Here is a 114,810-nt window from a genome sequence, read left to right on the forward strand (position 1 = left end):
GGCTCGCCTGCGTCCTCGCGTCCGGCCCCGAGGTGCTGCTGCTGGACGAACCCACCAACCACCTCGACGCCTCCGCGCTCACCTGGCTGGAGACGTATCTGAGCACCCGGCGCGGCACCACGGTGGCGGTCTCCCACGACCGGGCCTTCCTGGAACACGTCACCACCACCTTGCTGGAGGTGGACGCCGACCGCCGCCAGGTCTTCCGCTACGGCAACGGCTACGCCGGCTACCTCGCCGAGAAGGCGGCGGCCCGGCAGCGCTGGGCGCAGGCGTACGACGAGTGGCGGGCCGAGACCGACCGGCTGCGGGAGACGGCGGCCACCACCGCCCGCCGGGTCGCCCCCGGCCGGGCGATGACCGACCGCAACAAGATGGCGTACGGGCGGGCCGCCGGGCGCGTCCAGCAGTCCGTGGCGAGCCGGGTGCGCAACGCGGAGGAACGGCTGCGCCGGCTCCTCGCCGACCCGGTGCCGGCCCCGCCCGAACCGTTGCGGTTCACCGCGGCACCACGGCCGGCCGGAGACCCGCAAGGCGCCGTGCTCGACGCCGCCGCCATCACCGTCACCGGCCGCCTCGCCGCCACCGACCTCACCGTCACGGCGGGGGAACGGGTGCTGATCACCGGGGCCAACGGCGCGGGCAAGACCACGTTGCTGCGGGTGCTCGCCGGTGAACTGGCCCCCGACGGCGGACGCGTGTCCCGGCGCGGCCGGATCGGCTACCTGTCCCAGGAGCCGCCCCCCGGCCGCCCCGGCGAGACGCTGCTCGCGGCGTTCGCCCGCGGCCGGGCCGGTACCGCCGAGGAACACGCCGAACGGCTGCTCGCCCTCGGCCTGTTCACCGCCGACCGGTTCGACACCCCGGTCACCCGGCTCTCCACCGGTCAGCGGCAGCGCCTCGCCCTGGCCCGGCTGGTCACCGCGCCCGCCGACGTCCTGCTGCTGGACGAGCCGACCAACCACCTCTCCCCGGCCCTGGTCGAGGAGTTGGAGGAGGCCCTGGCCGGGTTCCCGGGCGCGCTGGTGGTGGTCAGCCACGACCGCAGGCTGCGGGAACGCTGGCGCGGCAGCCGGGTGGAGCTGGCGGACAGCGGTACCGCCGCACTGCGGATGTGACACCACCGTCCCCACCGAAGCTGACGTTGTGTCAGCGTGCTCGGAACACACAGCAAGGAGCATGGAATTGCGGCCAGTTGTCCCCGCCATCACGCGTTTCCCGGTCGCCGACGCGGCGGCCGGTCCGTACGCGATCGCCGCGGGTCCGGACGGCGCGTTGTGGTTCACCCTGGTGCACGCGGGGGCGATCGGCCGCCTGACCACCGACGGCCGGGTCGACCGGTTCCCGCTGGACTCCGCGTCCTGCGGGCCCTCGGTCATCACGTCGGGGCCGGACGGGGCGCTGTGGTTCACCCGTTCCCGGGACCACCGCGTGGGGCGGATCACGGTCACCGGTGACGTCACCTCGTTCGCCGTGCCCAGCGCCGACTGCGGTCCGTTCGGGATCGCCGCGGGCGCTGACGGGGCGCTGTGGTTCACGCAGATGCACACCGACCGGATCGGCCGCGTCACCACCGACGGCCGGGTGACGGAGTTCCCGCTGCCGGTCCGCGGGGCGTTCCCGTCGGCGATCACGGCCGGTCCGGACGGCGCGTTGTGGTTCACCCTCAACCAGGCCGGAGCCGTCGGTCGGATCGCGCTCGACGGCACCGCCACCGTCCACCCGCTCCCCACCCCGGGCGCCGGACCGGTCGGCATCACGTGCGGTGCGGACGGCGCCCTGTGGTTCGTCGAGATCGGCGCCGGCCAGGTGGGGCGGATCACCACGGACGGCGAGGTCACCGAGTTCCCGCTGCCCGACCGCGCCGCCCGGCCGCACGCCATCACCGCCGCCCCCGACGGCACCTGCTGGCTCACCGAGTGGGGCGCCAACCGCGTCGCCGCCGTCTCCCCGGACGGCGGCGTGCGCGAGTACGATCTGCCCGCCCCCGGCTCCGAACCCCACGGCCTGGCCATCGGGCAGGACGGCGCGCTCTACGTGGCGCTGGAGACCGGGGAGATCGTCCGCCTCACGGGGCTCAGTTGAACGTGTCCGGATCCGGGCCGGTGCGCAAGGCCCGGTCGAGGCCGGCGACGGCGTCGAGGTCGGCGGGGGAGAGGTCGAAGCCGAACACGTCGAGGTTCTGCCGGATCCGCGCCGGGGTGACCGACTTGGGGATGACCACGTTGCCCGACTGGAGGTGCCAGCGCAGGACGACCTGGGCGGGGGTGCGGCCGAGGCGGGCGGCGATGTCGGTGATCGCCGGGTCGTCGAGCACGGCGCCCTGGGCGAGCGGGCTCCACGCCTCGGTGACGATGCCGTGCGCGGCGTGGAAGGCACGCAGTTCCCGCTGCTGGAGGCCGGGGTGGAGCTCGACCTGGTTGACGGCGGGGACGATGCCGGAGGTGTCCAACAGCCGCTCCAGATGGGCGGGTTGGAAGTTGGAGACGCCGATCGCCCGGGTGCGCCCGTCGGCCAGCAGCCTCTCCAGCGCCCGCCAGGTGTCGGGGTAGCTGTCCCGGGCCGGGGTGGGCCAGTGGATCAGGTACAGGTCGAGGTGGTCCAGGCCCAGCTTGGCCAGCGAGGCGTCGAACGCCCGCAGCGTGGCGTCGTAGCCGTGGTCCGCGTTCCACACCTTGGTGGTGACGAACAGCTCCTCGCGCGGCACCCCGGAGGCGGCCAGGGCGCGGCCCACGCCGGCCTCGTTGCCGTAGACGGCGGCGGTGTCGACGCTGCGGTAACCGGCCTGGAGGGCGGCGGTGACCGCGGCGGTGGTCTCCTCGTCGGGGACCTGGAAGACACCGAAGCCGAGCTGCGGCATGGTGACGCCGTTGTTGAGGGTGACGTGGGGGACGGGGGACATTCCGGTTCTCCTTCGGTGGTGCCGACTCCGGGGTGCGGGTCGCGGGTGCCCGGCCGGTGCGCGGGGTTCCGCGCCGGATCCGGCCGGACGGCTACGAGGCCCGGGGTCAGTGGCGGGCGCCGGAGGTGACGGGGGTGTCGGCGGACGGCCGGGGGAGGGGCGTTCCGCCGGCGACGACGCGCTCCCCGTGGTGGCCGGCGCGGCGCTCCAGCAGGGTGGAGACCACGGCAAGGCCCAGCGCGGAGGCGGCCATCAGCGCGCCGACCCAGTTGGGCGCGGTGTAGCCGAGCCCGGCGGAGATCACCACGCCGCCCAGCCAGGCCGCCAGCGCGTTACCGGCGTTGAAGGCACCGATGTTGGCGGCCGAGGCCAGCGTCGGAGCGCCGTGCGCCTGGTCGAGGACGCGCTTCTGGAGCGGCGGCACGGTGGCGAAGCCGAGGGCGCCGACCAGGAAGACGGCGACCGCGGAGGCGATCTTGTCGTGGGCGCCGACGGTGAAGAGCGCCAGCACCACGGCGAGGCCGGTGAACGCGGTGTAGAGCATGGCCATCAGCCGCCGGTCGGCGAACTTGCCGCCGAGCAGGTTGCCGGCCACCATGCCCGCGCCGAAGAGGACCATCAGCCAGGTCACCGAGGAGTCGGCGTAGCCGGCCACCCCGGTCATCATCGGGGCGATGTAGGTGATGGCGGCGAAGACCCCGCCGAAGCCGAGCACGGTCATCGCCATGGCGAGCAGCACCTGGAGGTTCTTGAACGCCGCCAGTTCGTGGCGCAGCCGTACGCCCTGCGGCTTGGGCACGTCGGGCACCAGCTTGGCGACACCGGCCAGACCGACCACGCCGAGCGCGGCGACGACGAGGAAGGTCACCCGCCAGCCGGCGCTCTGGCCGACGAAGGTGCCCAGCGGTACGCCGACCACGTTGGCGATGGTGAGCCCGGTGAACATCATCGAGATCGCGCCCGCCTTCTTCTCCGGCGCGACCAGTTCGGCGGCGACCACCGAGCCGATGCCGAAGAAGGCGCCGTGGGCCAGCGAGGCGACGATCCGGCCGAGCAGCATCACCGCGAAGACCGGGGCCACCGCGGAGAGCACGTTGCCCACCACGAAGAGCCCCATCAGCAGCATGAGCATCCGCTTGCGGGAGATCTTGGTGCCGAGCACCGTCATCAGCGGGGCGCCGATGACGACGCCGAGCGCGTAGCCAGTGACCAGGAGGCCGGCGGTGGGCACCGAGACCCCGAAGTCGCCGGCGACCTCGGGCAGCAGGCCCATGATCAGGAATTCGGTGGTGCCGATCCCGAAGGCCCCGATCGCGAGGGCCAGGAGCGCGAGTGGCATGAGGGGTCATTCCTTCGAAGCGAGGGCGTTGGTCTTCGGCCGATCCGGCCGGGTCGGGCCGTGCGACCGGTCTGTCCGTGCGAGCAGTCAAACCGTGCGAGCCTTGCGAGCTTCCACAATAATTGTATGCGCGGGTTAATTGCAAGCGCGCTATAGTGGTCCACGCGTTACATCATGAGGAGACTGGCGACGGACGCGGACCGCCCGCCGCCCTCGGCCCGCCGGAGGGACGCCATGACCGCAACGGACCCGGCCCTGACCACCCTGGCCCACAGCTGGTGCGCGCTGACCGTGCTGCACCAGCGCATCGAGGGCCGCATAGAACGCGCGCTCCAGGCCGGACACAGGCTGAGCGTGCGCGAGTACTCACTGCTCGAAGTGCTCAGCCGGCAGCACGACGGGGAGGGCGGCCACCTCCAGATGAAGGACCTCGCGACGGCCGTCGTCCTCAGTCAGAGCGCCACCACCCGCCTGGTCAGCCGGCTGGAGGACCGCGGGCTGCTCTCCCGCTACCTGTGCCCCACCGACCGCCGCGGCATCTACACCGACGTCACCGCCGAGGGGCTGGAGTTGCTGCGGCAGGCCCGTCCGACCAACACCGCGGCGTTGCGCGCGGCGCTCGACGAGGCCGCCGGTGACCCGCACACCGCCCCCTTGGCGGCGGCGGTCGAACGGCTCCCGGACATCCCCGTCCGCGACGACCGGTCGTCACCGGCTCCGGTCACGCCCTCGGCGGCCGAGGCGCCCGTTCCCGGCGCGCGGCCCGCCCGCCGCTACCGCCGGGCGCGCCCGACCCGTACCGGCGTCCTCTCCCGGCTCGCCGCGCGCCGTCGCACTCCGAGCGCGGCCCGCTGAGCGCGCGCTCGGCTAGTCGCCGCAGACGGCCGGGGTGTCGTCGTCGACGGCCACCCCGGCCCGGGCCGCCGCGTCGAGCGCGTCGGTGACGCGTTCCAGCGTGTCGCGCAGTTCGACGGCTTCGCGGACGGTCAGTCCGGTGGTCCGGGCGACGGCGAGCGGGACGGGGGCGGCCTTCTCGCGCAGGGCGCGGCCGGCCGCGGTGAGGGTGACGATCACCGAGCGCTCGTCCTCCGGGCTGCGGTCGCGGCGGACCAGACCGGCCGCGTCGAGCCGCTTGAGCAGCGGCGAGAGCGTCCCCGAGTCCAGGCGCAGCAGCTCGCCCAGGCGCTTGACCGGCATCTCGCCGTGTTCCCACAGCGCCATCATCGCCAGGTACTGCGGATACGTCAGCCCGGTCTCCCGCAGCAGCTGCCGGTAGACGCCGCCGAAGGCGCGGGCGGCGGAGTGCAGGGCGAAGCAGATCTGCACGTCGAGCCGGAGCAGGTCGGGCGCGGATTCCTGGTGGGCTGCGGTACCGGACATGGAGACGAGTGTACTATTCAGTTGTGCGCAATTGAGTTGCGCGCAACTTAAATGCTCATCCGAAGGGAACGTCACCATGGACGCCATCTACACCGCCGCCGCCACCGCGGGCGGCCGGGACGGCCGGGCCGTCAGCTCCGACGGACACCTCGACCTGCCGCTCGCCTTCCCGCCCGCGCTCGGCGGCGACGGCGCGGGGACCAACCCCGAGCAGCTCTTCGCGGCCGGGTACGCCGCCTGCTTCGCCAGCGCGCTGGGCGCCGTCGGCCGGAGCACCCGCACCGACACCAAGGACACCCGTGTCACCGCCGAGGTCTCCATCGGCAAGGACACCGACGGCGGCTTCGGCCTCGCGGTCACCCTGCGCGTCGAACTCCCGGCGCACCTGCGGGACGAGACCGGCCGCGCCCTGGTCGAACAGGCCCACGCCTACTGCCCGTACTCCAAGGCCGTGCGCGGCAACATCCCGGTCGAACTCGTCGTCGCCTGACCGCCCGGCCGGGTACGGGTCCGTCCCGGGGCGCCCGGGGCGGACCCGTACCGCGGATCGTCCGGCGCCGGTCACCGCTCGCCGGCGTCGTCCATCATGTCCGGGAAGAAGCCGTCGTGCCGGACCTGGAACCCCTTCAGCTCCTCCCGGCCGCGCCGTGCGGACTCCGCTACGCGCTCGAAGTACTCCTCGCGCGGCGCGCCCGGCGTGAACAGCATCAGCGGTCCTCGGTGCCTTCGGGGCCATGTCCACCTTGTAGAGCCCGAACTCGCCCTGGGTGGTGGCGTGGCCGGCCAGGTAGTGGGTGGTGGTGCCGGCGGGCGAGACGATGTCCGGCGGGGTGTCGGCGGATCGGAACACCGCGCTGACCTCGCCCTCTTCGCCGTGGTACCGAGGGCCTGGGTCAGGACCTGGCCGCGTGGCGCCGGGCGAACGACCGGGCGCGGGCCTGCCGGCCGGGGTCGAAGGCGTCGGTGGCGCCCGCGCCCGCGTTGCCGGGGCCGGTGTTCCACCCGGTGATCGTCCGGGCGATCCGGGTCACCTCGCGGTGGCCCGGGGCGTAGGCGATCTCGAAGTGCGACTCCTTGGGGACGGTGAAGTCACCACCCCACGCCACCACCCCCTCCAACTCGGCGAGGATGTCGCGGACCACCGTCAACTGGGCCGGGTACAAGCCCCCCTTGACGCCCAGCGGATACGCCAGGGGTCTGATCTCGACGGCGGTGCCGGACAGGTAGTTGGACTCGTAACGGGCGCCGACCCGGCGGGAGGTGCGGTGGCCGTGGAGGTCACCGTCGCGCAGCCGGTCGATCTCGTAGTGGAAGCGGCGTGCGACGTGCAGCAGGATCGTCGCGGTGTCGCCCGCGGCGAGGCGGACGCCCTGGTCGCTCCCCTCGACGTGGAACTGCCGCGCCTCGCGCAGGATCTCCCAGCCGTTGGCGGACCGCGGACCGCTCCAGGTCCAGGTCGCGGGCCGGGCGGCGGCCGGGGCGGCGGACGCCGGGGCCGCGCCGAGGGACCCGATGGCCAGCGCACCGGCCACACCGGCGGTGGCGCTGACGAAGTGACGCCTGGACAGCTCGTTCACGCTGTGCCCTCCTTGGTTCGTCGGTCGGCGACCGCCAGCCGGACGGCCACGCCCGCGCAGACGACGGCCGCCACCGGCAGCGCCACCAGCGTGGGGTTGACCCACGCCGGCACCAGGTCGTAGGTGGCGTTGCACTTGTTGTGCAGGGGGAACCATCGCGAGGCCTCCCGCCAGTGGTCGTGCTGGTAGGCCCGGTCGTAGTCGGCGCCCGCCGCGTGGCAGGACTTCTCCCGGCTCAGCGAGGTACCCGACAGGGCACCGACGAGCCAGGTGACGCCGGTCAGGACGAGACAGAGCCCGGCCGTCCCGGCGAACCAGCCGGGCGACCTCCAGCCTCCGGTGAACAGCGGCCTGCCCCACAACCACAACACGGGCAGGGCGATGACGGCGATGACGACGAAACTCACGATGGTGACGGTGCCTCAGTGCTCGGTTCGTACGGCGGCCCGCTCCCGGGCGGCCTGGAGGTAGGTGCGCAGGTTGCGGCGGTAGGTGGCGGCCAGGCTGTTCTCCAGGCCGATGAGGGCGAGCATGCGGTCGCTGAAGCCCAGGCAGAACGAGTCCAGCTTGTCGCTGCCGCCGGGCAGGTTGATCATCACCGACGGGAGCATGGCGCCCGAGGCCATGATGAGCTTCTTGCGGGCCAGGTCCACGGTGAAGTCGTCGGCGGCGGTGAGGATGTTCCAGCAGGACTGCTTGCAGTTGTCGGCGGTCTGCCAGCGGCGGTCGAAGTTGGCACGGAAACGGTGCAGGGCGCCGCCGTTGTTGTAGTGGGCCTTGACCCAGTCGACGACGTTCTGGTTGCCCGCGACCGCCTTCGCCAGCAGGTAGCCGTCGGCGTCCTCCACCATGTCGGTGAAGCCGAAGCTGGAGACCACGGCCGGCTTGGCGAGCTTGGCGTCGCAGAACGCGTGGCCGGAGGCGTACTGGTCCTCCGAGTTCCGCCAGTCCGCGTAGAACGTCATGATGTCACCGCCCCACCCCGCGATGTCGCCGCCGGTGGCGGACTTCTTGTCGTCGGGGTCGGAGTTGACCAGGAAACCGTTGGCGGTGGCCATCAGATGGGTGGCGTCCAGTTCGTAGCCGGAGACCGGGTCCTTGAAGGAGTCCATCACCGACATGCCGCGGCTGTTGCAGTAGTCGACGAAGCCCGAGTCGTAACTGCCGGCCAGCCACCACCAGGCCATCCCCTGGTACTTCTCGTGCCGGATGTACTCCATCACCAACTGGCTGGGGTTCTTGCCGCCGCCGTAGGCCACGGCCATCCCGTACAGCTTCTCCACGTAGGCGATGAAGGCGTCGGCGGGGCCCGCGCTGTCGTTGACGGAACGGGCGCCGGGGTCGCCGCCGCTGCGCACGTCACGCCAGACGTCCCGGTCGAGGTCGAAGCTGTCGGCGCCGTTGGTGACCTTGAACTCCTTGATCTGGTTGACCGTCCAGTTGTCCGGCAGCGGGAAGCCCAGGTTGCCGGAGAAGCCCCAGGACATGCCGGAGACGAAGGAGTAGCGGGCCAGCGTCTTGCGGGTGACGTTGGTGCACACGTTGCGGGAGCCGTAGACGCCGTGGAAGTACTTCTTGCCCTGGCTCGCCAGGCCGGCCGACACGCCGTTGAAGTAGGCGACGATGCCCTGCGGCGAGCCGTCGATCTCCTCCTGCGTGGCGTCGTAGTCGCAGGCGAAATAGATGGTGGTGCCCCGGTTGAAGCCGTAGCCGGTGGCGAGCTTGTGGGCGTTGAGGGCGTGCTGGTAGCCGGTGGTGTAGGTGAAGTCGGCCAGCTGGCGGGCGTTGTCCTGGTAGATGGGGAAGACGGCCAGCCCGGAGTCGAAGATGGTCTTCAGCTCACCGGGCTTGATCTCCTTGTCGAGGGTGGACCCCGGCGGGTCGTACAGATAGCGGCCGACGATCCGGTAGCCGTTGTCGTAGAGCCACTTGCCGCGGGACGCGGTGATCTCGAAGCGGGTGTCGCAGCCGTGCGCCTCCCGGTCCGGGTCGCCCATGGAGACCAGGAGCTGGGCCCAGGTCTGGTAGTCGCCGCTGCCGCTGGTGTCGGGCAGTTGCGAGAACTTCTGGAACAACTGGACGTACTCGGTGGTCTTGGCGTCGTAGGTGTCCTTGAAGGTGGTGCGCACCTCCTGGTCGTCGAGGCCGTGGACGATGACCGGCTCGTTGAAGACGCAGGCGGCGGTGAAGAGCTGGACGAAGATGCCGGAGTCGCCCTGCTTGAGGGGGTGGGCCTTGAGCCCGGCCTGGGTGCCGGGGCCGAAGTTGCCGGTGGGGGTGAGCCCCAGCTCGTACTGGAGGGCGACCATCAGGGCCTTCTGCACGTCGCGGGAGTAGATCCCGTCGCAGGGGCCGATGTTGTAGGCGTCTTTTTGCCAGTAGCGGCCGTTGAGCCACTGCTGGATGCCGCGGATCTTGTCGGTGCCGCCGGCCACGACCACGTAGGCGTCCATGTTGAGGATGCACTTGGCGATCTTGGCGTTGATGGTGCCGTCGCCCTCGGGGATGCCCATGTTGGACCGCAGGCTCTTGACGGCCTCCCGGGTCACCCCGGTGAACCAGCCGTAGCTGTCCGGCTCGACGGCCCAGTAGCCCTTGCAGAACAGGGCGTGTTCGAGGACGGCGACGATGTTGCGGTTCTTGTCCCAGCCGAAGCCGATGTCCCCCAGGGCCGCGAACTTGGCCACGGTGGTGGGGCCGAAGGAGGCCACCACCGGATCGATGCCCAGCTCGTGCTGGAGCCCCATCACCAGCGCGTTCATGGTGGACCAGCCGGTGCGGCCGTCCTCGGGGCAGCGGACGTAGCCGTTGACGTTGCCATAGGTGGCGTTGACCCACTTCTGGGCTTCCAGGACCTTGGCGTCTGCCATGGGCGCAGCCTTTCTCCTCATGGGAAGCGGCACCGGCCACCGCATCTCGCACGGGGGGACCGAGGCCGGTGCGGTGGCCGGTGCCTGCCCGACCCTAGGAGGTCCCACTCTCCGGCCGCTCTCCGGACGACGCGACGGGCGTGTCGCCCGGTTCCCCGGCCGGTTCGCCGGATGGTCCGCCGGCCGGGAAGAGGATCGGGCTGAGCAGGTGCCGGGTGCGTCCGGCGGCCGGACCGTGCGCCATGCGCTTGAGAATCACCGCGCGCAACTCCTCGATGAACTCGGCGCGTTCGGCGGGGCTCAGCCAGACGGCGTGCTGCCGGTAGCCCACCTGGTCGGCCACGGGGTCGGCGTCCTCGCGGTCGAGATAGGCGCTGAACTCACCGAGCAACGCGGCGGTGGCGACGGCGAAGGCCCGGCGGTGGTCGTCCGGGGAGAGCGCGGCGGCGGTGTCGGCGTCCACCACCGCCCGAGCCCGGAGCAGCCGGTAACGGCGTTCCACCGCGCCGCGTACCCGCTGCTCCCCGGCGACCTGGAGCAGACCGCCGTCGGCCAGCAGACCGACGTGGCGGTAGACGGTGGCCTTGGAGACGTCAGGCAGCAGGGCGCACAACTCGGCGGTGGAGAGCGTCCGTTCACCGGCCATGGCGTGCACGATGCGCAGCCGTACCGGGTGCAGCAGGAGGTCGACGGTGTCCATGGACACACGTTCTCACATCGGATACCTTTCTCAAACATGAGAAAGGCTGGCCGCGTCAGCACCTTTGGCGCACGACCGTGAGGAACGCACCACATGAACGAGCAGTCGACGGTCACCCGACCAGGTGCCCGCACCACCCCGTCCGTTCCGCCGCTGGGACGCCACTACCAGGTGGCCGGAGGCCGGCTGATGCTGCACCGCTCCGGCACCGGCGGCCCGTCCGTTGTCTTCCTGCCCGGCGCCGGACTCGTCGGGCTGGACTACGTCAACATCCACGACCGCACGGCCGAGTTGACCACCAGCGTCCTGTACGACCGGGCGGGCACCGGCTGGAGCGACCCGGCCCCGCTGCCACGTCCGGCCGCCGACGTCGCCGCCGAACTGCGCGACCTGCTGCGCGCCGCCGCCGTCCCCGGGCCCTATCTGCTGGTGGGCCACTCACTCGGCGCCGCCTACGCCCGGCAGTACGCGTGCGCCCACCCGGACGAGGTGGCCGGACTGCTGCTGCTGGACCCGTTCCACGAGGACATGCTGGCCCGGGCGTCCGAGGAGGTACGCCGCAAGAACGCCGAGTTCTCCGCGCAGGAACCGCCCGAGCCCACCGCCGAGCAGCTGGAGCGCTCCCGCGAGGTGATCGCCCCCCTCTTCGCCGCGTGGCCGGACGCGGTCCGCGAACCGCTCGTCGAGTACCACCTCACCCGCTGGCGCACCGGGATGGACGAGAACCGCAACGTCCACGACGAGGTGGCCGGTGAGATGCGGCGGCTGACCGCCCCTCCGGACGTCCCGCTGATCGTGCTCACCGCGATGGGGCTCGACGCCACCCAGGTCGCGCTCTGGTCGGAGTCGGTCGTACGCGAGATGAACGAGGCCAAGCGCCACCTGCACGCCGGGCTCGCCGCCTCGGTACCCCGTGGCGAGCAGCGGATCCTGCCCGGCGCGGGACACGGATGGCCGCACGAGGAGGCCCCCGAGGAGGTGCTGACCGCCCTCCGCGACCTGCTGCGCGCGGCCGGCCGCTGACGTTCCCGGCCGGCCCTGCCGTCGGAAGCGAGGGCGTACCCAAACGATTGGCGCAATCGTTTGGGCAGGTCACACCCGAGTTCGTCCGCCATCCCCTGCAACGTCGCCGGACGTCCCTTGCCCGTCATATCCGCCGCACACCTCCCGGTCGCCCCGTCGTCGTCCCATTCTCGCCGACGACGGGGTGACCGCGGGCCGGTCAGCGGCCCGGTCTGGCCAGCAGCAGCTCGGTGTTGTGGTCGCCGGGCGCGCCGAGCTTGGCGGCGGGTGTGGCGTAGGGGTCGTTGTAGGACAGCTCGCGGTAGAGCGCGGCGAGGCCGGCGTTTGAGGTGTCACCGAAGTCGGTCGCGTACCGGGCGGCGGACTCGATGAGCGTGGTGAACAGCGAGAGCGTGCCGTCGCCGTTGTCGGCGACCTCGATGATGCGGGCGTGCTGCGGGTAGTCGATGTGCGAGGCGGTGTTGACCTCCCAGAACGCGCGCTCCGGCACCGGGTGGCCGTGCGGGATGATGCGGTTGGCGTGAGTGTGCCCGTTGACCCAGGCCACCACGTTGGGGTAGCGCTGGAGCAGGGAGACCAGCGCCGCGCCGTCGTGCCGCGCCTCGAACGGGTGGTAGGGGTCGGGCAGCAGGTTGCCCATGGTGCCGCTGGTGTGATGGCTGAAGACCACCAGCAACGCGTCGTCCCCGGTGCCGCGCACCACGGTGCCGTCGGTGTCGTACCAGTGGCCGCTGTGCTGCCGCAACACCCCTTCCAGCCATCTGAGTTGCGCGGTGCCCAGCGAGCCGTCGGCGAACCCGGCGCGGTTGGTGGTGTCCAGGCTGATGCCGACCACCCCGGGCGCGATGGGGAAGGTGTAGTACAGGCGCCCGCTGCTCACCGCCTCCCGGGTGAAGCCGTGGCCCATCGGCCCCGCCCCGGTGCGGGCCGGGTCGAGGTGGGCGGCGGCGAACTCGGCCGGGGTGAACGGATGGCGCCGCGCGTCGGGCGTCACCTTGCGCACGTCCCCCTTGCCCAGCAGACCGGCGAGGAGGGAGACGGCGGAGGCCGGGTCGTGGCGCAGCGCGTCGGCGAGCCGGGCCGCGTCGGCGTCGTCGCACCCCTCCAGCTTGCGGTCGCCGGTGTAGAGCGCGTTGAGCAGCCCGAGGTCCGGCAGCGAGCCCTCGATGCTGTCGTCGTGGTTGCCGATCGTGGTGTACCACGGCACCCGCAGCCCCGGCGCGGTGAACGGGCTCCCCGCGGCCGTGAGGAACCCCGGCACCTGCGGGAACCCCTTGGCCTTGTAGGCGTCCCGGTAGGCCAGCTCGGGGTTCCAGTAGGCGGCGTTGCCGGAGTTCTGCACGCCCTCGTAGGCTCGCAGGTCACCGGTGTTGGGGGTGAGGCGGCCACCGCTCATCACCGTCAGGTACCAGTCGAGTTCGACCCGCTCGTGGTTGTCGGTGTTGTCACCGGTGGCCATCACCAGGCTGAACGGGAGCCCCGTCCAGGGGCCGCCGGCCAGCGAGTTGACCCGTTCCACCAGGGAGGACGCGCCCCGCACGGTCAGCGACTCGTGCGGCCGGTAGGCGCTGTCGACGAAGCGCGCCAGGTACTCGAAGCGCACCGGCGACTCGGTGTCCACCAGGTGCAGGTCGGTGAACTGGACGAAACCGGCCAGCCCGGTGCGCCGGTCGTCGCGGCCGGGCTTCGGCGCGGCGAGGTCGTCGCGGACCACCAGAGGCCACCCCGGGCCCGCCGCCAGCCGCCGGTAGCCCCGCGTGCCGGTGGCGGTGGCGGCCTGCTCCAGCGTGGTCCCCTCGATCCGCACCGCGCGCGCCGCGGTGGCCGCCAGCGCCCGGTCGAGCGCGGACGCCGGGCCGCCGCCGTACAGGGAGAGCGCGGCACCGGCGACGGTGGCGGACGCGCCGGTGACGAAGCGGCGCCTGCTGATTGCCCCCATGAGTTCTCCCCACTCCGACGGGTCGACCAGAACTATGGCGTCCCGCGCCGTGCGGCAGCCGCCGGTCGCGCACACTACCGGCGGGTAATGCGACGGCCCACACCTGTGGGTGAACACCTCGGGAATTGTCCGGAACACTTCGGACGCGCGGGCCGCCCCGGGCCAACTCCCGCCGTCCGCACGCGTAATCGGCGGTGAAACGCGCTGCGCTTCCACGCGGCCTCCAGTACGGTGCGCGGGCCCGCTCCGACGACGACAAGGAAGAACAGGTATGCGCACCCGCATCGTCCGGCGCCTGCTGACGCCCTTACTGGCCGCCACCGCCCTGGCCGCCGCCGTCCTCACCCCGGCCGGCACCGCCTCGGCCGACGTCCCCGGCACCGCCTCGCTGGCCGCCGCCACCACCGTGGGCATCCACAACACCTACGACCAGGCCGCCTACCCCTACCTCGCCGACGCGCTGGACGCCGGGGCGTCGATGGTCGAACTCGACTCCTGGTTCAACGTCTTCACCCACAAATGGAACGTCAGCCACGGCAACCCGCTGGGCGACGACAACAACTGCGTGGCCGCCACCACCGCCGCCGGGCTGCACGGCGGCGACCGCGACCAGGACCTCGGCGCCTGCCTGGACGACATCCGCCTGTGGCTCGGCGCCCACCCCGGACACCCCCCGGTCGTGATCAAGCTGGAGCTGAAGGCCGGGTTCGACGCCACCATAGGGATGGGCCCGGCGGCCCTGGACTCCTACGTCGCCCAGCACCTCGGCGACATCGTCTTCCGCCCCGCCGACCTGCTCGCCAAGGCGGGCGGCGGCGCCTACCCCGACCTCGACACCGCCGCCCGGGCCGGCAATTGGCCCAGCCGCGCCGCGCTCGCCGGCAAGGTGATCCTGGAGGTGATCCCCGGCACCGTCGAGGAGTCCAACCCCTTCGACCACCTGTGGACCGACGTCGAGTACGCGGGCCACCTGCGCGACCTGGCCGCGGCCGGCACCCTCGGCAGCGCCCAGATCTTCCCCAGCGTCCTCGGCGCCGCCGCCGGCGACCCGCGTACCCGTTACGCCGACGCGGGGCTGCGCCCCTGGTTCGTCGTCTTCGACGGGGACGCGGCGACCTACCTCGGCGGCATCGACACCTCCTGGTACGACACCAACCACTACCTGCTCGTCATGACCGACGCGCAGAACGTCGCCCCGGCGCTGGACGACACCGCCCCGCCGGTCGACCAGGCCCGGGCCAGAGTGGCGCAACTCGCCGCCGCCCACGCCAGCGTCGTCTCCTGCGACTGGCGCGGGCTGACCACCGTCCTGCCCGAGGTGCTGCCCCGCGGCTGACCCGGCCGGGCCTGTCCCGCGACGGAGCCGGACAGGCCCGCCCGCACCCCCGCCCCGGTCGACCGGCAGGTGAGGCACCGGTGCCGGAACGGGCCGGGCGGACGATAATCGACGCCATGGGAAAGACCTACGAACGCATCGACGGAAGGCTCCGCGCATTCATCGAGGCACAGCCGATCTTCTTCACCGCCACCGCCCCGCTCTCCGGCGACGGCACGGTCAACCTCTCGCCCAAGGGCCTCACCGGCTCCTTCACGGTGCTCGACGAACACACCGTCGCCTACCTGGACTTCGCCGGCAGCAACGCCGAGACCATCGCGCACCTGCGGGAGAACGGCCGCATCACCTTGATGTGGTGCGCCTTCCAGGGCCCGCCCGACATCGTGCGGGTCCACGGCCGCGGCGAGCCGGTCTTCCGCGACGACCCGCGCTTCGAGGACCTCCTGGCCCGCTTCCCGCACCCCGACCCCGGCGCACACGGCGTCCGCGCCGTCATCGTGGTCACCGCCGAACTGATCCGCGACACCTGCGGCTACGGCGTGCCCCTCATGTCCTACGACGCCGACCGCGACCTGCACCGCAGACGCTTCGAGCGCGAGGACGACGACTCGCTGGCCCGCTACTTCGAGAAGAAGGAACACATCGCCACCAGCCTGGACGGCCTGCCCGGACTGCCGCTTCCGCTCCCGCCGCGCACCGTGCCGTCCGGCTGACGACAGGGCTAGCATCCGTCCATGGAAGCCACCGCCGTCTTCGACCCGTGGTCGCCGGAGTTCGTCGCCGACCCCTACCCGGGCTTCGCGCGGTTGCGTGAGGCCGGCCCCGTCCACTGGTTCGAGCCGTCCCGGCAGTGGCTGGTGCCACGCCACGCGGACGTACGGGCGCTGCTGCGCGACCGGCGGCTGGGCCGCACCTATCTGCACCGCTTCAGCCACGAGGAGTTCGGGCGCACCCCGCCGCCGCCGGAACACGAGCCGTTCCACGTGCTCAACGGCCACGGGCTGCTCGACCTGGAGCCGCCGGACCACACCCGCATCCGGCGCCTGGTCTCCACGGCGTTCACCCCGCGCACCGTGGAGGAGCTGGCCCCGACCGTGCGGCGGCTCGCCCGCGAACGGGTGGACGCGCTCCTCGCCGAGGGCGGCGGCGACCTGATGGCCACGGTCGCCGAACCGCTCCCGGTGGCCGTCATCGGGGAGATGCTGGGCATCCCGGCCGCCGACCGGGGCCTGCTGCGCCCCTGGTCGGCCGACATCTGCCGGATGTACGAACTCAACCCGGACGAGGAGAGCGCACGCCGCGCGGTGCGGGCGAGCGTCGAATTCTCCGACTACCTGCGGGGGTTGATCGCCCACCGGCGCACCCACCCCGGGGACGACCTGATCAGCGCGCTGATCGCGGCCCACGACGAGGGCAACCGGCTCACCGGACAGGAGATGGTCTCCACCTGCGTGCTGCTGCTCAACGCCGGCCACGAGGCCACCGTCAAGACGGTGGGCAACGGCTGGTGGGCGCTCTTCCGCGACCCCGGCCAGCTCGCCGCGCTCCGCGCCGACCACACCCTGCTGCCCGGCGCGGTCGAGGAGCTGATGCGGTATGACACCCCGTTGCAGCTCTTCGAACGCTGGGTGCTGGACGACATCGAGATCGGCGGCACCCGGATCCCCCGGGGCAGCGAGGTGGCGCTGCTGTTCGGCTCCGCCAACCACGACCCGGCCGCCTTCGCCGCCCCCGACCGGCTGGACCTCACCCGCGCCGACAACCCGCACGTCAGTCTCGGCGCCGGGATCCACTACTGCCTGGGGGCGCCGCTGGCCCGGCTGGAACTGGCCGCCGTCTTCGGCGAGTTGCTGCGTCGCGCGCCACGGATGCGGTTGCTGGCGGAGCCGGAACGGGAGGGCGGGTTCGTGATGCGGGGGGTGCGGGGGCTGCTGGTGGAGTGCTGAGCCGGCGCGTCCGGCGGGCGAGCGGCGGCTGGACGGCGGCGAGCACCAGACAGACCACGGCCGCCGCCGACCACAGGGCGGCCGGGCCCGCCAGACGCAGCAACCCGGTGCCCACCAGCGGGGCGCCGACCGCCGCGACGCCCCAGCCGAGTCCGTACACCGCCAGGTAACGGGCGCCGGCGCCGGGCGGGGCCAACTCGGCCACCAGCGCGCAGGCCGGCCCCTGCACCAGCGGCCCACTCAGGCCCCACACCACGCTCGCCGCCAGCATCGCCGCCATGGAGTGCGCCAGCGCGTACCCGGCCAGCCCCGCCGCCGCGAGCACCTGGCCGAGGGCGAGCAGCGCGGACGGCGGCAACGCGGCCAGTGGCCCGGCGCGCAGCAGGGGCTGGACGGCGACGACGGTGGCCGCCGAGACCGTGAAGAGCAACCCCGCGTCCGCCGGGCGCACACCGTGCCAGGCCAGCGACAGCGGAAGGGCCGTCATCACCTCCATGACCACCAGCGCGTACCCCGTGCCGCAGAACAGCGGGGCGAGCAGCCGCCGGCCACGCCACGGACCGCCGCCGGGCGGCCGGGGCGCGCGGTGCCGCGGACCCGCGGCGCGGTCGGGCCGGTCGGCGGGGAGGGCGAACCGGACGACGGCGGCGCAGACGGCGGACGTCAGCGCGTCGGCGACGAAGAGCGGACGCAGCCCCCAGCGGCCCAGCGCGGCGGCGAGCAGCCCGGAGCCCATGCCGCCGATCGCCGGCGCGGCGGTCAACAGGCCGTAGGCACGCACCCGTTGGGCGGCCGGCACGACATCGGCGACGAGCGCCTGGCTGGGCGGCTCGTACACCTCGAAGGCGAGGCCGAGCAGCACCGCGCAGACGGCCGCCTCCGGCAGCGTCCGCGCGGCGGCGACACCGAGCTGGGCGACGGCGCAGCCGGTCAGCCCGAGCACGATCGTCCGGCGCCGCCCGAGGCGGTCCGCGAGCCGTCCGCCGGCCAGCCGGGACGGGATCGTGGCCACCCCGAAGGCCGCCGTGACCAGCCCCGCGGTGCCGAGGTCCGCCCGCAGTCCGGTGGTGAGCAGCACGGTGAGGAACGCCAACGAGAACGCCCCGAGCTGGTTGACACCCCGGGCCACCAGCAGCGGCCACAGGGCCCGGGGCAGCCGTCCGTCACGCGTCATCGTCCCCCCCCGTATCCCGTCACCGACGAACCGGATATCGTCGGTGACGAACGCTAGGGGTGGCGGAGGTAACTGGTCAAGTGTTGTTCGACAGTCACATGGCGGTGCTGCTGGACGCGGCCGTCTCCCTCGTCAACGCGCTCACCGACGGCGCGGCGCGCGGCAAGCCGTACACCGCGCCACGCGGCGCACAGCTGCCCGGCGCCGTCGCCGCCGCGCTGGACGTCCCGGCCGCCGACCGGCACCTGCTCGGCCACGAGCAGTCACGCCAACTCGCCGACACCGCGGCGCGGTTGCGTGTCGTCTTCGAAGCCGTGCAGGCCGGCCGGCTCGACGACGCGGCCGGCACCCTCAACGCGCTGCTGCGTTCCACCGGGGCCCGCCCGCAACTGGACCGCGCCACCGGCGAGCCCTGGCAGGTGCACTTCCACGGCGCCGACGACTCCCTCGCCGTGGGGTGGGGCGCCGGCTGCGCCACCGGGCTCGCCATGCTGATCGGCGGCGGCCTCGCCGGCCGGCTCGGCGTCTGCCAGGCGGTGCGCTGCGACCGGGTCTACGTCGACACCTCACGCAACGCCGCCCGCCAGTTCTGCGGCACGGCCTGCCAGTCCCGCGCCAAGACCGCCGCCTTCCGGGCCCGCCGGGCCGGACGCGCCGAGCCCGGCGGCACCGCGGATGCGATCAGGGGTTGATGCCGTCGAACTGGAGGACCCAGTAGGGCGGTTGGTTCTGCTTGCCGTTCCACTGCGAGACCATCAGGGTCAGCGAGGTGGCGCTGGCGCTGCCCGGGTGGATGTAACCGCCGTAGAGGTAGGGCACCTGAGGCTTGCCCCAGTGGCTCGCCGGCCAGGTGTTGTTGCCGACGATCTGCGGCGTGGGCGCGCTCCACACGGCGTCCGGGCGGGGCGCGGTGCGCGTGCAGATCGAGTAGTCCTGCACGTCGAAGTAGCTCATGCAGTAGGTGTTGCCGATCCGCTTGACGGAGAACTCGCCGATGTTGTTCCCGGACAGGATGACCGACGGCGGGGCGGCCGTGGTCCACTGCCAGGAGCCGTTGAGATACGCCCAGTTCTGCTGGGCGCCGAAGTTCCCGGCGCGGAAGTCGTCCGGGCGGATGCGGAACAGCTGGATCGCCCCGCCGTCGGCGGTGTTGACGTGACTGCCGTTCCAGCGCTTGGAGAAGATGTACAGCCAGCCGTCCGGGTCGATGCCCGCGAACGACCACATCCCGTACAGCGACTGGTTGACCCCCTTGGTGTCACCGGCCCAGTGGTACGGGTAGTCCTGCCAGGTCACGCCGTAGTCGTCGGAGTAGGCGACGCCGGACATCAGCGAGCCGTCGTAGCCGGCCGGCGGCGTCCAGGTGGCCACCGAGGTGTACTGGATGTAGGTGCGCCCGCCGAACTCGATGCAGTCGTTGGGGATCCGGCTGAACTCCCAGCCGTACCCGTTGTCCTGCTGGTGCCGGTAGTCGAAGAGCTGCCCGGCGTGGCCGCCGGTGGGCATCGCCCAGGTGAACGAGATCGGGGTCGCCCCGGAGGCGTCGAAGTTCGCCTGGTTGAGCATCACCGGCGAGCCGATGTAGGTACCGGTCTGCTGGATGCCGGTCCACGAGTCGCCGAAGACGTAGCCCCAGCTGTTGTCGTGTTCCCGGAAGTAGGGGATGCCCAGGTCCCCGGAGCCCAGGCCCTGCTGGGACGCGGAGTCGCCGGGCTGGTCGCACAGCGAGGTGCCGCTCTGGTACAGCGGTGCCCTGGGCGCGCGGGTCCGGGCGGCGGCGGGGGTGGCGCCGAGCAGCCCGGTGCCCAGCGCCAGGCCCATGCCTGCCTTCAACGCCGTGCGGCGGCTGGTCGTCCGGGGCTCCGGCGGCGTCGTGCGGCGTTCCGGCTGCGATGAGGTCGACATCGGCGGGTCCTCTCCTTGGGGGGTCGGTCTCGGGACTCGGAACACACCACCGCCCGCCGACCGGCACCGAGGCCCGTCCGGCCCACGACATCCCCCCTGTCCCCTCGCCGACCGGACGCTACGGAGACGGTGCGCGGCGCCGCTGGGACATCACGGCCGGATGGCCGAAACCCCCGCGCACAACGGCCGGTTCGGCCCTCTTGCGTGAGCCTAGGTGCGGGCCGGAGTCCGGTGCGGCGGACCGGCCGGGTCGGGTTCGGCCGCGCAGCCGGGGTCGTCGTACAGACACGTCTCCCGGCCGTCGGCGAGCAGATGGATGTGCCGGCCCGCCGCGTGCGCCGCGGCGATGTCCGCCTCGGTCACCGGATCGCTCAGCAGGCACACGAGACCGTCCAGGGAATCCATCTCCGTAAGGGCTGTCCCGTAAATGATCTCTGACGGGTCTGGTGGCCTGCTGGTTTCTGCGTCACCCGGCAAGGACGAGGTTGTGCAGGCGGGCGATGCCGAGCATGGCGTGCTGGACGCCGTCGCCCTTCAGCCGGCAGTCGCGAAGGATCTTCCAGCCCTTCATCCGGGCGAAGACGTGCTCTACACGGGCGCGGACTTTGCGGTGGGAGGCGTTGTGCTCCTCCTTCCATTCCGGGAGTTCGGTCTGGCCCTTCTCGCGGCGGTGCGGGATGACCAGGCCGGTGCCCCGGTAGCCGCCATCTGCGATGACCGTGGTCTTGCCGACGGCGTCTTTCGCGCCGGACAGCTCCCACGCCTTGCAGTCGTTGCGGTTGCCTGCGACTGGTCGGCCGACCGCGACGACGAGCCGGGTGTCGGCGTCGATGACGACCTGGTGGTTGGTGGAGTACCGGTAGTTCTTGGACTGCTCGGCGATGGTGTGGTCACGGGTGGGAACGAGGGTGCCGTCCACGATGAGCACGGTGTCCTTGCGGAACCGCTTGCGCTGCTGGAGCGCGAGCGCGGGCCCGAGGTGGTCGATGATGCGGTCGGCCGCCGACTTGGACACCCCGAACAGCGGGGCCAGTTGGCGCAGGGTCAGGTTCGTCCGCCAGTACGCGGCGATCAGGAGCACGCGGTCCTCCAGCGGCAGGCTCCATGGCCGACCCTTGCGCACCGGGTCCACACCCTCACGCCGGAGCGCGGTGATCAGCTTGCCGAACTGGCGCGGGCTCAGCCCAGTGAACGGGGCTATCCAGGAGGGCTCAGACGCCGTGATCACACCAGACACAGCCAGATCATCTCACCCGTGACCAGCAGTTACGGGACAGCCCTTAGCCTGGCACGAAGCGGGCCGGACCCGCAGGGGAACACGCGCGTCCGCACGCTCCCCACGGGGCGGGTCACGCGGCGGGCTTCTCCCACACCGACACGTGCTTGCGGCTCTCCCCGGTGAACGGCGCCCGCGACCAGTCCTCCCACCGGTGCCGCAGACGCATCCCGGCCAGCCGCGCCATCAGGTCCAGCTCGGCGGGCCAGACGTAACGGAACGGCACCGACCGGTGTTCGGCGCGGCCGTCGCGGATCGTCAGATGGTGCGAGGTCATCGCCTGCGTGGCGGGGTCGTAGGTGTCGAACCCCCACCGGACCGGACCGGTGCGGAACGGCACCGCGGTCTGCCCGGGCGGCAGCAGGCGCAACTCCGGCACCCCGACCTCGACGATGAAGCAGCCGCCCGGGCGCAGATGGGCGGCGGCGTTGGCGAAGCAGGCGACCTGGGCGTCCTGCGACGTCAGGTTGTTGATCGTGTTGTACACCAGATACGCCAGCGAGAACGGGCCCGGCACCCGCGTCGTGGCGAAGTCGCCGACCGTCACGCCGACGGCGTCACCACCGGGTTTGGCAGGTCGTGCGCAGCCGGGCGACCATGGCGCGGGAGAGGTCGATGCCGTGCACCGCGACCCCGCGCCGGGCCAGCGGCAGGGCGATCCGCCCGGTGCCGACGCCGAACTCCAGCGCCCGGCCGTCCCCGGCCAGCTCGGCGAGCACGCCGGCCACCGGCTCCACCGCCTCCGGCCGGAACGTCTCCGCCTCCGAGGTGTCGTAACGCGCCGCGACGGCCTCGCCGAAGTACCCGTCCTCGTCCTCCATGAGCGCCGACCGTACGCCCGACTCGGCGGCGTGGCACGCGATTTACCGCGGCAGCGGGACGACGGCCACCGGGCAGCGCGCGTGGTGCAGGAGCGCGTGGGTGACGGCGCCGAGGTGGCCGTGGCGGCGGCGGGAGCCGAGGACGAGGAGGTCGGCGGCGTCCGCCGCGTGCAGCAGGGCGGGGGCCGCGGGGCCGGGCACCGCGTCCGCGCCGACCTCGGTGTCCGGGGCGGTGTCCGCAAGGCCCGCGGTGACGCTCGCCAGGAGTGCCTGCGCCCGTTGCTGGGCCCGGCCCGGGTCGAGGACCACCGAGATCCCGGAGAAGTCCACGTCCGGCTGCCAGGCGTGGACGACCTGGAGGACGGCGGACCGGGCGCGGGCCTGCTGGGCGGCGAACTCGGCGGCGGGCCCGGGGAACTCGTGGGTGCCGACGCCGAGGACGACCCGGCCGCGCGGGGGCGGCGGCTCCTCACCCCGCACCACGACCACGGGGAAGTCGGCCCGCGAGGTCACCCGCAACGTCACCGACCCCACCAGCAGCCCCTCGAAGCCGCCGTGTCCGCGCGACCCCATCACCAGCAGGGCCGCCTCGGACCCGGCGGCCAGCAGCGCCGGAACGGTCTCGTCGCCGATCACCTCGGTGCCGACCGTCACCTCCGGCCGGCGGGACGACGCGTGGGCGGCGAAGTCGGAGGCGAGCCGCCGGGCGGCCAGCCGGGCCCGCGCGAAGTCGTCGTCCTCGCCCTCGTACCGTTCCCACAACGAGGCGTGGACCACGCGCAGCGGCACCCCGCGCCGCGCGGCCTCGTCCGCCGCCCACTCCACGGCCCGGCGCGAGGGTTCCGAGCCGTCCACCGCCACCGCCACATGCGTCACCTGAACACACCGTTCCTCTCCGGGCGCCGACGGCCGGCCGCTCCGCCCGTCCCCGTGCCCGTCTACCCGGCGGGCACGGGGACGCCTCCGCGGACACCCTGAACGGCGGCAGGGCGGGGCCGGGCGCTACTCGTGGGCGAGCCACACCTCCAGGTCGTCCCGGCCGGTGCCGTCCACGGTGACCTGGGTGGCCACCGCCGGGTAGCCGCTGGCCACCAGGGTGTATTCACTGTGGGCGAGGTCGGCGAAGGCGTAGCCGCCGTCCTCCGGGGTGATCCGGGTGTCGACGGTGGTGCCGTTGGCGTCCAGCAGGGCGACCCGGGCCTGCGGCACCGGCCGCCCGGCGGGGTCGCGGACCGTGCCGTGCAGCCGCGCGCCGACCGGCAGTTGGACGTCGAGGACGACCGGGTCCACCCCGTCCACCGTGGTCTGCGCGGCGGCGGGCCGGTGGCCGGCCGCGTTGACGGCGACGGTGTAGTCACCCGGCACCAGGCCGGGGACGTGGTACTCCCCGCTGTCGCCGGTGGTGACGGAGGCCGCCACCTCACCGTGCGCGTCGGCCACCACGACCAGGGCCCGCGCGACCGGGGCGCCCTCGGCCCGTACCGTTCCGGACAGGGTGCCGTTGCCGGCGAGCACCAGGTCGGCCTCGGCGCCGGTCTCGCCGACGGCGAGCGTGACGACACCGGGCCGGCGGCCGACGGAGGAACCCACCAGCACGTACTGTCCGGGGGCCGGACGGGCGACGGCGTACCGGCCGTCCGGCGCGGCGGTGGCGTGGCCGAGCTGACGGCCCCGCTGGTCGACGAGGGTCACCACGGCACCCGGCACCGGGGCCCCGGAGGCGTCGAGCACCCGGCCGCCGACCACCGGGCCGGACGCGGGCGGCGGGGTGACCGTCGGGGCGGGGGTCCGCTCGGTGGCCGCCGGAGCGGGGGTGGGAGCGGTGGCGACGGGGCGGCCCCTGCGGTAGACGAGCACCGCGACGACCAGCCCGACGGCGAAGAACCCGGCCGCCCAGGCGTAGGCGGTGGCGTAGCTGTGCAGGGCGGCGTGGCCGGCCAGGTCGGCCGTGCCGAGGTGGTTCCTGGCGTAGTCGGTCGCCGCGGTGGCGGCCAGGGTGTTGAAGAGCGCGGTGCCGATCGAACCGCCCACCTGCTGCATGGTGTTGACGGTGGCGGAGGCCACGCCCTGGTCCTCACCGGCCACGCCGAGGGTGGCCAGGCTCATCGCCGGGGGCATCACCATGCCGAGGCCGACGCCGAGCAGCAGCAGCGGCGGCAGCACGTGCGCGGCGTACGAGCTGTGCAGGCCGAGCGCGGTCAGCCACACCATGCCGCCGGCCGCCAGCGCCATCCCGACCGGTACCACCGGCTTGGGGCCCAGCCGGGGGACCAGCATGTTGGTGGAGACCTGTGCCATCACCATCAGCGCGCCGACCATCGGCAGGAAGGAGAGCCCGGTCTTCACCGGGGTGTAGCCGAGCGTGACCTCCAGGTAGTACGTCAGGAAGAGGAAGACCCCGAACATCCCGGCGCCGGAGATGAACACGGACACGTACGAACCGGCGCGGTTGCGGTCGGCCAGCACGCGCAGCGGCAGCAGTGGGTGGACGGCCCGCGTCTGCCACCAGGTGAACAGCGCCAGCAGCACGCCGCCGGCGGCCAGGAACGCCCAGCACATCCAGTTGCCCCAGCCGTGCGTCTCGGCGTTGGAGAAGCCGAAGACCACGGCGAACAGTCCGCCCGCGACCAGCACGGTGCCGAGCACGTCCAGCTTGGGCCGGGCGACCGGGGCGCCACGGCGGACGAAGACGGCGGCGCCGGCGATGGCGAAGACCGCGATGACCACGTTGACGTAGAGCGTCCAGCGCCAGTTGAGGTGCTCGGTGAGCAGGCCGCCGAGCAGCAGGCCGATGGCACCGCCGGAGCCGGCGATGGCACCGAAGATGCCGAACGCCTTGGCGCGTTCCTTGGCGTCGGTGAACGTGGTGGTCAGCAGCGACATCGCGGACGGCGCCAGCAGCGCGCCGAAGAGCCCCTGCAACGCGCGGGCCACCACCAGCATGGTGAACCCGTTGGCGGCGCCGCCGAGGGCGGAGGCGGCACCGAAGCCGGCCAGCGCGATCAGCAAGGTGGTGCGCCGCCCGATCAGGTCGGCGAGGCGTCCGCCGAGCAGCAGCAGGCTGCCGAAGGCGAGCGAGTAGGCGGTGACGATCCACTGCCGGCCGTCGTTGGAGAAGCCCAGGTCGTGCTGGGCGGACGGCAGGGCGATGTTGACGATGGTGGCGTCCAGCACCACCATCAGCTGGGCGAGGCCGATCACGGCCAGCGTCCACCAGCGGTGCCGGGATACGGGTGCGGGCCCGCGGGCGGACGCGGTGGCCGCCGGGGCGTCGGAGCCGACGGATATGTCGACCGGTGCGGCGTGCATGGGGGTGGTTCTCCTGTTCCTGGTCTTCCTCACCGGTTGGTCCGGGACGGCGGTCACCGGCGCGTGAGCACCGGCAGCACCACGGCGTCGAGAAAGCGCTGGAGGTAGTCGGTGTCGGCGTCGAGCTGCTCGATGAGCGGGCGGGCGAAGACGGCGCCGCTGAGCAGATGGGGTACGAAGGCGGCGGCCGGGGCGTCGGCGGCGACCTCACCGCGTGCCACGGCCCGCGCCAGCAGGGTCCCGATGAGGTCGATCTCCGGCTGCACCAGGGTCTCCCGCAGCGCCTCGGCCAGGTCGGCGTTCCTGGGCACGGCGGGCGCGACGGCCCGTATCAGCCGGACGTCCTTCTTGGCCTCGCCCAGCCGGCGGGCCAGCTCGTGGAGGTCGCCGTGGAGCGAACCGGTGTCCACGTCGTCCAGGCTGAACGGCCGGCCGTGCCGCATCGCGGCGGCGACCAGCCGGGGCTTGCCCTGCCACTGCCGGTAGAGCGTCGCCTTGCTGCATTTGCAGCGCGCCGCCACCGCGTCCATGGTCAGCAGGTCGTACCCGTCCTCCCGGAGCAGGTCGAGCACCGCCTCGTACAACTCGGCCTCACGCTGCGGAGTCAGCCGGGTGCGACGGGTCGCGGGTGCCGTTGTCTCGGGCGTCGGGGTCACGTTCGTCCTATCGAATCGAAACCGTTTCGTACGCCCATAAGGTAAACGCTGTCGTTTCGAAACGCAAACGTTTCGCTGGAGGCAGGGTCAACTCCGGTGCCGATTAAGGCAGTTGCTTGACTTAGGGACCGGAGCGCGGGTTGGCTGGGCCCCGGTACATTCGCACCGGCGTACGAAGGAGAACGCAGTGAGCGAGGTCCAGGACGCGGAGACGTTGCGCTACCCGCTGGCCGGCCCGGCGGCGCTGGAGCCGCCGGAGGAGTGGGCACGGCTGTGGGAGGGGTGCCCGGTGGCGCGCGTCACGCTGCCCAGCGGCGACGAGGCGACGCTGCTCACCCGGTACGCGGACGTACGGCTGGCACTCTCCGACCCCCGGCTCAGCCGTGAAGGGTTGCAGCGGCCCGACGCGGCCCGGGTCGCGGCCGACGACTCGGGCGGTGTCTTCACCGGAGAGATGGCCAGGGCGCTCAACGACGAGGGGCACGAGCGGTGGCGCCGGATGGTCGGCAAGTGGTTCACCGCCAAGCGGATGGTGGCGCTGCGGCCCGGCATCGAGGAGACCGCCGAGCGGCTGATCGACGCCATGGTGGCACCCGGCGGCCCCGCCGACCTCGTCGCCCACCTGGCCTTCCCGCTGCCGGTGCTGGTCATCTGCGACATGCTCGGCGTCCCGGACGGCGACCGGGACGACTTCAAGCACTGGTCCGACGCCTTCCTCAATCTGACCCGCTACACCCGCGACGAACTCGCCACCGCCCAGCGGGAGTTCACCGCCTACATGGCCGCGCTCCTCGCGGCCAAGCGCACCCGCCCCGGCGACGACCTGCTCAGCCGGCTGCTCACTTCCACCGACGCCGACGGCGCGCCGATGTCCGAACGCGCGCTGGTCGCCACCGGCCAGGCACTGCTGCTCGCCGGACACGAGACCACCGCCGGCTTCATCGCCAAGACGGTGGCCCACCTGCTGGCCGACCGGCGGCGCTGGGAACGCCTGCTCGCCGACCCGGCACTGGTGCGCACGGCCGTCGAGGAGGCGCTGCGCTTCGACCCCAACAACGGCTTCGGCATGCTGCGTTACGTCCACGAGGACGTCGAGATACCCAGCGGCACGCTCACCCGCGGCACCACCGTGGTGTGCAGCATGCAGGCGGCCAACCGGGACGAGACCGCCTTCGCGGACGCCGGCGGGATGGACCTGGGCCGCACCCCCAACCCGCATCTGACCTTCGGCTCCGGCGCCCACTCCTGCCTCGGCCAGCCGCTGGCCCGCACCGAACTGCAAGCGGTGCTCCACGTACTGCTGCGCCGGCTGCCCACCCTGGAACTCGCCACCGACCCGGGCGCGTTGCGCGGCGTCGAGGGGCTGCTCACCACCCCGCTGCGCGAACTGCCGGTGCGGTGGTGAACATGGCGGGCCGCACCGTCCGCGCCGACCGGGCGGCCGGGACCCGGGAGGCCATCATGACCGCCGCCGAACGGCTCTTCGCCGAACACGGCCTGGTCGCGGTCTCCAGCCGGCAGATCAGCGAAGCCGCCGGCCAGGGCAACAACACCGCCGTCGGCTACCACTTCGGCGGCAAGACCGAACTCGTCCGCGCCATCATGCGCCGGCACACCGAACCCATCGAGGACATCCGCCGCGCGATGCTCGCCCGCACCGCCGACAGCGCGGAACTACGGGACTGGGTCGCCTGCCTGGTACGCCCCGTCCCCGTCCACCTGGCCACCCTCGGCACCCCCTCCTGGTACGCGCGCTGCGCCGTCCAGATCATGACCGACCCCATGACGCGTGCCATGGTCACCGACGAGGCCCTCACCCGCGACACACTGCGCCGCACCGTGGACGGCCTCGACCGCTGCCTGGCCGCCCTGCCCGAACGCGTCCGGGCCGAACGCGGCGAGATGGCCCGCCACTTGATCATTCACACCTGCGCCGAACGGGAACGCGCCCTCGCCGAAGGCACCGGCGCCCTCCAGCCCTCCTGGGAGGAGACCGCCACCTCCCTGACCGACGCCATCACCGGACTGCTGCTCGCCCCCGTCACCCCCCGCCCCGCACCGAAGGAGAACCGCCCGTGAGGATCACCGTCGACGAGGAGAAGTGCTGCGGCGCCGGCCAGTGCGTGCTGCTCGCCCCCGATGTCTTCGACCAGCGTGACGAGGACGGCGTCGTCGTGCTGCTGGACGCGGCCCCGGACGCCTCGCTGCACCCCGTGGTGCGCGAGGCGGCCACGGTCTGCCCGGCCGCCGCGATACACCTGGACGAGGAGGGCTGACGCGAACCCGGCACGGGCGTGCGCGAGCCGCGTCACTCGCGCGCGCCCCAGCTCCCCGGGCCGCCGCCGTGCCACTCGATCTGCTCGGCGTCCTCCAGCCGGACGCGTTCCGGGTCGAGCCCCGCCCGCCGCAGGAAGTCCAGCACGTCGGCCCGGCAGTACGCCAGGCCCACCGTCTCGTGGCCCACCCACACCCGCCGGCCACCGTCGGCCGCCGGCGGATCCACGATCACCCGCAACGCCTCCATACCCCCAGCATCCCCGGCCGCGCCGCCCGGCGCGCGCGGAGCGGTGCCGTGCGGTGCCCGCACGGTCGCCGGGTGTGTTCCCCGCCGGGCATGGACCCGGTGGCGGCGGGTATGTCATCCACCACCCACCAGGCCCGTACGTCTTCCGCCAGGCTCCTGGAGGTCAGGAACCGCCGACACCCGCTGGGAGAACGCAGATGCCCCCGACCGTCCCCGTGCCCCCCGCCCCCGAGGCCGACGGACACGGCCCGCACGGCTACAGCCTCCCGCTCTCCCCGTCGGGACGCGCCGCGATGCTCACCCCGCCGCCGTGGCACTTCTCCGGCGAGATCACCATGGTCGACTACCGGGTCGACCCGGACGCCGCCGCCCGCTTCCTGCCGCCCGGCCTCACCCTCGGCCCCGACCCCGGCGCCGCCGCGGCGGTCTTCGCCACCTGGCAGTGGTGTTCCGACTCCGGCGCGGAACTGACCGACCCGTCCCGCAGCCAGTTCTCCGAATTCCTCATCCTGCTCGGCTGCGCCTACCGGGACGAGGCGATGGCACGGTGCCCGTACGCCTGGGTCGACCAGGCCGTGCCGCTGGTACGCGGCTGGGTGCAGGGGATGCCCAAACAGTACGGCGCCGTCCACCAGACCAGGCACGGACTGCCCGGACGGGCCGGCTCGCGCAGGCAGGAGAACGGGCTGTTCGCCGGCGCCCTGTCCGTGCACGGCAGACGGGTGGTCGAGGCATCGGTGACCCTCACCGCACCGGCGCCGAACCCCCCGCGCCTGCACACCGTCCCCCTGGTGCACAGCCTGGTCACCCCGCCCTGGACCACCCCGGACCCCCGCCCCGCCCCCCTGTCCGCCTCCCACGTCACCGACGTCGAGTTCGCCGACATCTGGACCGGCACCGCCCAACTCCGCTTCCTCGACACCCCCGACGACGACTTCGCCACGCTGGCCCCCGTCGAGGTCGGGGCCGGCCATGTCTTCTCGTACGCCGAGACGCTGGTGTCCGGCCGGGAGTTGCCGACGGGGGAGGGGTGACCGGGGGCCGCGCGACGGCCCCGGCTCCCCCGCGGCTCAGATCAGCCTGGCGAGGGCATCCGCGGAAGGGCTGCCCGGGGCGGCCTGGTAGACGATGATCACGTGCTGTTCGGCGCCGCCGACGGTGAGCGACTGGCGTCGCAGGGTCAGTTCGCCGACGTCCGGATGCGTGAACCGTTTGAGTTCGTCGCGGGAGGGGCGGGCGTCGTGCCGGGCCCACAGGCGGCGGAAGTCGTCGTCCGCTTCCAGTTCGGCGACGAGCCGTGCGGTGGCGGGGTCGCGCGGGTCGGCCTCGGCGCGCAGGGCGGCGGCGGTCTGTGCGGCGATCTCCGGCCAGTCGGGGAGGAGTTGGCGGGTCGCGGGGGAGAGGAACACCTCCCGGGCCAGGTTGTGTCCGGGCTCGTACATCGCCGCGAGCGCGCGGGCCCGTTTGTTCGCGGCGAGCACGTCGAGGCGCCGGTTGCGCACGTAGGCCGGGCTGTCCACCCACGCGTCGAGCAACTGGTGGACGTCCGGGGCGACTTCGGCCTCGGCGGGCCGGCCGGGGCCCGGGGCGGCGAGGGCGAACAGGTGGGCCGAGGTGTCGGCGTCCAGCTCCAGCGCCCGCGCGAGCGCCTCGAGCACCTGGGGTGACGGGTGGCGGTCGACGCCTTGTTCCAGCCGGGTCAGATACGGCTCGCTGATCCCGGCGAGCCGGGCCAGCTCGTCCCGGCGCAGCCCCGCGACCCGGCGCCGGCCCGGGGCGGAGCGCTCCGCGCGCGACGGCCGGACCCGTCCCCGGCGGGCCTTGAGGAACTCCCCCAGCACGTTGTCGACTGCCATCCTCGCAGGGTAACCCTCCCGGGGTGCTGGCTGGAATCCGGCGGCCCGCGCAGGATCGAGCCATGAAGACCTGGTTCATCACCGGCGCGTCCCGCGGCTTCGGCCGGATCTGGGCCGACGCCGCGCTCTCCCGCGGCGACCGCGTCGCCGCCACCGCACGCGACCTCGAGACCCTGCGCCCCCTCGTCGAAACCTATGGGGACGACGTCCTCCCGCTCCGCCTCGACGTCACCGACCGCTCCGCCGTCACCGCGGCCGTGCACCGGGCCGTCGACACCTTCGGCCACCTCGACGTGGTCGTCAACAACGCCGGCTACGCCCTGTTCGGCATGGTCGAGGAGGCCACCGAGGAGCAGGCCCGCGCCCAGCTCGACACCAACCTGTTCGGCCCGCTGTGGGTGACGCAGGCCGCGCTGCCGTTCCTGCGCGCCCGGGGGAGCGGACACATCGTGCAGGTCTCCAGCCTCGGCGGCCTCGCCGGCTTCCCCACCCTGGGGCTGTACAACGCCTCCAAGTGGGGCCTGGAGGGGATGAGCGAAGCGCTCGCCCAGGAGGTCGGGCCGCTCGGCATCCACGTCACCATCGTCGAACCCGGCCCCTACGGCACCGACTGGTCCGGCGCGTCCGCGGTGCACACCGAACCCATCGCCGCGTACGAACCGGTCCGCGAGGCCCGCCGGGCCGGCGCCACCGCCCGCGCGCCCCAGGACGCGCGGCCCACCGCCGACGTCATCCTCGAACTCGTCGACACCGACGAACCACCCCTGCGGCTCTTCCTCGGCGACTACCCCTACCCCGTCGTCGAAGCCGTCTACCAGCGGCGCCTCGACACCTGGAACGCGTGGCGACCGCTGGCCACCAAGGCGTGACGTGCCCGCCGTGCGAATCCCCGCGGACGGGCCGCCCGGGACGGGTCGCCCCGGGCGGCCCGGCCCTCCGGGTGACTCAGCCGACGTGCAGCGTCAGCGCCGCGGTGTGGAGCCTGCCGCCGGTCTGGAACTGGAGGAACATCCGCCAGTTGCCCGGCTTGGCCAGCTCCGCGTGGAACGACAGGTCGGGGCCGCCGTGGTCGCCGTCGACCTTGGTGCGCGGGTGCAGATGCGCGAAGGCGGCGTCGCCCTCGTGGAAGCCGGTCAGGTGCGCGTAGGTGTCCAGGTAGGGCTGGAGATCGGTGACGGGCCGGCCGTCCTTGCCGATGGAGACGGTCAGGGGGTGGGCCATGCCGGCCATGGGTTCGCCCTTGACCGTGACCGTGTAACCGTCCACCTGGGTGCTGGCGGCGGGGGCCGGCAGGCGTACGGGTTCGGCGTGGCCGGGGACGGTCACGGTGCGGCTGAGGACGAAGTCCTTGCCCTTGCCGGGGCCGCCGTCCGGGGTGAAGGAGGCGAACACCCGCCAGGAACCCGGCTGGAGCGCGGCGAGGTCCGCGGTCCACGTGCCGTCCGCGGCCATGACCGGGTGCACGTGCTGGAAACCGGTGAGATCCGACCGGATCGCGTAGAAGTGCATCTTCTTCGTCTGGTCGACGGCGAAACCGGTGACCGGCCGGCCGTCCGGACCCGTGATCCGGAACGTGTAGCCGACGCTCTTGCCGGCCGGCAGCTCGCGGGTCTGCGAGACCAGCGCGTAGCCGTCCTTGGCGGCGGACAGACCGTCCCCGCCGTCCATGCCGGCCATCGACCCGTGGTCCATACCGGGCATACCGCCCGGCGAGGACGACGCGGAGGCGGACGAGCCGTGGTCCATGCCGGGCATCGAGGAGCCCTTGGACGAGCCGCAGGCGGCCAGCGTCACCGCGAGGACGACGGCCGTACCGGCCGCCACGAGGCCGCGGCGGCGCAGGGGGGAACGAGAGGTGAACGACATCGGGTGGAAGCCCTCCGGGCTGCGGGCGCCGCACCTGCGGCGCCGGGTGATCGGGAAGCCGGAACCCGGTACCCGTGACGGCACCGGGCGCGGCTCCGTCAGCTCCGCGCCACGCACACCCTGAGCAGCAACGCCCGGCCACCGTACGGCGGCCCGCGCCGGCTCGCCGGCCCGGCGGTCCCCGGCCGTCCGGTCGGCGGCGGAACGAGCAGCACGGCCACGCCCACCGCGGCCACCAGCCACGCCGACGGCAACGCGATCCGGTCCCGGGACGTGACCGCCACGCACAGCGAGCCGTGCGCCCCGGACACCCCCTGCCCGTCGGCCCGGGACGAACCCGAGCCGACCGCCGGAACCGGCGCCGCCCCATGGTGCACGGGCGCCACCGCCGGCGCCGCACCGTGACACCCCTCGGCGGCGGCCGGAACACCGTGCATCAGGAAGAGCCCGAACAGCACCACGCACACCGCCGACAACCGGGCCATCGCCCCGCCGCGCCCGCGTCCGCCGTCCATCCCCGCCTCATCCCACCGGTCGACAACCTCCCCGGAGCATACCCCCACCCCGTACCGCAGGGCCCCCGGGGTCCCTCACCCGCCGCTCGGCCCCACCGTCTTCTTCTTCCGGAACGGAGCCTCCTGCTGCCCGAGTTCCGCCTCGATCAGATACCGGTCGGACGCCACATGCTCCCCGAGCGCCACCAGGTGCAACTCCGACCCGCGGAAGAAGTGGAACAGCGTGACACTCGTCCCCCCGATCTTCCCCGCACTCGCGTGCAGCACCTGCACCTCCACACCGTCCACGGTGTGCTTCCCGCTGTCCTTCCCCTTCCCGTCGTACGCGGCGTTGAGCGCCTGACTCAGATTGGTGACCCTGCTCCCCTCCACATACCCACTCAAATCCTTCTGCGCCGCCGTCTGATCGGCATACCTCTTCAACGTCACCGTCGCCATGTCCCCCACTCCTCTCGTCGGCGACCAGCGTGGTGGCCGGTGACGGAGCGGCACAAGAGGTGTGTTCACGCCACGACCGGTCGGGTCGGCCCGGCGTCGCGGGCACGGGTGCCGGCGCCGCCCGGTACCCTCGTCATCGTCAACGCGGCCCGACGGGCTTCCGCTCCACCCCGGTGGAGTCTCGAAGGACATGCCCCCACCCGCACGATTCACTTCGTGCTGCCTGGGGGAAGTCCTTGCTGTTCCGCGCGTCAGCGAAAACGGTGGCCGTCATGGCGCTCGACGGCTCCCTGTTCCTGCACCTCACCGAGGCGTTCGTCCACATGCACGGCTACCGGCCCGGGCCCTCCGAGGTCCGTTCCTGGGAACGCAGCATCCCCGTGCTGGCCGCCGCGCTCAACGAGGCGGGCCTGAGCGACGTCGAGGTCATGCTCGAGTACGGGCTTCCGCTGAACAGCAAGCGCGCCGATGCCGTGCTCGCCGGCGTGCACCCGGCCACGGGCGAACCGTCCTACGTCGTGGTGGAGTTGAAGCAGTGGAGCCAGGCACTTCCCCACGAGGACGACCCCACCCTGTGCCATGTCGACGCCTACCGCGACCCGGTCCTCAACCCCGTCGAGCAGGTGCGCCGTTACTGCGACTACCTCGTCAACTTCAACGGTGCGGTGGCCGCACACCCGGAGCGGGTCAGCGGAGTGGCCTACCTCCACAACGCCACCGAATCCGGCGTGTCCGGACTGCGGGAGATCGAGCGTGACGGCCACGGACTCCTGTTCACCGAGGAACGCCGTGGTGCCTTCCTCGACCACCTCCGTACCCGGCTGAGCCACAGACACCCAGGAGCCCGGGCGGCGGACGAACTGTGCGCGGGCGCCACCGTGCCGTCGAAGCAGTTGATGTCCGTGGCCGCCGAAGAGGTGCGTGACCGCACGCAGTTCGTCCTCCTCGACGAACAGCAGGTCGCGTACCGCATGGTGCTCAACGCGGTGGAGAAGGCGAAGCACGCCGACCGCAAGGAGGTCGTCGTCGTCACCGGCGGCCCCGGCACCGGCAAGAGCGTGATCGCCCTTCAGCTCCTCGGCGAGCTGTACCGGCGCGGGGTCCCGGCGCTGCACGCCACCGGCTCGCAGTCGTTCACCAAGACGATGAGGAAGATCGCCGGTGCCCGCAAACGAGAAGTCCAGGACCTGTTCAAGTACTTCAACAGTTTCATGGCGGCCGAGAAGAACAGCCTCGGCGCCCTGATCTGCGACGAGGCCCACCGCATCCGGGAGACCTCGGCCAACCGCTACACCCGGGCCGAGCACCGCACCGGCCGGGCGCAGATCGACGAACTCATCGACGTGGCCTACGTTCCCGTGTTCTTCCTCGACGAACACCAGGTCGTGCGGCCGGGAGAGATGGGCACCGTGGCGGACATCAAGGCCGCGGCGGCGAAGCGGGGCATCCCCTGCACCGTCGTCCCGCTGGACAGCCAGTTCCGGTGCGGTGGCAGTGACGCGTACGTGCGCTGGGTGGTCCGCCTGCTCGGCCTGGAGCCGGGCGGGCCGGTCGTCTGGGAGCCCGACGGCCGCATGCGGTTGCTGGTCGCCGACAGCCCGGGGGAGATGGAAGCCTTCCTCGAAGCCCGCCGGGCGGAGCGGTACGGCGCGCGGATGTCCGCCGGTTACTGCTGGCGCTGGTCCCCGGAACCGAGGCCCGGCGAGCCGCTCCCGGCCGACGTCGTCATCGGCGACTGGGCCCGCCCCTGGAACCTGCGCGGCGACCGTTCCGTCTCCGGCGCGCCCCCGGCCGCCCTGTGGGCCACCGACCCGGCGGGCTTCGGACAGGTCGGGTGCGTCTACACCGCCCAGGGCTTCGAGTACGACTGGTCCGGTGTCATCATCGGCCCCGACCTGGTGTGGCGCGGCGACCGCTGGATCACGGACCGTACGGCGTCCAAGGACCCGGTGTTCCGGCGGTCCACCCCGGACGCCGACGTGGACCGCCTGATCCGCAACACCTACAAGGTGCTGCTGACCCGGGGCATGGTCGGCACCGTCGTGTACTCGACCGACCCGGAGACGAGGGGGAAGCTGCGGGAGCTGGCCGGTGCCGTCACCCGTCAGGCACCGAGTCGGGGGTAGCCGGCGCAGCCGTGGTCGTCGCCGCCGCAGAAGGTGGTCTGAGCGACGCGGAACGGGCCGCGACCCCGTGGGCGCTGGAACGGCTGGAAGCCAACCTCACCCGCGGCGCGGCCGACCAGTGCTGAGCGCACCCCGCGCTTCCGGGCCCCGTTACCCCGGCGGGCACAACCCGGCGCGCGCCGACGCCCGCGCGGTGCCAGCCTGGGGCCAGGACCGTACCTCGAAGGAGCGCACCATGCCGGGTCAGCAACCGCACGACGGACCGGACGACGGCGGCGCGCCGCAGGGTGCGGTGTCGGACGCCGCGGGACGTCTGTCGCAGGACGTGGCGTCACTGGTGCGCGCGGAACTCGACCGCGCGAAAGCCGAACTCACCGACACCGCCCGGCGCGCCGGAACAGGCACCGGAGCCTTCGCCGTAGCGGCCGTGAGTGGTGTCTTCGCCCTCGTGGCCGCACACCAGAGCCTCCTGGCCGCGCTGGAACGGGCCGTCTCCCGGCGAGCCGCGGCGGCAGCGCTCACCTGCGCGTACACGGCCTGCGCCGCGGCCTCCGCCTGGTACGGGTACGACCGGCTGTGCCAGGCCCGCGCCGCCTCCCGGCAGGCTCTGCGGCAGATGGGCACCGCCGAGGAGCCCGGGGCGGAGAACACCTCGCCGTCATGAGACGCCTCCCGCCGACCGGGGCGGAAGACGTACGGCAGCGCTGCCCGCTGCCACCGCGGACATCGCGTTCACCGCCTATCGTGGAAGTGTCGATGCCCGCCTCGTGATGGCTTCAGGTGGTGAGACCGATGCTGTTCGTCACCGCGGAACCGCTGATGGACAAGATGGGCCCGCTCGTCATGGGTGTCTTCCTGCTCGGTGGCCTGGGCCTGGCGGCGTTGTACGCGCGTCTGCACCGCCGGGTGCACACCCACGCGCCGGGCAGCGGCCCGCAGCCGCGGTCGGCCGCCTGGGCGAGCTCCGAGGAGATCCGCAGCGGCCACTGCCCGCCGGACCACGGACCCGGCCACGACAGGGACGTCGAACCCGTGGAGTACGAGGACGCCCCGCCACCGCCCCCCGCCGAGGTCCCCCGGGACGGCCGTCGCCGCATGCCCTACGAGCTGCGCGATTCCTACCCCGGCCGCCCCACCTCCTGACCCGGCCACACGCCCACGCATGCCCGCGCCGAAGACGGGTACCGCGACAGCTCCGACGACGGCCGACAGGAGCTGATCATGGCCTTCTCGCTCACGCGCCACGACGCGGTGGACGTGCTCACCAGGCAGCACGCCCAGATCCGCCGCGGCTTCTACAAAGCCGCACTGCCGGGACCCGGCCGCAAACGGGCCTTCCACCAACTGATGCGACTGCTGTCGATCCACGAAGCCGCCGAGGAAGCACACGTCCACCCCCTCGCCCGACGCGTCCTGAGGGCCGGCCCGGCGGTCACCGCCCGCCGCCGCGCCGAGGAGAAGCAGGCCAAGCGGCTCCTGACCGCCCTGCTGCGGACCGGCCCGGACGGCAAGGGGTACGTGCGACAACTCGGCGCCGCGCGACGTGCCGTACTCGCCCACGCCGCCCGTGAGGAACGCGAGGAATTCCCGGCACTGCGGCGCGCGGTGGGCGCGACACGGCTGCGACTGCTCGGTGCCGAAGTCCGGTTGAGCCAGGTCTACGCACCGACCCGCCCGCACCGCTGGATCGACAACGAGGTCACCAACAAGCTCGCCGCCCCCGTCCTCGGCCCGCTGGACCGGATACGCGACCTCTACCAGGCCAAGCGCGGACGCTGAGCGTTCCCGCGACGTCCGGCTGCCTTCGGGCTCCGCCGGGGCCGTGCCCCCGATGGCCCGTTTCACGGCGGCGGACAGGGTTACCCGCATTCCGGCGGGGTGCCCGGGCGCCCGACCGACGGCGGAAGGGGATCGATGGCCAGCAAGCTGGCCGGGACGTGCGAGGAGAGCTTCCCACCGCAGCCGTTGCGCCAGTACGCGCTGCTCGCGGACGGCGAGCGCGGCATCCTGGTCGGTCCCCGAGGTGACTTCGCGTGGATGTGCGTACCGCGCTGGGACTCCGACGCGGTCTTCTCCACCCTCATCGGCGGGCGGGGGCTGTACGCGGTCAGCCCGGTCGGGCGGTACGTGTGGGGCGGTTACTACGAGCACGGTTCCCTGATCTGGCGCAGCCGCTGGGTCACCGGGGAGGGCGTCGTGGAGTGCCGTGAGGCGCTCGCCTTCCCCGGCGACCCGCACCGTGCGGTGATCATGCGGCGGCTGTCCGCACCGGACCGGCCGGTGCGCGTCCGCGTGCTGCTGGAGCCCGCCGCCGGATTCGGCCAGGACCCGCTGCGCCGGCTGCGGTGCGACGACGACGGTGTGTGGTCCGGTCACACCGGTGACCTGCGGGTGCGCTGGAGCGGCGGCGCCCGGGCACGTCCGGAGGGGGCCAAAGGCAGCCGGCTCGTGATGGATCTGACCGTCGAGCCGGGACGCCACCACGACCTGGTCCTGGAGATCGGCGACCAGGCGTTGCCGTCCGCGCCGCCCCGGCCGGGGGAGTGCTGGCAGGCGACGGAGGACGCCTGGCGCCGGGCGGTGCCCGACCTCGCCGGGACGATCGCCCGACGCGACGCCCGGCACGCCTACGCGGTGCTGCGGGGGCTGACCGGTTCGGCCGGCGGGATGGTGGCGGCCTCCACGACCAGCCTCCCCGAACGCGCCGACGAGGGGCGCAACTACGACTACCGCTACGTGTGGATCCGCGACCAGTGCTATGCCGGCCAGGCCGTCGCCACCGCGGGGGACGTGTCGCTGCTGGACGACGCGGTACGGTTCGTCACCGCCCGTCTGCACGACGACGGGCCGTCGCTCGCCCCCGCCTACACCGTGGACGGCCGCAGGATCCCCGACCAGCGCACGCTCGACCTCCCCGGCTACCCGGGCGGGTACGACCTGGTCGGCAACCAGGTCAGCAAGCAGTTCCAACTCGACGCGTTCGGCGAGGCACTGCTGCTGCTGGCCGCCGCGGCCCGGCACGGACGCCTCGACGCCGACGGCCGGCGGGCCGCCGACATCGCCGCGGACGCCATCGCCCGCCGCTGGCAGCAACCCGACGCCGGGGTATGGGAGTTGTCGGACCGGTACTGGGCCCACAGCCGGCTGATTTGCGCCGCCGGACTGCGGGCCATGGCCGGGGCCGCCGACCCCGGCACGGCCGGCGGCCGGTGGATCGCGCTCGCCGACCACCTCGTCGCCGAGACCTCCGCCCGCTGCCTGCACCCCTCCGGACGCTGGCAACGCTCACCCGAGGACGCGGGTCTGGACGGCTCCCTGCTCCTGCCACCCCTGCGCGGCGCACTGCCCGGCAACGACCCCCGCACCATCGCCACCCTGCGCGCCTACACCGAGCACCTGACCGAAGACCACTTCGCCTACCGCTTCCGCCACGACGACCGCCCACTGGAAGCGGCCGAAGGCGCCTTCCTGCTCTGCGGGTTCATCACCGCGCTCGCCGAACACCAACAAGGCAACGAGGTCTCCGCACTCCGCTGGTTCGAACGCAACCGGGCCGCCTGCGGTCCGGCCGGACTCTTCTCCGAGGAGTACGACGTCTCCCAGCGGCAACTGCGCGGCAACCTCCCCCAGGCGTTCGTCCACGCCCTCATGCTCGAATGCGCCGCCCGCCTCTCCCGCCCCTGGCCCGGGCCGTAGCACCGGACGACCGCACGTGTCGGAAGAACGCGGCGCCCCTGGGCGTTGGCCGCGGGTATGAGGATCGGCGAGGCTTCCGCAGCCAGCGGTGTGAGCGCGAGATCGTTGCGGCACTACGAGGACGAGGGCCTGATCGTCCCCAGCCGTTTCAGCAACGGGTTCCGCGACTACTGCCAGTCGACCATCGACCGGGTGCTCGTCATCCGCTCGCTGCTGGAATCCGGGCTGCCCGTACGGTTGATCAGTCAGGCCCTGCCCCGTCCCACCGACGGATCCGACGCCGGCACCGACGCGGTGTGCGCGGAGTTCCTGCACGAGGTACAGAGCTACCGCGATCGGCTCGCCGCTCGCATCGCCGTCCTCAGCGACCAGCGGGCGGCACTCGACGCCTACCTTCGAAAGGCCCGCCGCACTGATCGCCGTACCGGTCCCTGACCGCCACTTGACCTTGACGCAAGTGTCAGCTTCCTACGGTCGGCGCATGGAGAACAACGAGCAGCGGCACACCGCCGGGCAGACGGTACGCGCACTGGTCCAGCGGTCGCACCGGGGCCCGCGCGACCTGGCACTGACGACCGATCACCCCCGTCCCACCCCGGGCCCCGGCGAGTACCTGATCCGCGTGGGCGCCGCCGGGGTCAACTTCGCCGACGTCATGCGGGCACAGGGAACGTACGGCGGAGGCCCGCAGCCGCCCTACGTGGCCGGTTTCGAGGCCGCCGGCGAGATCGTGGCCGTCGGCCCGGGCGTCGAGAGCCCGTTCCGACCCGGTACCCACGTCGTCGGCCCCGGTGCCTTCGCGCAGTTCATGACGATGCCTGCCGTGGGCGTACTCCCCGTGCCTTCCGGCTGGAGCGACGCCGAAGCTCTCGGCCTGGTGCTGAACTGGGCCACCGCCTTGGCGGCACTGAAGCCGTTGGGCGAGGTCAAGGCCGGTGAGGCGGTCCTCGTCCATGCCGCGGCCGGAGGCGTGGGACAGGCCGCCGTCCGCCTCGCCCGCCACTACGGTGCGCGCGTGATCGCCACGGCGTCACCGGCGAAGCACGACACGGTCGAAGCGCTCGGCGCCGACGTGGTCCTGGACAGCCGACGCCCCGACCTCGCCGCGGAGATCCCCCGCCTGACCGGCGGCGTCGGCCTGGTCCTGGAATCGGTGGGCCAGGCCACGTTCAGGACAAGTCTGTCGGTCACCAAACCCTTCACCGGACGCGTCGTCGTGTTCGGCGCCGCTTCCGGCGATGCCACGCTGACCACGCACGATCTGGTCTTCACCCACCACGTCCAGGTCAAGGGACTGCACATCGGCGCGCTGGCGACTGCGGCACCCACCCTCTACCAGGCGTTGCTCGCCGAGCTCGAAGCCCTCATCACCGATGGCGTGTACCCGCCCGGCACCCCCCCCCCACGTCCATCCCCTGGCCGAGGGGCCGACGGTGTTGCAACAACTCGAAGCCGGCCGGACCCGAGGCAAGCACGCCCTCGATCCCTGGCGTTAGGAACGCCTGTCATCCACCCACGCCAACCACCTTGCGCGGTCGGTTTCGACCGGGTCGCAAGCATCGCCCCCGGAAGGCCTCACCTCCGGTATTCGGCGACGGCACGCTCAGCGGTTTCGAGGAGCGAGCGCACCAGGGCCTCCATGAGCCGTCGCACTACCCGTAGTTGCTCCACTTCATCGAGGTGCTGATCGAAGACCTCCTGGATCGACCGGAGATGCGGCCGTACCGCCGAGCAGCATTCGGCGAGGCGGACCATCCGCACATCGATCGCCGCTCGCGCCCGCCCTCGGGGCCACTGGTACACGTCCAGAGACTTCTCCGCGGCGTCGAGCAGGGACTCCAGCACGACCTGGGTGTGGGTGGCGGCCATGAGTTCCATGAGGTCGGGGTCGCGAAGGGGCTTCTGCGTCTCCGCCTCGATCTGCTCGAGGTCGGGCCGGATCAGCCTGCAGCGCTCGGCGAGCCAGGACATCCGGGACTCCCACGCGATGCGCAGCTGCCGGGGAGTCCGCGGAGTGTCTTCGGCACTGTCGCTCATGGCCAAAGGCCAGGGAGGCACGTGGGGTTGTGCAACGCCCGTCAGCCGCCGACGGCCAGGGCGAGCAGCCCGCCGGAGGTGGCGACGAGGAGCCGGTCACCGGCAGCCGCGAGCGCGGACACCGGAGAGTGGACGGGGATCTTTGCCACGCAACGGAACTCCTCCAGGTCCCACAGGCGCACCCACCGGTCCTTGCCGCCGCTCGCCAGCACGGTGCGTCCCCCGAGCGACAGCAGACTCAACCCGCGGACCCAGTCCTGGTGGCCGCGCAGCACCTGCTCGGTCCTTCCGGTGGCGAGATCCCAGAGGCGCACCGTGCCGTCATGGCTGCCGCTGGCCAGCAGCGTCCGCCCGTCCACCGGCACCGCGCACACCGCGTTGACCCAGCCGGAGTGGCCGACCAGCGCGGCGGGATGGTCGTCCCCCGTGGTGTGCCACAGCCACACGTACGAGTCCCAGCCGACGCAGGCCAGCAGGGTGTGCTCCGGCAGGGTGATCGCGCACATGGCGCGGAGCTTGCCCTTGTGCCGGGCCACGGTACGCAGATGCTCGCCGGTCTCCGGGTTCCAGAGCCGCACGTTGGCGACGTCCCCGAGCAACGGCTCACCGCAGGTGGCCAGCAGCTGCCTTCCCTCCTGCGGCACCGGGCACACCGCGGTGAACGCCTCGGAGACGAGCTCCCCCTCGGCCGTACGCACCCAGGCGGAGGGGTCCTGCGGGGTGCGCCCGATGACGCGGATGTCCTCGCCGGCCACGGGGTCGTGCAGGCGGACGGAACCGTTGCGGCTGACGGCCGCGAGCACCGGCCGGCCGCCGACAGGCAGTGCGCAGACCCCGCCGACCCAATCCCCGGTGTAATCCCGTTCCTCGCGGTCCAGCACATCCGTACGGCTGCCGGTCTCCGCATCCCACAGGCGCACCGCCCCGTTGGTGCTTCCGCTCGCCATCAGGGTCCGGTCGCCGAGCGGTACCGCGCAGAGCGTGTCGAACGATTCCCGCAGGCCCGGGCAGGCCGGCGGCTCGGCCGCCGGATCCCACAACCGCACCATGCCGTCGAACTTCCCGCCCCCGCTGGCCAGCAGCGCACGGTCGGGCAGCGGCAGCGCGCACACCCCACCCCACACCGGGCCGGTGTGCCCCTCGAAGACACGCACCAGCTCTCCGGTGCCCGGGTCCCACAGCCGCAAGCCGTAGTCCCCGCCGCCGACACCGGCCAGCAGGGTGCGGTCACCGGCCCGCACCTCGCACACACCGTAGGTCCCCCCTCGGCCGGGACCGAGCCGGCGCAGCACATCACCGCTGCCCGGATCCCACAGCCGGATCGTGCCGTCGTCCCCACCACTGGCCAGCACGGTACGCCCGTCCAGTGACACCACGCACAACGTGTACACCGGCCCGGTATGACCCACGGAGTCGACGGGGACGTAGCCCGGCCGGTACAGAACACAGGTCGCCCCGCGCGTCGGGTCGGGTCGGCCGACGAGTTCCCGCACCGGCCGACCGGTGACCGCGTCCCACAGCCGGATCGTGCCGTCGTCCCCACCGGCGGCCACCACGGCACGGCCGTCGACGGCGAGCGCGCACAGCCCGCGCACCGGGTGGGCGCCGTCGAACGGTTCGGTACCGGCGTCGAACACGTGCAGTTGGCGACCGGCTGCCAGGTCCCACAGGCGTACCGTGCCGTCGTCCCCGCCGCTCGCCAGCAGCACACGGTCACCGAGTGGCACCGCGCACAGGCCGTTGACCAGCCGGCCGTCGTGCCCGGGCACGGTACGCGGCGACCGCTCACCGGTGCGCGGATCCCACAACTCCACCGTTCCGTTCGCGCCGCCGACGGCCAGCAGCACGCCCTCCGGGACGGGGACCGCGCACAGCGCGAACACCGCTGACCGCTGATCCCCCAGGACGCGGGTCTCCTCGCCGGTGACGGGGTCCCAGATCCGTACCCGGCCGTCATCCATCCCGCCGGCCAGCCGTGTCCCCTCGGGCAGCGGCACCGCGCACAGCGCCTCCACCGCTTGCGCCCCGCTGTCGAGGGCCGACACCTCGGCCCGACCCGGCCCCGCGGTCCACAACGTACGGTACGTCACCGCCACCCCTTCTCCCCGTCGCTGCGCCCAAGTTACCCTGGCCGGAAGGGAGAGGCCGAGCCGTTGGAGGCCGTGCTGTGATCGGACGGCTGTGGCGAGCACGTCGCGACCGGCGCCGGTACCTGGCCAACCTCGAGCCATGGCTGCTCCGCGCCGCCCGCGACGTGGTCTTCGACGGCATCACCCGTGCCCAAGCGTCCCCCTCCGGGCGCGCCTTCGTCGGCGTCGAGGACGTCATCGACCAGGTCCGCCGCGACCTGCGCGACCAGACCATCCTCGGCGCCATGCTGGAAGCACGCCGCCGACAACGCACCTTCCAGGACTCCGTCCACGACGCGGTCCAAGAAGGCAAACACCTCGGCGAGATCGCCGAAATCCCCACCTGGGCAGCCGCGGCGGCCCTGCGCGCCCACCTCGAAAGGCCGCGCCCGGACCCCCTTCCGCTCGACACCGACGCGTACGACGTCGTCGACGAGCCGCCGACCGCCCCTTGAGGAGGGTCACGACCGGTCGAATGTGCCGGCGCGCCGCCGCCTCATCCACCGGCCACGAGCCCACAGCGCGGCGGCGACACCCCAACGCAGCGGCACACCGGGCTTCCGCATCCCGAACGCGCGACGCGCCCGGTCGTCGAAGAGCGCTCCGAACGCGGCTTGTGCCAGGGGGGCCACGGGCCGGGGGAACCGGTCGGCCAGCACCGAACGGGTGGATCCCAGCAGCAGGCGGCCTTCGGGTGTCGGTGCGAAGCGCTCGGTTTCGTAACGGGTCATCCACGCGGCCAGTTCCGCATAGGAGTCGGGCATGCCGTCGATGCCCATACGACGCGCGAGCCCCGCGTAGAAGACATGGGCCGCGTCACGTTCGGTCCTGGTGGTGGGACGCCACGCGTGCTGGTCGATCCATCGCAACGGCGTGACGCAGAAGGCCGCGAGCACGTAGACGAAGTCCTCCTCGGCCGCGGGCAGCCCGGCATGCAGTCTCACCAGAGCGTCGATCACTGCCTGCCCTCGCGGGGCGTCCAGGCCGTGGTGGATGAGGGCATACATCATCTCCCCGGTCACCTTCGCCCGGACTTTGGGCCGGGTCGTCATCTTCCCCGTCCCGGCGAGGACGCGGGCGATGGCCGGAACGGCGAAGGTGCGGTAGAAGCCGAGGTTCAGGCCGATCTTCAGATCGACCGCGAAGTCATCCGTGGCCAGCCGCCGGTACAGCACATGAGCCTGCCGCTCCCGCTCCGCGAGGTCGACGGGACAGGGCCGGCGCCCGGAGGGTGTGTCGTGCTTCGGCGTCATCGCCGGCCGCCCGTTGTTTTTGCCACGAGCACGAGATGGCGCCGAGTTCCGACGTCGACAACACCGCCCTCCGCCACCAGGATCCGGCCCGCGCCGCGCAACGGGACCGCCGGCGAATCGCCTACCTCCCGGAACGCGCGCGGCCCGGGCGCAGACGCGACCAGGCCCCGACGCCCAGGGCCGTGCCGATCCCCGCGAAGGTGCCGGCCCCGGCCGGAACGACCCACCCGGTGAGGGGAGTTCTCGCGTGACCGCCGCCACCCTGGTGGGAACTCGGCGGCCGGCCCGGCCGAGCCGCACCGCCCATGCCCCCACCGCGCCCCGGACCGGAGGCAAGCGACGAACACACCGGCGACGCCGGCGCGGTGACCGATGGCCCTGGGGCCGAGGCGCGGGGATTGACGGCCCGAGGCGCACGCCACCGGTCGGTGGCGGTGCCGCCGAGCCGTCAGCCAACGGGGCGGGGAGGGTTCAGCCGCCGTGCGTGGCCCTGCTGCGGTATCGGTGGACGACCGGCACGCAGCCGGCAGCGATGGCCAGCAGGCCACCGACGGCGCAGTAGGCGACAGTGTTGCTCATCCCGGTGGAAGCCAGGCCGGCGGCCGTGCTGCTCCGGGCCGGCCGGCCGAGGGGTGCGAGGGCGGCGGCCTGGGCTCGTGTGCCGATCGTGCCTGAGGCAGAGGTAACCGGCGCGGCGGTGGTCGGAGCGGGGGTGGGGGCAGCCGCGTCGGTGCGGGCGGCCGTCGACGCGGCCTTCAACTGGAGAGTTGTTATCGAGTAGGGGGGCAGTGTCTGTGTCACCGACTACGAGTCGGCCAGGGCGTGCGGGGCCTATGTGCTGGTCCGCGCGGCCAACGGAGCCTCCGTCACGGTACGGATCGTCAACGAATGCCCCTGGCCCTGCGCGCCAGGACAACTCGACCTCAGCCGACAGGCGTTCGCCAAGCTCGCCGACCTCTCGGTGGGCCGCCTCCCGATCTCCTGGTCGCTGCTGAGCCCGGACCTGCCGGGCACGATCGCCATCCGGTACAAGACCGGGTCCACCACGTGGTGGTGCGGGATCCAGGTGATCGGCCACCGGAATCCGGTGGCCGCGCTGTCGGTGCGGACCGCCGGCGGTTGGCGGCGGTTGCCCCGCACCGACTACAACTACTTCCTGTCCACCGATGGCACCGGCTGCGGCGGGACGCTCAGGATCACCGACGTCTACGGGGAGCGACTGACCGTCGCAGGCATCGCCGTGCGGCCGGACGTCGCGCAGCCGACCGGCGTTCAGTTCGCCCGGCGTTGACCAGCCCGCCGGACGGCCTCCACCGGCCCGCGACCGAGCACGAGCGCCGTTCGGATCCCGGGCCGGGCACTGTTAGGCTGCGCCCCGTTGTTAACGCGCACATTGTTGTGCGCACATCATTGTCAGGAGAAGGCGACCGAGGGATGCTCCTCGACGACGCGTCCGCGGAGTTCCACGAATTCTTCGAACGCCACTATGCCGAACTCGCCCGTCTGGCACACCTCCTGACCGGCGAGACCGACGCGGCGGACGATCTCGCCGCGGATGCCCTGGTCGCCCTTTGGCAGCGCTGGGACCGGTTGCGGCAGGCGCACCACCCGCTCGCCTACGCCCGCGGCGTGGTGGCCAACCTGGCGCGCGGGCGGATCCGCAGCGCGGTGCGCGAGCGACGCCGGATCACGTTGTTCTGGTCCCGCAGCCCGCAGACGGCGGAGGGACCGGACGTGGCGGACGTGCTGGACGTCCGTGCGGCACTCGCCCGGCTGCCGTTCCGTAAGCGCGCCTGCGTGGTGCTGCGGCACGCCTTCGACCTGTCGGAGAAGGACACGGCGGTGGCGCTGGGCATCTCGGTCGGTACGGTGAAGAGCCAGACCTCGAAGGGAATGGCCGAGCTGGAAAGGATACTTGGCGCACGAGCGGTCGGGGACCTGGTGGCGGGGAGGAGGAACCGGTGAACGAGGAGATCGCCCGTCGGCTGCGCGAGGCCGCCGACGCTCACCGGCCCGACCGCGCCAGGATGCTGGCCCGGGTGGAACGCGGCGTGGCCGGCCCCGCCGTCCGACACCGCGCGCGGCCGTTCGCGAGGTCCGGGACCTTCGCGAGGTCCGGGACCAGGGCCGCGTTCGCCGGGCTCGCCGCCGCCGTAACCCTGGTGACCGGCGGCTTCGCCGTGGCCGCCATCGTCGCGACCACGTCGCCGTCGCCCACCGTGAGCGCGCCTGCCGTCCCGTCCCCGACCGCCGGCTCCCCGCGACCGACGGCGACCCGCCTCACCCCTGTCGGGCCGGCCCCGGTCACCACCTCGGGCAGCTCGCGCCCGACTCCGGCGGCCACCAGTCCTTCGCCGGCCGCCGACGAGAGCCGGAACGGGGCACTGTGGTCGGCCGGCTCCGTCGACCCGCACAGCAACGTCTACTGGACGCAGAGCAACCTCGTCCTCCAGACGACCCAGCCGCTCACCTCGCTCGTGATCGAGATGCGGTTCGCGCAGACCGGCGGGGTGCGGAACACCGGTACCTGGCAGACCCTGCCGAGCGGTGACTTCACCGTCACCGTCGAGGAGGCCGGCGGCACGTCGGTCTACCGCTGGGTCCTCAAGCCGGGCCTGACCGTGCCGACCGGGAGACACGAGTTCGCCGCCCAGTTCAACCACGCCACCGGCGTCCGCAGTGCCGCGGGCGACGGTTACCGCGTCGACGCGCGGGGTACGGGCGGCTCCGCGTCGGTCAGGGGAGGGTTCGTTCCGACCCGGTGAACGCCGCTGTGCGGTGCGGGGACTCACCCCCGCACCGCACAGCTTCCCGGTGAGGCTTTTGCCTTGCCGTGTCGGTCCGAACGGCGTTGCCGCCACGGGCGCAAAGGTTGCCGCGATCGAGGAAGGGCTCGTCATGCCGTGGTCGCCTTCCCCGCTCAGTTCCATGGCGAGCTCCTTTCGGCCGTCGGACCCGAGCTCGGGCCGACACGGTGTGGTCAGGAGATCGACGCCCGCAGTGCTCGATCGGCTCAGCTACGAGCCGATCTCACTGCAACGCACAACATGGCGTTCGTGGAGAACCATGGAGGCCGTCACTGACAGTCGGTGGCTGTCCATGGCTCCAGCTCCCGTCGGACCGGATCCCTCCCGGGAAGCAGAGCCTCGTCGGCGCGCGAGTTCGCGGGGGACAGGGCATCTGTGGCGTGGTGGAGGCAGAAGGCGAACGCCTTGGCCCCGTCCGCGAAATCCGCGGCAGGACGGGTGAGACCGGTCCCCGTGATCACGATCAGCCGCTTGGGCACGTCATCGCCGGCCGCCGCCGCGAGGCCGTTCAGCTTCTGGACGTCCGACGTCGTCAAGGCGTGCGGCCGCTGTGCCAAGCGATGTGGAACGAGTCCGACTCGATGGGGGTGTCCCTGCTTCCCTCCCGGACATCCGAGAAGCCGAGATCCGTCAGCTGCTCGAGGACCGCCTCCACGATCACCCACACGGCGGCAATGGCCGATGCGGGCGCGCACGAGCACGACTGATCGTCCGCCGGTCAGACGCACTGCGAGGAATGCACGTTCCCCGAGGTCGCCCAGCCGCATCCGGTCGGCCATCTTTCCCGTGCAGTTGAGTTGTCGATGTTCGTAATGATCGGCGTACACCGCGGTCAGCCATCGCAAACTGATGAAAGTGCCGCAGGAACCGTCTGAACGGGCATAGTCTGCGGGATTACCGCAGGCGGGCCGGGGCGACCCGTGCGCGGCGGAGGTGTCATGGGTGGGGAACCGTACGTGTCGGCAACGGCAGATGACGACAACGGCGCGGAGGTACCGGAGCCGTATGGTGACCGGGCTCTGCTGACGGTCGCCATGGTCAAGGGCTATGACGCCGTGCCCGACGAGGAACGGGACCGGCTGCGGTGCTACCTCGAAGCGGCTGTCGCGGCTCGCGCGGCCCCGGTCCACACCAACGTGGCCTTCAACGCCGTGTACTTCGGGTACGACCTGGTCGGCGACGGCTACGGCGGCAGCCCGCTGGATCTTGACGACTTCCCCGTGATCACGTTCGGCGAATGCGCTCCCGTGCTCCCGGTCGGTGCCATGGTGTGCGTCGCCACCGGATCGGATCCGCTCTACGCCGAGATCGTGTACCGGGAGGGCGCCCACCCGGAGGCGGGTGATCTCGGTGACGTGCCGGCCTGGCTGTCGGGGGCGCCCGCGGGTGCCGAGGGCCCAGGGAGGCCGGGGGGCGACGCCGCCCCCCGGCGAAGGGAACTGCTGGTTCCGGACCTGCACGCCTTCGGTCCGGCCCTGAGCCTGTCGCCGGCCCAACTTCATCGCTTACGCACGCGCCGTCGTTGGATCAATGAGGACGGGCATCTGATCGTCGACGTGTGCTACCCGTCCGCGGAAGCGGCCCGGTGCGACGAACTGAAGGCATACGCCCGGCATCTCCTGACGGCGGCGCGCGAGCAGCTGCTCAGTCCCGTCGTCCCCGTGTCCCTCGCCGCGCTGGTGGGCAGCGCATACGAGGACGACCTGCGCGCGGGTCTGGCCGGTCTTCTCGACACGGTACGAGGGGTCCTCCGCTCCAGCACCGCTCTGCGCACCTGGGGCCACTACGCCATGACCCGGACGTCCCTGGCGGACTGCTGGCGGGACACCGGGCCCCTGGGCGGCGACGACCTGAGATCCCTCGCGGCGGCTGTGGAGCGCGCGGCCACCCCGGTCAGGCGACGCTACGGCCTCGCCGCACCCCAGACCGTCTACACAGCAGTGGGACCGCGGCTGCGCGCATTCCCCGGGGCGTCGGAACGACTGAGGGGCGTGGGGTATGCGGCCGCGGTGTGCAGGGCGAACGTGGCGCTCGCCGACGTCGTTCAAGGAGACAGCGAACAGGGCCTGTTCGAGAACGGCTCCCGGATCACCCTTGACGACGCGTTCGAAGGGGGAGGTGTGTGGCGGACCCACTATCCCGGCGACGCGGAGGCACCCGGAGACCCTCTGGTCCCGGCCGGACTTGGCTGGAAGTCCACCATGCCCGCGCCGTCGGAGCCTGCGCCGGAAGCGGAACTGGACCCGGTCGATCTCCCGCTGGCCGACGACGTCTCCCTCGGGACCGGTGAACTCCTGCGCGACGACGCGCTGGAGATCGTCTGGCGGACGTCCCTGCGGCTGGCCCACCTCATCAATGGCTGTTTCCCGTTGCATCCCTACGTCGTCAAGGACCTTCGCCGGTCTTACGGCGCGCGGCCCACGATACGCCTGGACCTCGACCACGCCGGAGAGTCGTTGGACGAGAAGGAGGCGACACAGCGCGTCACCGCCGAACTGGAGCAGGACTCCGGCCGGTTGGTGGGTATCGCCTGGCCTCGCGACTTCTTCCCCGGCCTTCTGCTCGAGCTGCGGCAGCGGCGCGGCACCAAGGTGATCCGCCTGGCCACGACTCGGCTCACGGAGCGGATCCAGGTCGGCGACCGTGAGACCGGACACCGTTACGACCCTCGTGTGCTCACCAGGGAGGACGCTCCTGGCAGCGACCGTCACCGGGACAGCGCGGCCGGGCTCTCCCCCCGGCGGCTGGTGATGCGCACGGTGCGTCGGTGCGGCCTGCTCACTCTGGACGGCCACGCGTTGATGGACCGTTCAGCCCTGCCGAGTGCGGTCTACGGGGGCCGGCCGGCGCGGTCGCAGGCCGAAGCACTGCAATTGGCGGTCGCGGAACTGCTCGCCGAGCGGCTTCTGGAACCGGCCCTCGGCAGCCGGGACCCATGGGGGCAGCCCCACTTCCCGGCGCGCGACAGGGAGCCGACTATTCCGCTCATCGGCTACCGCCCGGCACGGCGACGGGTGATACGCCCCTGGGGCGCCACGGAAGCCGGCGGTGAAGGGCTGCTCGTCGTCCAGTTCGTTCCCGGCCACCTACGCCGCCTGCGGCCGGGCTGGTCGCCGAGTGACATGCAGCGGGCGGCCTTTCGGGAGCACTGCCGCAGACTCGGCAAGGCGGACGGCTGGGAACTCCCCCACGGCTACACGTTCGTCACCGAGCACACGCGCGGCCGCTGATCGTTCGCCGCTCCCGGACCCCATCCTGCTCGTCACCCTTGGCTCCTCTTCTCCTCCGTCCCCCCTCAAGGCTCCTCGGTGTCGAGTGAGTTGATCCCCGCACACAAGTCAATCAGCCAGAGAAAACGGAGTACGCGTCCATGCAAGACCGCTACCGCGTCGTCACGGGGCCACCGTTGTCCCCGCCGAGCGCCTCGCCCGAGGACCTGGAAGATCTGGCCGCCGCGCTCAACGGCCTGGAACATCCGGCGGCCGCCGCGTTGCACGACCTCACGGCTGTGGTGGAGCTCGCCTTCAACGCCCTGGCGCCCAGGGACCGGCAGGAACTCCTCGGCAGTCTGGGCATCCGCATGGCGGCGCCGCGACGTGTCAGCCGCACCCTGTGCAGGGACGTTCTCGCCAGGCTCCGCCGTGAGTCGTGGCAGCACACCTGCACTTGCGGGACAAGGAGACTCACGGTCGCCGTGATAAACCAGGTCGGCCGGTTCGTCTTCGCCCGTGACGGTAAGACGCTGCCCGACCCCGTCACCCGCTGGGGCGGGACTCTGGTCCGGGCCACCTTGTTCGCGTGGTGCGACGCCTCCGTGGCGGATGCCTACGTCCTCGCCTGGGCCGCGGATCAGGACTGGTTCGCGGCACCGGACGACGAGAAGTCAAGGGCACAGTTCGATGCCGTTGCAGTCGCGGCGCGGACCGTCGTGGAGAGGTATCCGGACTTCGCCGCCGGAGTTGCGGAAGACGAGGAGCCGCTGCTCGCCGGCGACAGGAAGCATGGGCGCCAGGGAGCCGATCGTCCGGTTATGGGTGCCTTTGCCCCGAAGACCGCGGAACGCGATTCCGACACCTCTCACGGCATGACCGCTCCGGCGCCCGAAGGCATTGGTAACCAGCAGGAATCGGAACCGGAGGCTGCCTGCCGAGAGCTGGAGTCGGCCCTCGCACAAGCCCGGCACGCCTCGGAGAAGGTGACCGACGCGGTGGCGGACGGGCGCCCTCCGCAGGACGCGGACCTCGCAGCGCTGGCCGCGCTGGCCACTGCCTTCGACAACGCCGACGCGGTGTTCAGCGCGGCGGGGATCGATGGCGTACCCCGACGTCTGGACGAGATGATGCGTGCGGCCCGCACACACCGGATGGAGTACGAACAGGCCTTGCAGGCACGGCAGCCGCTCCGAGAACTCCTGAACGTCATGTGCCCCCCGGAAAGCCCGGCCGCCGCTGCCGCCGAGGCGGTGCGAGACGTGGCCCGCCGTCTGCTGGACGCACCGGCCTGGGACCAGACGCAACGGGAGGAGAGCGCCGCGCTCGCCGCCCTGCTCCGGCTCATCGAGCTGAGGAGGCAGGCGGACGCAGCGGCCGAGATCCTGGCGTTGCAGGACCAGGTGGCGCGGGTTCTGCCGGCGTGTGCCACGGCGGCGTTCATGGCCCCCGAACTGACGTTGGCCCAGCCGGAGGACACCAGCCGCCGACACCCGGAAGCCGGAGCGGACACCGATGGGCCCTCCGGCACCGAGGCGACCACGGAACGTGGCGACACACAGCCGACCGAGCGGAAGGGAGAGACCACCGGTCACCTCTTCCAGGAAGACGTCGGCCAGGCCACCGAAGTGCCCGTGGGCCAGGCCACAGAAAGCACAGCGCCCGAGCCGGCACCCGTACCTGAAGCCGCCGCGCCCGCCAGGCCGAGGGCCCAGGAGACGGTCGATGGCCCCGGCGCACAGACCGCGACACGGACCGACAGCGCGTCGGCGCCCCGACCGCAGCCGGTCGCCCCCGTCCCGGCGCCCACTCGCGCGGCACCGCAGGACCAGGACGAGCCGGTCCGGGACGAGGCCACGGGCGACCGCCCCGGCGAGTCCGCGGCCGAGCGAGCCCTGGCGCAGCTGGTGGTGGAACGTCGCTTCGGACTCGCCCATCATGTCGCCCGTGCCGCCGGCCACCCTGAGCCCCAGGTGGCGGCGCTCCGCCTGGCCGGTGCCGCCGCGCTGCTCACCTCCGGTGACAGCCAGGTCGCCCGGCTGACCGCAGACCTGCTCCAGGAGTACGGCGGGTACGCCGGCCGGGACACCGAGGGCTGCGAGCCCCTCCTGGTGCCCGCCCTGCTGCGCACCGCGCTGTTCACCGGTGACCACGCGGCGGGCGCTCAGCTCAAGGCGCTGCTGCCCCGGCTCCCGGACCGGCTCGGGGAAGTAGCGGCCGCCGTCGCCGACCGCGCCCTCAGCGGCGCCCTGATGACCGCCTCTCCGCTGGTCGCCGGGGTCTTTGACACAGAGGCCCGGTTGCGGGAGCTGGGCGAGCAGTGCCGTGCCCTGCTCGCGCCGCAGAAGCTGCGTTTCGCGCGGGCCACACAGATCGCCAAGCTGTGGCTCGCACCCGACGACGGAATGCTTGGAACGCTGCTCAAAACCGTGGTCCGCGACAACCGCGATGCGGTGCAGCGGACCCGGGAGCAGGCGGAACGGCTGTCGAAGCTGGCCGAGATCAACAATGAGATCGACCGTATGGACCGCAAGTACCGCTCACCCAGTGGCAAGCCACTCCAGGGAGCTGGACGGCAGGATCTGGTCCACCTGGTTGAGAGAGCCGTCGCTCCGGTGCGGGAGTGGTGCCTGGCCGTCGACGGGGCCCGCCGCGCCGACCGGTCCGACAGCAACCGCGCGGCCAAGGAGATCTCCGACCTGCGTCAGTCCCTGCTGGACGACAGGGAGGCGGTCCTGGCCGAACTACGGCAGCTCGCACGGCGCTCGGACGCCCTCTCGGCCGCTTCGGCCTGGGCCGCCCACACCTCGATGGAGGAGCTGTTCGCGATGCTGGCCGGAGAGACCGCGAGCGCCCGCATCGGCGGAGCGCTCGACCCCGAACTGGTCCTGGACGCGGAACTGCTCAAGGTGCGCGACACCCGCGTAGAGCGGCCCACGCTCGACGAACTGCTGACCGCCGTAGACCGGACCTGGCGCGACGCCCTCGACGAGCGGCTCTCCCACGACGCCTTCACCGCGGCCCGCGACATCATCGAACTGACCGGACGGGGGCTGCTGCCCGCGGCCCGGGACGGGGAGTTCGAGCCGCCCGCGGTCGCCGAGATCGACGACCGGGAGACCTTCCGGCGCACGGCACTGCGGAAGGACCACGACGAACTCGTCGCCGAGCTCCACCGTGCGCAGGCCGACGGCGCCGTGACGGACGACCAGGACCTGCGTCTTCAGGAGCTGCTGGCCGACGCCCATGAACGCCTCGAAGACACCGAACGGCGCGACCTGCTGGCGGTCCGGCGGGCGCACGACACGGTACGGAGCGACCTGCCTGCCTTCCGTCGGCAGGCGGCCGACCGGATCCGCGCCCGGCTCGACGTCCTGGACCCCACCGCGGAGGAGCGCGCCCAGGTGCTGCGGCATCTGGACACCGGAGGTCTGGCCACCGCCGCCGACCTGGTCTACTTTCTGGAGATCGGTGAGCCGGTCCCGGAGATCGAGACCGGTGAGTCCCATCTGACCGAGTTCTTCCCGGCCGTGCCCGACGGCCTGCCAGGAGGCATCGACCGTGACCTCGTCGACCTGGTCCGGTCCGGTGGCAAACACCCGACGCTTCCTGTCCTGGACTACGGCGGTCTCTCGACCGACGAGGCGGCGTTGGCGGCCGACGTACTCGACGACTGGTGCGCACTGGCCGCCGCCGAGCGCAAGGACCGGCTCCAGGTGGCCCCGACACGGCAGGTCCCCCCGCTCCTCAAGCTCCTCGGCTACGACGCCAAGAGCGCCAGGCCGCTCGACGACCGGTCCCAGCACCGGCGCGAATACCGCCTCTTCGAGGCCACCGGGGTGAAGATCAACGGCAGGGCGAAGGCGCCCGCGTTCGGCTCGGAGATCAGGGAGCAGGGCGGCAACCTCCAGGTGATGGTGGTCTGGGGCAAGCCGCCCGCCAAGGTCGTCATGAGCTGGGCGGAGCGCGACACCAGTAAAGCGAGCCTCCTCGTCCTCTACTTCGGCACGCTCAGCCGAGAGGCCCGCGTCGAACTCGCTGTGGGATCAGGCAGGTTGCAGCCGCTGCTGGTGGTGGACGACGCCGCCCTCGCCTATCTCGCCGCCCGTGGAAACCGTCAGGTCAGCACCGCCACGCAGACACTGCTGCCCTTCTCCGGCGTCAACCCGTACATCAGGGAGAAGCGCGGCCGGATCGGCGGCGAGATGTTCTACGGACGTGACGCCGAGCGCAAGAGCATCCTCGACCCGCGCGGCACCCAGGTCATCTTCGGCGGCCGGGGCCTGGGCAAGTCGGCCCTGCTCGCCGACGCCGGGGAACAGTTCGCGGAGCAGCGCCCCGGCTACCAGCACGCGGTGTACGTCAACCTCGATCAGGAGAACATCGGCAAGGGCAGTTCCCTCGGGCCCGAAACACTGTGGAGCGTGCTGGGACGGGAACTGATCGAGGCACAGGTGCTCGACCGGCCCCAGGGGCGCAAGGCCAAAGGGGAGATCTCCGACCGGGTGCGCGCCGGCATCCGGACCTGGCTCGACGGGGACTCGCGCCGCCGTCTGCTGATCCTGCTCGACGAGTGCGACCAGTTCTTCGAGGCGGACGCCCCCCGCTTCGACCAGACCAAGAAGCTCAAGGGCCTGGGGTCCGACACCAAGGACCGCGCCAAGGTCGTCTTCGCCGGACTCCACTCCGTGCAGCGCTTCTCCAAGCTCGCGAGCAACGGCCCCTTCGGTCACCTCGCCCAGACCCCTAAGGTGATCGGCCCGCTGGCTCCGCAGTACGCCGCCGAGCTGCTGGTCGAGCCGATGCGGGCGCTCGGCTTCGAGTTCCAGGACCTGGATCTCGTCAACCGGGTACTCGGATACTGCTCCTACCAGCCGTTCCTCCTGCAGATGTTCGGGCACCGGCTGGTCGAGCTGATGCACCGCAAGCGGACGCGGCGCGGCCTGGAGGGGCCCCCGTACCGGGTGGAGGTCGCCGACATCGAGGTGGTGGAGTCGGACGCCGTGCTCAGGGACGGCATCTCGGCCGCTTTCAAGGACACGCTCAGCCTCGACCACCGCTACGACGTGATCGCCAATGTGCTGGCGTACCAGGCCCGCCACCGTGGACTGGAGGTACGGCTGAGCGACGCCGAACTGCGCGAGGAGTGCGAGACGTTCTGGCGCAAGGGCTTCGAGCAGCTCGACACCGAGGGCTTTCGCGCCTATCTCTCCGAAATGGTGGGCCTCGGCATCCTCGCCCCCAACCATGACGGCCAGGGCTGGCATCTGCGCGGCCCGAACGCCCTGCGCATGATCGGCACCTCGCACGAGGTGGACGCCCGCCTGCTCAGGGCCGAACAGGACTGCGAACTCCAGGAGAGCATCGTGCAGGAGGGCCGTCCCGAGCTGCCCGACGGCCGGCCCGCCCCGCTCACCATCACCCAGCTCGACGACCTCCTCGGTGAGCGGTCCAACCAGACGAGGGTCGTCCTCGGCACGACGGCCACCTGTGTGACCGACGTCGGCGACACCCTGCGTGCGGTCGCCGGGCGCATCGCCGACTGGAAGCTGCCGCCGGTCGGAAAGGTCGGTGTCTACCGGCAGGAGCTCACGGGCGGGGTGCCGCGTGAACGGAGGGTCGTCATCAGCGACTTCGCCCGCTACCCGGCGCGCCCGGAGGCATGCCGGGAGGCCGTCGAGCTCGCCGAGACACTACTGCCCGTCACCCCGGGCGTCACCCGTGCTGTCGTCCTCGTCACCGACCCCACCCAGTTGGCTCTCTGGCGCTCCCTGCTGACGGGGACGGAGCCCACCTCGGCGGCTCCGGTGGTGCTGCGCCGCCACGACCGCCGCAGCCTGCGCGGCTGGGCCCAGCGGGTCAACATGTTCCACACGGAGGACCGCCTGGACCGTCTTCACGACCTGACCGGCGGCTGGCCGCTCCTGGTCGGCCGTGCCCACCGCCTGCACGGCGAACTCGGCGACCCCGACGAGGTGTTGCGCCGCCTGGCCGGCCTGCGCACGGACCGGGCCGAGGCCCGGGCCTTCGCCCAGGCGACCGGCGTGTACACCAACCCGCTGCTCGTCAGCGGATACCGGGCTCTGAAGGACGGGTTCCGGGACGGCCTGTTCGATCTGGAAGGCGCGGTGACCGCTGTGGCGCTCACGATCGAGGACGAGGACGAGGCGCGGTGGATCGTCAGCTGTCTCGACGCCCTGCAGGTGTTCGACCGGACGGAAGAGGCCCAGCTGTGTCTTGAGCCGCTGCTGCGAGAGTGCATGTCGGCGACCATGTGACACGCTGACGCCCTTGCCCCGCCGGTTCCGGCGGGGCAAGGGCGTCACAGCGGCAGAACGGTCTGCACACCTGCTTGGGCGTGCAGGGCACGATGAGCGATCTCCCGATCGGCGAGGAAGTCCCGCACCGTCTCCAGACCACTGTCGCTGAGCGCGAGCGAGACGAGCCGACGGGTGCGGGGGACGGCGACGTGGAGGACGCGCGGCGCCTCGGCGGTCTCCGGCGAGCAGTCCTGTGCCTCGTCGATGGCGATATCGGCGAATCTCGTCCGCAGCACCCGCGTGCTGCGGTCGGCGCGTGCTGTTGGTCAGCAGGGACAGGGCCATGTCGCGCAGCTGGTCGCCCGCCAGGTATCCCGCCCGCCACAGCTTCCGTATCGCCGTGCCTGCCCAGCCGGTCAGACGGCCCTCGGCGTCCGGATCGTCGCGGAGCCGGTACGGCAGGCCGCCGGGCCTGAGCCGGGGCTGTGCGATGCAGGCCTGAGCCGTGGGGTCGGACGCGAACCGGAAGTCGTCCAGGGTCACCCCCTCGCGGCGGGCTTCGGGGTGGTCGCTCCAGGATTCCAGCCGGTGCCCGGTCTTCTCCGGGCTCGGACGCAGGTGGGGCCGGAAGAGGGCGCCGGACGAAGGTGTCGAAGGTGCCGATGTGGTGCGGGAAGCGCGCGAGCTCCGGGCGCCCGGCCTGGCACACCGCTGCCTGACCTCGGCACCGGCCACCATGGTGAACGACAGCACGGCCCGTCCCTGTCGTAGCGGCACGGGTTGGCTGAGATGGCCGCGTCTTGCCGGCACCCGGGCACCCGTGCATGTTGATCAGGCGCCCCGCGGCTGGTCTCCAGGGTGACGAGGGCTCATGGGCGTCCGCAGCGCGTCGACGTCCGGGTCGGTGCCCCCCGGACGGGCTCATCGGGCGGGCTCCTCGGTGATCCACTGCAGGGCGTTGCGAAGGTAGCCAGGAACGGCCAGGGGGCAGGGCGTCGTCCGGTTGCCCGACGGCTTCGGCGGGCAGCGCCTGAGCGAGATCACCCTTATCGACCCCGCCGATCGGAACCAGCGCAGTCCCGTGGCCTCGGGGGTCGAGGACCGTCGGCCGCCGCGGCCGTATCAGGGGTACGCCGTCACCGAAGCGCCAGGTCGAGCTCTCGCGGTCGTGATCCACCTGCGCCGGTGCAACCTGCCTGAGAACGCATCACCGAAGTCAGCAACGGGTCGGTGTGAGCCCTCAGACACCTGGCGACAGCTGACCGCGCGTCGCGAAACGAGGTAGCCTCCGACGACCGCCCTTGACCCGTGGAAGCGGGCAGGGAGCAGACGAATCGGGAGTTTCCTCATGTTTCGCACCATGTTCAAGTCCAAGATCCACCGGGCGACGGTGACGCAGGCGGATCTGCACTATGTGGGGTCGGTCACCATTGACGCGGACCTGATGGATGCCGCGGATCTGCTCCCGGGTGAGTTGGTGCACATCGTGGACATCGACAACGGGGCGCGGCTGGAGACGTATGTGATCGAGGGGGAGCGGGGCTCCGGGGTGATCGGGATCAACGGGGCGGCGGCGCATCTGGTGCATCCGGGGGATCTGGTGATCCTGATCAGTTACGCGCAGGTGGACGACGCGGAGGCGCGGACGCTGCGGCCGAAGGTGGTGCACGTGGACGCGGACAACCGCGTCGTGGCGCTGGGCGGCGACCCCTCCGAGCCGGTTCCGGGGAGCGACACGGAGCGCCCCCCGGCGTCGGTGGCCCGCGCCTGACGCCGTCCGCCCCGCCCCCGGGGCCCGGAGCCCGGGTCGACCGTGGTCACCGCCGGCACGGCGACCGCGCCGAGGCAGAGCAGGCCGCCGCTGACCAGGGCTGCCGCCGCGGAGGTGGCGTCGGCGACGAGCCCCGCGCGTGGGCTGCCGAGGCCGGGGCCGGCCTGGCCGACGACCTGCTCGGCGGCGCCGGCCACGACGAGGCAGGCCAGGTGAGCGGAAGGCCCCGGGCCGCGATCCGCCGAGCAAGGACGCGGCGACCCCGCCGGCGGTGATGGCGGTCAGGAAGAGGCCGAGGGTGCGCGGGTTTCCGCCGAACCGTTCCGCGTTGACCGGGCAGGGGATCTCGGCCTCCAGGTCGGCGAGGGCCGCCCCGGTGGCCCGCCGCTCGGCCGCGAGGCGGTCGGCGACGCGCAGCGCCTTTGCGGTGAGCGCGGCCTCCTTCGTGCGGGCGTCGTCACCGGCGACGGTGCGAACCGAGCCCGCCATCCGCATCGCGGCGAGCTTCTGGCTGGGCGCCGAACGGCTGCGCCCCACCGAGGCGGCAAGCTCGGTGATGGCCGTCGGGCCGTGGGCGCGGAGCCGGGGCAACGCCATGACGACGCTCCGCCTGAGCCCGTCGCTCCGCCGCTCCGCGTAGATCCGCGGCGGGCCGCCGTGTCGCATCGCGCGTCGAACGCGTCGGGACCGCCGCCCGCCGCCCGGCTGTACGAACGCGGCTCGGCCTGACGGGTGAGCGCGGTGGTGGTGGCCGGGCGGGCGGGGGAGGGTGGACGGGACGGCGGTGGGGGGCGTCGTGGCTCAGGGGTGGCTGTCTTCGTTGGGAAGGTCGTGTTCGTCGTGCCCGTATCGTGTGAGTCGTTCCCGAGCCGGTTCCGGCTGCGCCGTGGTGTCGTGGCCCTGTTGGTGTGTGTCGTGTTGCTGGGGGCGGGGGCGTGTTCCGGCAAGGGAGGGCACGGGGGCGGGAGTACGGCGGCCAATCCGTCGCCCAGCAGCAGTCAGAACCGGGTGAGGCTCGCCAAGACCCGGTTCGTGGCCAACGCGAGCCTGGCCGCGGGCGCCGCGTACCAGTGGATCTACAAGCCGTACCGTGCGGGCACCTTCCACAAGGGCGCCAAGGGACGTACCTCCGCGCTGGTCAAGGGCGGCCTGGCCGGGCTCTTCTCGTACCACCGGTTCAGGGCGGCGATCCGTGACGCCCAGGGCGACCCGACGCTGTCCAAGGCGGTGGCCCCGCTGACCGGTGGTGTCGACCGGCTCAAGGAGTTCTCCGCCAAGATCAGGAACGGCTCGGCCACCGACGCCGACTTCAAGCAGGTGCAGAACACGGTGAACGGGGTGAAGAGCGCCGGACACGACAACGGCGCGGACGTCACCGACAAGGTGCCCTCGCAGAAGCAGCTCACCTCCGGCGGCTGAGGCCGGCGTCCCGCCCCGCGTGAAGGGGGGACCGGCTCCGCGCGGCGTCCGGCCGGTCGGCTATCGTGCCCGGTGATCCACCGCCCGACCCGCAAGGAAAGCCCCACCCCGATGGATTACCGGTCGATACTCGCCGACGTGGCCTCCGAGGTGCAGCCCTACATCGGACGCGGACAGGCGGCGCAGTACATCCCGGCACTGGCCAACGCCGAGCTGGGCCGGTTCGGCATGGCCCTCGCGGACGTGGACGGCGACGTGGTGGGCGTCGGCGACTGGGAGGTGCCGTTCTCGGTGCAGAGCATCTCCAAGGCGTTCAGCCTGGCGTTGGTGCTGGCCCGGGACGGCGAGGGGATCTGGCGCCGGGTCGGCCGGGAGCCGTCCGGCAACCCGTTCAACTCCCTGGTGCAGTTGGAGCACGAGAACGGCATCCCCCGCAACCCGTTCATCAACGCCGGGGCGCTCGTGGTCACCGACCGGCTCCAGTCGCTGACCGGCGACGCGGCCGGCGCGATGCTGGAATTCCTGCGCGCCGAGAGCGAGAACCCGCACCTGGCGATCGACCAGGCCGTGGTCGCCTCGGAGAGCGCGCACGGGGACCGCAACGCCGCGCTCGCCCACTTCATGGCGAGCTACGGCAACCTGGAGAACCCGGTGGCGGACGTGCTCCATCACTACTTCTCCCAGTGCTCGATCGAGATGAGCTGCCGTGATCTCGCCCTCGCCGGCCGCGTCATGGCGCGCTACGGGGTGCGGGCCGACGGCTCGCGGCTGATGTCGCGGCGCGAGATCAAACGCATCAACGCCGTGATGCTCACCTGCGGCACCTACGACGCGGCCGGTGACTTCGCGTACCGGGTGGGGCTGCCCGGCAAGAGCGGGGTCGGCGGCGGCATCATCGCGGTGGTGCCCGGGCGGTGTTCGCTGTGCGTGTGGAGCCCTGGTCTGGACACCCGGGGCAACTCGGTGGCGGGGGTGGCGGCGCTCGACCTGTTCACCACGATCACCGGCTGGTCGGTGTTCTGACGTCTCCGCCGCGGCCAGGCCGTTGCCCCGGACGGCCGGACCACGGCGCGGGTGCGGCGTGGCGGCGCCGGGCCCGGGGACGGCGGTTGCGAGGATGGCCGCCCTGGGCCGCCGTACCCCGTTCGCCGGCCCGCCGCGGGTCGCCGGACGCGGGAGAAGACCACATGCGCATCGACCTGACCGGGAGGACGGCGGTCGTCACCGGCTCCTCCCAGGGCATCGGGCTGGCCATCGCCACCGGACTGGCCCGCGCCGGGGCCCGCACGGTGCTCACCGCACGCGGCGCGGAACGCCTCCGGCAGGCCGCCGCCCACGTCACCGAAGCCGTCCCCGACGCCGACCTGGTCACCGTCGCCTGCGACCTCGGCCGGCCCGAGGGCGCCGGCCGATTGCTGGAGGCCGTCCCCGACGCCGACGTCCTCGTCAACAACCTCGGCATCTTCGGCCCGACCCCCGCGCTCGACGTCACCGACGCCCAGTGGCGGGAGTTCTTCGAGGTCAACGTGGTCAGCGCGGTGTGGCTGATCCGCGCCTACCTGCCCGGGATGACGCGGTGCGGCTGGGGCCGGGTGCAGAACATCTGCAGCGACTCGGCGATCGTCATCCCCGCCGCGATGATCCACTACGGGGTCTCCAAGACCGCCCTGCTGGCCGTCTCGCGCGGGTTCGCCAAGGAGGCCGCCGGCACCGGCGTCACCGTCAACGCCGTCATCGCCGGCCCCACCCACACCCCCGGGGTCGAGGACTTCGTGCGTGAACTCGTCGGTGACGGAATGCCCTGGGACGAGGCGCAACGCGAGTTCATGCGGGTGCACCGCCCGCAGTCACTGCTGCGCCGCCTCATCGAACCCGAGGAGATCGCCCACCTGGTGGTCTACCTCAGCTCCGGATACGCCTCGGCGACCACCGGCGCCGCGGTACGGGTGGACGGCGGGTACGTCGACTCCATCGTGCCCTGAACCGGGGGCCGGCCCCGTCACGGCGCGAGGCGTATCCGCAGGAAACGCGGGCGGTAGATGCTCGCGTGGCGGATGACGTCCGACGGATCGAGGCTGTTGACGTTGTAGGAGACGACGAGTTCGGCGCCGCCGCGTTCCAACTCGGGGTGTTCGTGCGGGTTGTAGACGAATACGTTCCTGTCGTGGTAGCTGCCGGACGGCCCGGCCTCGGGGGCGGTGTAGACGGTGCGGGGGCGGTCGAAGGGACCGGTGGGGGAGGTGGCCCAGGAGAGTTGGAGGACGGGGCGGAACGGCTGGTCCTGCGGCTGGCTGAGCAGGGCGTAGCGGCCGGCGTGGCGCACCACGCTCACCTCGGGCGGGACGTGCAGCGGGGTGCCGCCGGGGCCGTCGAGCGGGGCGGCCCGGGACTCCTCGGGCACCCAGGTGCCGTCCGCTGCCCGGAAGCGCCAGGGGGCGCGCAGGTCGGAGCCGGTGACCCGGGCCGCGTACAGCAGGTTGCCGCCGCCGTGCGGGGCCGCCCGGGTGCCGTAGACGTAGGTGCGGCCACCGTCCCGGGCCAGCCAGGCGCCCCAGGCGATGCCCGCCGCCGACGGCAGCGGGGTCACCGACTCGGGCCGGGAGAGGCGGCCGGGGCGGAACCGGGCGAGCACGTTGGCCCGCCACGCCACGTCCAGCGGACCGCGGCCGGTGGGCGCGTACCGTGCGTAGACCACCGCGACGTCCTGGCCGTCGAAGAGGCCGTCTCGGGCCCAGTACCACTGGTCGCGCTGGGCGGGGGAGACCAGCGAGGCGGGCCGGCCGGCGCGGTCGTGGCCGGTGACGGTGTGCGCCCCGGAGGCGTCGAGGCGGACGAAGCTGTTGTGCACCATGGGCGTGGTCCGCCCGGGGCCGGTGACGGGGGCGCGGGAACCGTCCCGTCGCACGGTGCCGAGGAAGGTGTCGGAGAAGATCCACAGCTCACCGCGGGGCGTGCGCACCGAGTACGTGCTGTCGCCGCCGGTCCAGTGGCCGGCGGCGGGACCGTGGTCGGCGTAGTCGGCGAAGGCCCGGTCGAGCGCCTGGTCGGGGCGGACCGAGACGATCCGGGGCGGGGCGGGCGGCGGTTGACGGGACTCCGGCGGCGCGCTCGCGCCCGGCAGCGCCACGCAGGCCGCGGCGAGCAGCGCGGTGAGCCACCGTGAGGGACCGCGTCGGCGCACGGTGCCGTCGGACCGGTCCGGGCCGGGCCGGCGGCGGGGTGCGAAGGACGGGAACGGCACCGCGGCTCTCCTCTCGTGGCGTTCGTCGGGCGGCTCTCCTGGGTGGTGCGGCTGTGCGGTGGCGGGGCGCGGCGGCGGACCCCCGCTACTGAATCTGTCCGCCGACACCGTGTTTCATCCGGATCACCCTGACGGATCACTCGAAGGACGGGCCGTCGCGCTGGACGGGTTTGAGCGGCCGGCCGTCAGTAAGGGCAGCGGCCCCAACGGCCGTGAGAAACGCGGCAGATGACGGCGACTACGGCCGGGCCGGCGGGGCGGCCGCCGGGTCGTCCCAGCGTCCGCCGTTGCGCCAGTAGGCGCGGATCTCCTCCAGCGGACGGCCCTTGGTCTCCGGGGCCAGCCACGCGATGAAGACGAACGCGGCCAGCGCCAGCGCCGCGAACCCGGCGAAGGTACGCGCCGGACCGGCGGTGGCCAGCAGCGCGGGGAAGAACTGGGCCACCAGCAGATTGGCCGTCAGGTCGGCCGTGAGCATCACCGAGGCGCCCAGCGAACGCAGTCGCGCTGGGAACGCCTCACTCGCGTACACCCAGATCAGCGAGCCGAAGCCGAAGTTGAACGCGGCGGTGAAGATCGTGACGGCAGCGAACCCGGCCCAACTGCCCGCCCCCGCGCCGTAGAGCAGCGCCAGCGCGACCAGCGTGGCCGTCATGGTGCCGATGCCGGTGAGCAGCACGTCTCGGCGGCCGGCCCGGTCCACCACGAAGAGCGCGGCGACGGTCGCGGCCAGCGAGACCAGTTCCACCAGGGACGGCAGGAAGAAGGTCTGGCCGGTTCCGGTGAAGCCGAGGGTGCGGAAGATCTCGGGACTGTAGTAGGTGACCGCGTTGACGCCGGTGATCTGGCAGAAGAACCCCATGCCCAGCACGAAGACGGTGGCCCGCCGGTAGGGGCGGCGCACCAGCCGTTCCAGGGCGCCGCCGCGTCCGGTGCGTTCGGCGGCGAGTTCGCGGGCGATGGCGGCGGTGCCGGCGACCGGGTCGACGTCCGGATCGGTGGCCGCCAGCACCTCGGCGGCCACGTCGAGGCGTCCGGTGAGGACGTACCAGCGCGGGCTGTCGGGCAGCCGCAGCAGCGGGGGGACGACGAGGGCGGCCGGGAGCGCGGAGAGCCCCAGCATCACCCGCCAGTGACCGCCGCCGGCAAGCGCCCAGTCGAGGAAGTAGGTGAGGGTGATGCCGGCCACGCAGGCCACCTGGTAGGTGGCGACGGCGGCGCCGCGTACCCGGGCCGGGCTCGACTCGGCGATGAACAGCGGCGCGACCACGATGGACACCCCGATGGCCACGCCGAGCAGGAAGCGCACCGCGTCCAGCACCACCACGTCGGGGGAGAGCGCGGAGAGCGCCGCGAAGACCGCGTACGCGGCGGCCACCGCGATCATGGTCGTCCGCCGCCCCACCGCGTCCGCCAGCCGCCCGGCCACCAGCGCGCCGAGGACGGAACCGAGCACCAGCACGCTGTTGACCAGGCCGGCGGCGGCCGGACCGAGGTGGAACTCACGGGAGAGGAAGACCAGGGCGCCGGAGACGCTGCCGGTGTCGTACCCGTAGACGACACCGACGACGGCACCGGCGACCGCGATCGGACGGCCGGCGCGGCGGACGCCACGGTGTGGTGGGCGGGCGGCGATCCGGGTCGGCATGCGCGGTCCTTCGTCGGGCCGGTCGGGGCGCGCCGGGCGGGAGTCGGACGGCGTGCCGACGCTACGGGCTTCCGAGAGGCTTCCCCGGGCGGGCGGGTGGCGACCACCGCCGTTCGGCCGATCAGGGGGAGGCGGCACGACCCCCGCCCGCCCGTGGTTACCGGCGGGCGGCCAGGAAGGGGAGGATCACGTCGGCCATCTCGTCGGGGACCTCCTCGGCGAGGTCGTGGCCGGCGTCGAAGACGTGGCCGGTGACGTCGTGGGCCATCAGGCGCATCTGGGACGCGTTGCGCTCGCCGATGAAGGCGGAGCCGCCGAGGGCCAGGACGGGGATGTCCAGCTTCTTCCGCGCGGCCCGCCGGTTCTGTTCGGCGTCGACGAGCATGGCCCGGTAGATCGAGAGCATCGCGCGGATGCCGCCGGGCATGGAGTAGCAGCGCACGTATTCGTCGATCGCGTCGGGGGTGGCGCTGTCGGGGAGGCTGCGCTCGTTCTTGATCATGTAGGTGATCAGTTCGCGTTCGTGCCCGCTGATCAGCATCTCGGGGACGTCGGGCTGGAAGTAGAAGCCCAGGTGCCACAGGTGCATGCCGCCGTGGACGTTCTCGGGGGTGAGGGCGGTGTGGTCCTCGAAGCCGAATCCGGGGAAGAGGGCCTCGGCGAAGACCAGGGCGGTGACGTGGTCGCGGTGGCGGGCGGCGAGCTGGTAGCCGATGACCGCTCCCCAGTCCTCGCCCGCGACGGCGTAGGTGTGGTGGCCGAGGTGGTCCATGAGCGCGGCGATGTCGTCGCTCATGGTCGCGGAGTCGTAGCCGTCCGCGGGGCGGGCGGAGTCGCCGAGGCCGCGCAGGTCGGGGACGACGACGGTGTGGTGGGGGGTCAGCTTCGGCAGGAGGTGGCGCCAGTGGTAGCCGGTCTTGGGCACGCCGTGCAGGAGGACCACGGCGGGGCCGGATCCAGCGGTGCGGTAGTGCAGGCTCGTTCCGTTGACGGTGGCCCGGCCGGTGCGGACGGGCGTTCCTTCGTGGTCGAACATCATCGTCGTCAGCCTTCCGGTGATGATCAGTGATACTGGATCGTGCGTTACAGTTTGCGGGCGTGAAAAAGTCAGCCGAGGGCGGCCAGGGCGACCTCCACGAGGGGTTCCAGGGCGCGGGCCTCCGGGGTGATCTTGGCGGAGACCAGCAGCCCGTTGAGGAACGTGACGAGGAAGGCCGCCAGCGCGTACGGGTCGTGCCGCGCCGCGATCTCGCCCCGTTCCGCCGCCGCCCGCAGCACCTCGGCGAGCGCGTCCCGGGCGGCGTCCTGCATGTCCCGCACGACGCGCCGGACCGACGGGTCCTCCGGCAGGCGCTCGCAGACGGCGTTGACCGCCAGGCAGCCCCGGCCGCCGCCCTCCACGGCGATCCGGATCCGTCCGAGCAGCATCGCGCGGATCGCGGACCGGGCGTCCGTGCCCTCCTCCAGGGCGCGCAGGCCCGACGCCGCGAGGGTGGTGCGGTAGTGCTCCAACGCGGCCCGGTACAGGCCCTCCTTGTCGCCGAAGGCCGCGTACAGCGACCCCTGGCCGATCCCCAGGTGGCGGGTGAGGTCACGTACCGACGTGGCCTCGTAGCCGCGCGTCCAGAACAGCTCCATCGCGCGGCTCACCGCCGCCTCGGTGTCGAACTCCCGCGTCCTCGCCATGACGTCACCGTAGCTTATCTGGATCTAGCGTTCAAGAAAGGAGAGGGTCCCCGCCACCCCGCTCTGGCGCGACCATGGAGACATGACCAGGCGCTCCGTCCCCGGGGGCGGCAGATGAGCGACGCGTTCTGGACCGACGATCCGCGGCGGGCGCCGGCCGGCCCGTCACCGCCCGGCGCGCTGCTGGACGTGCTCGCGGTCGCCGCGGTGGTGCTGGACGAGGCCGGGCGCATCGTGCTGTGGAGCCCGCAGGCGGAGGAGCTGTTCGGTTACTCCGCCGAGGAGGCGCTCGGCGAGTACGCCGCCCGGCTGCTCGTCGACGAGCGCCACCTGGAGCTGGTGATCGATCTGTTCGCGCAGGTCATGGAGGGTGGCGGGCCGTGGGCCGGGGTCTTCCCGGTGCGCCGCCGGGACGGGTCGACGCGGCTCGCCGAGTTCCGCAACATGCGGCTGGAGGACCGTAACGGCGGCCACTTCGCGCTGGGCCTGGCCACCGACCGCTCCACGCTGCGCCGGGTGGAACGCGATCTCGCGGTGGCCGTCCGGCTGATCGCGCAGACCCCGATGGGGGTGGGCGTGCTCGACACCGGGCTGCGCTTCGTCACCGTCAACCCGGCCCTGGAACGGCTCAACGGACTCCCCGCCGAGGCGCACGTCGGCCGCCACGTCCGTGACGTGCTGCCATTCCTCGACACCGAGGCGATCGAGGACACCATGCGCCAGGTGCTGGCCACCGGCCGCCCGGTGGTCGACGAGTCCGTCACCGGCCGCACCCCCGCCGACCCCGGCACCGAACGCGCCTGGCGGGTGTCGTACCACTGCCTGGAGGACCCGGCCGGCAACGTGCTGGGGCTCGCCGTCGTGGTGGTGGACGTCACCGAGCAGCACCGCTCCGCCGCCCAGGCCGCCCGCGCCCGGCGCCAGCTCGCCCTCGTCGCCGACGCCTCCAAACACATCGGCACCACCCTCGACGTGGAGACCACCGCCCGCGAACTCGCCGAGTTCTGCGTGCCCGAACTCGCCGACACCGCCACCGTCGACGTCCTCGACCAGGTCACCGGGGCCGCCCACCCGGCGGGCGGACGCCCGGACCGTCCGGCGTTCCACCCCGCCGCCACCGTCGGCGCGCCCTCCACCGCCGACGACACCCGGGCGGCAGCCGGCGCCCCCGACCCGCTGGTCGCCCGCTGCCTGACCACCGGCCGTCCGGTACGCGAGCCGCTGCCGCCGCGGCCCGGCGCCGGCGCCCGGCTCGTCGTACCGCTCACCGCCCGCGGCCACACCCTCGGCGCCCTCGACCTCGTCCGGTCACGCACCCCGCGCCCCTTCGACCGCGACGACCTCACCCTCGCCGAGGAACTCGCCTCCCGCGCCGCCGTCTGCCTGGACAACGCCCGCGGCTACCAGGACCAGCGCCACGCCGCCCTCGCCCTCCAGCGCCATCTGCTGCCGCACCGGCCGCCGCGCCGCACCGGACTGCGCATCGCCGCCCGCTACCGCCCCGCCCGGGCCGCCTGCGACGTGGGCGGCGACTGGTTCGACGTGATCCCCGCACCGCACGACCGCACCACCCTGGTCATCGGGGACGTGATGGGCAACGGCATCCCCGCCGCCGCCACCATGGGCCAACTGCGCACCGCCATCCGGATGCTGGCCGCCCTCGGGCTGGACCCGGCCCACGTCCTGCAACACGTCGACGAACACGCCACCGGGCTGGAACACGACATCGCCACCTGCGTACTGGCCGCCTACGACCCCCACGAGACCACCTGCCACCTCGCCACCGCCGGCCACCTGCCGCCCGTACTGCTGCGCACCGGCGAACCCGCCCGGCTGCTCGACCTGCCCACCGGGGCGCCCCTGGGGGTCGGCGGCATCCGCTTCCACACCGTGCCGATCACCCTGCGCCCCGGGGACCGGCTGGTGCTCTACACCGACGGCCTGGTGGAGACGCGCGACCAGCCCATCGACGCCCGCCTGCACGCGCTGCTGCGCACCCTGGACGACCCGCCGGCCGGCCCGGAGGACCTGTGCGACCTGCTCCTTCGGACCCTGCACGGCGACGACCAGGACGACACCACGGTGCTCGTCGCCCGCGCCACCGCCCCGCACGGCCACCCGTGACCCCGGCCGCCGCCGCGATGCGTGACGGGGGCACCGCGCCTACGCTGGGATGCGGTGACGCGCCGCCTCGCGCCGGCGCCCCGCACCGGCCGTTCCAGCGGTGAGGGAAACTCGGCATGGACAACCCAGCTCCGCCCCGGATGCACCACGTCTTCGAGCGGACCTGCGACCGCACCCCCTCGGCGACGGCGCTGGAGTGCGGCGAGGAACGGTTCAGCTACGCCCGGCTGGACGCCCGCGCCAACCGTCTCGCCCACTTCCTGCGCGGACTCGGCCTCGGCGAACAGCCCCGGGTCGCCGTGCTGCTGCCGCGCTCCCCCGACCTGTACGCCGCGCTCCTGGCCGTCGGCAAGGCCGGGGCCGTGCTCGTCCCGGTCGACCCCGCCTCGCCACCGGACCGGGTCGCCCACCTCGTCGCGGACTGCGGCGCCGGGACGGTGCTGACCACCTCGGCCCTCGCCCCGCCCCCGGGCACGCTGCCGGCCCCGGTGACCGCCCTGGACGCGCACGCCGACGAGATCGCCGCGCAGCCGGCCACCCGCCCGCCCCCGCCCCCGTCCGGCGACGACGATCCGCTGGCGTACGTGATGTACACCTCCGGCTCCAGCGGCCGGCCCAAGGGCGTGGCGATCGCCCAGTCGAGCATCGTCAACTTCCTGGACGTGGTGCCCGGGGTGTACGGGGTGCGCCCCGACGACCGGGTGCACCAGGGCATGACCGTCTCCTTCGACTTCTCCGTCGAGGAGATCTGGCCCACCTGGGCGGTGGGCGCCACGCTCGTCGCGGGGGAGGACGGAGCGGCCCGGTTCGGCGCCGAGCTCGCCGACTCCCTCACCGCGCGCCGGATCACCGTGCTCTACTGCGTACCCACGCTGCTGGCCACGATCCCCCGCGAACTGCCCGCCGTCCGCACCCTCGTGGTGGGCGGCGAGGCGTGCCCGCCCCGGCTGGTGGAACGGTGGAGCAGACCGGGCCGCCGCATCCTCAACACCTACGGGCCCACCGAGGCCACCGTCACCGCCACCTGCGCCGAACTGCGCCCCGGCCGCCCGGTGACCATCGGCCGCCCGCTGCCCACCTGCACCGTGGTGCTGCTGGACGAACGGCGCCGTCCGGTGGCCGACGGCGCGGTCGGCGAGATCTGCGTCGGCGGCCCCGGCGTCGCCCGCGGCTACCTCGGCCGCCCCGACCTCACGGCCGACCGCTTCATCCGCCACCCGGCCGCCCCCGGCGACGGACGCCTCTACCGCACCGGCGACCTCGGACGGACCACCCCGGACGGCGAGATCGAGTACCTGGGCCGCGCCGACGACGAGGTGAAGATCCGCGGCTACCGGGTCGACCTGGGCGAGATCGACGGCGTGCTGCGCGAGGACCACGAGGTGGCCGACGCCGTCACCACCGTGCGCCAACCGCCCGACGGGGACGGCGGCGACCGGTTGTCCGCCTACGTCCGGCGCGCGCCGGGCGCCACCGCGGCCGACGAGGCGCTGGCGGCCCGGCTCCGCGCCCGGCTGCGGGACCGGCTGCCGCCGTACATGGTGCCCGCCTCCATCGACGTGCTCGACGCCTTCCCGACCATGCCCAGCGGCAAGGTGGACCGCCGCGCGCTGCCCGAACCCACCCGCCGCGGACCCTTCGGCACCGGACCCGTGGCCGCCGCCGAAGGCCCGCTGGAGACCCGGATCCGCGACGTGTGGGCCCAGATGCTCGGCGTACCGGGGGAGTCGCTCCCGGCCGACGCCGACTTCTTCACCGACCTCGGCGGCCACTCGCTGCTCGCCGCCCGTGCCGTCTCCGCGCTGCGCGAGGCGGGCGTCGGCGGCGGCCCCGCGCTGCGCGACCTGTACGCCCACCCGACGGTCCGCGCGCTCGCCGGCCACCTCGAAGGACGTGCCGGGGTCCCCGTGCGCCACCGGGAGGCGCGGCAACGCCCCGGCTCCGGGCGGGTCGCCGCCGCCGGAGCCGTCCAGGCCGGTGTCGTCTGGCTGCTGCTCGCGCTGTTGACGTGTCCGGTGGCGTGGGCCTACGGACGGTCCGGCGGCACGTTGGCGGCCGGGGAGGCGGTGGGGGTGACGGGCGCGGTGTTCGCCGGTTACCTCGGCGTGCGCTGGCTCGTTCCGCCGTTGCTGGTAAGGGCGTTGACGGCTGGTGTCGGCGCGGGACGGTACCCGTTGTGGGGCGCGGTCTACCTGCGGCTGTGGACGGCGGACCGACTGCTGGGAGTGGCCCCGCTGCCGGTGCTGAGCGGGTCGCCGATGATGGCGGGGTACCTGCGGCTGCTCGGCGCCCGGATCGGCCCGGGCACGCAGATCGCCTCGGGCGCGGTGACACTGCCGGCCATGCTGCGGATCGGGGCGGGTGCCTCGGTCGGCTACGGTGCCGTGCTGCGGCCGTGGCGGGTGGCGGACGGCCAGGTCGTCGTCGCCCCGATCGAGATCGGCGCCGGGGCCTACGTGGGCGCCGGCAGCGTCCTGGAACCCGGGGCACGGGTCGGGCCCGGCGGCGGCCTCGCCGAGCAGTCCGTCCTCGGACCCGGCGAGAGCGTACCCGCCGGGGCGCGCCGCGCCGGATCGCCACCGGTGCCGGTGGACGCCCTCGCCCCCGCGGTGGAGTCGATGCTGCGCGAACCGGCCCCGCCGGGATGGCGCCCGGGACCGGCGGCAGCGGCGCTGACCGCCCTGGTGCTGCTGGAGGCCGCCGCCCTGCTGACGATCGTGCCGAGCCTGGCGCTGTTCTGGTGGGCGGCGCTGACCTTGGGGGCCGGCCGGGCGCTGGTGGCCGCGGTGCCGGCCGGGCCGCTGTTCGTGCTGACCGTCTGCGGCGTGGTGGCGTCCGGCAGGCGGCTGGTGCTGCCCAGGTCGCCGGTGGGGGTGCACCCGGTGCGCTCGTACCTGGGGGTGCGCAAGTGGGTGTGCGACAAGCTGCTGGAGATGAGCCTGGCGTACACCAACCCGCTGTACGCGACGCTCTACACGGTGCCGTGGCTGCGGCTGCTCGGGGCCCGGGTCGGCCGCTGGGCCGAGGTGTCCACCGCGTCGCACCTCGATCCGGATCTGCTGACGCTGCGGGACGGCAGTTTCGTGGCGGACATGGCGAGCGTCGGGTGCGCCGCGTTCGCCGGCGGGCGGATGGCGTTCGGGCCCACCGAGGTCGGACGGCGGGCGTTCGTCGGCAACGCCGCGTACCTGCCGGCCGGCACCAGGACCGGGCCCGGCTCGCTGATCGGGGTGGGCACGGTGCCGCCGCCGGACGGGGTGGCGGCGGGCACCTCGTGGCTGGGGTCGCCGGCGATCCGGCTGCCGGTGCGGCAGGGCAGCGGCGCGTTCCCCGAGGAGCTGACGTTCCGGCCGTCGCGGTGGGCGGTGCTCCAGCGGCTGGCCGTCGAGTGGTGCCGGGTCACGCTGCCCGCGACGCTGCTGGCCGCCGCCGTCTACGGCACGCTGCTGGCGGTGGGGGCGACGGCCCGGGCGGCCGGGACGAGGGTCGCGGTCGTCGCCGCCCCGGTCGCGGCGATGGCGGCCGGGACGCTCGTCATCGCCTGCTGCGCGCTGCTCAAGTGGCTGGTCGTCGGCGGCTACCGGGCCCGGGTCGAGCCGCTGTGGAGCTGGTTCGTACGGCGTACCGAGTTCGTCACCGGGCTGTACGAGGCCGCCGCGGTCCCGGCCGGGCTGGGGCTGCTGACCGGGACCCCGTTCCTGCCGGTGGCGCTGCGCGGGTTCGGGGCCCGGATCGGGCGGCGGGTGTGGCTGGGCACGACCTACCTGACCGAGTTCGACCTGGTGCGGGTGGGCGACGACGCGGCGGTGGGGTTCGCGGTCTCGCTCCAGACCCATCTGTTCGAGGACCGCGTCATGAAGATGTCCCAGGTCACCGTGGGCCCCGGGGCGAGCGTCGGCGCCCGCTCGGTGGTGCTGTACGACTCCGTGGTCGGCGCCGGCGTACGGCTGGGCGCGCTGTCGCTGGTGATGAAGGGCGAACACCTCACCCGGGACACCGACTGGCGGGGCATCCCGGCGGAGACCCAGGACACGGCGGAGCCGGACCGCACCGTGGCGCGCGGCGCGTAGGCTCCGCCGGCCCCCGGGTCACGGGGTGCGCAGCGCGCGCGGCAGCGTGAGCAGCCCGCGTTCGAACTCGTCACCGCGGTCGTGCGTGGCGAGCAGCGGAGCGGTGGCCCGCGGCCGCGGGTAGCGGTCGGCGGGCAACCGGTGCAGCCCGAGCCGCAGCAGCGGATCGGGCTCGTCGGGGTTGTCGACCATCTGGCCCTTGTCGACCAGCGGGGAAGCCGGCGTCCCCGGCGCCGTGGCCGTGGGGTATCCCGCCGCTTCCTGGGAAGGCGTCCGCACGGGTCCTCGTACGAAAGGGGTGGAGGTCATGACGCCGGCGTGGGACACGTTCCTGGAGCGCGTGCGGGAGCGCGGCGAGTACGCGTCCGACCAGGAGGCGGAGCGCTGCGCCCGGGTGGTGCTGGCCCTGCTCGGCACCCATCTGGTGGGCTCGGAGCGCGCCGAGCTCGCCCAGCGGCTGCCGGACCCGATGGCACACGTCCTGCTCGACACGGCGCCCGCGGCCGAACCGCTCGCGCCGGACGCCTTCCTCTCGGCGGTCGCCGCCTGGATCGAGGGGGCCACCGCGCAGACCGCCCGGTGGGACGTGGGCGCCGTGCTCAGCGTGGTCGCCGACGCCGCCGGGCCGGAGCTGACGCGCCGGGTGCTCGTCCAGTTGCCGCCCGGGTACGACCTGCTCTTCGGGCGCCCGGAACCGGCCTGAGCCGCCCGGGGCGGAGCGTGATCTTCCAGTCGCCTACGGCGACCGGGTTTCCCCGTTCCCCCTTCCCGTCCCGGTCTGACGCACTATCATCACCGCAGTGAAGAGCACCGGACCGGGGTGAAGGACACGGGGGATGAGCGGCGCCAGGCTGTACGGCCGCAGGCGGATCGTCGACTTCGTCGACCACGCGCTGCGCCGTGACGGCGGCCCGCGACGGCCGCTGCCCATTCTGCTGCTGACCGGCCCGCGCGGCAGCGGCGGCAGCGCGCTCCTGGCCGAGCTGTGGGAGGAGTTCTCCCTCCGCGCGCTCGGCGCCCGCCTGGACCTGTCCGCCGCGCAGGGCGTCGAGGACATCGTGCTCGCCACCATGCAGGGCCTCGGCCGCCGGGTACCGGGGATCCGGCCGATCGACTTCCCGCGGCTGCGGATGGCGTTCAAGGCGCTGAGCTTCGTCGACGACGGCGGCGGACGGGTGGCCTTCGAGGCATACCTGCGCGCCGGACGCCGGGACGCGGCGGTGATGTCGGCGCTGTACGACTGGGCCGACCGGGCGGCCCCGCTGCTCAACTCGCCCGGCCGGCAACTGCTGATGACCGCCGCCGTGCGCGCGCTGGGCGGCCTGCTGTCCGGCATCCGGGGGCGCCGCGACGCGCGGATCCTGCGCTGGTACGCCGGCAACGGCATATCCAGCGGCGGCACCGAGTACGACCCGCTGTGGGAGCTGTACGGCTGGCACCACCAGCAACTGCCCGCCGCCGCCCGCAAGGTGGGCAAGACCCTGTGCGCCGCCTTCCTCGCCGACCTGCGCTCCGACTTCCACGACGTCACCGTGGTCCACGGCCGGCGCCCCGCCAACTGCCTGCTGCTGCTCGACAACACCGGCGGCCGGGCGGGCGAGCTGTTCCTGGAACTCCTCGCCGAATGCCGCCGCGACGACCACCGCGCCCGCGCCCTGCCCGACCCCGCGGTGATCGTGGCCGTCCAGCGCGGCCGGGTACGCCGCCGTACCGGCGAGCCGGTCGCCGCCACCGACGAGCGGCTGGTCCTGCCCGCCCGCGACCCGGCCGGCCCCGACGACGACCACCCCACCTGGTGGTACCCGGTCCGCCTCACCGACCTCGGCGAACGCGACGTGGCGGAGGTGTGCCGCAGCAGCGTGCTCGGCAGCGGCTCCCGCGACGCCGACTTCCTCCACGCCCTCACCGGCGGCCACCCGGCGGCCACCGACCGGCTCGCCACCCTGCTGGCGATCTTCGGCCGGCAGCCCTTCGACCCCCGCCGCCTCCTCGACACCCCGTTACCCCCCGCCCACCAGCTCCCGGACCACTGGGCCGCCGACGACCCGGGCGACGACGGCGACGGCGACGACGAGCCGACCGTCGAGGACCATCTGCTGGCCCGCACCCTCGGCGCCGACTTCGCCACCGCGCCGGAGGCCACCGCCGACGGCGAGGACGACCCGCTGCTCGACACCATGGCCGTGCTGGCGGCCACCCCCGGGCTGCGCCCCGCCGCCTGCACCGCCACCCTGGCCTACCTCGGCTGGGACGCCGCGGACGCCACCGAGGCCCGGCAGCGGCTCGCCGCCGCGCTGTGGCTGGAGGAGGACCCGGGCGGTGCGGCCTCCCGCGTGCACCCGCTCGCCGCGCTGCTGCTGCGCCGCCGGCTCGCCCGGCGACCGCGGCTGTGGCGCGACGTCCACGAAGGCTACGCGGTCCACTACTCCCGCCACGGCGACACCGTCCTCCACCAGCACCACACACTGGCCCGGGCGGAACCGTCCGACCCCACGGCGCTCGCCCAGGTCGTCGGACACCTGGCCAAGCGCTTCGACGACGAGGACACCGGCCGGGAGGAGTGGCTGGCGGTGCTCGACCGGATCACCGCCGCCCCCACCCGGCTGCGCACCACGAGGGATCCGCGCGGCTTCGTCACCACACTGGCCGGCGCCGCCGACCCCGGCGACCGCGAACGCATCCTCACCCGGCTCACCGTCGCGCGCTGGCTCCACCACGACCGGTGCTTCGACCCGTTCCACCGGCTCGCGCAGCTGATCGCCAACGAGTACGACTACCTGGCCGCGCTGAGCGCCGACGACAGCGACGTGCTCTTCCGCCGGTCCGCCCAGCACCGCGCCCTGCAAAGCCTGTGGGAGGGGTGAACGTGCCGCCACGTCCGTTGGCCTTCGTCCGCCGATGGTTCGGCAATCTGCCGTCCCGGGCCAGGGCGACCGTGGTGCTGCTGTGCGTGCTCGCGCTCGGCGGGGCCTGCTACGGGCTGTACGGCCCGGTGACCGAGCTGCTGGATCCGCCGTGCATGCGGTCGGGGGCGACGGACGTCACCCACCGGGGGGCCGGCGGGGAGTGCATCGGGATCACGGACGGCGCCTTCGTCTTCGACTCCGCCCTCGGCGACGTCGAGCGGCGCATCCGCGAGGAGGACGAGCAGGTCGTCCGGGACCATCCGCACAACTACGCCAGCGTGGTGCTGCTGCTGCCGATCTCCTCCGACAAGGGCAGCATCATGTCGATGACCAACGCGGTCGAGCAGGTCAAGGGTGCCTTCACCGCGCAGTACTACACCAACCGGCACAGCGTCGAAGGCATCTCCCCCTACATCCGCCTGCTCATCGGCAGCGACGGCTACCAGGCCAACGAGTCCGCGGCGGCGGCCGACGTCATCGAGCGCGCCGCGGCCCGCGAACACATCGCCGCCGTCTCCGGCCTCGGCCTGAGCCTGGACGGCACCCAGGACACCGTACGTCGTCTGACGGCACGTCAGATACCGGTGTTCGGCGCCACCGTCACCGCCGACACCTTCAACAACATCAGGAACTTCGTCCGGGTCTCCCCCGGCAACGCCGACAACACCCGTGCCGCGGTGGACTACGTGGCGGCGCAGTACCGGCGGGCCGTCCTGGTGGAGGACGAGAACGGCGGCGACAGTTACGACGCCACCATGGTCGACGGGTTCAACGGCCTCAGCAGGCACTCCTCGCTGAAGATCGTGCAGACCGAGACCTACGACACCACCGACCGCGACCGCCCCGGGCTCTCCGGCCAGGCCCGGCAGGAGGCGGAGGACGTGGTCAACACCCGCATCAGCCAGATGCCGGTGGACATCTGCGCCGCCCAGCCCGCGGTGGTGCTCTTCGGCGGGCGCGGCCAGGACCTCGGCACGCTGCTGCACGCGCTCTCCTCCGCCTGCCTGGACAAGCCGATCACCCTGATCAGCGGTGACGACGTGACCAACCTGCCGGACACCGCGCGGCTCAGGCAGGACCTCGCGGACGGCCGGCTCACCGTGGAGTACGCCGGCGTCGCCCACCCCGACGAGTGGAACGTGTCGCAGAACTCGGCCGGACCCCAGGACGAGCAGGACGGCAAGCAGGGCTTCACCGTCTTCCACACCGCCTTCGAGGGCCTGTTCCGCGGCGATCCGCTCAGCGACGGCAACACGATGATGGCTTACGACGCGACGCTGGCCGCGGTGTCGGCGATCCGGCTCACGGCGCTGCCCCAGCCGAAGCCGGAGGCGGTCGCCGCCGAACTCGGCGCGCTCCACGACGCCCACCGGGTGCTCGGCTCCACCGGGCCGCTCCGCTTCACCGCCGACTACCGGGGCAGCGACAACGGCAGCAACCCGGTGGACAAGGCCATCCCCATCCTGCGGCTGCGCCGGGACGGCAGCTCCGAGGTGCGCACCGTCGAATGGCCCCGGGAGCACCGCCCGGCACCGTGAGCCGGGCTCAGCCCCACAGCGGGTACACCACGTCACGGCCGGTGCCGGCCGGGTGGTTCGCCGGGTAGTGGACGGTCAGCCGGGTGAAGTGCCACCGGCCCGGGTGGCCGGGCCACGCCTTGGGGTGGTCGAGGCGCACGGTGGCGCGGTAGCCGTGGAAGTGGCCGGCGGCGCAGTACGGGCGGCAGTCGTTGACCTGGTCGCGTGCGGTGGCCACCGCGGAGCCGGGACTCCAGCCGGACCAGTGCAGCGACGTGAGGTAGTTGTTGCCGTCGCCGCAGGCGAGGAGGAAGGAGCCGGGGCGGACCCGGGCCTGGTCGGCGCAGTCGAGGACGACCGGGTGGGCGCCGGAGGGCGGCGCGGCCGAGGCCGGGGCCGAGGCCGTCACCGCGGCCATCGCGGCCCCGGCACCGATCAGGACTGCTGCGTGCACCTTGCGAACTCGCATGTCGCCACCGCCTGGGGGCTTGCTGTGTCCGGTTGCGTCTCGTTCTCCCCGCCACGCTACGACCGGTCGCGGGGGACGATCCACCCTTTGGTGTCACAAACCGGCAACACCGGTGGGCACCGGGCGGGCGCGCGCCGGTTCGCGTGCCCCGTTACGGCGGACGTGCGGCGCGCAACGCCCCCGTACGGCAAGGGGGTTGGCGCTCAGCGCTCCAGCAGGTCGCCCAGGCGGTCGAGGAGCGGGAGCAGCGCGGCCCGTTCGGCGGGGGTGAGCGCCGTGAGAGCGGTGTGCAGCCGGTGCATGTCGGAGCGGAGCCGGTGGGCCAGCTCGCGGCCGGGGGCGGTGGGGGTCACCACCTTGCTGCGGCGGTCGTGCGGGGCGGTCTCCCGGCGTACCAGGCCACGGGCCTCCATGCGCGCGATGAGCCCGGTGGCGTTGGAGGCGTCGCAGACCAGGTGGTCGGCGAGGGCGCGCATGGACAGCGGTTGGTCGAGGGCGATCAGGGCCCGGGCCTGTGCCGTGGTGAGCCCGTGGCGCTGGGCGACCTCGGCCAGCTCGTCGTGGTAGGCGCGGACCGTGCGGGCCAGCGGTTCGACCAGGTCGGCGGGGGAGGGGTGGGTGGTGTCGGACACGGGGAGAGGTTACCGCGATCGCTTGACATCCTCAATGGTTGCTCTTTACATTGAACTTGTTACTTGATGATCTCAAGCGAATGGTGTCAACCGTGAGCACGACCCCCGCCCCCGCCGAAACCCCCGCCGACGTGGTCGCCCGGCTGCGCGCCACCTTCCGTACCGGCCGCACCCGCCCGCTCGCCTGGCGCACCGAGCAGCTGCGCCGGCTGCGCCGGATGCTCACCGAGGAGGGGGCCGAGCTGATCGCCGCCCTCCACGCCGACCTCGGCAAGAGCGAGGCCGAGGCGCGCCGCACCGAGATCGACTTCACGGTCCGCGAGATCGACCACACCCTGGACCACCTCGACCAGTGGCTGGCGCCGCGGCCGGCCCCGGTGCCCGCCTTCCTCGGCGACGCCACCGCCTGGACGGTCCTCGACCCGCTGGGCGTCGTCCTCGTGATCGCCCCGTGGAACTACCCGGCGCAACTGCTGCTCGCCCCTGTGGTCGGCGCCCTCGCCTCCGGCAACTGCGTGGTCGCCAAGCCCAGCGAGCTGGCCCCGGCCACCTCCGCCGCCCTCGCCCGGCTGCTCCCGCGCCATCTGGACACCGACGCCGTCGCCGTGGTCGAGGGCGGGGTGCCGGAGACCACGGCGCTGCTGGAGCAGCGGTTCGACCACATCCTGTACACCGGCAACGCCACCGTCGGACGCGTCGTGATGACGGCCGCCGCCCGCCACCTGACCCCGGTCACCCTCGAACTCGGCGGCAAGTCACCGGCGTTCGTCGACGCCGGCACCGACCCCGCCGTCGTGGCGGCCCGGCTCGCGGCCGGCAAGTTCCTCAACGCCGGGCAGACCTGCGTCGCCCCCGACTACGTCCTCACCGACCCCGGCACCGCACGCGCCCTCGAAGCCGCGCTCGCCGACGCGGTCCGCGGCCTGTACGGACCGGACCCGGCCGCCTCGCCGGAGTACGGGCGCATCGTCAACGAACGCCACTTCGACCGGCTGACCGCGCTGCTCGGCTCCGGCCGTACCGTCGTCGGCGGTGAGCACGACCGGGCCACCCGGTACATCGCGCCCACCGTGCTCGCCGAGGTGCCCGCCGACGCCCCGGTGATGCGGGAGGAGATCTTCGGCCCCATCCTGCCGATCGTCGAGGTGGCCGGGGTGGACGAGGCGATCGCGTTCATCAACGGGCGGGAGAAGCCGCTGGCGCTCTACGCGTTCACCGACTCCGCCGAGGTGCGGCGGCGGCTGACGGCCGAAACCTCCTCCGGCGGCCTCGGGTTCGGGCTGCCGGTCGCCCATCTGACCGTCCCCGACCTGCCGTTCGGCGGCGTCGGCGAGAGCGGCATGGGCCGCTACCACGGCCACTGGTCGATCGAGACGTTCAGCCACCGCAAGGCGGTGCTCGGCAAGCCCCTCGGCTGACCGGCTTCGGCAACGGTCGTTCACAGCGTCCGTGACTGCATTTACGCCCCAACCGGGCGCTCCCCTCGGCGCGGACCTGTGTGATGACCCGAAAGAACGCACCTGCCGCGGAACGGCAGACCATCGGGGCCGCCGACCCTAACCTGCTTAAGGCCCCAACGCGGCACGTGAGCGGTGAGGGTGCCCACCTGGCGCGACGCCCACGATGAAGGGAAGTGCAGGCCGATGGGGAGGAAGAACACGCAGACCGCCATCAAGGACCTCATCGGAGATGTGACCGACAGCGTCAAGAAGGCCATCGACGAGGTGCTGGACCGGGACGAGTACGACCCCTGGCGGGACGACTGGTCCCGGCCGCCGGCCGCCGGCCCGTTGCAGGGCGTGGCGCAGGCGGTGTCGGGGATCCGCCAGGCGCTGGTCGAGGTGCTGCCGGGCAGCCCGGCGGCGGCGCTGATCAACACCGCCAATCTGCTGACCGCGCTCGGCCTCGCCGGTGCCGCCGGGGTGCCGCCGGTGGTGCTCGGGCAGGCGACCCCGGTGGTCACCGTGCCCGGTCCGCCCCCGCCGGCCCCGCCGCCTCCGCCGCCGTCCGGCGCCCCGGAGGAGACCGCGGCGCTCACCCGGCAGGTCGCCCAGTTGTCGGACCGCATCGGTTCGCTGCTGAACGCCCTGGAGGGCTCCGGCTCCGGCGCCGCGCGGACCGACGGGGCCGCGCGCCCGGCCGCGTCCGTGGCCGCCGAGACCCCGGAACGCGCCCGTTCCGAACCGGCGCGTCCGGCTCCGCCCAAGTCCGGACCGGCCGGGCGACCCGGCCCCGTCTCCCGGCCGCCGGTGCGGCAGCAGCCCGTGCGCCGGCTCGCCGCGCTGGCGCCGGGCCGGCTCGCGGACCGGCTGCGGGCCGGGAACTGAGGGCGGGTGACGCGTGGTGCGGGGCCGGTCGGACCGGCGGGCGCCGGGTGCAAAGACGATCAGCGACTGGACGGCGGCGCCCCCGTGGCGAGGGCGTACCGGGACAGAAGGCTGACGGACCGGCCCCGCGGACAACATGCTGGAGCTTCGAACTGGTAATTGCAAGTCATGCGCAATAGTGTGGGCGATCAGGGCCTGACCGTTTGTCTCGTTGAAAGGGTTGTGACCTGATGGGCACGTACTCGCTTCCTGATCTCCCCTACGACTACGCGGCGTTGGAGCCGGCGATCACGGGTCAGATCCTGGAGCTGCACCACGCCAAGCACCACGCCGCCTACGTCAAGGGCGCCAACGACACCCTGGAGCAGATCGCCGAGGCCCGCGACAAGGACCGGATCACCCCGACGGGCCTGGTCGGGCTGGAGAAGACCTTCGCGTTCAACCTCTCCGGCCACGTGCTGCACTCCATCTTCTGGCAGAACCTCTCGCCGGACGGCGGCGACCACCCCGACGGCGCCCTCGCCGACGCCATCGACGAACACCTCGGCGGCTTCGAGGCGTTCAAGAAGCAGCTCACCGTCGCCACCAGCTCCGTGCAGGGCTCCGGCTGGGGCGTGCTCGCCTGGGAGCCGCTGGGCAAGCGCCTGATCGTGGAGCAGGTCTACGACCACCACGGCAACGTCGGCCAGGGCAGCACCCCGCTGCTGGTCTTCGACGCCTGGGAGCACGCCTACTACCTCCAGTACAAGAACGTGCGCCCCGACTACGTCACCAAGCTGTGGGACCTGGTCAACTGGAACGACGTCGCCGCCCGGTTCGCCAAGGCCACGGCGGACGGCAACGGCTGACGCCGAAGGACCTCCCCGCGCCCGGCCGTGGTCCCCGTCACGGGGGCCGCGGCCGGTCCGCGATCAGGCGGGGTCCGGGTGGCGCAGCCGCCGTTCCAGGTAGATGCCGGTGAAGACGGCGACCTTGGCCCGCAGCACCCAGGGGTCGAACGGCTTGCCGATGTAGTCGACGGCACCGGCCGCGTAACCACGGGCGGAGTGCTCGGGGTCGGCGCCCATCGCGGTGAGGAAGATGATGGGGACGTCGCGGTCACGGCTGCGGCGCTTGATGTGCGCGGCGGTCTCGTAGCCGTCCATGTCGGGCATCTGGACGTCCATGATGATCACCGCGAAGTCGTCGTGGTCGAGCAGCGCCTTGAGCGCGTCGCGGCCGGAGGGGACGGCCACGAGTTCCTGGTCGAGGGTGGAGAGCACCGCGGTCATGGCGAGCAGGTTGTCCGGCTGGTCGTCGACGACGAGCACCTTGGGCATCCGCTGCGCCGGTCCCGGGGCCCGGGGCGTCGGCAGCGCGGCGGTGTGCTGCGCCCGCTCGACGGTCTCCAACTGCCGTTCCAGCAACTGGCAGCGCTCCTCCGCCGCGTCGCGCTGGTCGCGCGCGGCGAGCAGTTCGGCGGCGAGCCGGGCCACCTCGGCCTGGAGGGTGTCGCGTTCGCGCAGCAGGCCGGAGACGTCGGGGCGGGCGGCGGCGAGGCGGTCGGCGCGTTCGCGTTCCGCGGCCCATTCCGCCTCCAGCTGGTTGAGGCGGACCTCCAGGTCGGCGATGCGGTGCTTGCGGTCGAGCAGGGCGTCGCCGAGCGCGTCGCCACGGGCGGTGGAGCGCCGCGAGAGCCGGTCGGCGTCGGCGAGTTGCTGCTCCAGCACCTCCATGGCGTGCTTGGGGGAGGCGTTGGTGGCCACCGCCGCGCGGTGCAGCCCGCGCAGCAGGTCGATGGCCTCCGGGGTGGCCGCGGTTCCCCGGTGCTCGGCGAGGTCGGTGAAGAGGTCCATGACCACCTCCCACGGCGGGACCCGGGTGCCGTTGAGGTATCGGGAGAAGGTCCCGGCGTCCCGCACCCGGCGTGCCGCGTACCGGCGCACCGACACGTCGAGCCCGTCGAACAGCTCCCGCAGCGCCTGCGCCAGCGCCCGGGACTCCTGCGTCAAGTCCTGGCCGAGCGGCCGAAGTTCAGCCACGCCGCCGCCCGCCGTCCCGGTCCGCCCGGTCGTCGGCGGCCACCAGCGTGTTGAAGAACGGCACCGCGGGGCCGACGGCCGCCAGGCCGCACAGCACGCAGCGGGCCGCGCCGTCACCCGCGAGGGCGGCCAGCACACCGGCCCCCACCCCCGCCGCGACGGCCAGTGACAACACCAGCGCGGCCCTCGTCGACAGCAGTGAACGGTCCATCGCATCCCTCTCGTCACCCCGCCACATCACCGGCGGGGATCGCACCGCCCCCTGACGGGCGCCAGGGGGACGGTGACAGCATGCTGTGTGAGCGAGGCGTTGCGCTGCGCGACCGGCGAACCGGCAACGGACCGCGGAAAACCGGCAACGGGGCGGGTGTTGCCCGGCAACACCCGCCCGGTCGTCACTTGGTGCGGATCGGGAACCGCAGCATCTGGAAGTAGAACGAGTGGTCCGAAGTGCCCACCGAGATCCCCGCCTCCACGTCGGCCGCCGGGGCGGTCCGGGCGATCGCCAGCCGCAGCCGGTAGACGGCGGTGGCACCGGGCGCCAGCGGGCCGCGGTTGACCGGCGCGAGCGCGGCCGACATGCCCGGGTCGCAGCCGTCCGGCACCATGGCGACCCGCTTCCAGCCGTGGCCGGGCAGGTACTCCTGGAGCACCACGTCCTTGGGCAGCAGGGCGTGCCCGCCCGCCGCACCGTAGGCGAAGTACCCGGCGGTCAGCCCCGGGTAGGCCCGCTTGGTGGTGTTGCGCACGGTGATGGAGAACTCCTTGGCCGCGCCGCCGCGGACCAGCGCCGTGCCGCGCGGCCAGCCGCCGACGGTCGTGGTGGGACGGTCCACCACGGCGGTCCGGGCCGGAGCGCGGTAGGTGTGGCCGTGGCCGTCGGCGACCGACGCGGCCACCGTCAGCTTGCCGGGACGGTCGAGGTCCTGGACCCGCAGCGCCACCGTGGCGGGGTGGGCCGCGCTCGCCGCCGCCGTCACCGGGAAGGTGAAGACGCCCTTGTCCCGGTGGTTGCCGCTGGACGGCTTGGTGTTCAGATCGACCCAGCGGTGGCTGGTGGGCACGTAGCGCTGGATCACCAGCGAGTCGGAGTCGAACCCGCGCGTGGTGACGTCCAGGCGCACCGTGCCCTTGGCGACCGGGGTGCGCAGCGTGACGCCCGAGGACGACCACAGGCCCAGCGGCGCCTCCGCGGCGAGGGCGTAGGAAATCCGGTCGGCGGCCTTGCCGGTGGCCGCGGCGACCGTGGCGGCCGGGGCCTCGGTGGTCGTCGCAGCCGTTCGGACGGTACCGGCCGGCGCCGTCGTCCGGGCGGCGGCACCGCAGGCCGGGGCGGCCTTCGCGGCGCCGGTCAGCGGCGCGGCCTGCCCCGCGCCGGCGGCCCCCACCACCAGCGCCAGACCGGCGGCCGTCGCCGCGGCCGAACCCAGCACCGCGCGCCGTCCGCGTGTCGTACGTGTCATCGTGTAGTCCCCCACAATGGACCGGGCGCACCCCGTGTGCGCCTCCGCACCCCAGGACACGGCCACGGCACCGGTCGGTTCCCGCCGGACCGCACCAATGTCCGGGTGGCGTACGGGAATCCGGTGTCCGGGGATCTCCCGACTCCCCGCACGTCACGCCGGGCCGCACCATCGGTGCGTGGCGGCAACCGACGAGGAGAGCGCTCCGGCGCGGGACGGTGGTACGGCGGACGGCGGTTCCCCCGGCGGACGGCGGCGCCGGCGGTGGCGGTGGCTGCGGATCACCGTGCTCGTCGTCGTGGTGGTGCTGGTGGCCGGCGCGTGCGCGGGGGCGCTGTACGTCCGGTGGACGGTCGGCCGGTCGCTGCCGGTCACCTCCGGCCGCCTCGGCGTACCCGGGCTGCACCACCCGGTGGACGTGGGCCGGGACGCCTCCGGCATCCCGCAGATCCTCGCCGACGACCCGGAGGACCTCTTCCTCGCCCAAGGCTACGTCGAGGCCCAGGACCGCTTCTGGCAGATGGACACCGAACGCAACATCGCCGAGGGGCGCCTCGCCGAGATGTTCGGCGCCGGCCAGGTCGACGACGACAAACTGGTGCGCACCCTCGGCTGGTACCGGGTGGCACGGCAGGAGGCCGACGCGGCGTCTCCGCGCACCCGCGCCTTCCTCCAGGCGTTCTCGGCCGGGGTCAACGCCTACCTCAAGGACCACACCGGCGCCCGGCTCAGCGTGGAGTACGCCGTCCTCTCCCTCGCCGACGGCTCCTACCGGCCCCGCCCGTGGACCCCGGTGGACTCGGTGGTCTGGCTCAAGGCGGTCGCCTGGCAGCTCAACTCCACCACCAGCGACCAGATGATCCGCGCCGTGCTCGCCGCGAAGTTCCCCGTCCACGACGTCGACCGGATCTTCCCGCCGTACGACTTCAGCCGCTGGGACCCGGTCACCGGCCCCGCCACCGCCCGCTCCGCCCCGCCCTCCGCCGCCCGCACCACCACCGCCGTACCGGCCGCCGCCACCGGCGCGCTGACCGCCGTGTCGGACGTACGCCGCCGGCTCACCGCGCTGCTCGGCCCGTCCGGCACCGGCATCGGCTCCAACGCCTGGGTGGTGGCGGGCAGCCGGAGCGCCACCGGTGCGCCGCTGCTCGCCAACGACCCGCACCTGGCGCCGACGCTGCCCGGCGTCTGGTACCAGATCGGGCTGCACTGCCGCACCGTCACCGCGGCCTGCCCCTACGACGTCACCGGCTTCACCTTCCCCGGCATGCCCGGCGTGCTCATCGGCCACAACCAGCGGATCGCCTGGGGGTTCACCGCGCTGGGCGCCGCCGACTCCGACCTGTACCTGGAGAAGATCACCGGCGACGACTACACGTACCAGGGCCGCCAACTGCCGTTGACCACCCGGCGCGAGACCATCGCGGTGGCCGGCGGCTCCCCGGTCACCTTCACCGTACGGGCCACCCGGCACGGGCCGGTCATCTCCGACGCCGACCGGACGGCGGCGCGCACCGGCGCCGTCGGACGGGTCCCGGACGCGCCCCGGGCGGCCGGCGGATACGCGGTCGCGCTGCGCTGGGCCGGGCTCGTCCCGTCGCACACCATCGACGCCGTGTTCGCCATGGACGCGGCCACCGACTGGACCGGCTTCCGCGCCGCCGCGGCGCTCCTGGTGGCCCCCGCGCAGAACATGGTCTACGCCGACGTACGCGGGAACATCGGCTACCAGATGCCCGGCCTGCTGCCCATCCGGGCGCGCGGCGACGGCAGTTACCCGGTACCCGGCTGGACCGGCGACCACGAATGGCGCGGCTACGTCCCCTTCGACAGGCTGCCGCACGAACTCAACCCCACCCGGGGCTACATCGTCACCGCCAACAACGCGGTCACCGGACCGGACTACCCGTACCCCATCACCCCGTACTGGGGCACCGGCTACCGCAGCCGGCGGATCGCCGACCTGATCACCGGCGGCGGGAAGCTGACCGTGGCCGACATGGGGCGCATCGAGGGCGACACGCTCAACCCCAACGCGCGGCAGCTCGTGCCGTACCTGCTGAAGGCACCGGTGGCGCCCGGCACCGCCGCCGCGGTGGACCTGCTGCGCGGCTGGGACCTCACCCAGCCCCCCGACTCTGCCGCCGCCGCCTACTTCAACGCCGTCTGGTCGCACCTGCTGGACCTGGTCTTCACCTCCCGGCTGCGCACGGCCGGGGACGTGGAGACGTTCGGCGCGGGCGGCGGGGGCCGCTGGTTCGACGTGGTCCGTACGATGCTCGGCACGCCGGACGACCCGTGGTGGAGCAGTCCGCAACAGCCCGCGCTGCACGGCCGGGACGCGGTGCTGGGCGCCGCGCTCGACGCGGCGGCCCGGGACCTGGACAAGCGGCTCGGCGGTGACCCCAAGCACTGGCGGTGGGGCGCGCTGCACACCCTCGAACTGCGCAACCAGACGCTGGGCACCGGCGCTCCGGCCCCGGTGCGGTGGCTGCTCAACCGCGGCCCCTACCAACTGGGCGGCGGCACCGACCTGGTGGACGCCACCGGCTGGTTCCCGCCCGACGGCTACGGCGTCGACTGGGTGCCCTCGATGCGGATGGTGGTCGACCTCGGACGGCTCGACGACTCCCGCTGGATCAACCTCACCGGCGCCTCCGGCCACACCGCCTCCCCGCACTACACCGACCAGACCGCCCTGTGGCGCGCGGGCCGCACCCTCCCGTGGCCCAGCAGCCCCGCGGCGGTACGGGCGTCGGTCAAGGAGTGGCTGCGCCTCACCCCCGCGCGCTGAGGCGGGCCCGGGGGCTCAGGGGGCCGGCGGGGTGTCGGGGTCGCCGAGGAGGGCGCGGGACTGGGCGGGGGACAGGGCGCGGACGGCTTCGAGGGCTTCGCGCAGTTCGGCCGCGCTGGTCCGGGCGAGGCGGCGCTGTTCGACGGCGCGGGCCAGGGCGGCGACGGTCAGGTCGTGGTGGAGCAGGTCGGCGATGGTCAGGTCGACGCCGAAGGTGTCGCGCAGGCGGACGGCGATGCGGGTGGCGAGCAGGGAGTGGCCGCCGAGGTCGAAGAAGTCGTCGTGGCGGCCGATGTGTTCGACGCCGAGCACGTCGGTCCAGATGGCGGCGACCAGGCGTTCCACCGGGGTGCGGGGGGCGGCGTCGGGTGAGGTGTCCGGACGGGCGGCGGGCGGGGCGGGCAGCGCGGCCAGGTCGGTCTTGCCGTTGGCCCCGAGGGGGAGCGCCGGCAGGGCGACGAAGACCTCCGGCACCATGTGGCGCGGCAGCCGCTGCCGCAGGTGGCCGCGGAGGAGGTCGGCCGGGACCGCGGCGGGGCCGGGCGGTTCCGGTACCACGTGGGCGACGAGCCGGGGCGGACCGCCGCCGTCGGTGGTGACGGTCACGGCCGCCGCGGAGACGGCGGGGTGGCCCCGCAGGACGGCCTCGATCTCGCCGGGGTCGACCCGCTGGCCGCGGATCTTGGTCTCCCGGTCGAGGCGGCCCAGGATCTCCAGGCGTCCGTCCGGGCGCCAGCGACCGCGGTCCCCGGTGCGGTAGAGCCGGCCGCCGGGGACCGCCGGATCGGGGACGAACCGTTCCGCGGTGGCCGCCGGACGGCCCAGGTAGCCCCGGCTCACCTGGACGCCGCCGACGCAGACCTCACCGGCCACCCCGACCGGCACCGGCCGTCCGCCCGCGTCCAGCACGTACAGCCGGGCCCCGGCGACCGGGCGGCCGACGGGCACCTTGCCGCCGGGATCGACGCCCGGGTCGACGGCTCCGACGGTGACCTCGATGGTGGCCTCGGCCGGGCCGTAGACGTTGTACAGCCGGGCGCCGGGCAGCAGCCGGTGCACCGAGGCGGCGAGCTGCGGGGTCAACTCCTCACCGGCGCACTGGAGTTGGCGTACCCCGGCGAGGTGTCCGGCGGCGCCGGGCACGGCGAGGAGTTCCCGCAGCACCGACGGGACGAAGTAGCAGGCGGTGACGTGGTGTTCGGCGCAGAGCGCGGCCATCCGCTCCAGGTCGGCCGGACAGGCCCCGTCCGGGGTGACCAGGCAGGCGCCGGTGACCAGTGGCCACAGCATCTCGGAGACGGAGATGTCGAAGCCGCACGCGGTGTGCAGCAGCACCCGGTCGTCCGGGCCGAGGGGTTGCGCGGACCGCTTGGCCGCCAGTTGGTTGGCGAGTCCGGCCCGGGTCACCATCACGCCCTTGGGGGTGCCGGTGGAGCCGGAGGTGTAGATGAGGAAGGCGAGGTCGTCCGGGCGCGCGGGACGGGCGGGCGGCGCGGCGGCGGCGTCCGGGGTGCCGTCGGGCTCCGCCGAGGGGTCCAGCAGCAAGGTGGCGGTGCCGTCCGGGGCGAGGGACGCGCTGTCCAGGGCGGCGCAGCCGAGCAGGACGGCGGGGCGGGCGTCCTCGGCCACCAGGCGCAGCCGGGCGGCCGGATACTCCGCGTCCAGCGGCAGGTAGCAGGCGTCCGCCTCGAGGATCGCCAGCAACGCGGTCACCAGCCCGGCGCCGTACGGCAGATGGACGCCGACCACGGTGCCGGGGCCGGCGCCGAGCGCCCGCAGCCGGTCCGCGAGCCGGCCGGACCGGCGGGCCAGTTCCCGGTAGGTGAGCGGCGGGCCGCCGGTGGCGGGGAGCACGGCGGGCGCGGACGGGGTGGCGGCCACCTGGCGTGCGAAGAGCTTCGCGGCGGGCAGGTCGCCGGGCGGGGGCACCGAGGCGCCGCTGAACTCCTCCAGCAGCCGCCGCCGTTCCTCCGGCGCGATCAGGTCGTGGGCGTCCAGGGCCTCGTCCGGGCGGGCCACGGCACGGTCGAGCAGCCGGCCGAAGGCGTCCGCCACGCGGGCCGCGGAACCGGCGTCGAACAGGTCGGTGGCGTACGCCAGCCGCCCCTCGCAGCCGCCGTCCGGGGTCGCCGTCAGATGCAGCGACAGGTCGAACTGGGCGGCGGGCAACGGCACTTCGAAGGCCTCGGCGACCGGTCCCGGCGCCCGCCACGGCGGCAGCGGCACCCCGAGCACGAACGCGGCCCTGGCCAGGTCGGCCCCGGGCGGTCCGCCCGCCGCCGACACCTCGCGGGCGATGACGTCGAGGGGGGTGTCGCGGTGGCGGTCGGCGTCCCGCCAGGCGGCGGCGGTCGCCCGCACCAGGTCGCGGAAGGTGGCGGCGGCGCCGACGGGGACGCGTACCGGGAGGGTGAGCGTGGTGAAGCCGACGACGCCCTCGGCGCCCGGCGGCCGGCCGGCCGCGGTGGGCACCGCGACCACCACGTCCGGCTGTCCGCTCCAGCGCGCGAGCACGGCGGCGTACCCGGCCAGCAGCACGGTGAACGCGGTGGTGCCCTCGGCCCGGGCGAACGCGGCCAGCGCGGCGGATCCGGCGGGGGAGACCGCCACCGGGTGCAGGCCGCCACGGTGGCTCGGCCGCACCGGGCGCGGCCGGTCGGCGGGGAGCTCCAACGGCACCGTCCCGGCGAGCGCACGGCGCCAGTGGGCGGCGTCCTCGGCGGCCGACGCCTCGGTCACCTCACGCCGCCAGGCGGCCAGATCACGGTACCGGGGCGCCTCGGGCAGCCGTGGTTCCCCGTCGGGGCCGGCCGCGCAGACCGCCTCGGCCTCGCGCAGCAGCACCGCCAGCGAGGCGCCGTCCACCGCGATGTGATGCACCGTCAGCACCAGTGCGTGGTCGTCGTCGCCGAGCCGGAGCAGGGCGGCCCGCAGCGGTGTCTCCCGCGCCAGGTCGAACGGTTCGGCCAACTGGTCCCGGGCCCACCGCTGCACGGCGGTACGGGCACCGTGGCGCCGGGCGTCCACCGTGAGGTCCACGTGGCGCAGCGGTGGCGGGGTCCAGGCACGTACCGTCTGGACGAGGGTGCCGTCCGGCTGGAAGTGGTACGTGGTGCGCAGCGCCTCGTGGCGGCGGGTGACGGCGGTCAGCGCCGCGGTGAGCAGTTCGGGGGCGCGGCGGCCGGGCAGCCGCAGGGCGGCGGTGACCAGGTAGGCCGGGCCCGCCCCGGCCTGGTCCAGCAGCCACAGCCGGTGCTGGTCGGAGGTGGCCGTCGAGGTGGCCGGCGCGGCCCCCGGCCGCCAGGGCACGGCGTCCCGTGGTGCCCGCACCATCCGCGCGGCCAACTCCCGCAACGGGACCGGCTCCAGGAACTCACGCACCGCCACCCGCGTCCCGGTGGCCCCCTCCACCGCGGCGGCGAGCCGGGCCGCCGCCAGCGAGTCCAGCCCCTGCGCCACCAACGGCAGATCGTCCCGCAACACGTCGGCGGGGACCTCCAGCGCCTCGGCGGCGAGCGCCCTCAACCCGGCACCGGCGGACGGCAGTTCGCCATCGCCCCCGCCCGACCGCGCGTCCCCGTCCAGCCGCGACCGGTCCAGCTCCCCCGCCAGGTACGCCTGCCGGCACGCCGACCGGCGGACCTTGCCGCTGGAGGTGCGCGGGACGGAGCCGGGGCGTACCAGGGCGACGTCGGCGAGGCGCAGTCCGTGCGCGGTGGCCACGGCGGCGCGTACCGCGGTGGCGGCGTCGCCGAGGGCGGCCGGGTCGTGGCCGCGGACGACCTCGTGCACCAGGACGACCCGTGGTGTCGCGCCGTCGTCCAGGGCGAAGAGCGCGCCACGGCCGGGCATCAGCAGCGGGTGGGCGCGTTCCGCGGTCTGTTCGACGTCCTGGGGGTGGTGGTTGCGGCCCCGGACCACGACCACGTCCTTGGCGCGTCCGGTCAGGTACAGGTGGCCGTCGAGCACGGCGCCGAGGTCGCCGGTGCGCAGCCAGTCGGCCTGGTCGCCGTCGGAGCGCCGGGCGCGGAACGTCTCCTCGGTCGCGCCGTCGTCGCCGAAGTAGCCGGCCGCGACGGTGGGACCGCTGATCCACACCTCGCCGATGTCCCCGTCCGGCAGCTCGCGCGCGGTGGCCGGATCGACCACGGCCACCCGGTCCGGGGTGCGGGCGGCGCCGCAGGCCACCAGCACGGGGTGACCGTCGCCGTCGGCCGGGACCAGCCTGCCGTCCCCGAGGCCGTCGCGGTCCACGGTGAGCGCGGTCGGCCCGGCGCCCGCCGTGCCGCCGGTGACGAACAACGTGGCCTCGGCCAGCCCGTAGCAGGGGTAGAACGCGGACCGGCGGAACCCCCGCGCGGCGAAGGCGCCGGCGAACGCGTCCAACGTGGCCGCGCGCACCGGCTCGGCCCCCACCAACGCGTGGCGCCAGCCGCTCAGGTCGAGCCCGGTCCGTTCCGCCGCGCCGACCCGGCGCACGCACTCGGCGTACCCGAAGTCCGGGGCGGCGCTGATGGTCGCCCGGTGCCGGGAGATCAGCTCCAGCCAGCGCCCGGGGTGGCGGACGAAGGCGGACGGCGGCAGCAGCACGCACGGGAAGCCGCTGAAGACCGGTTGCAGGATGCCGCCGATGAGCCCCATGTCGTGGTAGGGCGGCAGCCAGCTCACCCCGGAGTCCTCCGGGCCCACCGACAACGCCCCGGCGAGCGCGGCGGCGTTGTGCAGCAGATGGCCGTGGTGGAGCACCACGCCCTTGGGCCGGGCGGTGGAACCGGAGGTGTACTGGAGGAACGCCACCGTGTCCGGGCCGGTGCGGGGCGGCTGCCAGGCGTCGGCCGGGACGTCGGGGGCGGACTCGGTGGAGCACAGCCGTACCCCGCGCAGCCCGGGGTGGCCGTTCCACCGCTCGCCGAACGCGGCCAGGCTCGCGGTGTCGGTCAGCGCCAGGGCCGCACCGCAGTCGGCCGCCACGTCCAGCACCCGCTCGATCCGCCGCCCGCCGCCCGGCGGATACGCCGGCACCGCGGTGATCCCCGCGTACAGGCAGGCCCAGAAGCCGATGACGTACTCCCGCCCCGGCGGATACAGCAGCAACGCCCGCTCGGCCGGCGGGCCCTCCCGCAGCCCGGCCGCCACCTGGCGCACCCGGCGGTCGAGTTCGGCGTAGCCGACCGGGTGTTCACCGGCGTCGTCCACGAAGACGTACGCCGTGGCCTCGGGGGTGGTGGCGGCCCGGTAGCGCAGCAGCTGCACCAGGTCACGGAAGGCGGGGTGCTCGTCGGCCGGCATGCGCGGGGGTCTCCTTCAGCCGCGGGGGGTGGTTGCGCGCGGGTGCGGTGCGGCGCACCCGGTGATGTCGGCCGCCAGCCGGGCGACCACCTCGTCCTCGGCCTGCTGCACGAAGAAGTGGCCGCCGTCGAAGGTGTGCCGGGCGAAGTCACCGTCGCCGTACGCCTGCCACCCGGCGGTGTCGGCCACGGTCACCGAGGTGTCGCCGGCCCCGAGGTAGACCCGCACCGGACAGCCGGGGACGGGCCCGGACGCCCGGCCCGCGGCGGCGGCGAGCGCGAGGTCGGCGCGGACCGCGGGGATCAGCAGCGCCCGGTACTCGGGGTCGGCCAGCAGCTCGGCCGGGGTGCCGCCGTGCTCCCGCAGGAACTCCAGCACCTCCTCGTCGCCGAGTCCGGCGGCGGGCAGTTGCAGCCGAACCGAGTCGGGGGCCTCGCTGGCGGCGGCCACGAAGAGGGCGGGGCGCCAGCCCGGGTCGCGTTCCCGCAGCCGGGCACAGAGCGCCCGTCCCACCAGCGCGCCCATGCTGTGCCCGAAGACCACCAGCGGCACGTCGAGCAGCGCCTCGACCTCGCGGCCCAGCGAGTCGGGCCCCGACACCACCGCGTCCAGGTCGTGCACCGGCGGCTCCCGCAGCCGTGAACCGCGGCCGGGCGGCTCGACGGCCAACACCCCGATGTGGTCGGGGAGTTTGCGCGCCCAGCGGCGGAACAGATGGGCCGCCCCGCCGGCCGGCGGCAGACACAACAGCCGCACCGCCACGTCCGGGCGGCGCGACCAGTCACGGAGCCACACGTACGCTTCCCTCCCGTCACCGGCCGGTGGGGCCGTGAGCCGAAGCGGCCGGGGACGGCCCGCGGGCACGTCCCCGGCCACCGGAACGCAGGCGCTAGGAAACCTAGGCGAGACGTTCGTGGGCGATGCCCTCCTGCGCGAAGCGCTCGTGGGCGATGCCCTCCTGGGCGACGCGCTCGTGCGCGATGCCTTCCTGGGCGAGCCGCTCGTGGGCGATGCCCTCCTGGGCAAGGCGGACGACAACCGGACGGCCGGCGCCGACTGCGGTGAGCTTGGCCATGACCTACACCTCCTTCACGGGGTCGAGTACGCCTGCGGCGGTCAGCTCGGCGAGGACGTCGGGGTCCAACGTCACCGGTCCGGAACCGGCGGCGGTGCCGCGGATCCGTTCCAACTGCGCCAGCAACGAGGGGTCTGCCGCGAAGTATTCGAGCTGACCCGCCTTCCGGAGGACCAGGTAGTCCCCCGGGCTCTCCACCGGCTCCGCCCGATGATCGCGCGACAGATCGGCGAGAGGCTCCTGCAACCGGACCACTTCGTGCGGTCGCGGCTGGAACCAGCGCTGCCCGGTCCCGTCCGACACCTCGACGGCCGGACCGCCGGGCGCCAGGCTCACCCGCAGCTCGGCGCACTCCAGGGCGAAGGCGTCCCGGGTGCTGGCCGACAGCCGGCGGGCGGCGAAGAGGTCCTGGAACCGTTCCCGTTCCACCGCCCGGCGCCGCCGCGGCTCCACCGCCAGCAGGTCGAGTCCGCCGACCACCGCCTCCAGCAGCTCCCACAGCGACCCCTCGTCCACCAGGACGTACTGGAGCAGGGTGCGCGGGAAGGCGGAGAAGAGCGTGTAGGCGGCGTGCATCGCCGACACGAAGCGGGTGTAGGCGGGCAGCGGCAGGAAGGTGCTGTGGAACGGGAAGAGCCCGGGGGCCCGCCGGGCGTACGGGTTGTCCTGCACCACGGGCGGGGTGTCCAGCAGCAGCCGTGGCTTGAGGTCGGTGTAGCTGCGCGGCAGACCGGCGAACTCGGTGGCCGTGGCGGTGGCGTTGTAGACCGTCAGCGTGTTGAGGCGGATGCCGCAGCCGAGGTTGCGGGTGAGCAGCGCGGTGGTCAGCGCCAGGTCGGTGCTGCGGTGGTCGTCGCCCTCCGGGATGTCGATCATGAAGGCGCAGGTGGGGATGATGCCCCGGTCCAGGCAGTCCCGCAGCCGCTGCTTGAGCGGCTCCCAGCCCTTGAAGAAGTGCTTGGCGAACGAGCGCTGCGCCTCCTCCGAGATGGCGTCCACCCCGACGAACAGCTCCGTGCACCCCGCCGCCGCCAGCCGGTCGAGCAGGTCCGGGGTGAGCCGCTGCATGGTGGCGTAGGCGTTCCAGGTGATCCCGGTGCCCGACCCGGTCAGCGCGGCGCACAACTCCTGGGTCGCCTTCACCGAGTTGACCAGGTTGTCCTGGACGAAGAACAGGTGACGGGCGCCCATCGCGTGCATCCGCGCCACCTGCTCGGCCACCGCCGACGCGCTCTTCGTCTGCTCGCCCTGGCCCCAGTGACCGGGGCTGTAGCAGAACGAACAGCGGAACATGCAGCCCCGGGCGTGGTCGACGTTGAGCAGCCGGAGCGGGTTGAGCGCGAAGTAGTCGTCCAGCTCCACCAGGTCGTACGCCGGGAACGGCAGCTCGTCGAGGGACGTCATGCCCTTCAGCGCGCGGCGCAGCGCCACCTCGCCGCCGGACCGGTGGGCCACGTTGACCAGTTCGCCCGGGGCGCCGCCCAGCACGCGCAGCAGCGAGATCAGCGCCTGCTCGCCCTCGCCGGTGACCACGTAGTCGATCCAGTCGAAGGCGTCCAGCGCCTCCCGGGCGATCGAGGAGAAGTGCGGCCCGCCCAGCACCGTCAGCAGCCGCGGATCCGCCGCCTTGAGCAGCCGCGCCAGCTCCAGGCAGACGTGCGACTCCACCGCCATCGAGGTGAAACCCACCAGATCCGGCTGGGTTTCGGCGATGGCACGCACGGCACGGGGGTAGAAGTCCGCCCCGTGCAGCGACGGATCGCCCATGCCCATCAGGTTGAAGTCCACCAGCGACACCTCGGCGCCGTGCTCGCGGGCCACGGCGGCCAGCGTGAGCAGTCCGAGCGGTGGCGCCAGATCGTAACGGTCGACGAAGCCGTTCGGCGGCTGCACCAGAGTCAGACGCATGACGTCCCTTGGTCGGTCTTCGAGGTGCCACCAATCTGGCGCCGTGGCCGGTGACCAGCCAGTCGGGGAAAGCCCCTACAGCCCCCGCGCGGCCCCGGTACGCGACCTTGACCGGCCGGTCGGCGCCTCCGTACCGTCACCCCGACGGCGCGCAGCCGAGCCGGGAGGCCCGCACGTGGACAACGAGATCGTCCTGACCCGCTACGCCGACGCACTCGACGCCTACCGCAGGAAGGAACTGGGCCAGGCCCAGTACGACGAGGGCCACGTCCTGATGGCCGGGGTGCTGGTCAACCTGCACGGCACCGAACACCGCGACCGCCGGCGGGTGGAGAACCAGCTCTTCCGCCGGGAGACCTTCCTGCACTACGAGAAGGAGGTCTTCCCCGACGTCACCGCCGCGGTCCTCGCCCCGCACGCCCGGCGCGGCGCCACCGAACTCGTCGCGCTCGGCCACGAACTCATGCTCCACCTCGCCGTCCTCGTCGCCGGGGTGGACCGCCCCGAGGGCACCGAGGCGGAGACCCGGCGGCTGGCCGGGCAGCTCAAGGTCTTCATCGAGGCGCTCACCCTGGCCCAGTCCACCCTGGACAAGGACGAACGGCGGGCCGCGATCGCCGATGCCTTCACCGACTGGCGGCGGGAGTTCCTCACCCCCTCCGCCCGCCGCCGGCGCGCCCTGCTGGCCGGCCTCGCCGACGGCACCGTCCCCGAGCGGCAGCTCCCCCGGGACGTGCTCACCCTGCTGCTGCGCCACCAGGACCGGCTGGGCCTGTCCGACGAACTGATCGCCCGGGAGACCGCGTTCTTCCTGCTGGTGGCGGCGCACACCAGCGCCACCGCCTTCGTGCGCGCGGTCCACCACCTCCTGGAGTGGACCGCGCGCCACCCCGAGGACGCCCGACGGGCCGCCGACGACCCGCGGTTCGCGCAGCGGTGCGTGCACGAGACGATCCGGCTCAACCCCTCCAGCACGGTGGGGATGCGCCGGGCGCTCGCCCCGGTCACGCTGGAGTCCGGCATCACCGTCCCCGAGGGCGCCCGGGTCGTCATCGACCTGCGCACCGTCAACCGCGACCCGGCCGCCTACGGCCCGGACGCCGCCGAGTTCGACCCGCACCGCGAGATCGCCCCCGGCGTCATGCCGTTCGGGCTGAGCTTCGCGGCCGGCATGCACGTGTGCATCGGGCAGGACCTGGCGGCCGGGGTCCTCCAGAGCGGCAGCGGCCCGGACGCGTCGCTGTACGGGCTGGTGGCCACGGCGGTACGGGAGCTGTTCGCGCTCGGGGTGCGCCGCGACCCGGCCGCGCCGCCGGTGCGGGACACCACGACCACCCGGGAGTACTGGGCGCGTTACCCGGTGCTGCTGGGCTGACCACACCGAAGGCAGGAGGCGGGCGATGGGGCTGCGGGTGGAGATCGACCGGGAGGCGTGTCTGAGCTCCGGGCGGTGCGTGGAGGCGGAGCCGGCGGCTTTCCGCTTCGACGGCGAGGAGCTGGCCGAGGCGGCGGCGGGGGCGGACCGGGTGCCGCGGGAACGCCTCGCCGTGGTGGCGAGGGGCTGTCCCGCGGCGGCGATCCGGCTGGTGGACGACGACAGGACCTAGGGCTCAGTCGGCGCCGAGCCGGCGGGCCACCTCCTCCTCGGACAACGCGTCCACCTGACGCACCAGTTCGGCGACGGCGTCGGCGTCGGTTCCGGCGCCGGCCGCGGACTGACGGGCGACCACGGCCAGTTCACGCACCGTGGAGACGGACAGGAACGCCGCGATCGACAGGTCCAGCCGGAAGGTGTCGCGGATCCGGGAGACCACCTGGGTGGCGAGGAGCGAGTGCCCGCCGAGGTCGAAGAAGTCGTCCAGCACCCCGACCCGTTCCAGCCCCAGCACCTCGGCCCAGATGCCGGCCAGCACCTCCTCCAGGGCGCCGGCCGGCGGCTCGTACCGCCCGGCCAGCTCGGGCCGGCCGCCGGTCGGCGCGGGCAGCGCGGCCCGGTTGAGCTTGCCGCTGGGCAGCAGCGGCAGCCGGTCCATGACGACGAACGCGCTGGGCACCATGTGGTCCGGCAGCCGCTGGAGCAGATGGTGGCGCAGGTCGGCGGGGTCCGGCCGGGTCCCCTCACGCACCGTCAGATGGGCCACCAGACGCCGGGTGCCCCGCTCGTCCTGATAGGCCGTCACCACCGGCTCGACCACGTCGGGGTGGGTGCCCAACGCGGCCTCCACCTCGCCCGGTTCGATCCGGAAACCGCGGATCTTCACCTGGTGGTCCAGGCGCCCGAGGAACCGCAGCACCCCGTCCGGGCGGAACGCGGCCACGTCACCGGTGGCGTACATCCGGCCGCCGGGCACCGGGCTGAACGGGTCGGGGACGAAGCGCTCGGCGGTCAGCGCGGGCCGGGCGTGGTAGCCGCGGCCCGGACCGGCGCCGCCGATGTACAGCTCGCCGGGCATCCCGACGGGCGCCGGTCGGCCGTGCCGGTCGAGCACGTACACCCGGTGGTTGGCCAGCGGCCGGCCCCACGGCACGGCGCCGGGCTCGGCCGGGTCCACCCGGTGGTACAGGGTGCAGTACGACACCTCCGTCATCCCCGCCAGGTTGTACAGCTCGACCCCGGGCACCAGTCGGGTGAGCCGGTCCGGCAGCAGCGGCGGCATCCGGTCGCCGCCCACCCCGACCACCCGCAGCGCCACCCCGTCCAGACCGTCGTGCTCGTAGGCGTGGTTGACCAGCATGTCCAGCAGGGCGGGGGCGGAACTCCAGGCGGTGACGCGCTGTCGGCGCAGCAGGTCGCGCAGTTGCTCGGGGTCGGTGGTCTCGATGTCGCTGGGGACGACGACGGCGGCGCCGGCCGCGAGGGTGCCGAAGACCTCGTAGACCGACATGTCGTAGTTGAGCGAGGAGATCGCCAGCATCCGGTCGCCGGGGCGCAGCCGGTAGACCTCGTTCATGGCGGTGACGCTGTTGGCGATGCCGCCGTGTTCGTTCATCGAGCCCTTGGGGCGGCCGGTGGAGCCCGAGGTGTAGATGACGTAGGCGAGGTGGCCGGGGGCGACCCCGGTGCCGGGGCGTCCGGCCGGGCAGCCGGCGATCCGGGCGGCCTCGGTGTCCACCTCGACCACCTCGGGCGGACGGTACCCGGGCGGGGCGTCCGGCGGCGGGTCGAACCGGCCGTCACGGGCCACCGAGGACTCCGACAGCACCAGCCGCACCCCGGCGTCGGCCGCCATGTAGGCCACCCGGCGGCGCGGATACATCGGGTCCAGCGGCACGTAGGCGGCGCCCGCCTTGAGCAGGGCGAGCACGGTGACCACCATGCGTTCCGAACGTGGCAGGCAGATCCCGACGATCTGCTCCCGGCCGACGCCGCGCGCGCGGAGGTGGTGGGCGAGCCGGTTGGCCTCCTCGTCCAGTTCCCGGTAGCTGAGCACCCGGTCGCCGCAGACCACCGCGGGGGCGTCCGGGGCGGCGTCCACGCGGGCCTCGAACAGGCCGTGCACGGTGCCGGCGGTGCCCGCCGCCGCGGCGCTGCCGCCACCGCTGAACTCCCGCACGATCCGCTCGTGTTCGGTGTCGTCCAGCAGCGGCAGCCGGGAGACCGGCTGGTCGGGGTCGTCGAGCGCGGCGGCGAGCAGCCGCTGGAGCCCGTCGACCGCGCGCCGCACGCTGTCCGCGTCGAACAGGTCGGTGCTGAACTCCGCCCGGCCGTCGATGCCGCCCGCCCCGTCGGGCACCAGGTCGAAGCAGACGTCGAACTTGGTGGCCGTGGACCGCAGCTCCAGCAGCTCCAACTCCAGCCCGGGCAGCCGCAGTTCCGGCATCGGGGTGTTGCGCAGCGCCACCATCGCCTGCACCAGCGGCACCTGGCCGCCGGCCCGTTCGGCGCCCACGTCCTGCACCAGCCGCTCGAAGGGCACGTCCTGGTGCTCGTAGGCGGCCAGGCACGTCTGCCGTACCCGGCCGAGCAGTTCGCGGAAGGTCGGCGTGCCGGAGACGTCGAGACGCAGCGGCAGGGTGTTGACGAAGAACCCGATCAGCGGTTCGGTCTCCACCCGGGGCCGGCCGGCCACCGGGGCCCCTACCACCAGGTCGTCCTGGCCGCTCCACCGCCACAACAGCACGGTCACCGCCGCCAGCAGCACCATGTAGGGGGTGGCCCGTTCCCCGGCGCCCAGCTCCTCCAGCCGGGCCACGGTCTTCGGGGCCAGCCGCAGCGGCAGCGAGTCGCCGGCCGAGGTACGGCGCGGCGGACGGGGCCGGTCACCGGGCAGGTCCAGCACCGGCGGCGCCTCCAACTGCCGCTTCCAGAAGGCGAGATGGGCGTCGAGCCGGTCACCGCCGAGCTGGTCGCGCTGCCAGGCGGCGAAGTCGGCGTACTGCACCGGCAACGGCGGCAGCGGGTCGGCGGCGTCCTCGGGCACCCCGTACCCGGCCGCCAGCTCGGTCAGGAGCACCCCCAGCGACCAGCCGTCGCAGGCGATGTGGTGGACGCTGAGCAGCAGCACGTGCTCCTCGTCGGCGGTGCGCAGCACGGTCGCCCGCAGCAGCGGCCCGTTCTCCAGGTCGAACGGGGTGTCGGTCTCCCGCCGGTAGCGTTCCCGTACCGTCCGCTCGCGTTCCGCCTCCGGCAGCGCGCGCAGGTCCTCCACCGGCAGCGGCACCGGCGCGGCCGGGCGGATCCGGGGCACCGGACGGCCGTCCACCGCGGTGAACGTGGTCCGCAGCGTCTCGTGGCGGCGGACCACCCGGCCCAGCGCGCCGGCCAGCGCGGCGACGTCGAGCCGGCCGCGCAGCCGCACCCCGGCGGGCATCACGTACGCGGCCGAACCGGGGTCGGCCTGGTCGAGGAACCACAGCCGCTCCTGCGCGAAGGACGGTGGCGGCGGCGCGCCGTCCCCGGGGAGGCGCGGGATCGAGCCGGCCGCCGTGCCCTTGCGCCGGGACAGCTCCAGCAACAGCAGCGCCTGCTCCTCGGGGGTGAGCGCCTCGTAGTCGCCTCGGGCGTCGAAGACATCGGTGGGGGAGAGCTCCTCCGGCATGGGACTCCCTGCTGTGGCCGGACCGCACGCGGGTCGCTGGACGCTGGAAGGGCGGAGGCGCCGGTTCCGCGTCGTGGGCCCTGCGGCTTCGACGCGGCGGTCCGCGCGCACCGCGGCAACAGCCTGGCAGCACGGCGGCGCCCGCTTAAGTCGGGGAAACCCCGGACCGCCCCGCCCGTGTGCCGCACCCCTACAGTGGGCCGCCATGGATGCCCGCCTGCGTGCCGTGTGCGATCTGCTGGTGCCGACCGTACGCGAGGAGGCGGGGCGCCACGAATACGACGGCGCGGTGCAGGACCTCTCCCCGGACGGGGTCCGCGCCGCGCTGGCCCGGCTGGACGCCGCCGCGGCCGGCCCCGCCCCGGACGACCCGCACGACGCCGCCCACCTCGCCGTCTTCGAGGAGGCGCTGCGGGTACGCCACCGGCGGCTGGAACTCCACCGCCGCGACCCCTATCCGCACCTGGCCAACCTCGAACTCGCCTGCTACGAGCGGCCGTACGCCCCGGCCGAGCAGCGCGCCGCGGCCCGCCGACGGCACCTCGCGCGGTGGCCCGACGCGATCGACGCCGCGCTGGAGAGCCTCGACGCGGTGACCGCCCCGGTCGCCCGGGCGCTGCTCGGCACCGCCCGCGGACTCGCCGCCGACGTCCGCCCCGACGACGGCGACCTCGGCGAACGGGCCCTGCGCGCCCACGCCGCGCTCGTGGCCCACCTCGAACACGCCGCCCTGCACGGCCCGCCCCGGGCGGCGCTCGGCGGCCCCGCGCTGGCCGCGCTGATGGGGTCGGCCGAAGGCGTCACCGTCGACCTCGGCCGGCTCGCCGAACGCGCCGACGCCGAACGCCGCAGACTCACCGAACTGCTGCGGGACGCCTGCGCCCGCGTCGAACCCGGTACCGCGCCCGCCGCGCTGCTGCCCAGGCTCTTCGCCGACCACCCGGAACCCGGCGCGGTGCTCGCCGAGGCCCGCTCGCTGGCCCGCGAGTCGATCGCCTTCACCCGCGAGCGGCACCTCGTACCGTACGTGGACGGCGAGTGCGAGGTCGTCCTGCCGCCGCCGTCGCGCCGCTGGGTGACGGCGATGATGGTGTGGAACCCGCCCGGCGAACCCGACGCCCCCTCCCGCTACCTGGTCACCCCGCCCGACCCCGGCTGGGAACCCGCCCGCGCCGAGGAGTGGCTGACCCGCTACAGCCGCACCACGCTGCCCGCGATCACCGTGCACGAGGTGGCCCCCGGGCACTTCGCGCACGGCCGGACGCTGCGCCGCCTGACCTCACCGGTGCGGCGGACGCTGCACTCGCTGACCTTCATGGAGGGGTGGGCGCACTACGCCGAGGAGGTGTGCCTGGAGGAGGGGTTCCGCTCCGGCGACCCCCGGTTCGCGGTCGGCGTCGCGGTGGAGGCCCTGGTCCGGGTCACCCGGCTGGCCTGTGCCATCGGGCTGCACACCGGGGCGATGGACGTCGAGGAGGCCACCGCGCGGTTCATGTCGGACGCCCATCTGGCCCGGGAGGCCGCCGCCGCGGAGGCCCGTCGCGGCACCTTCGACGCCACCTACGGCCGGTACACCTGGGGCAAGTTCGCCCTGCTCGACCTGCGCGAGCGGGCCCGCAGGGAACCGGGCTCCACCCTGCCGGCCTTCCACGCGACCGTGCTTGCGCTGGGCTGCCCCCCGATCGGCCTGCTGGACCGGGTGCTGGACACCCCACGCCGGCCGGCCGGAACGAGGGGACACTGACTACTCGCCGACCACCCCGTCCGCCAACTCGCGGGCCACGTCCAGGTGTCCGGCGTGCCGGGCGTACTCCTGGAGCATGTGGGCCATGATCCAGGCCAGCGTGGGCGGCTCCTCGTCGGCCTCGAAGCCCTCGCCGAGACGGGCCCGGTCGGTGTACCGGGCCGCCGCGGTGATCCGGCGCGAGCAGGCCACCTCGTGCCGGAAGAACTCCCGCACCGACGCCGGGGTGTCGTGCGGTTCCAGCACCCAGTCGGCGTCCCCGTCCCGGCCCTCCGGGTCGGCGTACGCCCGCACCTTCTCGGCCGCGAACCCCCAGCGGAACCACCGCCGCTCCACGTAGGCCAGGTGCTTGAGGAGACCCAGCGGCGTCCAGCCGGACGGCAGCCGGCTGGTACGCAACTCCTCGTCGCTGAGCCCGTCCAGCTTGCGCAGCACGGTGTCGCGGTAGTGGTCGAGGAAGGCGGGCAGCAGCTCGTCGGGTTCGGCGAGGCCGACCGGCGGCTCCGGCGGGGGCGGGGTAGGCGTGGTCACCGGCCCACCCTACGGGCAACGGGCGCCGCTCACCCGGCCAACGGACGGGAGTCGGCGAGCGCGTCGAGCCGGCCCAGGCAGTAGGCGACCTGGGTGCGGGAGCAGACGGCGAGTTTCTTGAAGATGCGGGCCATGTAGGTCTCCACCGTCTTCTGGCTGAGCCCCAGCCGGCTGGCGATCTGCTGGTTGGTGCACCCCATGGAGACGAACCGGGCCACCTGCGTCTCGCGTTTGCTCAGCGCCTCCAGCTCCGGCTCCTCGCCGCCCTCCGGCTCCGGATCGCAGACCACCTCCCCGACCGCGGGGAGTTCGGCCGCGGGGGCGCGCAGCTCCCACGCCTGGAACGACGCCCCGGCCGCGGCCTGCCGCAACTCGTCGGCGACCTGGCACGCCTGGGCCGAGCGGCGCACCACGGTGACCACCAGCACCGGACCGTCCGGCGGGCGGCGCACCAGATGACGCAGGAGCGCCATCGTCTCCGGCCCGGCCAGATGGGCGTCGTCCAGCGCCAGCAACAGCCCGCGCGGCCGGGCCAGATGGCCGAGCAGCACCCGCAGCGCCCCGTACGGCTGGGCCTGAGCGGTGCCGCACGCGGCCGGCCGGGTGGTGGTCAGCCGGGTCGCCGCGGCCGGCAGGACGGCGGCCAGCGCGCTCAGTTCGGCGGCGGCGAGCTGGTCCCACAGCGTCTGCGGGGCCCGCCGCAGACAGGCGTCCACGGCGTCGGCGACCCCGCCGAACGGTTCCGTGGTGCGCTCCGCCCGGCCGGCGGCGACGGTCCAGCCGCGCCGCCGGGCACCGGCGCAGAACTCGGCCAGCAGCCGGGTCTTGCCGATCGACGCCTCCCCGGTGAGCTGGAGCAGCCGGGCGGATGCGCCGGCCCGGTCGAGGTCGAGCAGGTTGTCGAACAGCGTGAGTTCCCGCGTCCAGCCCGTGATTGCGGGCACGGCTGAGCCCCCCGTCGTCTGCGGAAATGCGGTGGTCGGACAAGCGGTGGTGCCGGTGGTGCCCGCCGTGGTCAGCGGTGGTCGCCGTCCAGGGCACGGCGCACGCTGAGCGGGCGCATGTCGGTCCAGGTCTCCTCGATGTGGCGCAGGCACTCCTCCTTGGAGCCCAGCGGACCCTCGGGCCGCCAGCCCGCCGGGATCTCCTGGTCGGCGGGCCAGATGGAGTACTGCTCCTCGTCGTTGACGACGACGTGGAAGCGGGAGAGGGGGGATTGATTCGGCACAGCGAACCTCCGAGTGGGATCAGACACGGTCGAACAACGAGCCGCGCTACCGCACGGGCCCGATACTACGAGGGGTGACCCGGTCGTGACTACGGTTCGGCAGGCTCGCCGGACGTCATCGCCAAGTCGGCGCGCCGGGCCAGGGCGGCGGCGACGTCCCGCTCGGTCAGCCGTAGCACCCCCCACACCCAGCCCACCGCGAGCAGAGCGCCGCCGACCAGGAACGGGGTGCGCAGCCCCAGCCGTTCCGCCAGCGCCCCGCCGGCCAGCGCGCCCAGCGGCGCCATGCCCAACGCCACGAAACGGTAGGCGGAGTTGACCCGGCCCATCAGCTCCGGCGGCACCAGCAACTGCCGCAGCGAGACCCCGACGACGTTGGTCACCCCGACCGAGGCGCCCACCCCGGTGAAGGCCAGCGCGGCGAGGAGCGGACCGGTGGCCGTGGCGGTGACGAAGAACGCGGCCGGGGCCAGCGCCATCGCCCCGTGCAGGGTCCGGGCCCGGCCCAGCACGGCGCTCGCGGCGGGCGCCAGCAGCGTGCCGGCCAGCCCGCCGACCGCGATCACCGCCAGCAGCACCGCGTACTCGCCCCGCCCCACGTGCAGCACCTCGAAGGCGTAGAGCACCGCGATGGCCACCACCGAGGTCACCGCGAAGCTGGAGACCCCGGTCAGCAGGCACAGCGTCCGCAGCACCCGGTGGCGCAGCAGCCAGCGCAGCCCGTCGGCGGCGTCGGCGAGCACCGTGCCCCGCACCCTGGCCTCCGGCGGCGCGGGAACCACCGGGGAACGGGCCCGGACCAACCCGAGCACCAGCACCGCGGCACCGGCGAACGAGGCCGCGTCCACCACGAACGGCAGCCCGGCCGGCAGCGCGAACAACGCCACCCCCACCGGCGGCCCCAGCACCTCCACGAAGAGCAACTCGGTCGCCTGCGTGCGGCTGTTGGCCCGTTCCAGCAACCGGGGCGGCACCAGTGACTGCACCACCCCCAGCAGCGCGTTGTCGCGCAGCGTCTGCGCCGAGGCCAGCAGGAAGTTGAAGGCGATCAGCAGGGCGACGGTGGCCCCGCCGGTGGCCACCACGGCGGCGAAGGCACCGGCCAGCACGGCCCGCGCCAGATCGGTGGACCACAGCACGCGGCGCCGCTCCCAGCGGTCGGCGAGCACCCCGGTGACCGGGCTGACCACCAGCCACGGCACGGTGCCCGCCACGGTGACCGCGGCCACCAGCTGCGGCTGCCGGGTGAGCGCCGCCGCCAGCAACGGCAACGCGCCCTGCCGGATGCCGTCCCCCGCGGCGGAGACCGCGGAGGCGCCCCACAGCCCGCGGAAGGCGGCGCCCAGCCGGGGTCCGCCGTCTTCGGAGGATGCCCGCCTCACACCACCGCCCGGCCCGCGTCCCCGACCCGCCGGCCCTCCGACGAGCGCAGGTCGGCGGTGATGTTGATGCGCCGCAGCCACCGGTCGGTGCCGTCGTAGCGGGCGGTGAAGGGCCGACGCCCGTGCACCGCGCGCTTGTTGTCGATCAGGAAGAGGTCGCCGGTGTCCAGCACCACGTCGAGCAGCCGGCGGTCGACCGCGTCGATCACCGCGGCCAGGGTGCGTTCGGCCGGCGGGTCGTCCAGGTCGCGGCGCATGAACGCCGGGTCCAGCCGGACGAACGGGGCGCGCGGGTCGCCGCTGAGGATCGGGATGCGCCGAGGCCGCTCGGCCATCGCGGCGATGCGCTCGAACGCCTGGTGGAAGCGGTCGTCGCTCTCGATGCCGTTGGTGGCCGAGTTGAACTGGGCGGTGTGCGACTCGTCGGGGAGGATGACGAACCGCTCCTCGAACAGCAGCGCCCGGTCCCGCGCGGTCAGGTCGAGGTCGTGCACCGGGGCGAAGAGCGTCGGCACCCGGTCCTGGTTGCGCACGCACAGCAGCGCGATCCAGTCGGCGCGGTGCTCGTGGAAGGCGTCCTCGTTGTGCCATTCGAGCAACTGCGTGGAGCTGGAGCCGAGTTGGGAGTCCTCGTGGCCGCGCACCGGGAAGACGTCGAGCACCAGCCGGCCGCGCTGCTGGGTGGCGAACGAGAACGGGTCGCCGAGCAGCGACCCGATCAGCAGCAGCACCACCTCGGCGCGCAGCACCTCGGTGCCCCGCGGTTCGGCGGTGTAGTCGGTCGGGGTGGGGCCGGCCGCCTCCGGGTCCACCGGGAGCCCGGCGATCACCAGACCGCCGTAGGGGCGCCCGGTGATGCGGAACTCGGTGAGCACCGTGCGCAGCCGGACCGGGAGCTGGTGGGCGAGGACGGCGAGCCGGGGCAGCCGTCGGCTCGGCGGGACGTGCGGCTCCTCGGCGAGCGCCGCGTCGGCCACGTCGAGCACCGCGGTGCGCTCGGCCGCCGTGAGCCGCAGCCGGGGGGCGTCACCGGGTGCCCGGCAGACGCCGTGGGGTCCGTCGCTGACAGCGCTGTGCGACACGCCGTTACCTCCTCCGGGGTGACCGGGCCCGCGGGCGCGACCGGCCGCACGGCTCCACGCCGAGCCTGGCGCACCCCACCGGCACCGGGTAGTCGGGAGGACCACCGACACCGCGGGCGCACCCGCACCGCGCCGCCGGAGCCCACAATGGCCCCATGCCCGACCCCGTGTCGTACCGGATCGTGGTGCCGGGGCGGTTCAACGGACCGCCCGACGCGGCCAACGGCGGTTACGCCTGCGGGCTGCTGGCCGCCCGCTGCGGCGTCGCACGGCCGGCGGTGACCCTGCACGCCCCGGTGCCCCTCGACCGGCCGGTGGAGCTGCGCCCCGCCGGGCCGCGGTGGCACGCCTGGGCCGACGGTGAAGTGGTGGCCACGGTGGCACCGTCCGGACTGACCCCGCAGGGGCCGCCGTTCGTGCCCCCCGAGGTGGCCGCCCGGGCGCAGGACGGCTTCCCGGGACGCTCCGGCCACCCCTTCCCGGGGTGTTTCGCGTGCGGCCCGGACCACCCCGACGGTCTGCGGCTCTCGCCCGGTCCGGTGCCGGGGCGGGCGGGCACCGTCGCCTGCCTGTGGACCCCGGGCGGTTCCGGCGAGGCCGACGTGCCGGTGGTGTGGAGCGTGCTGGACTGCCCCGGCGGCTGGAGCTGCGACCTGGTGGACCGGCCGAGGGTGCTGGCCCGGATGACCGCCGTCGTCACCACGCCGCCGGAACCCGGGCGCGGTTGTGTGGTCGTCGGCCGGCTCGACGCGCTGCACGCGCCGCTGGCCACCGTCTCCACCGCGCTGTACGGCACCGACGGCACGCTGCTGGCCGCCGCCACGGCCGGCTGGCTGCCCCCGGGCGCGCCGTGACCGCCGCCGCGCCGCAACGGCTGCGGGTGCTCCCCGGCGGCTGGACGGTACGCCACCTGCCGTCGGGCACACCCGTGCCCGACGAGGCGTGGCTGGCCGTGGTGCGCGCCCCGGAGGGGCTGACCGTGGTGGCCCCGGGCGGCCCGGACGGGTGGCGCGCGCTGTACGCCGGGGAGAGCGCGCACGGCGTGGACGCGCCGGGGATGCTGGCGGCGCTGACCGGCCCGCTGGCGGCGGCCGGGGTGCCGGTGTTCGTGGTCTCCACCTACCACGCCGACCTGGTGCTGGTGCCCGGCGACCGGCTGGCCGTGGCGTGCGCCGCGCTGCGGGCCGCCGGACACACCGTCCGTACCTGATGTCGTCTCAGGTGACCTTCATGTCCTCCACGAAGGCCGCCAGCAACTCCTCGGGGGCGTCCAGGAATCCGTAGTGCGGGCCGTCCAGGAGGCGCTTGGTGACCTCGCCGCACTCCGCCCAGCCGTCCATCAGCCGGTGGTCCACCTCGTGGTCCTCGGTCCACCCCAACGTGGTCACCGGGCACGGCAGCCGGCGCGGACGGGGCGGCCGGTAGCGCTTGTTGGCCTCCACGTCGGCCCGCAGCACCGTCAGGCTCAGCTCGATCAGATCCGGCCGCGGCGAACCGCCGAGCCGCACCACCAGGTCGCGCAGCTCCACCGCCAGCTCCTCGTCGCTCATCCGCAGGAACCGCCCGTGCGGCCCCTGGTGCGGTGCCACCTGCGAGGAGACGAAGAGCCGCACCGGCACCGGATGGCCCCGCTCGGCCAGCCGCAACGCCGTCTCGTACCCCGGCAGCGCCGAGGCACAGTGGCCGAAGAAGGCGAACGGCCGGTCCAGGTAGGGCAGCAGCGCCTCGGCCAGATCGTCGGCCATCGCCTCGTACGTCGGGTACGGCTCCTCCCGGAACCGGTTCTCCCGGCCCGGCGGCTGGACGGCGCACACCTCCACCCCGCCCACCCGGCGCGGCCAGCGCCGGTACATCGAGGCACCGCAGCCGGAGTAGGGGAGGCAGAACAACCGCGCCGCCGCCTCCGCGGACGGCTCGTGCAACAGCCACTTGGTGGTCAACGCGACAGCTCCTCGGAACGTCGGATGGGGTCAGGACGCGGCGGCCACGGCGAACACCCGCTCCTGCCCGGCCCGCACCCGGGCGGTGACCGGCAGGTGTTTGATCCCGGCCACGAAGTTGGAACACAGATGCTCCGCGGGGCCGGCCTGCTCGAACCCCTCGAACCGGCCGATCAGTTCCTCGAACAGCACCCGCAGACTGACCCGGGCCACGGTGTGCCCCACGCAGTAGTGCGGGCCGGCGCCGAACGCGATGTGCCGGTTGGGGCGGCGCCGGATGTCGAAGCGGAACGGGTCGGCGAAGGCCCGTTCGTCCCGGTTGGCCGACCCCAGCCACACCACCACCGCGTCCCCGGCCGGGATCTCCACCCCGTGCACGGTGACGTCCTTGACGGCGTAGCGCATGAAGTGGTTGGCCGGCGAGGACCAGCGCAGAGCCTCCTCGACCCCGGACTGCACCAGTTCGGGGTGGCCCAGCCAGTCCGCGGCGAGCGCCGGGTCGGCCACCATGCGTTCCATCGCCGCGCTGGGCACGTACGGGGTGGTGACGTTGGCGCCGAGCAGCAGGCTGTAGCAGTTGGAGAGCACCTCGCCGGCGCCGAGCGGCCGGCCGTCGATCTCCATGGTGAGCAGGGTGCTCAGCAGGTCGTCGCCGAGGTCGCGGCGGCGTTCGCCGACCACGTCCTGGAAGTAGGCGAACAGCCCCCGGTGGGCCGCCTCCAGGGTCGCCCGGGGGCCGCCGTCGGTCATGTACTCCGGGTCGTCCGGCGCGATCGACATCAGGGTCAGCCGGGTCAGCTCGGCCCAGTCCCGTTGCGGCAGCCCCATGATGGTGCCGGTGACCGCCATCGGCAGCGCGGTCATCTCCCCGGCGAAGTCGTACGGTTCACCGGTGACCGCCGGGGCGAGGATGCGCCGTACCTCGTGGCGGATGCGTTCCCGGTAGCGTTCGACCGCCTTGTTGGTGAGCGAGCGTTGCAGCGGTTCGCGCATCCGGGTGTGCTTGGGCGGGTCGGTGGCCGCCATCTGCCGTCCGCCCGCCGGGTCGTCGGTGCCCAGCAGGTTGAGCAGGGTGCCGCGTTGCGAGGTGAAGCAGGTGTGGTCGCGCATCACGAAGTCACCGTCGTCGTAGCAGGTGACCGACCAGAACCCCAGCCGTTCGCCCACCGGGTGCCAGCGCACCGGGTCGTGCCGCCGCATCGCGTGCCACACGCTGTGCGGATCGCCGTCGCTGTAGAGGAAGGGGTCGACCAGGTCCACGCCGCCGATGTCCTCGGGGCGCACGTGCGCGGGGCGGTCGGGGAGCATCATGACGAGGCGTGGCCTTTCGTGGAAGCGGACGGGAGGGGAGCGGCGGACGGCGGCGCCGGGGGCCCGGCGTCCAGCTCCGCGGCGAGTTCGGCGATCACCGGCCGCAGGTAGAGCGTGCGGGCCGGCACCTCCACCCCGAACTCGGTGTGCAGCCGGTTGAGGAGTTCCGCGGCGATCAGCGAATGGCCGCCCAGCTCGAAGAAGTCGTCCTCCACCCCGACCGGTTCGACCCCCAGCAGCGTCCCCCACAACTCGGCGAGCCACCGCTCGGAGCGGGTACACGGCGGTACGTAACCGGTGGCCAGCGCCCGCGGTGAGCGCCGCGCGGCGGGCAGCGCGGCCCGGTCCACCTTGCCGTTGGCGGTCAGCGGCAACTCCGGGACGACCAGCACCGCCCACGGCACGAGGTAGGGGGCGAGGGTGGCGCGCAGCCGCTCGCGCAGCACCACCGGGAGCCGGTCGCGCTCGGCCGGGTCGCAGCCCGGGGCGGTGACGTAGGCGAGCAGCCGCCGCCCGCCGGCGCCGTCCGGCTGGGCCACCACCACCGCCTGGCCCACCTCGGGGCGGGCGGTGAGCGCGGCCTCCACCTCGCCGGGCTCCACCCGGTAGCCGCGCACCTTGACCTGGCGGTCGGCCCGGCCGTGGAAGGCCAGGGTGCCGTCCGGCCGCCAGCCGGCCAGGTCCCCGGTGCGGTACATCCGCGCGCCGGGCCCGGCCGGGGACGGGTCGGGCACGAACACCTCGGCGGTGCGCCCCGGCATGCCCAGGTAGCCCCGGGCCAGCCCGTCGCCGGCGGCCCACAGCTCACCGGGTACGCCCACCGGCACCGGGCGCAGGGCGGCGTCGAGCACGGCGACCCGGGTGCCGCGGATCGGGCGGCCGATCGGCAGCGGCCCGTCGGCCGGTGGCCGCCGGGTGGTCCAGCAGCAGGTGAACGTGGTGTTCTCGGTGGGCCCGTAGCCGTTGGTGAACACCAGGTGCGGGTGGGCCGCCAGCAGCCGCGCCACCGCGTCGGGGGAGACCACGTCACCACCGGCCAGGACGTGGCGCACCCCGGCGAAGGCGTCGAGGTGGGAGGTGGTCATCCGGTCGAAGAGGCCGGCGGTGAGCCACACCACGGTGACCTGCTCGGCCCGCAGCACCTCGGCGAGCCGGCCGGCGTCCACCGGGCCGGGCGGCAGCACGGCCAGCCGGGCACCGTTGCCCAGCGCGCCCCAGATCTCCCAGGTCGAGGCGTCGAAGGCGGCCGGGGACAGGTGCAGGAAGACGTCCTCGGGGCCGATGCACGCCCAGTCGGGGCCGTCGACCAGCCGGGCGACGGCACGGTGCGGTACGCACACACCCTTGGGCTCACCGGTGGAACCGGAGGTGTAGCTGACGTAGGCGAGCCCGTCCGGCCCGGCGTGCGGCGCGGGGACCGGGTCCGGGGCCGGGGCGTCGGGGTCGTGCAGCGGCAGTACGAGGGGGCCGGGCGGCACCGCGCCGGCCAGGTCGTCCTGCGCGAGCACCACCCGTACCCCGGCGCCGGCCAGCAGCCGGGCCAGCCGTTCCCGCGGGGCGTCGGGTTCCAGCGCCAGGTATCCGGCGCCGGCGGTGAGCACCCCGAGGAGCGCCACGACGAGCCGGGTGGAGCGTTCGGCCAGCACCGCCACCACGTCGTCCGGGCCGGTGCCGGCCGCCCGCAGCCGGGCCGCCACCTCGCCCGCGTCCCGTACCAGCGCGGCGTAGCTCAGCTCGTCCCCGGCGCAGCCGACGGCGATCGCGTCCGGGGTGGCGCGGGCACGGGCGGCGACCAGGTCCTCGATCCGGCGCGCGGGGCCGGCCGGGGCGCCGGTGCCCCAGGCGGTGACCTGGGCGCGGTCCTCGTCGGTGGCCAACTCCAGGGCGGCGACGGGGCGTCGGGGGTGACGCAGGCCGTCGGCGAGCGCGGTGGCGAGCTGTCCGGCCAGGCGTGCCGCCTCCGCGGGCGGCAGCAGCGCCGGGTCGTGGTGGAGCAGCGCGGCCGGGGTGCCCCGGACGGTGGTCGGAGCCAGGCCGAGCGCCGCCCCGGGGCCGAGGTCCGGCGTCCCGAACCAGGCGTCCGGCGCCTCGTCGGCCTCCTCGGCGGGACGCTCGCCGCACGTACCGGTGAGCGCCTGCCGGGCCCACTCGGTGAGCGTGGCGAAACCGGTGCCGGGGCCGAACCGGGCGCGCAGCTCGCCGCCCGCGCACCCCACCCGGACCGTCTCGCGCAGGGTGCGGCGGTGCAGCACGGCGGCGAGGGCGGCCAGCACCGCCTCCGGCGCCGCGTCGGGCAGGCCGAAGGCGTGGACGCCGTCGACGGCCGGGGCGGGGATGGTCACACGGGCTCCTTCACGGTGCCAAGGACCGGCTGCCCGGGGTGGGTCACCAACTGCTCCAGGAGGCCGGTGTATTCGGTGAGCAGGGCCTGCGCGCGCCCGGGGGAGAAGACCTGGGTGCGGAAGGAGAGCACGCAGTAGCCGGGTCGGCCGCGGATCACCCGCAGGGTCAGATCGCGCAGCGCCGGCGGGCGGGGCGCCAGCACCGGTTCGATCCGGGGCCCGGCCGCGGCGGGCGGGACGGCGATCTCGTCCTCCAGGATGAACAGCGTCTGCCCGTAGGAACGGTGGGCCTCCTCCGGCGGGAGCCCCAGCGGTTCGCCGAGGTCCTGGTAGGGCCACTCGTGGTGCTCGAAGTCGGCCACCACCCCGGCCGTCACCCGGCGCAGCGCCTCGGTGAACGACGGATCACCGGACAGGTCGCCGCGCAGCAGCAGGAGGTTGGCGAAGGCCCCCACCAACTGCTCGGTGCCCGGGGTGGTCCGGCCGCCGACCGCGGTGAGCACCGCCAGGTCCCGGTGGCCGGTGCGGCGGGCCAGCAAGACCTGATACGCCGCCAGACACACCAGGAACGCGGTGCTGTTCTCCCGGTCGGCCAGCCGGTCGACCTCGGCGAGCAGGCCGTCGGGGAGGTCGGCGAGGAACGTCCGCCCGGCGCAGTCACGCCGGGCCGGCGGCGGCAGGTCGGCGGGGAGCGGCAGCGGGGGCAGCCCGGCCAGCCGCCGCCGCCAGTACCCCAGCAGCCGCTCGCGCCGCTCGTCGGTGCGCCGCCGCAGCCACACCGCCGCGTCCGCCGTCCTCGGGCCGCCCGCCGGCGGCGGGACCGGCGGACCGCCCAGCGCCTCGGCCGCGTACAGCCCGACCAGGTCGTCCAGGAGCACCGACAGCGTCACCGCGTCGCTGACCACGTGGTGCGGGACGAGCACCAGGATGTGGTCCTCCGCCGACACCCGCAGCAGCCGGGCACGGACCGGCAGCCGGCCGCCGAGGTCGTCGAAGGGGACGTCCAGCTCGCGCTGGACCGCCTCCACCGCGTCGTCCGCCGCCACCTCGGTGACCGGCACCTCCAACCGCGCCTCGGCGAGCACGTACTGCCACAACTGCCCGTCCTCTTCCCGGAACAGGGTGCGCAGCCCCTCGTGCCGGTCGACCAGCGCGGCGACCGAACGGCACACCGCGTCCTCGTCCAGCGGGCCGAGCAGCCGCATCACCACCGGCGTGGTGTACGTCGCCCCGCCCGGCTCCATGTGGTGCAGGAACCACAGCATGCCCTGGCCGGGCCCGGTCGGCAGCCGGGTGACCGGCGGGGTGCGGGGCAGTACGGGGACCGGGCCGCCCGGCCGCCGCGGCAGGTCGCGCAGCAGCTCCTCCTCCAGTTCGGCCCGTGCCCGCAGCTCCGCGTCGTCCGCCGGCTTTGGCCGTCCGCCGCCCTCACGCGTCATCCCCGCCCCCGTCCCGTCGCCGTACCAGCTCGCGGAAGACGTGCTCGGCCAGCACCGCCACCGTGGGCTCGGCGCCGAACAGCAGCCGCATCGGCAGCTCCACGCCGAACCGTGCCTCCACCTCGCCGCTGAGCCGCAGCACCGCCAGCGAATGGCCGCCCAGGTCGAAGAAGTCGTCGTGCACCCCGACCTCGTCGACGCCGAGCACCCCGGCGACGATGGCGGCCAGTTCGCGCTCGACCGGGGTGCGCGGCGCGGTGCGGTCGGCGGAGCGCACCGGGTCCGGATCCGGCAGCGCGGCGTAGTCCGTTTTGCCGTTGCCGGTCAGCGGCAGCCGGGGGAGCACCACGACCCGGGCGGGCACCAGATGCTCCGGCAGCCGGGACCGCAGCAGCGCGAGGAGTTCGTCCCCGGCCGGCGCCGTACCCGGCCTGGGTTCGGCGTACGCCAGCAGCCGCGTCGTGCCGGAGGCGTCCGGCCGCGCCGTCACCGCCGCCGCGCCCACCCCGGGGTGGTCCAGCAGCACCGCTTCCACCTCGCCCGGCTCCACCCGGAAGCCGCGCACCTTGACCTGGCGGTCGGTACGGCCCAGGAACCGCAGGGCGCCGTCCCGCAGCCGCACCACCAGGTCGCCGGTGCGGTACAGCCGCGACCCGGGCGGCCCGAACGGGTCGGGCACGTACCGTTCGGCGGTGAGCGCGGGGCGCCCCCGGTAGCCCCGGCCGACCGCGGGGCCGCCGATGTACAGCTCCCCGGCCACCCCGTCCGGCACCGGCTCCATCACCTCGTCCAGGACGTACAGTTCGCTGTTGACCAGCCGCCGTCCGATGGGCACCGAGGGCGCCTGGGCCGCGGCGGTGTCGTCCGGGGCGACCACGTGCGCGGTGTTGGTGCAACTGGTCTCGGACAGGCCGTAGACGTGGATCAGCCGGCCGGGCCAGTCGTGCCAGGGCCGCAGCCGGGCCGGGGGCGGCGCGGCCTCGCTGCCGAAGACCACGGTGCGCAAGGAGGCCGGGACCGCCGCCCGGTCGGCCGCGCCCCACGACAGCAGCCGGGCCGGGGTGGTGGACAGCGCGGTGGCCCCGGTGCGTTCCACCAGCGTCCACAACTCCCGGGCGGCCAGCGGCGCCTCGCCCTCCGGCAACGCCACCGAGCCGCCCGCCGCCAGCACCGGGAAGACCTCCTCGGCCAGCACGTCGAAGCCGAGCGGCGCCAGTTGCAGATAGCGGTCCTCGGCGGTCAGCCCGAAGGCGTCCGCGGCGGCCGACGCCAGCGACGCCGCCCCGCCGTGGGTGACCATCACCCCCTTGGGGGCGCCGGTGGAGCCGGAGGTGTACACCAGGTAGGCGAGGCGGTCGGGGTCCACGTCCGCCACCGCGAGCGGCGGGCCGTCCGGCGGCGACGGCTCGTCGGCGCGGACCACGGTGACCCCGGGCGCGTCGAGGGGCGGCGCGCCGTCCGCGACGACGTGCCGGGTGCCGCTGTCGTCGAGCAGGAAGGCGATCCGCTCGGCCGGCTGCGCGGGGTCCAGCGGAACGCAGCA

92 protein-coding genes and 5 pseudogenes (2 of these 97 only partly in view) are annotated in these 114,810 nt (G+C 73.7%); 46 read left to right on the forward strand and 51 right to left on the reverse strand.

Annotated elements, in window-relative coordinates:
* Positions 1–1,118: the 3' portion of a ribosomal protection-like ABC-F family protein gene (gene abc-f / locus SCATT_RS32185; protein WP_014151170.1), read on the forward strand. 505 nt of this gene lie to the left of the window's left edge; 1,118 of the gene's 1,623 nt are visible here — the last part of the coding sequence; its start codon lies off the left edge, out of view; the stop codon is at positions 1,116–1,118.
* Positions 1,119–1,179: 61 nt separating this feature from the next.
* Positions 1,180–2,085: a Vgb family protein gene (locus tag SCATT_RS32190; RefSeq protein WP_014151169.1), complete on the forward strand. Its 906-nt coding sequence runs from the start codon at positions 1,180–1,182 to the stop codon at positions 2,083–2,085.
* On the opposite strand, the gene SCATT_RS32195 is transcribed toward SCATT_RS32190, so the two are convergent.
* Both SCATT_RS32195 and SCATT_RS32200 read right to left on the reverse strand, forming a co-directional pair.
* Complete coding sequence (locus SCATT_RS32195) at positions 2,078–2,902, reverse strand: aldo/keto reductase (RefSeq protein WP_014151168.1); 825 nt, start codon at positions 2,900–2,902, stop codon at positions 2,078–2,080. The genes SCATT_RS32190 and SCATT_RS32195 overlap by 8 nt on opposite strands.
* 106 nt (positions 2,903–3,008) lie before the next feature.
* Entirely contained in the window at positions 3,009–4,241 is a 1,233-nt protein-coding gene (locus SCATT_RS32200) for an MFS transporter (RefSeq protein ID WP_014151167.1), read from the reverse strand.
* Positions 4,242–4,475: 234 nt separating this feature from the next.
* On the opposite strand from SCATT_RS32200, the pseudogene SCATT_RS32205 reads away from it, so the two are divergent.
* Positions 4,476–4,919 (forward strand): annotated as a pseudogene (locus tag SCATT_RS32205) (MarR family winged helix-turn-helix transcriptional regulator); the annotation flags it as partial.
* A gap of 189 nt (positions 4,920–5,108) precedes the next feature.
* Here the strand turns inward: SCATT_RS32205 and SCATT_RS32210 are convergent.
* Positions 5,109–5,621: a MarR family winged helix-turn-helix transcriptional regulator gene (locus tag SCATT_RS32210; protein WP_014151165.1), complete on the reverse strand. Its 513-nt coding sequence runs from the start codon at positions 5,619–5,621 to the stop codon at positions 5,109–5,111.
* Positions 5,622–5,697: 76 nt separating this feature from the next.
* Here SCATT_RS32210 and SCATT_RS32215 point away from each other — a divergent pair, with 76 nt between their 5' ends.
* Positions 5,698–6,111 carry an organic hydroperoxide resistance protein gene (locus SCATT_RS32215; RefSeq protein WP_014151164.1) on the forward strand — a complete coding sequence of 138 codons (414 nt, stop codon included), beginning with the start codon at positions 5,698–5,700 and terminating at the stop codon, positions 6,109–6,111.
* 71 nt (positions 6,112–6,182) lie between these two features.
* On the opposite strand, the gene SCATT_RS40825 is transcribed toward SCATT_RS32215, so the two are convergent.
* The 5 genes from SCATT_RS40825 to SCATT_RS32240 all read right to left on the reverse strand — a co-directional run bounded on the left by SCATT_RS40825 (position 6,183) and on the right by SCATT_RS32240 (position 10,768).
* Positions 6,183–6,329, reverse strand: coding sequence for a hypothetical protein (locus SCATT_RS40825; RefSeq protein WP_014626959.1), 147 nt, complete (start codon positions 6,327–6,329; stop codon positions 6,183–6,185).
* A gap of 185 nt (positions 6,330–6,514) precedes the next feature.
* Positions 6,515–7,198: a M15 family metallopeptidase gene (locus tag SCATT_RS32225; protein ID WP_014151163.1), complete on the reverse strand. Its 684-nt coding sequence runs from the start codon at positions 7,196–7,198 to the stop codon at positions 6,515–6,517.
* Positions 7,195–7,605 carry a hypothetical protein gene (locus SCATT_RS32230; protein ID WP_014151162.1) on the reverse strand — a complete coding sequence of 137 codons (411 nt, stop codon included), beginning with the start codon at positions 7,603–7,605 and terminating at the stop codon, positions 7,195–7,197. Before SCATT_RS32230 ends, SCATT_RS32225 begins: the two co-directional genes overlap by 4 nt.
* Positions 7,606–7,620: 15 nt before the next feature.
* Positions 7,621–10,068 carry a glycoside hydrolase domain-containing protein gene (locus tag SCATT_RS32235; RefSeq protein WP_014151161.1) on the reverse strand — a complete coding sequence of 816 codons (2,448 nt, stop codon included), beginning with the start codon at positions 10,066–10,068 and terminating at the stop codon, positions 7,621–7,623.
* A gap of 94 nt (positions 10,069–10,162) precedes the next feature.
* Positions 10,163–10,768 (reverse strand): helix-turn-helix domain-containing protein, encoded by a 606-nt coding sequence (locus SCATT_RS32240; RefSeq protein ID WP_014151160.1) that lies wholly within the window; start codon positions 10,766–10,768, stop codon positions 10,163–10,165.
* Positions 10,769–10,861: 93 nt separating this feature from the next.
* Here SCATT_RS32240 and SCATT_RS32245 point away from each other — a divergent pair, with 93 nt between their 5' ends.
* Positions 10,862–11,791 (forward strand): alpha/beta fold hydrolase, encoded by a 930-nt coding sequence (locus SCATT_RS32245; protein WP_014151159.1) that lies wholly within the window; start codon positions 10,862–10,864, stop codon positions 11,789–11,791.
* A gap of 199 nt (positions 11,792–11,990) precedes the next feature.
* Here SCATT_RS32245 and SCATT_RS32250 read toward each other — a convergent pair whose 3' ends face one another.
* Positions 11,991–13,730: a TIGR03767 family metallophosphoesterase gene (locus tag SCATT_RS32250; RefSeq protein WP_014151158.1), complete on the reverse strand. Its 1,740-nt coding sequence runs from the start codon at positions 13,728–13,730 to the stop codon at positions 11,991–11,993.
* Between the two features lie 271 nt (positions 13,731–14,001).
* Between SCATT_RS32250 and SCATT_RS32255 the strand changes: the two genes are divergently transcribed.
* The 3 genes from SCATT_RS32255 to SCATT_RS32265 all read left to right on the forward strand — a co-directional run bounded on the left by SCATT_RS32255 (position 14,002) and on the right by SCATT_RS32265 (position 17,012).
* Positions 14,002–15,066 carry a phosphatidylinositol-specific phospholipase C domain-containing protein gene (locus tag SCATT_RS32255; protein WP_014151157.1) on the forward strand — a complete coding sequence of 355 codons (1,065 nt, stop codon included), beginning with the start codon at positions 14,002–14,004 and terminating at the stop codon, positions 15,064–15,066.
* A gap of 116 nt (positions 15,067–15,182) precedes the next feature.
* Positions 15,183–15,779, forward strand: coding sequence for a pyridoxamine 5'-phosphate oxidase family protein (locus tag SCATT_RS32260; RefSeq protein WP_014151156.1), 597 nt, complete (start codon positions 15,183–15,185; stop codon positions 15,777–15,779).
* Positions 15,780–15,800: 21 nt separating this feature from the next.
* A complete protein-coding gene (locus SCATT_RS32265; protein ID WP_014151155.1) occupies positions 15,801–17,012 on the forward strand; it encodes a cytochrome P450 in 1,212 nt (403 codons plus the stop codon).
* 19 nt (positions 17,013–17,031) lie between these two features.
* On the opposite strand, the pseudogene SCATT_RS40660 reads toward SCATT_RS32265, so the two are convergent.
* A pseudogene (locus SCATT_RS40660) lies at positions 17,032–18,186 on the reverse strand (MFS transporter); the annotation flags it as partial.
* Positions 18,187–18,284: 98 nt separating this feature from the next.
* On the opposite strand from SCATT_RS40660, the gene SCATT_RS32275 reads away from it, so the two are divergent.
* Positions 18,285–18,878 (forward strand): CGNR zinc finger domain-containing protein, encoded by a 594-nt coding sequence (locus tag SCATT_RS32275; protein ID WP_014151153.1) that lies wholly within the window; start codon positions 18,285–18,287, stop codon positions 18,876–18,878.
* Here the strand turns inward: SCATT_RS32275 and SCATT_RS32280 are convergent.
* From SCATT_RS32280 to SCATT_RS32315, 7 genes and pseudogenes are all read right to left on the reverse strand, one after another.
* Positions 18,868–20,091, reverse strand: a complete 1,224-nt coding sequence (locus tag SCATT_RS32280; RefSeq protein WP_014151152.1) for a DUF4185 domain-containing protein — start codon at positions 20,089–20,091, stop codon at positions 18,868–18,870. The two genes, SCATT_RS32275 and SCATT_RS32280, sit on opposite strands and share 11 nt — an antisense overlap.
* 210 nt (positions 20,092–20,301) lie before the next feature.
* Positions 20,302–20,496, reverse strand: a complete 195-nt coding sequence (locus SCATT_RS32285) for a hypothetical protein (protein ID WP_014151151.1) — start codon at positions 20,494–20,496, stop codon at positions 20,302–20,304.
* A 61-nt stretch (positions 20,497–20,557) separates the two neighbouring features.
* Positions 20,558–21,328, reverse strand: coding sequence for an IS5/IS1182 family transposase (locus SCATT_RS32290; protein WP_014626964.1), 771 nt, complete (start codon positions 21,326–21,328; stop codon positions 20,558–20,560).
* Between the two features lie 112 nt (positions 21,329–21,440).
* A pseudogene (locus SCATT_RS37315) lies at positions 21,441–22,188 on the reverse strand (class I SAM-dependent DNA methyltransferase).
* A 42-nt stretch (positions 22,189–22,230) separates the two neighbouring features.
* Positions 22,231–23,064, reverse strand: coding sequence for a universal stress protein (locus tag SCATT_RS32305; RefSeq protein WP_231904902.1), 834 nt, complete (start codon positions 23,062–23,064; stop codon positions 22,231–22,233).
* A 126-nt stretch (positions 23,065–23,190) separates the two neighbouring features.
* Positions 23,191–25,497 carry an MFS transporter gene (locus SCATT_RS32310; RefSeq protein ID WP_014151147.1) on the reverse strand — a complete coding sequence of 769 codons (2,307 nt, stop codon included), beginning with the start codon at positions 25,495–25,497 and terminating at the stop codon, positions 23,191–23,193.
* 53 nt (positions 25,498–25,550) lie between these two features.
* Positions 25,551–26,153 (reverse strand): TetR/AcrR family transcriptional regulator, encoded by a 603-nt coding sequence (locus SCATT_RS32315; protein ID WP_014626965.1) that lies wholly within the window; start codon positions 26,151–26,153, stop codon positions 25,551–25,553.
* A 187-nt stretch (positions 26,154–26,340) separates the two neighbouring features.
* Here SCATT_RS32315 and SCATT_RS32320 point away from each other — a divergent pair, with 187 nt between their 5' ends.
* The 3 genes from SCATT_RS32320 to SCATT_RS32330 are packed head-to-tail and all read left to right on the forward strand — an operon-like array spanning position 26,341 to position 28,429.
* A complete protein-coding gene (locus SCATT_RS32320; protein WP_014151145.1) occupies positions 26,341–27,558 on the forward strand; it encodes a cytochrome P450 in 1,218 nt (405 codons plus the stop codon).
* Between the two features lie 2 nt (positions 27,559–27,560).
* Positions 27,561–28,232, forward strand: coding sequence for a TetR/AcrR family transcriptional regulator (locus SCATT_RS32325; protein WP_041823628.1), 672 nt, complete (start codon positions 27,561–27,563; stop codon positions 28,230–28,232).
* Complete coding sequence (locus SCATT_RS32330) at positions 28,229–28,429, forward strand: ferredoxin (protein WP_014151143.1); 201 nt, start codon at positions 28,229–28,231, stop codon at positions 28,427–28,429. The genes SCATT_RS32325 and SCATT_RS32330 overlap by 4 nt, the downstream gene beginning before the upstream one ends.
* Before the next feature lie 32 nt (positions 28,430–28,461).
* Here SCATT_RS32330 and SCATT_RS32335 read toward each other — a convergent pair whose 3' ends face one another.
* Positions 28,462–28,677 carry a hypothetical protein gene (locus SCATT_RS32335; RefSeq protein WP_014151142.1) on the reverse strand — a complete coding sequence of 72 codons (216 nt, stop codon included), beginning with the start codon at positions 28,675–28,677 and terminating at the stop codon, positions 28,462–28,464.
* A gap of 197 nt (positions 28,678–28,874) precedes the next feature.
* On the opposite strand from SCATT_RS32335, the gene mppR reads away from it, so the two are divergent.
* The gene (gene mppR, locus SCATT_RS32340) at positions 28,875–29,711 is read left to right on the forward strand and encodes an enduracididine biosynthesis enzyme MppR (RefSeq protein WP_014151141.1); all 837 of its coding nucleotides are present in this window, start codon (positions 28,875–28,877) and stop codon (positions 29,709–29,711) included.
* Between the two features lie 36 nt (positions 29,712–29,747).
* On the opposite strand, the gene SCATT_RS32345 is transcribed toward mppR, so the two are convergent.
* Positions 29,748–30,533, reverse strand: a complete 786-nt coding sequence (locus SCATT_RS32345) for a helix-turn-helix domain-containing protein (RefSeq protein ID WP_041823625.1) — start codon at positions 30,531–30,533, stop codon at positions 29,748–29,750.
* 62 nt (positions 30,534–30,595) lie between these two features.
* Between SCATT_RS32345 and SCATT_RS32350 the strand changes: the two genes are divergently transcribed.
* Positions 30,596–31,402: an SDR family NAD(P)-dependent oxidoreductase gene (locus SCATT_RS32350; protein ID WP_014151139.1), complete on the forward strand. Its 807-nt coding sequence runs from the start codon at positions 30,596–30,598 to the stop codon at positions 31,400–31,402.
* Between the two features lie 76 nt (positions 31,403–31,478).
* On the opposite strand, the gene SCATT_RS32355 is transcribed toward SCATT_RS32350, so the two are convergent.
* From SCATT_RS32355 to SCATT_RS32365, 3 genes are all read right to left on the reverse strand, one after another.
* On the reverse strand, positions 31,479–32,399 hold the full coding sequence (locus SCATT_RS32355; RefSeq protein WP_014151138.1) for a hypothetical protein: 921 nt from the start codon (positions 32,397–32,399) through the stop codon (positions 31,479–31,481).
* Between the two features lie 98 nt (positions 32,400–32,497).
* Complete coding sequence (locus SCATT_RS32360) at positions 32,498–32,914, reverse strand: hypothetical protein (RefSeq protein WP_014151137.1); 417 nt, start codon at positions 32,912–32,914, stop codon at positions 32,498–32,500.
* Between the two features lie 75 nt (positions 32,915–32,989).
* The gene (locus tag SCATT_RS32365; protein ID WP_014151136.1) at positions 32,990–33,352 is read right to left on the reverse strand and encodes a hypothetical protein; all 363 of its coding nucleotides are present in this window, start codon (positions 33,350–33,352) and stop codon (positions 32,990–32,992) included.
* Between the two features lie 236 nt (positions 33,353–33,588).
* Here SCATT_RS32365 and SCATT_RS32370 point away from each other — a divergent pair, with 236 nt between their 5' ends.
* The 7 genes and pseudogenes from SCATT_RS32370 (at position 33,589) to SCATT_RS37320 (ending at position 40,670) form a co-directional block, all read left to right on the forward strand.
* On the forward strand, positions 33,589–35,478 hold the full coding sequence (locus tag SCATT_RS32370; RefSeq protein ID WP_041823623.1) for a DUF2075 domain-containing protein: 1,890 nt from the start codon (positions 33,589–33,591) through the stop codon (positions 35,476–35,478).
* A 235-nt stretch (positions 35,479–35,713) separates the two neighbouring features.
* Complete coding sequence (locus tag SCATT_RS32375) at positions 35,714–36,142, forward strand: phage holin family protein (RefSeq protein WP_014151133.1); 429 nt, start codon at positions 35,714–35,716, stop codon at positions 36,140–36,142.
* A 128-nt stretch (positions 36,143–36,270) separates the two neighbouring features.
* Positions 36,271–36,621 carry a hypothetical protein gene (locus SCATT_RS32380; protein ID WP_014151132.1) on the forward strand — a complete coding sequence of 117 codons (351 nt, stop codon included), beginning with the start codon at positions 36,271–36,273 and terminating at the stop codon, positions 36,619–36,621.
* 78 nt (positions 36,622–36,699) lie between these two features.
* The gene (locus SCATT_RS32385) at positions 36,700–37,257 is read left to right on the forward strand and encodes a hemerythrin domain-containing protein (RefSeq protein WP_014151131.1); all 558 of its coding nucleotides are present in this window, start codon (positions 36,700–36,702) and stop codon (positions 37,255–37,257) included.
* Positions 37,258–37,392: 135 nt separating this feature from the next.
* Positions 37,393–39,174 carry a glycoside hydrolase family 15 protein gene (locus SCATT_RS32390; RefSeq protein ID WP_014151130.1) on the forward strand — a complete coding sequence of 594 codons (1,782 nt, stop codon included), beginning with the start codon at positions 37,393–37,395 and terminating at the stop codon, positions 39,172–39,174.
* A gap of 57 nt (positions 39,175–39,231) precedes the next feature.
* Positions 39,232–39,609: a MerR family transcriptional regulator gene (locus SCATT_RS32395; RefSeq protein ID WP_041823620.1), complete on the forward strand. Its 378-nt coding sequence runs from the start codon at positions 39,232–39,234 to the stop codon at positions 39,607–39,609.
* A 46-nt stretch (positions 39,610–39,655) separates the two neighbouring features.
* Positions 39,656–40,670, forward strand: a pseudogene (locus SCATT_RS37320) (NADPH:quinone oxidoreductase family protein).
* A 79-nt stretch (positions 40,671–40,749) separates the two neighbouring features.
* On the opposite strand, the gene SCATT_RS32410 reads toward SCATT_RS37320, so the two are convergent.
* Both SCATT_RS32410 and SCATT_RS32415 read right to left on the reverse strand, forming a co-directional pair.
* The gene (locus tag SCATT_RS32410) at positions 40,750–41,211 is read right to left on the reverse strand and encodes a hypothetical protein (protein ID WP_041823619.1); all 462 of its coding nucleotides are present in this window, start codon (positions 41,209–41,211) and stop codon (positions 40,750–40,752) included.
* Between the two features lie 41 nt (positions 41,212–41,252).
* On the reverse strand, positions 41,253–43,301 hold the full coding sequence (locus SCATT_RS32415; protein WP_231904901.1) for a WD40 repeat domain-containing protein: 2,049 nt from the start codon (positions 43,299–43,301) through the stop codon (positions 41,253–41,255).
* A 77-nt stretch (positions 43,302–43,378) separates the two neighbouring features.
* On the opposite strand from SCATT_RS32415, the gene SCATT_RS32420 reads away from it, so the two are divergent.
* On the forward strand, positions 43,379–43,795 hold the full coding sequence (locus SCATT_RS32420; protein ID WP_014151125.1) for a hypothetical protein: 417 nt from the start codon (positions 43,379–43,381) through the stop codon (positions 43,793–43,795).
* Between the two features lie 6 nt (positions 43,796–43,801).
* Here the strand turns inward: SCATT_RS32420 and SCATT_RS32425 are convergent, their stop codons facing one another.
* A complete protein-coding gene (locus SCATT_RS32425; protein WP_231904900.1) occupies positions 43,802–44,593 on the reverse strand; it encodes an oxygenase MpaB family protein in 792 nt (263 codons plus the stop codon).
* 799 nt (positions 44,594–45,392) lie between these two features.
* On the opposite strand from SCATT_RS32425, the pseudogene SCATT_RS32440 reads away from it, so the two are divergent.
* From SCATT_RS32440 to SCATT_RS32465, 5 genes and pseudogenes are all read left to right on the forward strand, one after another.
* Positions 45,393–45,884, forward strand: a pseudogene (locus SCATT_RS32440) (expansin EXLX1 family cellulose-binding protein); the annotation flags it as partial.
* A gap of 143 nt (positions 45,885–46,027) precedes the next feature.
* Entirely contained in the window at positions 46,028–46,558 is a 531-nt protein-coding gene (locus SCATT_RS32445) for a SigE family RNA polymerase sigma factor (RefSeq protein WP_014151121.1), read from the forward strand.
* Positions 46,555–47,358 carry a hypothetical protein gene (locus tag SCATT_RS32450; RefSeq protein ID WP_014151120.1) on the forward strand — a complete coding sequence of 268 codons (804 nt, stop codon included), beginning with the start codon at positions 46,555–46,557 and terminating at the stop codon, positions 47,356–47,358. Before SCATT_RS32445 ends, SCATT_RS32450 begins: the two co-directional genes overlap by 4 nt.
* Before the next feature lie 980 nt (positions 47,359–48,338).
* Positions 48,339–50,630, forward strand: coding sequence for a hypothetical protein (locus tag SCATT_RS32460; RefSeq protein ID WP_014151117.1), 2,292 nt, complete (start codon positions 48,339–48,341; stop codon positions 50,628–50,630).
* Between the two features lie 140 nt (positions 50,631–50,770).
* Entirely contained in the window at positions 50,771–56,887 is a 6,117-nt protein-coding gene (locus SCATT_RS32465; protein WP_014151116.1) for a hypothetical protein, read from the forward strand.
* Positions 56,888–56,931: 44 nt separating this feature from the next.
* Here the strand turns inward: SCATT_RS32465 and SCATT_RS32470 are convergent, their stop codons facing one another.
* Positions 56,932–57,165, reverse strand: coding sequence for a hypothetical protein (locus SCATT_RS32470; RefSeq protein WP_014151115.1), 234 nt, complete (start codon positions 57,163–57,165; stop codon positions 56,932–56,934).
* Positions 57,166–58,217: 1,052 nt separating this feature from the next.
* On the opposite strand from SCATT_RS32470, the gene panD reads away from it, so the two are divergent.
* The 5 genes from panD to SCATT_RS32495 all read left to right on the forward strand — a co-directional run bounded on the left by panD (position 58,218) and on the right by SCATT_RS32495 (position 62,041).
* Entirely contained in the window at positions 58,218–58,640 is a 423-nt protein-coding gene (panD, locus tag SCATT_RS32475; RefSeq protein WP_014151114.1) for an aspartate 1-decarboxylase, read from the forward strand.
* Between the two features lie 427 nt (positions 58,641–59,067).
* Positions 59,068–59,280, forward strand: coding sequence for a hypothetical protein (locus SCATT_RS38755; RefSeq protein ID WP_157894782.1), 213 nt, complete (start codon positions 59,068–59,070; stop codon positions 59,278–59,280).
* A gap of 191 nt (positions 59,281–59,471) precedes the next feature.
* On the forward strand, positions 59,472–60,059 hold the full coding sequence (locus tag SCATT_RS32485; protein WP_014626978.1) for a hypothetical protein: 588 nt from the start codon (positions 59,472–59,474) through the stop codon (positions 60,057–60,059).
* A gap of 111 nt (positions 60,060–60,170) precedes the next feature.
* Positions 60,171–61,082, forward strand: a complete 912-nt coding sequence (locus SCATT_RS32490; protein WP_014151111.1) for a glutaminase — start codon at positions 60,171–60,173, stop codon at positions 61,080–61,082.
* 164 nt (positions 61,083–61,246) lie between these two features.
* On the forward strand, positions 61,247–62,041 hold the full coding sequence (locus SCATT_RS32495) for an SDR family NAD(P)-dependent oxidoreductase (RefSeq protein ID WP_014151110.1): 795 nt from the start codon (positions 61,247–61,249) through the stop codon (positions 62,039–62,041).
* Positions 62,042–62,058: 17 nt separating this feature from the next.
* Here the strand turns inward: SCATT_RS32495 and SCATT_RS32500 are convergent, their stop codons facing one another.
* The 4 genes from SCATT_RS32500 to SCATT_RS32515 all read right to left on the reverse strand — a co-directional run bounded on the left by SCATT_RS32500 (position 62,059) and on the right by SCATT_RS32515 (position 66,634).
* Positions 62,059–63,300: a hypothetical protein gene (locus tag SCATT_RS32500; RefSeq protein WP_014151109.1), complete on the reverse strand. Its 1,242-nt coding sequence runs from the start codon at positions 63,298–63,300 to the stop codon at positions 62,059–62,061.
* 238 nt (positions 63,301–63,538) lie between these two features.
* Complete coding sequence (locus tag SCATT_RS32505; RefSeq protein ID WP_014151108.1) at positions 63,539–64,948, reverse strand: sugar porter family MFS transporter; 1,410 nt, start codon at positions 64,946–64,948, stop codon at positions 63,539–63,541.
* Positions 64,949–65,105: 157 nt separating this feature from the next.
* Entirely contained in the window at positions 65,106–65,987 is an 882-nt protein-coding gene (locus tag SCATT_RS32510) for an alpha/beta fold hydrolase (RefSeq protein WP_014151107.1), read from the reverse strand.
* A gap of 68 nt (positions 65,988–66,055) precedes the next feature.
* Positions 66,056–66,634, reverse strand: a complete 579-nt coding sequence (locus SCATT_RS32515; RefSeq protein ID WP_014151106.1) for a TetR/AcrR family transcriptional regulator — start codon at positions 66,632–66,634, stop codon at positions 66,056–66,058.
* Positions 66,635–66,748: 114 nt separating this feature from the next.
* On the opposite strand from SCATT_RS32515, the gene SCATT_RS32520 reads away from it, so the two are divergent.
* Positions 66,749–68,758: a SpoIIE family protein phosphatase gene (locus tag SCATT_RS32520; protein ID WP_014151105.1), complete on the forward strand. Its 2,010-nt coding sequence runs from the start codon at positions 66,749–66,751 to the stop codon at positions 68,756–68,758.
* A 116-nt stretch (positions 68,759–68,874) separates the two neighbouring features.
* The gene (locus tag SCATT_RS32525; RefSeq protein ID WP_014626980.1) at positions 68,875–72,828 is read left to right on the forward strand and encodes a Pls/PosA family non-ribosomal peptide synthetase; all 3,954 of its coding nucleotides are present in this window, start codon (positions 68,875–68,877) and stop codon (positions 72,826–72,828) included.
* Positions 72,829–72,846: 18 nt separating this feature from the next.
* Here SCATT_RS32525 and SCATT_RS32530 read toward each other — a convergent pair whose 3' ends face one another.
* On the reverse strand, positions 72,847–73,107 hold the full coding sequence (locus SCATT_RS32530; protein ID WP_014626982.1) for a hypothetical protein: 261 nt from the start codon (positions 73,105–73,107) through the stop codon (positions 72,847–72,849).
* A gap of 28 nt (positions 73,108–73,135) precedes the next feature.
* Here SCATT_RS32530 and SCATT_RS32535 point away from each other — a divergent pair, with 28 nt between their 5' ends.
* The 3 genes from SCATT_RS32535 (at position 73,136) to SCATT_RS32545 (ending at position 77,272) form a co-directional block, all read left to right on the forward strand.
* Positions 73,136–73,531, forward strand: a complete 396-nt coding sequence (locus SCATT_RS32535; protein WP_014151102.1) for a DUF2267 domain-containing protein — start codon at positions 73,136–73,138, stop codon at positions 73,529–73,531.
* Positions 73,532–73,664: 133 nt separating this feature from the next.
* Entirely contained in the window at positions 73,665–75,692 is a 2,028-nt protein-coding gene (locus SCATT_RS32540) for a P-loop NTPase family protein (RefSeq protein ID WP_014151101.1), read from the forward strand.
* Positions 75,693–75,694: 2 nt separating this feature from the next.
* Positions 75,695–77,272 carry an ABC transporter substrate-binding protein gene (locus tag SCATT_RS32545; protein ID WP_014626983.1) on the forward strand — a complete coding sequence of 526 codons (1,578 nt, stop codon included), beginning with the start codon at positions 75,695–75,697 and terminating at the stop codon, positions 77,270–77,272.
* Positions 77,273–77,279: 7 nt separating this feature from the next.
* Here the strand turns inward: SCATT_RS32545 and SCATT_RS32550 are convergent, their stop codons facing one another.
* Both SCATT_RS32550 and SCATT_RS32555 read right to left on the reverse strand, forming a co-directional pair.
* Positions 77,280–77,720, reverse strand: coding sequence for a hypothetical protein (locus tag SCATT_RS32550; protein ID WP_014151099.1), 441 nt, complete (start codon positions 77,718–77,720; stop codon positions 77,280–77,282).
* Between the two features lie 203 nt (positions 77,721–77,923).
* Positions 77,924–78,352, reverse strand: coding sequence for a MarR family winged helix-turn-helix transcriptional regulator (locus tag SCATT_RS32555; RefSeq protein ID WP_014151098.1), 429 nt, complete (start codon positions 78,350–78,352; stop codon positions 77,924–77,926).
* Positions 78,353–78,432: 80 nt separating this feature from the next.
* Here SCATT_RS32555 and SCATT_RS32560 point away from each other — a divergent pair, with 80 nt between their 5' ends.
* The 3 genes from SCATT_RS32560 (at position 78,433) to SCATT_RS32570 (ending at position 81,527) form a co-directional block, all read left to right on the forward strand.
* Positions 78,433–79,770, forward strand: coding sequence for an aldehyde dehydrogenase family protein (locus tag SCATT_RS32560; protein WP_014626984.1), 1,338 nt, complete (start codon positions 78,433–78,435; stop codon positions 79,768–79,770).
* A gap of 225 nt (positions 79,771–79,995) precedes the next feature.
* On the forward strand, positions 79,996–80,679 hold the full coding sequence (locus SCATT_RS32565) for a hypothetical protein (protein WP_014151096.1): 684 nt from the start codon (positions 79,996–79,998) through the stop codon (positions 80,677–80,679).
* A 230-nt stretch (positions 80,680–80,909) separates the two neighbouring features.
* Positions 80,910–81,527, forward strand: a complete 618-nt coding sequence (locus tag SCATT_RS32570) for a superoxide dismutase (RefSeq protein WP_014151095.1) — start codon at positions 80,910–80,912, stop codon at positions 81,525–81,527.
* A 63-nt stretch (positions 81,528–81,590) separates the two neighbouring features.
* Here SCATT_RS32570 and SCATT_RS32575 read toward each other — a convergent pair whose 3' ends face one another.
* From SCATT_RS32575 to SCATT_RS32585, 3 genes are all read right to left on the reverse strand, one after another.
* Positions 81,591–82,700, reverse strand: a complete 1,110-nt coding sequence (locus tag SCATT_RS32575; RefSeq protein ID WP_014151094.1) for a response regulator — start codon at positions 82,698–82,700, stop codon at positions 81,591–81,593.
* Positions 82,693–82,911: a hypothetical protein gene (locus tag SCATT_RS32580; protein WP_014151093.1), complete on the reverse strand. Its 219-nt coding sequence runs from the start codon at positions 82,909–82,911 to the stop codon at positions 82,693–82,695. The genes SCATT_RS32575 and SCATT_RS32580 overlap by 8 nt, the downstream gene beginning before the upstream one ends.
* 184 nt (positions 82,912–83,095) lie before the next feature.
* Complete coding sequence (locus tag SCATT_RS32585; RefSeq protein ID WP_014151092.1) at positions 83,096–84,163, reverse strand: hypothetical protein; 1,068 nt, start codon at positions 84,161–84,163, stop codon at positions 83,096–83,098.
* Between the two features lie 178 nt (positions 84,164–84,341).
* Between SCATT_RS32585 and SCATT_RS32590 the strand changes: the two genes are divergently transcribed.
* Positions 84,342–86,957: a penicillin acylase family protein gene (locus SCATT_RS32590; RefSeq protein ID WP_014151091.1), complete on the forward strand. Its 2,616-nt coding sequence runs from the start codon at positions 84,342–84,344 to the stop codon at positions 86,955–86,957.
* A gap of 15 nt (positions 86,958–86,972) precedes the next feature.
* Here the strand turns inward: SCATT_RS32590 and SCATT_RS32595 are convergent, their stop codons facing one another.
* The 4 genes from SCATT_RS32595 to SCATT_RS32605 form a co-directional block, all read right to left on the reverse strand.
* The gene (locus SCATT_RS32595) at positions 86,973–92,246 is read right to left on the reverse strand and encodes a non-ribosomal peptide synthetase (protein WP_014151090.1); all 5,274 of its coding nucleotides are present in this window, start codon (positions 92,244–92,246) and stop codon (positions 86,973–86,975) included.
* 15 nt (positions 92,247–92,261) lie between these two features.
* Positions 92,262–93,041 (reverse strand): thioesterase II family protein, encoded by a 780-nt coding sequence (locus tag SCATT_RS32600; protein ID WP_014151089.1) that lies wholly within the window; start codon positions 93,039–93,041, stop codon positions 92,262–92,264.
* A 103-nt stretch (positions 93,042–93,144) separates the two neighbouring features.
* Positions 93,145–93,321, reverse strand: coding sequence for a hypothetical protein (locus SCATT_RS39150; protein WP_014151088.1), 177 nt, complete (start codon positions 93,319–93,321; stop codon positions 93,145–93,147).
* 3 nt (positions 93,322–93,324) lie between these two features.
* On the reverse strand, positions 93,325–95,229 hold the full coding sequence (locus SCATT_RS32605; RefSeq protein WP_014151087.1) for a B12-binding domain-containing radical SAM protein: 1,905 nt from the start codon (positions 95,227–95,229) through the stop codon (positions 93,325–93,327).
* A 175-nt stretch (positions 95,230–95,404) separates the two neighbouring features.
* Here SCATT_RS32605 and SCATT_RS32610 point away from each other — a divergent pair, with 175 nt between their 5' ends.
* Positions 95,405–96,604 (forward strand): cytochrome P450, encoded by a 1,200-nt coding sequence (locus tag SCATT_RS32610; protein WP_014151086.1) that lies wholly within the window; start codon positions 95,405–95,407, stop codon positions 96,602–96,604.
* A gap of 25 nt (positions 96,605–96,629) precedes the next feature.
* Positions 96,630–96,836 (forward strand): ferredoxin, encoded by a 207-nt coding sequence (locus SCATT_RS32615; RefSeq protein ID WP_014151085.1) that lies wholly within the window; start codon positions 96,630–96,632, stop codon positions 96,834–96,836.
* Between the two features lie 3 nt (positions 96,837–96,839).
* On the opposite strand, the gene SCATT_RS32620 is transcribed toward SCATT_RS32615, so the two are convergent.
* The gene (locus tag SCATT_RS32620) at positions 96,840–100,268 is read right to left on the reverse strand and encodes a non-ribosomal peptide synthetase (protein WP_014151084.1); all 3,429 of its coding nucleotides are present in this window, start codon (positions 100,266–100,268) and stop codon (positions 96,840–96,842) included.
* A gap of 205 nt (positions 100,269–100,473) precedes the next feature.
* Here SCATT_RS32620 and SCATT_RS32625 point away from each other — a divergent pair, with 205 nt between their 5' ends.
* Positions 100,474–102,012: a DUF885 family protein gene (locus tag SCATT_RS32625; protein ID WP_014151083.1), complete on the forward strand. Its 1,539-nt coding sequence runs from the start codon at positions 100,474–100,476 to the stop codon at positions 102,010–102,012.
* Here SCATT_RS32625 and SCATT_RS32630 read toward each other — a convergent pair whose 3' ends face one another.
* The 5 genes from SCATT_RS32630 to gntD all read right to left on the reverse strand — a co-directional run bounded on the left by SCATT_RS32630 (position 102,013) and on the right by gntD (position 106,235).
* Complete coding sequence (locus SCATT_RS32630) at positions 102,013–102,543, reverse strand: DinB family protein (RefSeq protein WP_014151082.1); 531 nt, start codon at positions 102,541–102,543, stop codon at positions 102,013–102,015. It lies immediately after the preceding gene.
* A gap of 29 nt (positions 102,544–102,572) precedes the next feature.
* Positions 102,573–103,487: a helix-turn-helix transcriptional regulator gene (locus tag SCATT_RS32635; RefSeq protein WP_014151081.1), complete on the reverse strand. Its 915-nt coding sequence runs from the start codon at positions 103,485–103,487 to the stop codon at positions 102,573–102,575.
* A gap of 71 nt (positions 103,488–103,558) precedes the next feature.
* Positions 103,559–103,771, reverse strand: coding sequence for an MbtH family protein (locus SCATT_RS32640; RefSeq protein WP_014151080.1), 213 nt, complete (start codon positions 103,769–103,771; stop codon positions 103,559–103,561).
* 89 nt (positions 103,772–103,860) lie between these two features.
* The gene (locus tag SCATT_RS32645; protein ID WP_014151079.1) at positions 103,861–105,153 is read right to left on the reverse strand and encodes an MFS transporter; all 1,293 of its coding nucleotides are present in this window, start codon (positions 105,151–105,153) and stop codon (positions 103,861–103,863) included.
* Positions 105,150–106,235 carry a guanitoxin biosynthesis L-enduracididine beta-hydroxylase GntD gene (gene gntD / locus SCATT_RS32650; protein ID WP_014151078.1) on the reverse strand — a complete coding sequence of 362 codons (1,086 nt, stop codon included), beginning with the start codon at positions 106,233–106,235 and terminating at the stop codon, positions 105,150–105,152. Before gntD ends, SCATT_RS32645 begins: the two co-directional genes overlap by 4 nt.
* A gap of 155 nt (positions 106,236–106,390) precedes the next feature.
* Between gntD and SCATT_RS32655 the strand changes: the two genes are divergently transcribed.
* Both SCATT_RS32655 and SCATT_RS32660 read left to right on the forward strand, forming a co-directional pair.
* Entirely contained in the window at positions 106,391–107,089 is a 699-nt protein-coding gene (locus SCATT_RS32655) for a hypothetical protein (protein ID WP_014151077.1), read from the forward strand.
* Positions 107,086–107,445 (forward strand): ACT domain-containing protein, encoded by a 360-nt coding sequence (locus tag SCATT_RS32660; RefSeq protein WP_014151076.1) that lies wholly within the window; start codon positions 107,086–107,088, stop codon positions 107,443–107,445. Before SCATT_RS32655 ends, SCATT_RS32660 begins: the two co-directional genes overlap by 4 nt.
* A 7-nt stretch (positions 107,446–107,452) precedes the next feature.
* On the opposite strand, the gene SCATT_RS32665 is transcribed toward SCATT_RS32660, so the two are convergent.
* The 5 genes in view from SCATT_RS32665 to SCATT_RS32685 are tightly spaced (at most 30 nt apart) and all read right to left on the reverse strand, a layout consistent with a single transcriptional unit that may run on beyond the window.
* The gene (locus SCATT_RS32665) at positions 107,453–108,175 is read right to left on the reverse strand and encodes a thioesterase II family protein (protein WP_014151075.1); all 723 of its coding nucleotides are present in this window, start codon (positions 108,173–108,175) and stop codon (positions 107,453–107,455) included.
* Positions 108,176–108,205: 30 nt separating this feature from the next.
* Positions 108,206–109,486, reverse strand: coding sequence for a cytochrome P450 (locus SCATT_RS32670; protein WP_014151074.1), 1,281 nt, complete (start codon positions 109,484–109,486; stop codon positions 108,206–108,208).
* Complete coding sequence (locus tag SCATT_RS32675; protein ID WP_014151073.1) at positions 109,483–111,828, reverse strand: non-ribosomal peptide synthetase; 2,346 nt, start codon at positions 111,826–111,828, stop codon at positions 109,483–109,485. Before SCATT_RS32675 ends, SCATT_RS32670 begins: the two co-directional genes overlap by 4 nt.
* The gene (locus SCATT_RS32680; RefSeq protein WP_014151072.1) at positions 111,825–113,267 is read right to left on the reverse strand and encodes a condensation domain-containing protein; all 1,443 of its coding nucleotides are present in this window, start codon (positions 113,265–113,267) and stop codon (positions 111,825–111,827) included. Before SCATT_RS32680 ends, SCATT_RS32675 begins: the two co-directional genes overlap by 4 nt.
* Positions 113,257–114,810, reverse strand: the final stretch of a protein-coding gene (locus tag SCATT_RS32685; protein ID WP_014151071.1) for a non-ribosomal peptide synthetase. Its footprint extends 1,644 nt past the window's final position; the window shows 1,554 of its 3,198 coding nt (coding positions 1,645–3,198); its start codon lies beyond the right edge, outside the window — the gene reads right to left on this strand; its stop codon occupies positions 113,257–113,259. Before SCATT_RS32685 ends, SCATT_RS32680 begins: the two co-directional genes overlap by 11 nt.

Source organism: Streptantibioticus cattleyicolor NRRL 8057 = DSM 46488, from assembly GCF_000240165.1.
GTDB classification, from domain to species: Bacteria; Actinomycetota; Actinomycetes; order Streptomycetales; family Streptomycetaceae; genus Streptantibioticus; species Streptantibioticus cattleyicolor.

What these genes read in the sequence shown, in the direction of transcription:
- SCATT_RS32310 (WP_014151147.1), bottom strand. Translation starts at nt 25,497, where the DNA reads ATGCACGCCGCACCGGTCGACATATCCGTCGGCTCCGACGCCCCGGCG.
- SCATT_RS32235 (WP_014151161.1), bottom strand. Translation starts at nt 10,068, where the DNA reads ATGGCAGACGCCAAGGTCCTGGAAGCCCAGAAGTGGGTCAACGCCACC.
- SCATT_RS32580 (WP_014151093.1), bottom strand. Translation starts at nt 82,911, where the DNA reads ATGGACCGTTCACTGCTGTCGACGAGGGCCGCGCTGGTGTTGTCACTG.
- SCATT_RS32200 (WP_014151167.1), bottom strand. Translation starts at nt 4,241, where the DNA reads ATGCCACTCGCGCTCCTGGCCCTCGCGATCGGGGCCTTCGGGATCGGC.
- SCATT_RS32460 (WP_014151117.1), top strand. Translation starts at nt 48,339, where the DNA reads ATGGGTGGGGAACCGTACGTGTCGGCAACGGCAGATGACGACAACGGC.
- SCATT_RS32385 (WP_014151131.1), top strand. Translation starts at nt 36,700, where the DNA reads ATGGCCTTCTCGCTCACGCGCCACGACGCGGTGGACGTGCTCACCAGG.
- SCATT_RS32510 (WP_014151107.1), bottom strand. Translation starts at nt 65,987, where the DNA reads ATGATGTTCGACCACGAAGGAACGCCCGTCCGCACCGGCCGGGCCACC.
- SCATT_RS32410 (WP_041823619.1), bottom strand. Translation starts at nt 41,211, where the DNA reads ATGAGCGACAGTGCCGAAGACACTCCGCGGACTCCCCGGCAGCTGCGC.
- SCATT_RS32380 (WP_014151132.1), top strand. Translation starts at nt 36,271, where the DNA reads ATGCTGTTCGTCACCGCGGAACCGCTGATGGACAAGATGGGCCCGCTC.
- SCATT_RS32285 (WP_014151151.1), bottom strand. Translation starts at nt 20,496, where the DNA reads ATGGATTCCCTGGACGGTCTCGTGTGCCTGCTGAGCGATCCGGTGACC.
- SCATT_RS32615 (WP_014151085.1), top strand. Translation starts at nt 96,630, where the DNA reads ATGGGGCTGCGGGTGGAGATCGACCGGGAGGCGTGTCTGAGCTCCGGG.
- SCATT_RS32215 (WP_014151164.1), top strand. Translation starts at nt 5,698, where the DNA reads ATGGACGCCATCTACACCGCCGCCGCCACCGCGGGCGGCCGGGACGGC.
- SCATT_RS32350 (WP_014151139.1), top strand. Translation starts at nt 30,596, where the DNA reads ATGAAGACCTGGTTCATCACCGGCGCGTCCCGCGGCTTCGGCCGGATC.
- mppR (WP_014151141.1), top strand. Translation starts at nt 28,875, where the DNA reads ATGCCCCCGACCGTCCCCGTGCCCCCCGCCCCCGAGGCCGACGGACAC.
- SCATT_RS32425 (WP_231904900.1), bottom strand. Translation starts at nt 44,593, where the DNA reads ATGACGCCGAAGCACGACACACCCTCCGGGCGCCGGCCCTGTCCCGTC.
- SCATT_RS32260 (WP_014151156.1), top strand. Translation starts at nt 15,183, where the DNA reads ATGGGAAAGACCTACGAACGCATCGACGGAAGGCTCCGCGCATTCATC.
- SCATT_RS32210 (WP_014151165.1), bottom strand. Translation starts at nt 5,621, where the DNA reads ATGTCCGGTACCGCAGCCCACCAGGAATCCGCGCCCGACCTGCTCCGG.
- SCATT_RS32605 (WP_014151087.1), bottom strand. Translation starts at nt 95,229, where the DNA reads ATGCGTCTGACTCTGGTGCAGCCGCCGAACGGCTTCGTCGACCGTTAC.
- SCATT_RS32365 (WP_014151136.1), bottom strand. Translation starts at nt 33,352, where the DNA reads ATGGCGACGGTGACGTTGAAGAGGTATGCCGATCAGACGGCGGCGCAG.
- SCATT_RS32515 (WP_014151106.1), bottom strand. Translation starts at nt 66,634, where the DNA reads ATGGCGAGGACGCGGGAGTTCGACACCGAGGCGGCGGTGAGCCGCGCG.
- SCATT_RS32560 (WP_014626984.1), top strand. Translation starts at nt 78,433, where the DNA reads ATGGTGTCAACCGTGAGCACGACCCCCGCCCCCGCCGAAACCCCCGCC.
- SCATT_RS32355 (WP_014151138.1), bottom strand. Translation starts at nt 32,399, where the DNA reads ATGTCGTTCACCTCTCGTTCCCCCCTGCGCCGCCGCGGCCTCGTGGCG.
- SCATT_RS32465 (WP_014151116.1), top strand. Translation starts at nt 50,771, where the DNA reads ATGCAAGACCGCTACCGCGTCGTCACGGGGCCACCGTTGTCCCCGCCG.
- SCATT_RS32275 (WP_014151153.1), top strand. Translation starts at nt 18,285, where the DNA reads ATGGCGGTGCTGCTGGACGCGGCCGTCTCCCTCGTCAACGCGCTCACC.
- SCATT_RS32550 (WP_014151099.1), bottom strand. Translation starts at nt 77,720, where the DNA reads ATGCGAGTTCGCAAGGTGCACGCAGCAGTCCTGATCGGTGCCGGGGCC.
- SCATT_RS32390 (WP_014151130.1), top strand. Translation starts at nt 37,393, where the DNA reads ATGGCCAGCAAGCTGGCCGGGACGTGCGAGGAGAGCTTCCCACCGCAG.
- SCATT_RS32680 (WP_014151072.1), bottom strand. Translation starts at nt 113,267, where the DNA reads ATGACGCGTGAGGGCGGCGGACGGCCAAAGCCGGCGGACGACGCGGAG.
- SCATT_RS32585 (WP_014151092.1), bottom strand. Translation starts at nt 84,163, where the DNA reads ATGACACGTACGACACGCGGACGGCGCGCGGTGCTGGGTTCGGCCGCG.
- SCATT_RS32360 (WP_014151137.1), bottom strand. Translation starts at nt 32,914, where the DNA reads ATGGACGGCGGACGCGGGCGCGGCGGGGCGATGGCCCGGTTGTCGGCG.
- SCATT_RS40825 (WP_014626959.1), bottom strand. Translation starts at nt 6,329, where the DNA reads ATGCTGTTCACGCCGGGCGCGCCGCGCGAGGAGTACTTCGAGCGCGTA.
- SCATT_RS32505 (WP_014151108.1), bottom strand. Translation starts at nt 64,948, where the DNA reads ATGCCGACCCGGATCGCCGCCCGCCCACCACACCGTGGCGTCCGCCGC.
- SCATT_RS32240 (WP_014151160.1), bottom strand. Translation starts at nt 10,768, where the DNA reads ATGGACACCGTCGACCTCCTGCTGCACCCGGTACGGCTGCGCATCGTG.
- SCATT_RS32190 (WP_014151169.1), top strand. Translation starts at nt 1,180, where the DNA reads ATGGAATTGCGGCCAGTTGTCCCCGCCATCACGCGTTTCCCGGTCGCC.
- SCATT_RS32655 (WP_014151077.1), top strand. Translation starts at nt 106,391, where the DNA reads ATGCCCGACCCCGTGTCGTACCGGATCGTGGTGCCGGGGCGGTTCAAC.
- SCATT_RS32490 (WP_014151111.1), top strand. Translation starts at nt 60,171, where the DNA reads ATGGATTACCGGTCGATACTCGCCGACGTGGCCTCCGAGGTGCAGCCC.
- SCATT_RS32625 (WP_014151083.1), top strand. Translation starts at nt 100,474, where the DNA reads ATGGATGCCCGCCTGCGTGCCGTGTGCGATCTGCTGGTGCCGACCGTA.
- SCATT_RS32375 (WP_014151133.1), top strand. Translation starts at nt 35,714, where the DNA reads ATGCCGGGTCAGCAACCGCACGACGGACCGGACGACGGCGGCGCGCCG.
- SCATT_RS32620 (WP_014151084.1), bottom strand. Translation starts at nt 100,268, where the DNA reads ATGCCGGAGGAGCTCTCCCCCACCGATGTCTTCGACGCCCGAGGCGAC.
- SCATT_RS32335 (WP_014151142.1), bottom strand. Translation starts at nt 28,677, where the DNA reads ATGGAGGCGTTGCGGGTGATCGTGGATCCGCCGGCGGCCGACGGTGGC.
- SCATT_RS32250 (WP_014151158.1), bottom strand. Translation starts at nt 13,730, where the DNA reads ATGGGGGCAATCAGCAGGCGCCGCTTCGTCACCGGCGCGTCCGCCACC.
- SCATT_RS32535 (WP_014151102.1), top strand. Translation starts at nt 73,136, where the DNA reads ATGACGCCGGCGTGGGACACGTTCCTGGAGCGCGTGCGGGAGCGCGGC.
- SCATT_RS32280 (WP_014151152.1), bottom strand. Translation starts at nt 20,091, where the DNA reads ATGTCGACCTCATCGCAGCCGGAACGCCGCACGACGCCGCCGGAGCCC.
- SCATT_RS32565 (WP_014151096.1), top strand. Translation starts at nt 79,996, where the DNA reads ATGGGGAGGAAGAACACGCAGACCGCCATCAAGGACCTCATCGGAGAT.
- SCATT_RS32195 (WP_014151168.1), bottom strand. Translation starts at nt 2,902, where the DNA reads ATGTCCCCCGTCCCCCACGTCACCCTCAACAACGGCGTCACCATGCCG.
- SCATT_RS32255 (WP_014151157.1), top strand. Translation starts at nt 14,002, where the DNA reads ATGCGCACCCGCATCGTCCGGCGCCTGCTGACGCCCTTACTGGCCGCC.
- SCATT_RS32570 (WP_014151095.1), top strand. Translation starts at nt 80,910, where the DNA reads ATGGGCACGTACTCGCTTCCTGATCTCCCCTACGACTACGCGGCGTTG.
- SCATT_RS32325 (WP_041823628.1), top strand. Translation starts at nt 27,561, where the DNA reads ATGGCGGGCCGCACCGTCCGCGCCGACCGGGCGGCCGGGACCCGGGAG.
- SCATT_RS32395 (WP_041823620.1), top strand. Translation starts at nt 39,232, where the DNA reads ATGAGGATCGGCGAGGCTTCCGCAGCCAGCGGTGTGAGCGCGAGATCG.
- SCATT_RS32670 (WP_014151074.1), bottom strand. Translation starts at nt 109,486, where the DNA reads ATGATGCTCCCCGACCGCCCCGCGCACGTGCGCCCCGAGGACATCGGC.
- panD (WP_014151114.1), top strand. Translation starts at nt 58,218, where the DNA reads ATGTTTCGCACCATGTTCAAGTCCAAGATCCACCGGGCGACGGTGACG.
- SCATT_RS32525 (WP_014626980.1), top strand. Translation starts at nt 68,875, where the DNA reads ATGGACAACCCAGCTCCGCCCCGGATGCACCACGTCTTCGAGCGGACC.
- SCATT_RS32245 (WP_014151159.1), top strand. Translation starts at nt 10,862, where the DNA reads ATGAACGAGCAGTCGACGGTCACCCGACCAGGTGCCCGCACCACCCCG.
- SCATT_RS32520 (WP_014151105.1), top strand. Translation starts at nt 66,749, where the DNA reads ATGAGCGACGCGTTCTGGACCGACGATCCGCGGCGGGCGCCGGCCGGC.
- SCATT_RS32345 (WP_041823625.1), bottom strand. Translation starts at nt 30,533, where the DNA reads ATGGCAGTCGACAACGTGCTGGGGGAGTTCCTCAAGGCCCGCCGGGGA.
- SCATT_RS32540 (WP_014151101.1), top strand. Translation starts at nt 73,665, where the DNA reads ATGAGCGGCGCCAGGCTGTACGGCCGCAGGCGGATCGTCGACTTCGTC.
- SCATT_RS32265 (WP_014151155.1), top strand. Translation starts at nt 15,801, where the DNA reads ATGGAAGCCACCGCCGTCTTCGACCCGTGGTCGCCGGAGTTCGTCGCC.
- SCATT_RS32595 (WP_014151090.1), bottom strand. Translation starts at nt 92,246, where the DNA reads ATGCCGGCCGACGAGCACCCCGCCTTCCGTGACCTGGTGCAGCTGCTG.
- SCATT_RS32495 (WP_014151110.1), top strand. Translation starts at nt 61,247, where the DNA reads ATGCGCATCGACCTGACCGGGAGGACGGCGGTCGTCACCGGCTCCTCC.
- SCATT_RS32445 (WP_014151121.1), top strand. Translation starts at nt 46,028, where the DNA reads ATGCTCCTCGACGACGCGTCCGCGGAGTTCCACGAATTCTTCGAACGC.
- SCATT_RS39150 (WP_014151088.1), bottom strand. Translation starts at nt 93,321, where the DNA reads ATGGCCAAGCTCACCGCAGTCGGCGCCGGCCGTCCGGTTGTCGTCCGC.